The 111,905-nt window shown below is 67.4% G+C and carries 113 protein-coding genes and 1 riboswitch (2 of these 114 running past the window's edge); of the genes, 57 read left to right on the plus strand and 56 right to left on the minus strand.

The window, feature by feature from the left end; all coding sequences use genetic code 11:
* On the plus strand, positions 1-279 hold the 3' portion of the coding sequence (locus tag NEF64_RS01650) for a YceD family protein (protein ID WP_252574553.1). It extends 246 nt beyond the left edge of the window; the window shows 279 of its 525 coding nt (coding positions 247-525); the start codon falls outside the window, past its left edge; the stop codon is at positions 277-279.
* A gap of 18 nt (positions 280-297) precedes the next feature.
* Here NEF64_RS01650 and NEF64_RS01655 read toward each other — a convergent pair whose 3' ends face one another.
* On the minus strand, positions 298-837 hold the full coding sequence (locus NEF64_RS01655) for a SixA phosphatase family protein (protein ID WP_031396398.1): 540 nt from the start codon (positions 835-837) through the stop codon (positions 298-300).
* Positions 838-847: 10 nt separating this feature from the next.
* Positions 848-3,577: an ATP-dependent DNA helicase gene (locus tag NEF64_RS01660; RefSeq protein WP_056407388.1), complete on the minus strand. Its 2,730-nt coding sequence runs from the start codon at positions 3,575-3,577 to the stop codon at positions 848-850.
* 306 nt (positions 3,578-3,883) lie between these two features.
* Here NEF64_RS01660 and NEF64_RS01665 point away from each other — a divergent pair, with 306 nt between their 5' ends.
* The 5 genes from NEF64_RS01665 (at position 3,884) to NEF64_RS01685 (ending at position 9,942) form a co-directional block, all read left to right on the plus strand.
* The gene (locus NEF64_RS01665; protein ID WP_082446882.1) at positions 3,884-5,263 is read left to right on the plus strand and encodes a glycosyl transferase family protein; all 1,380 of its coding nucleotides are present in this window, start codon (positions 3,884-3,886) and stop codon (positions 5,261-5,263) included.
* Positions 5,229-6,446 carry a hypothetical protein gene (locus NEF64_RS01670; protein ID WP_235516395.1) on the plus strand — a complete coding sequence of 406 codons (1,218 nt, stop codon included), beginning with the start codon at positions 5,229-5,231 and terminating at the stop codon, positions 6,444-6,446. Before NEF64_RS01665 ends, NEF64_RS01670 begins: the two co-directional genes overlap by 35 nt.
* Positions 6,447-6,489: 43 nt before the next feature.
* On the plus strand, positions 6,490-7,404 hold the full coding sequence (locus NEF64_RS01675; RefSeq protein WP_037529957.1) for a sulfite exporter TauE/SafE family protein: 915 nt from the start codon (positions 6,490-6,492) through the stop codon (positions 7,402-7,404).
* A gap of 38 nt (positions 7,405-7,442) precedes the next feature.
* A complete protein-coding gene (locus tag NEF64_RS01680; protein WP_052149151.1) occupies positions 7,443-8,162 on the plus strand; it encodes a TIGR02186 family protein in 720 nt (239 codons plus the stop codon).
* An 88-nt stretch (positions 8,163-8,250) separates the two neighbouring features.
* Positions 8,251-9,942, plus strand: a complete 1,692-nt coding sequence (locus tag NEF64_RS01685) for an ATP-binding protein (protein ID WP_056406702.1) — start codon at positions 8,251-8,253, stop codon at positions 9,940-9,942.
* A 43-nt stretch (positions 9,943-9,985) separates the two neighbouring features.
* Here the strand turns inward: NEF64_RS01685 and NEF64_RS01690 are convergent, their stop codons facing one another.
* Together NEF64_RS01690 and NEF64_RS01695 are read right to left on the minus strand one after the other, a co-directional pair.
* Complete coding sequence (locus tag NEF64_RS01690) at positions 9,986-10,597, minus strand: BLUF domain-containing protein (RefSeq protein WP_162235396.1); 612 nt, start codon at positions 10,595-10,597, stop codon at positions 9,986-9,988.
* Positions 10,598-10,837: 240 nt separating this feature from the next.
* Positions 10,838-12,367 carry a M23 family metallopeptidase gene (locus tag NEF64_RS01695; RefSeq protein ID WP_056407394.1) on the minus strand — a complete coding sequence of 510 codons (1,530 nt, stop codon included), beginning with the start codon at positions 12,365-12,367 and terminating at the stop codon, positions 10,838-10,840.
* A gap of 242 nt (positions 12,368-12,609) precedes the next feature.
* Between NEF64_RS01695 and NEF64_RS01700 the strand changes: the two genes are divergently transcribed.
* From NEF64_RS01700 to NEF64_RS01725, 6 genes are all read left to right on the plus strand, one after another.
* A complete protein-coding gene (locus NEF64_RS01700; protein ID WP_056406704.1) occupies positions 12,610-15,102 on the plus strand; it encodes a helicase-related protein in 2,493 nt (830 codons plus the stop codon).
* Positions 15,095-15,418, plus strand: a complete 324-nt coding sequence (locus tag NEF64_RS01705) for an RNA-binding S4 domain-containing protein (protein ID WP_042466606.1) — start codon at positions 15,095-15,097, stop codon at positions 15,416-15,418. The genes NEF64_RS01700 and NEF64_RS01705 overlap by 8 nt, the downstream gene beginning before the upstream one ends.
* A gap of 214 nt (positions 15,419-15,632) precedes the next feature.
* Positions 15,633-15,974, plus strand: coding sequence for a ferredoxin FdxA (gene fdxA / locus NEF64_RS01710; protein ID WP_031393648.1), 342 nt, complete (start codon positions 15,633-15,635; stop codon positions 15,972-15,974).
* Between the two features lie 218 nt (positions 15,975-16,192).
* The gene (locus NEF64_RS01715; protein WP_031393647.1) at positions 16,193-16,726 is read left to right on the plus strand and encodes a CarD family transcriptional regulator; all 534 of its coding nucleotides are present in this window, start codon (positions 16,193-16,195) and stop codon (positions 16,724-16,726) included.
* A 147-nt stretch (positions 16,727-16,873) separates the two neighbouring features.
* Entirely contained in the window at positions 16,874-17,605 is a 732-nt protein-coding gene (locus NEF64_RS01720) for a head GIN domain-containing protein (RefSeq protein WP_056406706.1), read from the plus strand.
* A 52-nt stretch (positions 17,606-17,657) separates the two neighbouring features.
* Complete coding sequence (locus tag NEF64_RS01725) at positions 17,658-18,350, plus strand: GIN domain-containing protein (protein WP_056406708.1); 693 nt, start codon at positions 17,658-17,660, stop codon at positions 18,348-18,350.
* A 9-nt stretch (positions 18,351-18,359) separates the two neighbouring features.
* On the opposite strand, the gene NEF64_RS01730 is transcribed toward NEF64_RS01725, so the two are convergent.
* Entirely contained in the window at positions 18,360-18,776 is a 417-nt protein-coding gene (locus NEF64_RS01730) for a DUF1489 family protein (protein ID WP_031396430.1), read from the minus strand.
* Positions 18,777-18,819: 43 nt separating this feature from the next.
* Positions 18,820-20,229, minus strand: coding sequence for a magnesium transporter (gene mgtE, locus NEF64_RS01735; protein ID WP_031440994.1), 1,410 nt, complete (start codon positions 20,227-20,229; stop codon positions 18,820-18,822).
* Between the two features lie 109 nt (positions 20,230-20,338).
* Here mgtE and NEF64_RS01740 point away from each other — a divergent pair, with 109 nt between their 5' ends.
* The gene (locus NEF64_RS01740) at positions 20,339-20,794 is read left to right on the plus strand and encodes a peptidylprolyl isomerase (protein ID WP_056406711.1); all 456 of its coding nucleotides are present in this window, start codon (positions 20,339-20,341) and stop codon (positions 20,792-20,794) included.
* Positions 20,795-20,976: 182 nt separating this feature from the next.
* Here the strand turns inward: NEF64_RS01740 and NEF64_RS01745 are convergent, their stop codons facing one another.
* The gene (locus NEF64_RS01745) at positions 20,977-21,861 is read right to left on the minus strand and encodes a LysR substrate-binding domain-containing protein (protein ID WP_037530034.1); all 885 of its coding nucleotides are present in this window, start codon (positions 21,859-21,861) and stop codon (positions 20,977-20,979) included.
* Between the two features lie 276 nt (positions 21,862-22,137).
* On the opposite strand from NEF64_RS01745, the gene NEF64_RS01750 reads away from it, so the two are divergent.
* Both NEF64_RS01750 and NEF64_RS01755 read left to right on the plus strand, forming a co-directional pair.
* Positions 22,138-24,411, plus strand: a complete 2,274-nt coding sequence (locus tag NEF64_RS01750) for a CDC48 family AAA ATPase (RefSeq protein ID WP_031396435.1) — start codon at positions 22,138-22,140, stop codon at positions 24,409-24,411.
* A 305-nt stretch (positions 24,412-24,716) separates the two neighbouring features.
* Positions 24,717-25,001, plus strand: a complete 285-nt coding sequence (locus NEF64_RS01755; RefSeq protein WP_252574555.1) for a hypothetical protein — start codon at positions 24,717-24,719, stop codon at positions 24,999-25,001.
* A gap of 27 nt (positions 25,002-25,028) precedes the next feature.
* On the opposite strand, the gene NEF64_RS01760 is transcribed toward NEF64_RS01755, so the two are convergent.
* Together NEF64_RS01760 and NEF64_RS01765 are read right to left on the minus strand one after the other, a co-directional pair.
* Positions 25,029-26,351, minus strand: coding sequence for an MFS transporter (locus tag NEF64_RS01760; protein ID WP_056406713.1), 1,323 nt, complete (start codon positions 26,349-26,351; stop codon positions 25,029-25,031).
* Positions 26,348-26,671, minus strand: coding sequence for an antibiotic biosynthesis monooxygenase (locus NEF64_RS01765; RefSeq protein ID WP_031394391.1), 324 nt, complete (start codon positions 26,669-26,671; stop codon positions 26,348-26,350). The genes NEF64_RS01760 and NEF64_RS01765 overlap by 4 nt, the downstream gene beginning before the upstream one ends.
* A gap of 181 nt (positions 26,672-26,852) precedes the next feature.
* Between NEF64_RS01765 and NEF64_RS01770 the strand changes: the two genes are divergently transcribed.
* Positions 26,853-27,467 carry a class I SAM-dependent methyltransferase gene (locus tag NEF64_RS01770; protein WP_031394390.1) on the plus strand — a complete coding sequence of 205 codons (615 nt, stop codon included), beginning with the start codon at positions 26,853-26,855 and terminating at the stop codon, positions 27,465-27,467.
* Here NEF64_RS01770 and NEF64_RS01775 read toward each other — a convergent pair.
* Positions 27,446-28,033, minus strand: coding sequence for a septal ring lytic transglycosylase RlpA family protein (locus NEF64_RS01775; protein ID WP_082446884.1), 588 nt, complete (start codon positions 28,031-28,033; stop codon positions 27,446-27,448). The two genes, NEF64_RS01770 and NEF64_RS01775, sit on opposite strands and share 22 nt — an antisense overlap.
* Before the next feature lie 120 nt (positions 28,034-28,153).
* On the opposite strand from NEF64_RS01775, the gene NEF64_RS01780 reads away from it, so the two are divergent.
* Positions 28,154-30,163: a putative bifunctional diguanylate cyclase/phosphodiesterase gene (locus tag NEF64_RS01780; protein ID WP_056406715.1), complete on the plus strand. Its 2,010-nt coding sequence runs from the start codon at positions 28,154-28,156 to the stop codon at positions 30,161-30,163.
* 19 nt (positions 30,164-30,182) lie between these two features.
* Here the strand turns inward: NEF64_RS01780 and NEF64_RS01785 are convergent, their stop codons facing one another.
* Positions 30,183-31,109, minus strand: a complete 927-nt coding sequence (locus NEF64_RS01785) for a crotonase/enoyl-CoA hydratase family protein (RefSeq protein WP_056406716.1) — start codon at positions 31,107-31,109, stop codon at positions 30,183-30,185.
* A 211-nt stretch (positions 31,110-31,320) separates the two neighbouring features.
* Between NEF64_RS01785 and NEF64_RS01790 the strand changes: the two genes are divergently transcribed.
* Entirely contained in the window at positions 31,321-32,718 is a 1,398-nt protein-coding gene (locus NEF64_RS01790) for a chymotrypsin family serine protease (RefSeq protein WP_156360364.1), read from the plus strand.
* Positions 32,719-32,733: 15 nt separating this feature from the next.
* Here NEF64_RS01790 and NEF64_RS01795 read toward each other — a convergent pair whose 3' ends face one another.
* The 3 genes from NEF64_RS01795 to NEF64_RS01805 all read right to left on the minus strand — a co-directional run bounded on the left by NEF64_RS01795 (position 32,734) and on the right by NEF64_RS01805 (position 36,456).
* Positions 32,734-33,756, minus strand: a complete 1,023-nt coding sequence (locus tag NEF64_RS01795; RefSeq protein WP_056406718.1) for a lactonase family protein — start codon at positions 33,754-33,756, stop codon at positions 32,734-32,736.
* A gap of 73 nt (positions 33,757-33,829) precedes the next feature.
* Positions 33,830-34,102 (minus strand): CsbD family protein, encoded by a 273-nt coding sequence (locus tag NEF64_RS01800; protein ID WP_031396253.1) that lies wholly within the window; start codon positions 34,100-34,102, stop codon positions 33,830-33,832.
* A 119-nt stretch (positions 34,103-34,221) separates the two neighbouring features.
* Positions 34,222-36,456, minus strand: coding sequence for a TonB-dependent siderophore receptor (locus tag NEF64_RS01805; protein ID WP_082446887.1), 2,235 nt, complete (start codon positions 36,454-36,456; stop codon positions 34,222-34,224).
* 141 nt (positions 36,457-36,597) lie between these two features.
* Here NEF64_RS01805 and NEF64_RS01810 point away from each other — a divergent pair, with 141 nt between their 5' ends.
* From NEF64_RS01810 to NEF64_RS01825, 4 genes are all read left to right on the plus strand, one after another.
* Positions 36,598-37,155, plus strand: a complete 558-nt coding sequence (locus NEF64_RS01810) for a pyridoxamine 5'-phosphate oxidase family protein (protein WP_031439289.1) — start codon at positions 36,598-36,600, stop codon at positions 37,153-37,155.
* Positions 37,152-37,352: a putative signal transducing protein gene (locus NEF64_RS01815; protein ID WP_056406720.1), complete on the plus strand. Its 201-nt coding sequence runs from the start codon at positions 37,152-37,154 to the stop codon at positions 37,350-37,352. Before NEF64_RS01810 ends, NEF64_RS01815 begins: the two co-directional genes overlap by 4 nt.
* 171 nt (positions 37,353-37,523) lie before the next feature.
* Positions 37,524-37,862 (plus strand): P-II family nitrogen regulator, encoded by a 339-nt coding sequence (locus NEF64_RS01820; RefSeq protein ID WP_031439291.1) that lies wholly within the window; start codon positions 37,524-37,526, stop codon positions 37,860-37,862.
* A 27-nt stretch (positions 37,863-37,889) separates the two neighbouring features.
* Positions 37,890-39,242, plus strand: coding sequence for an ammonium transporter (locus NEF64_RS01825; protein WP_252574557.1), 1,353 nt, complete (start codon positions 37,890-37,892; stop codon positions 39,240-39,242).
* 126 nt (positions 39,243-39,368) lie between these two features.
* On the opposite strand, the gene NEF64_RS01830 is transcribed toward NEF64_RS01825, so the two are convergent.
* Genes NEF64_RS01830 through recQ form a run of 3 tightly spaced genes read right to left on the minus strand, consistent with a single transcriptional unit; the run spans position 39,369 to position 41,973 of the window.
* Positions 39,369-39,782 carry a hypothetical protein gene (locus NEF64_RS01830; protein ID WP_056406723.1) on the minus strand — a complete coding sequence of 138 codons (414 nt, stop codon included), beginning with the start codon at positions 39,780-39,782 and terminating at the stop codon, positions 39,369-39,371.
* Positions 39,779-40,207 carry a protein tyrosine phosphatase family protein gene (locus NEF64_RS01835; protein WP_056406725.1) on the minus strand — a complete coding sequence of 143 codons (429 nt, stop codon included), beginning with the start codon at positions 40,205-40,207 and terminating at the stop codon, positions 39,779-39,781. The genes NEF64_RS01830 and NEF64_RS01835 overlap by 4 nt, the downstream gene beginning before the upstream one ends.
* Positions 40,204-41,973: a DNA helicase RecQ gene (gene recQ / locus NEF64_RS01840; protein ID WP_031439294.1), complete on the minus strand. Its 1,770-nt coding sequence runs from the start codon at positions 41,971-41,973 to the stop codon at positions 40,204-40,206. Before recQ ends, NEF64_RS01835 begins: the two co-directional genes overlap by 4 nt.
* 275 nt (positions 41,974-42,248) lie before the next feature.
* On the opposite strand from recQ, the gene NEF64_RS01845 reads away from it, so the two are divergent.
* The gene (locus tag NEF64_RS01845; protein WP_056406728.1) at positions 42,249-42,560 is read left to right on the plus strand and encodes a metalloregulator ArsR/SmtB family transcription factor; all 312 of its coding nucleotides are present in this window, start codon (positions 42,249-42,251) and stop codon (positions 42,558-42,560) included.
* Positions 42,561-42,568: 8 nt separating this feature from the next.
* Positions 42,569-43,195: an SdpI family protein gene (locus NEF64_RS01850; protein WP_162235397.1), complete on the plus strand. Its 627-nt coding sequence runs from the start codon at positions 42,569-42,571 to the stop codon at positions 43,193-43,195.
* Positions 43,196-43,228: 33 nt separating this feature from the next.
* Here the strand turns inward: NEF64_RS01850 and NEF64_RS01855 are convergent, their stop codons facing one another.
* The gene (locus NEF64_RS01855) at positions 43,229-45,058 is read right to left on the minus strand and encodes an ABCB family ABC transporter ATP-binding protein/permease (RefSeq protein ID WP_056406732.1); all 1,830 of its coding nucleotides are present in this window, start codon (positions 45,056-45,058) and stop codon (positions 43,229-43,231) included.
* Between the two features lie 19 nt (positions 45,059-45,077).
* Here NEF64_RS01855 and NEF64_RS01860 point away from each other — a divergent pair, with 19 nt between their 5' ends.
* Positions 45,078-45,410 (plus strand): hypothetical protein, encoded by a 333-nt coding sequence (locus NEF64_RS01860; RefSeq protein WP_235516396.1) that lies wholly within the window; start codon positions 45,078-45,080, stop codon positions 45,408-45,410.
* 127 nt (positions 45,411-45,537) lie between these two features.
* Here the strand turns inward: NEF64_RS01860 and NEF64_RS01865 are convergent, their stop codons facing one another.
* The 4 genes from NEF64_RS01865 to crtY all read right to left on the minus strand — a co-directional run bounded on the left by NEF64_RS01865 (position 45,538) and on the right by crtY (position 50,047).
* Positions 45,538-46,485, minus strand: coding sequence for a phytoene/squalene synthase family protein (locus NEF64_RS01865; protein ID WP_056406736.1), 948 nt, complete (start codon positions 46,483-46,485; stop codon positions 45,538-45,540).
* Between the two features lie 148 nt (positions 46,486-46,633).
* Positions 46,634-47,215, minus strand: a complete 582-nt coding sequence (locus NEF64_RS01870) for an LOG family protein (protein WP_031394045.1) — start codon at positions 47,213-47,215, stop codon at positions 46,634-46,636.
* Positions 47,216-47,405: 190 nt separating this feature from the next.
* Positions 47,406-48,884, minus strand: coding sequence for a phytoene desaturase (locus NEF64_RS01875; RefSeq protein WP_031394044.1), 1,479 nt, complete (start codon positions 48,882-48,884; stop codon positions 47,406-47,408).
* Complete coding sequence (crtY, locus tag NEF64_RS01880) at positions 48,881-50,047, minus strand: lycopene beta-cyclase CrtY (RefSeq protein WP_031394043.1); 1,167 nt, start codon at positions 50,045-50,047, stop codon at positions 48,881-48,883. The genes NEF64_RS01875 and crtY overlap by 4 nt, the downstream gene beginning before the upstream one ends.
* 235 nt (positions 50,048-50,282) lie before the next feature.
* Between crtY and NEF64_RS01885 the strand changes: the two genes are divergently transcribed.
* Positions 50,283-50,876, plus strand: a complete 594-nt coding sequence (locus tag NEF64_RS01885; RefSeq protein ID WP_081877539.1) for a GNAT family N-acetyltransferase — start codon at positions 50,283-50,285, stop codon at positions 50,874-50,876.
* Between the two features lie 15 nt (positions 50,877-50,891).
* On the opposite strand, the gene NEF64_RS01890 is transcribed toward NEF64_RS01885, so the two are convergent.
* Positions 50,892-51,743 (minus strand): hypothetical protein, encoded by an 852-nt coding sequence (locus tag NEF64_RS01890; RefSeq protein WP_159043441.1) that lies wholly within the window; start codon positions 51,741-51,743, stop codon positions 50,892-50,894.
* 385 nt (positions 51,744-52,128) lie between these two features.
* Here NEF64_RS01890 and NEF64_RS19340 point away from each other — a divergent pair, with 385 nt between their 5' ends.
* The 4 genes from NEF64_RS19340 to thiC all read left to right on the plus strand — a co-directional run bounded on the left by NEF64_RS19340 (position 52,129) and on the right by thiC (position 55,805).
* Positions 52,129-52,359 carry a sterol desaturase family protein gene (locus NEF64_RS19340; protein WP_416374985.1) on the plus strand — a complete coding sequence of 77 codons (231 nt, stop codon included), beginning with the start codon at positions 52,129-52,131 and terminating at the stop codon, positions 52,357-52,359.
* A complete protein-coding gene (locus NEF64_RS01900) occupies positions 52,265-52,714 on the plus strand; it encodes a DUF2141 domain-containing protein (protein WP_234387247.1) in 450 nt (149 codons plus the stop codon). Before NEF64_RS19340 ends, NEF64_RS01900 begins: the two co-directional genes overlap by 95 nt.
* 69 nt (positions 52,715-52,783) lie before the next feature.
* Complete coding sequence (locus tag NEF64_RS01905) at positions 52,784-53,647, plus strand: MipA/OmpV family protein (RefSeq protein ID WP_234387246.1); 864 nt, start codon at positions 52,784-52,786, stop codon at positions 53,645-53,647.
* Positions 53,648-53,735: 88 nt separating this feature from the next.
* Positions 53,736-53,843, plus strand: a riboswitch (TPP riboswitch).
* A gap of 39 nt (positions 53,844-53,882) precedes the next feature.
* Positions 53,883-55,805 carry a phosphomethylpyrimidine synthase ThiC gene (thiC, locus tag NEF64_RS01910; RefSeq protein WP_056406738.1) on the plus strand — a complete coding sequence of 641 codons (1,923 nt, stop codon included), beginning with the start codon at positions 53,883-53,885 and terminating at the stop codon, positions 55,803-55,805.
* Positions 55,806-55,859: 54 nt separating this feature from the next.
* On the opposite strand, the gene NEF64_RS01915 is transcribed toward thiC, so the two are convergent.
* Together NEF64_RS01915 and NEF64_RS19230 are read right to left on the minus strand one after the other, a co-directional pair.
* Positions 55,860-56,165, minus strand: coding sequence for an alkylphosphonate utilization protein (locus NEF64_RS01915; RefSeq protein WP_031394037.1), 306 nt, complete (start codon positions 56,163-56,165; stop codon positions 55,860-55,862).
* Positions 56,166-56,190: 25 nt separating this feature from the next.
* Positions 56,191-56,316 carry a hypothetical protein gene (locus tag NEF64_RS19230; protein ID WP_260171387.1) on the minus strand — a complete coding sequence of 42 codons (126 nt, stop codon included), beginning with the start codon at positions 56,314-56,316 and terminating at the stop codon, positions 56,191-56,193.
* Between the two features lie 168 nt (positions 56,317-56,484).
* Between NEF64_RS19230 and NEF64_RS01920 the strand changes: the two genes are divergently transcribed.
* Positions 56,485-57,036, plus strand: a complete 552-nt coding sequence (locus tag NEF64_RS01920) for a hypothetical protein (protein ID WP_056406740.1) — start codon at positions 56,485-56,487, stop codon at positions 57,034-57,036.
* Positions 57,029-57,667 carry a YbhB/YbcL family Raf kinase inhibitor-like protein gene (locus NEF64_RS01925; RefSeq protein WP_056406742.1) on the plus strand — a complete coding sequence of 213 codons (639 nt, stop codon included), beginning with the start codon at positions 57,029-57,031 and terminating at the stop codon, positions 57,665-57,667. Before NEF64_RS01920 ends, NEF64_RS01925 begins: the two co-directional genes overlap by 8 nt.
* A gap of 43 nt (positions 57,668-57,710) precedes the next feature.
* Here NEF64_RS01925 and NEF64_RS19235 read toward each other — a convergent pair whose 3' ends face one another.
* The 3 genes from NEF64_RS19235 to NEF64_RS01935 all read right to left on the minus strand — a co-directional run bounded on the left by NEF64_RS19235 (position 57,711) and on the right by NEF64_RS01935 (position 59,811).
* Positions 57,711-57,839 carry a hypothetical protein gene (locus tag NEF64_RS19235; protein WP_261362612.1) on the minus strand — a complete coding sequence of 43 codons (129 nt, stop codon included), beginning with the start codon at positions 57,837-57,839 and terminating at the stop codon, positions 57,711-57,713.
* A gap of 335 nt (positions 57,840-58,174) precedes the next feature.
* A complete protein-coding gene (locus tag NEF64_RS01930) occupies positions 58,175-59,185 on the minus strand; it encodes a GGDEF domain-containing protein (protein WP_320466478.1) in 1,011 nt (336 codons plus the stop codon).
* A 95-nt stretch (positions 59,186-59,280) separates the two neighbouring features.
* Positions 59,281-59,811 (minus strand): peroxiredoxin, encoded by a 531-nt coding sequence (locus tag NEF64_RS01935; RefSeq protein ID WP_031395292.1) that lies wholly within the window; start codon positions 59,809-59,811, stop codon positions 59,281-59,283.
* 91 nt (positions 59,812-59,902) lie between these two features.
* Between NEF64_RS01935 and NEF64_RS01940 the strand changes: the two genes are divergently transcribed.
* On the plus strand, positions 59,903-60,733 hold the full coding sequence (locus NEF64_RS01940) for an inositol monophosphatase family protein (protein WP_031395291.1): 831 nt from the start codon (positions 59,903-59,905) through the stop codon (positions 60,731-60,733).
* 195 nt (positions 60,734-60,928) lie between these two features.
* Here the strand turns inward: NEF64_RS01940 and NEF64_RS01945 are convergent, their stop codons facing one another.
* Complete coding sequence (locus tag NEF64_RS01945; RefSeq protein ID WP_056406744.1) at positions 60,929-63,052, minus strand: AsmA family protein; 2,124 nt, start codon at positions 63,050-63,052, stop codon at positions 60,929-60,931.
* A gap of 199 nt (positions 63,053-63,251) precedes the next feature.
* Between NEF64_RS01945 and rpmI the strand changes: the two genes are divergently transcribed.
* From rpmI to NEF64_RS01980, 7 genes are all read left to right on the plus strand, one after another.
* Entirely contained in the window at positions 63,252-63,455 is a 204-nt protein-coding gene (gene rpmI / locus NEF64_RS01950) for a 50S ribosomal protein L35 (RefSeq protein WP_031395289.1), read from the plus strand.
* 19 nt (positions 63,456-63,474) lie between these two features.
* Positions 63,475-63,840 carry a 50S ribosomal protein L20 gene (gene rplT, locus NEF64_RS01955; protein WP_031395288.1) on the plus strand — a complete coding sequence of 122 codons (366 nt, stop codon included), beginning with the start codon at positions 63,475-63,477 and terminating at the stop codon, positions 63,838-63,840.
* A 259-nt stretch (positions 63,841-64,099) separates the two neighbouring features.
* On the plus strand, positions 64,100-64,441 hold the full coding sequence (locus NEF64_RS01960) for a GIY-YIG nuclease family protein (protein WP_056406746.1): 342 nt from the start codon (positions 64,100-64,102) through the stop codon (positions 64,439-64,441).
* 22 nt (positions 64,442-64,463) lie between these two features.
* On the plus strand, positions 64,464-65,558 hold the full coding sequence (gene pheS / locus NEF64_RS01965; protein WP_200912191.1) for a phenylalanine--tRNA ligase subunit alpha: 1,095 nt from the start codon (positions 64,464-64,466) through the stop codon (positions 65,556-65,558).
* Complete coding sequence (gene pheT, locus NEF64_RS01970) at positions 65,555-67,969, plus strand: phenylalanine--tRNA ligase subunit beta (protein WP_252574559.1); 2,415 nt, start codon at positions 65,555-65,557, stop codon at positions 67,967-67,969. Before pheS ends, pheT begins: the two co-directional genes overlap by 4 nt.
* Before the next feature lie 190 nt (positions 67,970-68,159).
* Positions 68,160-69,035, plus strand: coding sequence for an aldose 1-epimerase family protein (locus NEF64_RS01975; protein WP_252574572.1), 876 nt, complete (start codon positions 68,160-68,162; stop codon positions 69,033-69,035).
* Positions 69,036-69,262: 227 nt separating this feature from the next.
* Positions 69,263-70,831, plus strand: coding sequence for a peptide chain release factor 3 (locus NEF64_RS01980; protein ID WP_056406754.1), 1,569 nt, complete (start codon positions 69,263-69,265; stop codon positions 70,829-70,831).
* Between the two features lie 61 nt (positions 70,832-70,892).
* Here NEF64_RS01980 and NEF64_RS01985 read toward each other — a convergent pair whose 3' ends face one another.
* From NEF64_RS01985 to rpmF, 5 genes are all read right to left on the minus strand, one after another.
* A complete protein-coding gene (locus tag NEF64_RS01985) occupies positions 70,893-71,252 on the minus strand; it encodes a MerR family transcriptional regulator (RefSeq protein ID WP_031395327.1) in 360 nt (119 codons plus the stop codon).
* Positions 71,253-71,260: 8 nt separating this feature from the next.
* Complete coding sequence (locus tag NEF64_RS01990) at positions 71,261-71,560, minus strand: integration host factor subunit alpha (protein WP_031395326.1); 300 nt, start codon at positions 71,558-71,560, stop codon at positions 71,261-71,263.
* Between the two features lie 94 nt (positions 71,561-71,654).
* Positions 71,655-72,623 carry a beta-ketoacyl-ACP synthase III gene (locus NEF64_RS01995; RefSeq protein WP_056406756.1) on the minus strand — a complete coding sequence of 323 codons (969 nt, stop codon included), beginning with the start codon at positions 72,621-72,623 and terminating at the stop codon, positions 71,655-71,657.
* Entirely contained in the window at positions 72,620-73,648 is a 1,029-nt protein-coding gene (gene plsX / locus NEF64_RS02000) for a phosphate acyltransferase PlsX (RefSeq protein ID WP_031395324.1), read from the minus strand. The genes NEF64_RS01995 and plsX overlap by 4 nt, the downstream gene beginning before the upstream one ends.
* 27 nt (positions 73,649-73,675) lie before the next feature.
* The gene (rpmF, locus tag NEF64_RS02005; protein ID WP_031438822.1) at positions 73,676-73,855 is read right to left on the minus strand and encodes a 50S ribosomal protein L32; all 180 of its coding nucleotides are present in this window, start codon (positions 73,853-73,855) and stop codon (positions 73,676-73,678) included.
* 207 nt (positions 73,856-74,062) lie between these two features.
* Here rpmF and NEF64_RS02010 point away from each other — a divergent pair, with 207 nt between their 5' ends.
* Together NEF64_RS02010 and NEF64_RS02015 are read left to right on the plus strand one after the other, a co-directional pair.
* The gene (locus NEF64_RS02010) at positions 74,063-74,506 is read left to right on the plus strand and encodes an MAPEG family protein (RefSeq protein WP_056406758.1); all 444 of its coding nucleotides are present in this window, start codon (positions 74,063-74,065) and stop codon (positions 74,504-74,506) included.
* A gap of 38 nt (positions 74,507-74,544) precedes the next feature.
* A complete protein-coding gene (locus NEF64_RS02015; protein WP_056407404.1) occupies positions 74,545-76,164 on the plus strand; it encodes a M28 family metallopeptidase in 1,620 nt (539 codons plus the stop codon).
* 187 nt (positions 76,165-76,351) lie between these two features.
* Here NEF64_RS02015 and NEF64_RS02020 read toward each other — a convergent pair whose 3' ends face one another.
* Positions 76,352-77,020, minus strand: a complete 669-nt coding sequence (locus tag NEF64_RS02020) for an MBL fold metallo-hydrolase (protein WP_031394761.1) — start codon at positions 77,018-77,020, stop codon at positions 76,352-76,354.
* A gap of 80 nt (positions 77,021-77,100) precedes the next feature.
* Here NEF64_RS02020 and pabB point away from each other — a divergent pair, with 80 nt between their 5' ends.
* The 4 genes from pabB (at position 77,101) to msrA (ending at position 81,205) form a co-directional block, all read left to right on the plus strand.
* Positions 77,101-78,861 carry an aminodeoxychorismate synthase component I gene (gene pabB, locus NEF64_RS02025; protein WP_056406760.1) on the plus strand — a complete coding sequence of 587 codons (1,761 nt, stop codon included), beginning with the start codon at positions 77,101-77,103 and terminating at the stop codon, positions 78,859-78,861.
* Between the two features lie 50 nt (positions 78,862-78,911).
* Positions 78,912-80,111, plus strand: coding sequence for a pyridoxal phosphate-dependent aminotransferase (locus NEF64_RS02030; protein WP_056406762.1), 1,200 nt, complete (start codon positions 78,912-78,914; stop codon positions 80,109-80,111).
* A gap of 200 nt (positions 80,112-80,311) precedes the next feature.
* Complete coding sequence (locus NEF64_RS02035) at positions 80,312-80,461, plus strand: hypothetical protein (protein WP_192008216.1); 150 nt, start codon at positions 80,312-80,314, stop codon at positions 80,459-80,461.
* A gap of 84 nt (positions 80,462-80,545) precedes the next feature.
* Complete coding sequence (msrA, locus tag NEF64_RS02040) at positions 80,546-81,205, plus strand: peptide-methionine (S)-S-oxide reductase MsrA (RefSeq protein ID WP_056407405.1); 660 nt, start codon at positions 80,546-80,548, stop codon at positions 81,203-81,205.
* A gap of 15 nt (positions 81,206-81,220) precedes the next feature.
* On the opposite strand, the gene pdeM is transcribed toward msrA, so the two are convergent.
* On the minus strand, positions 81,221-81,916 hold the full coding sequence (pdeM, locus tag NEF64_RS02045) for a ligase-associated DNA damage response endonuclease PdeM (protein ID WP_056406764.1): 696 nt from the start codon (positions 81,914-81,916) through the stop codon (positions 81,221-81,223).
* 124 nt (positions 81,917-82,040) lie between these two features.
* Between pdeM and NEF64_RS02050 the strand changes: the two genes are divergently transcribed.
* Positions 82,041-84,005, plus strand: coding sequence for a potassium transporter Kup (locus NEF64_RS02050; RefSeq protein ID WP_056406766.1), 1,965 nt, complete (start codon positions 82,041-82,043; stop codon positions 84,003-84,005).
* A gap of 160 nt (positions 84,006-84,165) precedes the next feature.
* Here NEF64_RS02050 and NEF64_RS02055 read toward each other — a convergent pair whose 3' ends face one another.
* The 3 genes from NEF64_RS02055 to NEF64_RS02065 all read right to left on the minus strand — a co-directional run bounded on the left by NEF64_RS02055 (position 84,166) and on the right by NEF64_RS02065 (position 89,108).
* A complete protein-coding gene (locus NEF64_RS02055; protein WP_414711880.1) occupies positions 84,166-85,557 on the minus strand; it encodes a M20/M25/M40 family metallo-hydrolase in 1,392 nt (463 codons plus the stop codon).
* Between the two features lie 80 nt (positions 85,558-85,637).
* Positions 85,638-86,597 (minus strand): aspartyl protease family protein, encoded by a 960-nt coding sequence (locus tag NEF64_RS02060; protein ID WP_235516397.1) that lies wholly within the window; start codon positions 86,595-86,597, stop codon positions 85,638-85,640.
* An 87-nt stretch (positions 86,598-86,684) separates the two neighbouring features.
* Positions 86,685-89,108, minus strand: a complete 2,424-nt coding sequence (locus tag NEF64_RS02065; RefSeq protein ID WP_082446941.1) for a ligase-associated DNA damage response DEXH box helicase — start codon at positions 89,106-89,108, stop codon at positions 86,685-86,687.
* A 101-nt stretch (positions 89,109-89,209) separates the two neighbouring features.
* On the opposite strand from NEF64_RS02065, the gene NEF64_RS02070 reads away from it, so the two are divergent.
* Together NEF64_RS02070 and NEF64_RS02075 are read left to right on the plus strand one after the other, a co-directional pair.
* Positions 89,210-89,815: a hypothetical protein gene (locus NEF64_RS02070; RefSeq protein ID WP_056406772.1), complete on the plus strand. Its 606-nt coding sequence runs from the start codon at positions 89,210-89,212 to the stop codon at positions 89,813-89,815.
* Positions 89,816-89,883: 68 nt separating this feature from the next.
* Positions 89,884-90,882 (plus strand): ligase-associated DNA damage response exonuclease, encoded by a 999-nt coding sequence (locus NEF64_RS02075; protein ID WP_031438833.1) that lies wholly within the window; start codon positions 89,884-89,886, stop codon positions 90,880-90,882.
* On the opposite strand, the gene NEF64_RS02080 is transcribed toward NEF64_RS02075, so the two are convergent.
* The 6 genes from NEF64_RS02080 to NEF64_RS02105 all read right to left on the minus strand — a co-directional run bounded on the left by NEF64_RS02080 (position 90,879) and on the right by NEF64_RS02105 (position 96,592).
* A complete protein-coding gene (locus NEF64_RS02080; RefSeq protein WP_252574575.1) occupies positions 90,879-92,270 on the minus strand; it encodes a DUF418 domain-containing protein in 1,392 nt (463 codons plus the stop codon). The two genes, NEF64_RS02075 and NEF64_RS02080, sit on opposite strands and share 4 nt — an antisense overlap.
* Positions 92,271-92,331: 61 nt before the next feature.
* On the minus strand, positions 92,332-93,864 hold the full coding sequence (gene rpoN, locus NEF64_RS02085; protein WP_056406773.1) for an RNA polymerase factor sigma-54: 1,533 nt from the start codon (positions 93,862-93,864) through the stop codon (positions 92,332-92,334).
* A gap of 4 nt (positions 93,865-93,868) precedes the next feature.
* Complete coding sequence (gene lptB, locus NEF64_RS02090; protein WP_031438836.1) at positions 93,869-94,663, minus strand: LPS export ABC transporter ATP-binding protein; 795 nt, start codon at positions 94,661-94,663, stop codon at positions 93,869-93,871.
* 90 nt (positions 94,664-94,753) lie between these two features.
* Entirely contained in the window at positions 94,754-95,299 is a 546-nt protein-coding gene (locus tag NEF64_RS02095; protein ID WP_056406775.1) for an LptA/OstA family protein, read from the minus strand.
* A gap of 5 nt (positions 95,300-95,304) precedes the next feature.
* Complete coding sequence (gene lptC / locus NEF64_RS02100; protein ID WP_234387468.1) at positions 95,305-95,970, minus strand: LPS export ABC transporter periplasmic protein LptC; 666 nt, start codon at positions 95,968-95,970, stop codon at positions 95,305-95,307.
* 1 nt (position 95,971) lies between these two features.
* Entirely contained in the window at positions 95,972-96,592 is a 621-nt protein-coding gene (locus NEF64_RS02105) for a ribonuclease D (RefSeq protein WP_031396597.1), read from the minus strand.
* Positions 96,593-96,841: 249 nt separating this feature from the next.
* On the opposite strand from NEF64_RS02105, the gene NEF64_RS19285 reads away from it, so the two are divergent.
* Positions 96,842-97,693, plus strand: a complete 852-nt coding sequence (locus tag NEF64_RS19285) for a cold-shock protein (protein ID WP_056406776.1) — start codon at positions 96,842-96,844, stop codon at positions 97,691-97,693.
* 37 nt (positions 97,694-97,730) lie between these two features.
* Positions 97,731-98,555 carry a glutaminyl-peptide cyclotransferase gene (locus NEF64_RS02120; protein ID WP_082446892.1) on the plus strand — a complete coding sequence of 275 codons (825 nt, stop codon included), beginning with the start codon at positions 97,731-97,733 and terminating at the stop codon, positions 98,553-98,555.
* On the opposite strand, the gene NEF64_RS02125 is transcribed toward NEF64_RS02120, so the two are convergent.
* The 5 genes from NEF64_RS02125 to NEF64_RS02145 all read right to left on the minus strand — a co-directional run bounded on the left by NEF64_RS02125 (position 98,552) and on the right by NEF64_RS02145 (position 102,094).
* A complete protein-coding gene (locus NEF64_RS02125) occupies positions 98,552-100,162 on the minus strand; it encodes a cisplatin damage response ATP-dependent DNA ligase (RefSeq protein WP_056406778.1) in 1,611 nt (536 codons plus the stop codon). The two genes, NEF64_RS02120 and NEF64_RS02125, sit on opposite strands and share 4 nt — an antisense overlap.
* A 138-nt stretch (positions 100,163-100,300) precedes the next feature.
* Complete coding sequence (locus NEF64_RS02130) at positions 100,301-100,486, minus strand: DUF1328 domain-containing protein (protein ID WP_031395540.1); 186 nt, start codon at positions 100,484-100,486, stop codon at positions 100,301-100,303.
* Positions 100,487-100,560: 74 nt separating this feature from the next.
* On the minus strand, positions 100,561-101,058 hold the full coding sequence (locus NEF64_RS02135; protein WP_031395539.1) for a Dps family protein: 498 nt from the start codon (positions 101,056-101,058) through the stop codon (positions 100,561-100,563).
* Positions 101,059-101,164: 106 nt separating this feature from the next.
* Complete coding sequence (locus NEF64_RS02140) at positions 101,165-101,719, minus strand: TMEM165/GDT1 family protein (protein ID WP_234387466.1); 555 nt, start codon at positions 101,717-101,719, stop codon at positions 101,165-101,167.
* Positions 101,720-101,752: 33 nt separating this feature from the next.
* On the minus strand, positions 101,753-102,094 hold the full coding sequence (locus NEF64_RS02145) for a hypothetical protein (RefSeq protein WP_042466204.1): 342 nt from the start codon (positions 102,092-102,094) through the stop codon (positions 101,753-101,755).
* 205 nt (positions 102,095-102,299) lie between these two features.
* Between NEF64_RS02145 and rpmG the strand changes: the two genes are divergently transcribed.
* Positions 102,300-102,467 carry a 50S ribosomal protein L33 gene (rpmG, locus tag NEF64_RS02150; protein ID WP_017977469.1) on the plus strand — a complete coding sequence of 56 codons (168 nt, stop codon included), beginning with the start codon at positions 102,300-102,302 and terminating at the stop codon, positions 102,465-102,467.
* A gap of 107 nt (positions 102,468-102,574) precedes the next feature.
* Here rpmG and NEF64_RS02155 read toward each other — a convergent pair whose 3' ends face one another.
* On the minus strand, positions 102,575-102,937 hold the full coding sequence (locus NEF64_RS02155; RefSeq protein ID WP_031395282.1) for a response regulator: 363 nt from the start codon (positions 102,935-102,937) through the stop codon (positions 102,575-102,577).
* A gap of 39 nt (positions 102,938-102,976) precedes the next feature.
* Between NEF64_RS02155 and NEF64_RS02160 the strand changes: the two genes are divergently transcribed.
* From NEF64_RS02160 to NEF64_RS02175, 4 genes are read left to right on the plus strand one after another with little or no spacing between them, the layout of a single operon-like run.
* Entirely contained in the window at positions 102,977-103,258 is a 282-nt protein-coding gene (locus tag NEF64_RS02160) for a DUF3572 domain-containing protein (RefSeq protein WP_031395281.1), read from the plus strand.
* Positions 103,255-103,881, plus strand: coding sequence for a hypothetical protein (locus NEF64_RS02165; RefSeq protein WP_056406780.1), 627 nt, complete (start codon positions 103,255-103,257; stop codon positions 103,879-103,881). Before NEF64_RS02160 ends, NEF64_RS02165 begins: the two co-directional genes overlap by 4 nt.
* A 33-nt stretch (positions 103,882-103,914) precedes the next feature.
* Positions 103,915-104,382: a RidA family protein gene (locus NEF64_RS02170; protein ID WP_031396590.1), complete on the plus strand. Its 468-nt coding sequence runs from the start codon at positions 103,915-103,917 to the stop codon at positions 104,380-104,382.
* Positions 104,383-104,428: 46 nt separating this feature from the next.
* On the plus strand, positions 104,429-105,574 hold the full coding sequence (locus NEF64_RS02175) for a GNAT family N-acetyltransferase (protein ID WP_056406782.1): 1,146 nt from the start codon (positions 104,429-104,431) through the stop codon (positions 105,572-105,574).
* On the opposite strand, the gene NEF64_RS02180 is transcribed toward NEF64_RS02175, so the two are convergent.
* Together NEF64_RS02180 and NEF64_RS02185 are read right to left on the minus strand one after the other, a co-directional pair.
* The gene (locus tag NEF64_RS02180) at positions 105,537-107,129 is read right to left on the minus strand and encodes a hypothetical protein (RefSeq protein ID WP_056406784.1); all 1,593 of its coding nucleotides are present in this window, start codon (positions 107,127-107,129) and stop codon (positions 105,537-105,539) included. The two genes, NEF64_RS02175 and NEF64_RS02180, sit on opposite strands and share 38 nt — an antisense overlap.
* Positions 107,130-107,248: 119 nt before the next feature.
* Positions 107,249-108,496, minus strand: a complete 1,248-nt coding sequence (locus NEF64_RS02185) for an argininosuccinate synthase (RefSeq protein ID WP_235516398.1) — start codon at positions 108,494-108,496, stop codon at positions 107,249-107,251.
* 149 nt (positions 108,497-108,645) lie between these two features.
* On the opposite strand from NEF64_RS02185, the gene NEF64_RS02190 reads away from it, so the two are divergent.
* On the plus strand, positions 108,646-109,035 hold the full coding sequence (locus NEF64_RS02190) for an EF-hand domain-containing protein (protein ID WP_031396586.1): 390 nt from the start codon (positions 108,646-108,648) through the stop codon (positions 109,033-109,035).
* Between the two features lie 158 nt (positions 109,036-109,193).
* Here the strand turns inward: NEF64_RS02190 and NEF64_RS02195 are convergent, their stop codons facing one another.
* The 3 genes in view from NEF64_RS02195 to NEF64_RS02205 are tightly spaced (at most 50 nt apart) and all read right to left on the minus strand, a layout consistent with a single transcriptional unit that may run on beyond the window.
* Positions 109,194-110,420 carry an SAM-dependent methyltransferase gene (locus NEF64_RS02195; protein WP_056406786.1) on the minus strand — a complete coding sequence of 409 codons (1,227 nt, stop codon included), beginning with the start codon at positions 110,418-110,420 and terminating at the stop codon, positions 109,194-109,196.
* Positions 110,421-110,470: 50 nt separating this feature from the next.
* Positions 110,471-111,232: a molybdopterin-dependent oxidoreductase gene (locus NEF64_RS02200; RefSeq protein WP_056406788.1), complete on the minus strand. Its 762-nt coding sequence runs from the start codon at positions 111,230-111,232 to the stop codon at positions 110,471-110,473.
* On the minus strand, positions 111,229-111,905 hold the 3' portion of the coding sequence (locus tag NEF64_RS02205; protein WP_031396583.1) for a cytochrome b/b6 domain-containing protein. 100 nt of this gene lie beyond the right edge of the window; 677 of the gene's 777 nt are visible here — the last part of the coding sequence; its start codon lies off the right edge, out of view; it ends in the stop codon at positions 111,229-111,231. The genes NEF64_RS02200 and NEF64_RS02205 overlap by 4 nt, the downstream gene beginning before the upstream one ends.

Consider the following 111,905-nt stretch of genomic DNA (forward strand, 5'->3'; position numbering starts at 1 on the left):
ATCGACGAGCCCGTCGCGCTGCGCTTCGTCGACAATTTCGGCGCGGTCGACGGCGAGATCGAATTGTCGGACGATGCGCTCGACACCGTGCCGATCGATGGCGGTGCGGTCGATCTGGGGGAAGCGGCGGCCGAGACGCTCGCGCTTGCGCTCGATCCCTTTCCCCGCGGCCCCAATGCCGCGGCCACACTGCGCGCCGCCGGGGTGATCAGCGAGGACGAATATCAGCCGGTCAACGCGTTTTCGGGGCTGAAGGCGAAGCTCGAGGGCAAGGGCTGACGCGTCCGGCCCGACGCGTCAGTCCGCGTCGGGCCCCAGCGTCGGATCGAGATCGCGCGGCCGCACGAAGCGGGTGAACCGCGCCGATCCGCTCGTCAGATCGTCCCAGTCGTCAATGTCGAACTGCAGCTCGGCAAGACTCGCGGTCGGATATTTGTCCTCGACCGCGTCGCGGAACGGGTGGGTCACGTCTGGGGTCAGCAACAGGACCAGATCCTCGAGCCCCGGATTATGCCCGATCACCAGCGCGCGATCGACGCCACGCGGCAGGTCGCGGACGAGGTCGAGAATCGTCCCCGCCGACGCCAGATACAGCCGCCGGTCCCAGTCGGGTGCCAGCGTGCGTCCATAACCCGCGACGATCTCGTCGAGCGTCTCGACGACACGGACCGCGGGCGAGGCGACGACATGGTCGAACGCGAGCGACAGTGTGCGCATCTGCCGCCCGATGATCGTCGCGGCACGGCGGCCCTTGGCGTTCAGCGGCCGGTCGAAATCGCGCGAGACCGTGTCGTCCCAGCCCGACTTGGCATGGCGCAGCAGCGTCAGCGTCTTCATGGCTCGGGCGTCATGATAAGGGTCCTCGGGCCGGTTCGCCCGCCTCATGCCTCAAGGCGGCGCGCGAGGAAAGCCGTGCCGCGACTCGGGTCACCGCTTCGTCGAGCGTGACGCGTGTCACCGGAACCCCCGGCGGGAAGGCGCTCAGCAGCCGCGACGGCATCGCCGCGGACAGCATGACGAATGCCCCCGAATCGTCTGCACGCCGGATCAGCCGGCCGAACGCCTGCGCGAGCCGCGCGCGGATCAGCCGGTCGTCATACACGGCGCCACCACCCGCAAGCCGTCGTGCGGCATGCAGCACGGTCGGCTTGGGCCAGGGCACGCCCTCCATCACCACCAGCCGCAGCGATTCGCCCGGCACGTCGACCCCGTCGCGCAGTGCATCGGTGCCGAGCAGCGACGCGCCCGGGTCATCGCGGAAGATATCGACCAATGTGCCGGTATCGATCGGATCGACATGCTGCGCGAGCAGCGGCAGCCCCTCGCGCGCCAGCCGGTCGGCGATCCGCCCGTGCACGCCGCGCAACCGGCGGATCGCGGTGAACAGCCCCAGCGTCCCGCCGCGCGAGGCGACGATCAGCCGGGCATAGGCGTTGGCCAGCGCGCCCACATCGCCGCGCTTGACGTCGGTGACAATCAGCACCTCGGCCTGTGTCGCATAGTCGAACGGGCTGAGCGCGGCGAACCGCGCGGCCGGGCGGGTGAGATGCGGTGCGCCGCTGCGCGCCTCGGCGATCTGCCAACCTTCTTCCGCGCTGCCGCCCCCGGTCAGCGTCGCCGACGTCACCAGCGCGCCATGCGCGGGTTTAAGTACGACCTCCGCAAACGGGCGGGTCGGGTCGAGCCAGCGGCGGTGCAGCCCGATATCGAATTCGCGTCCCTCGACCCGGTCGACCGCGAGCCAGTCGACGAAATCGGCATCCGCGGGCCCGCCGACGCGCGCCAGCAGCGAAAGCCAGGCCGCCACCGTCTCCGCGCGCCACCCGATCGACGCGATCGCGCCCTCGACGCGTGCGCGCGCCGGCCCGTCGAGCCAGTCGGGGGCCTCGCTCAGCACCGCCTCGAGCCGCCGGCCGAGCGTCACCAGCGGGCGCACCAGCGCGTCGAGCGCGGCGGCGGCGGGTGCTGCGGCCTCGATCAGTGTCGGATCGGGTTCGGCCAGTTCGGTCTCCAGCCCATAGCCCGCATCGCCCGGCTGTTCGGCGCGCGCATAGGTCAGCCCGCGGACCGCAGCGAGCAGCTCCTCGATCGGCCCGAACGGCGCGCCCTCGCCGATCCGCTGCAGCCAGCCCTCGCTCGCCAGCGCGCCGGCCGCGGCCACCGCCTCGCCGATCGCGCGATTGCCCGCCTCGTCATAGCTGGCGAGATCGGACAGGCGTGCGGCCAGTCCGCGCCGCCGCCCCCGGCTGCTGCCCTCGGGACCGATGATCCAGCGGCGCAGCTCGATCGTCTCGCCGCCGGTCAGCGCGGTCGCGAACATCGAATCGGCGGCGTCGAAGATGTGATGCCCCTCGTCGAACACATAACGCGTCGGTCGCGTCGCGAGTTCGCGTCCGCGCGCCGCGTTGACCATCACCAGCGCATGGTTGGCGATGACGATGTCGGCATCGGTCGAGGCGCGCGCCGCGCGTTCGATGAAGCATTTGCGGTAATGCGGGCAGCCGGCATAGACGCACTCGCCGCGCCGGTCGGTTAGCGCGGTCGATCCGTTGCGCCGGAACAGCGTCGGCAGCCAGCCGGGCAGGTCGCCGCCGACCATGTCGCCGTCCGCGCTATACGCGGCCCAGCGCGCGACGAGCTGCGCGAGCACTGCCGCCCGCCCCGCAAACCCGCCCTGCAACGCGTCCTCGAGGTTCAGCAGGCAGAGATAATTCTCGCGACCCTTGCGCGTGACGACCTTGGTCCGGCGGACCGCGGGATCGGGAAAGAGCCGTTCGGTCTCGCGTCCCAGCTGGCGCTGCAGCGCCTTGGTGTAGGTCGAGATCCAGACCGCGCCGCCCGCCTTTTCCGCCCAGATCGAGGCGGGGGCGAGATAGCCGAGCGTCTTGCCGATCCCGGTCCCCGCCTCCGCCAGCACCAGATTGGGCGAATCGCGCACCGCCCGCGGCGCGAACGCGGCCGTCGCCGCGGCGGCATAGGCGCGCTGCCCCGGTCGTTCCTCCGCGCCATGCCCGGTCAGGTCGTCGAGTCGCGCCTCGGCATCGCCCGGCTCGATCGCGATCGTCCGCGGCGCGGGGCGCGGGGCCTGCTCCTCCCATTCGGGCAGCTTCGAAAACAGCCAGCGTTCGTTGACCGCCGGCTTGGCCAGCCGTTCGGCGACCACGGGCGCCCAGGGCCAGCGCAACCGGTAGAGCGACTGCGCCGCGGTCCAGGCCCCCTCGCGCTCGGGCCAGTCGGCCGCGTCGGTCAGCGCCAGCATCGCCTCGGCGGCGCGCAACAGGAACGGCGCGACATCGGCATCGTCGGTCGGCAGGTCGAGGCCGGTGACGCGGGCGATGCCCTTTGGCGTCGGCACCGCGAACTGCGCCGGGCGCAGGAACGCGTAGAGTTCGAGCAGGTCGAGTCCCGACAGATCGGCATAGCCCAGACGCTGGCCGATCAGCGCGGCGTTGAGCAGGATGACGGGGGTATCGGCAGCGATCCGGATCGCTTCGCCACGCCCGATCCCGCGCGTCTCGCCGCCCTGCGCGACCCAGATGCCGCCATGGCTGGCGTGAAGGGCGGGGTAGGCAAGCACGTTGCCGACCGTGCGCGATGCGGAACGAATTGGCAACCTCGCCGTGTCGAAAAGCCGCAATACCGGCTTGTACGTGGGTCTCGTCGGTGATGAGGAGCCGTCCCCGCCCTGCCGAACTGACGCTGGGTCGCGCACCGGGCAGCGTGCCGGGCGATGTTCATTCGGTGCAATTTTCAGCATCGGCCGGCGGACGAGCCAAGTCATTCCAATATTCTGACGATCGGTCGGCCGACACCTGTCCGAAACGGATCATGTTTGGTCCGTTACGGCGGGGACAGCGGATAGTCTTTCCCGGGGAGAGGGCCGATGAGCGAGTCGCTGGGAATCATCGATATCATCGTGCGCGAGGCGGTGGCATTTGCTGCGGTCGGCTTGTTGATCGGCGGCATCGATGACCTCCTGGTCGACATCGCATTCTTTGTCTGGAAAATCTGGCGCGGACCGTCGACCTTGCCGGGCATGGACGCGTTGCCCACGCCGTCGGAGCCCGGCCGGCTCGCGGTCTTCGTGCCGGCCTGGGATGAGGTGGCGGTGATCGGCGCGATGCTGTCGGCGGCGGTGGCGCGGTTCGACCATGACGATTACCGCATCTTCGTCGGACTCTATCCGAACGACCGCGCGACGATCGACGCCGCGGCGCGCGTGGCGGCGCGCGATCCTCGGATCCGCCTGGTCATCGGCCAGCGCGACGGACCGACCACAAAGGCGGACTGCCTCAACACGCTCTGGCATGCGCTGCGCCGCGCCGACGATCGCGACGGGCGGCGGACCAAGGCGGTCGTGCTGCACGATGCGGAAGACGTCGTGCACCCGCTCGAACTGCGCGTGTTCGATTCGCTGATCGATCATTATGCCGTCGTGCAATTGCCCGTCCTGCCGCTCGTCAAGCGCGGCTCGCGGCTCGTGTCGGGGCATTATGCCGATGAGTTCGCCGAAGCGCATATGAAGCAGCTGGTCATCCGTACCGCACTCGGTGCGGGGATGCCGCTGGCGGGGACGGGGTGTGCGATGTCCACCGCGATCCTCGATACCGTGGCGGCGACCCGCGACGGCGATCCGTTCGACGCGTCCAGCCTGACCGAGGATTATGAGCTCGGGCTGCGGATCGCCCAGCTCGGCGGGGCTGGACGGTTTGCGCGGATCGTCGACGATGCGGGCGCGCTGATCGCGGTGCGGGCGTTCTTCCCGGCGACCTTCGACGCCGCCGTCCGGCAAAAGGCGCGCTGGATGACCGGGATCGCGCTGGCGGGCTGGGACCGGACGGGCTGGGCCCGTCCGCAGGCGCTGGCCGATCACTGGATGCGGATGCGCGACCGGCGGGCGCCGCTCAGCATGGTCGTGCTGGCCGCGGCCTATGTCGGGCTGACCGCCTGGGTGCTGACGTTCCTGGTTCATGCGATGGTCCCGGCCGCGCAGGGCTGGCCGGCGATGCCGGTCGTCTGGCTGGCGGGGGCGAATATCGGGCTTCTCGTGTGGCGGCTCGGCATGCGGATGGCCTTCACCGCGCGCATCTACGGCCTGGCCGAGGCATTCTGGTCGCTGCCCCGCTTCGTCGTCGGCAATGTCATCAGCCTGATCGCCGCGCCGCGCGCCGTGGTCCGCTATATTGCGATGCTCCGCGGCGCGGCGCTGGTCTGGGACAAGACCCGGCATGAATTTCCCGATCTCCGATCATCGGGAGGGTGAGCGGGACGCGCACGCTGCGCCACGGGTGAAGGGCGGGCGGCCGCTCCGTTTTCTCGCCGCCGCGCTCGGCGCATGGGTCGTGATGCGGATCCTGGTGCTGTCACCCTATGCCGCGGGGGTGCTGACGCCCGGCGGATCTGGCAGCCAGCAGCGTCCCACTGTCGCGGCGGGGACGCGGCACGATCGACAATCTTCGCTCACCGCCCGCGCCGTCGGTATCGCTGCCATCGACCATCATCGCGCCGCCGCCAATGCCAATGCCGCTCTTGCCGCCGCCCGCCGCCCCGACCGGCGTGTCTCGCCGCAACCGCCCGACGATACCATCGGGCACGGTCCCCGCGCGTCGCCCGGTCATGCCCGCGCCGCGCCGGTGCTCGCCGCGGTCATCCTGAACGCGCGTGCTCGCCCCGCTGACGTTCGCGCGAGGCACGCCGCAGATCGTGACGTCGAATTCACTATGGACGTCCAGCCCGACCTTGCGCTCGACCGGCAGGGCCGGATCGCGATGCTCCCGCCGCTCGGTCCGGCCGCGATCGGTGCGACCCGCGCAACTGCGCACGCGCGGCTGAGCGTCAGCAGCTGGCTGCTCGCCCGCGGTGGCGCGTCGGGTACCGTGTCCGGGGGGCAATTGGGCGCATCGCAGGCGGGGGTGCGGGCCGTCTACGGAATCGACCCATCGCGGCGGCTCGGGCTGACCGCGCGGCTGGCAGCGCCGCTCGAGGGACGCGGACGTGAGGCGGCCCTCGGCATCGAATGGCGGCCGACCCGCGGGCCCGTCCGTCTGATCGCCGAACAGCGCTTCGTCCTCGACGGGGGCCGCGGCGGCCCGACGGTCGGCGTGATCGCAGGCTACGGCCCCGCCGAGATCGCACCGGGCGCGCGGATCGAGACCTATGGTCAGGCAGGGGCGATCGTGCGCGACGGCGTCGAAGGGTTCGTCGATGCCGCTGCGCGCCTGACGCACGGCGTCGCGGAACGCGGCAGGCTCCGCCTCGACGCGGGGGTCGGCGCATGGGTGAGCGCTCAGCGGGGGGCGGCACGGGGCGATCTCGGTCCGTCGCTTGGCCTAGCAGTGCCGCTCGGCCGACGATCGGTCCGTCTCGCGCTCGACTGGCGCCAGCGTATCGCCGGCACCGCCCGCCCCGGCTCGGGTCCCGCACTCTCGGTCGGCAGCGACTTCTAGGCGGCCGCTAGCCCCCGCGGCCGGTTTGCGTATAACGACGCGCGTGGACCTGTATCTTCCCATCGCAAACCTGTCGGTCAATGCGCTCGTCATCATCCTGCTCGGCGGCGGTGTCGGGCTCCTGTCGGGGATGTTCGGGGTCGGCGGCGGCTTTCTGACGACGCCGCTGCTGATCGTCTACGGCATCCCGCCGACCGTCGCCGCCGCCTCGTCCGCGAGCCAGGTCACGGGGGCGAGCGTGTCGGGCGTGTTCGCGCATTTCCGCCGCAACGGCGTCGACGTGAAGATGGGCGGCGTCCTCGTCGCAGGCGGCATATTAGGCGCGTTCTTCGGCGCCTGGCTGTTCCGGCTGCTCCAGCAGAGCGGCCAGATCGATACCGTGATCGCGATCGTCTATGTCGTGATGCTTGGCTCGATCGGCGGCATGATGGCGAGCGAATCGATCGGGACGATCCGCCGCGCGCGGACCGGCCGCCCCGCCAAGCCCCGCAAGCGACGCCATCATCCGCTGGTCGCCGCGCTGCCGCTGCGCACGCGATTCTACGCCTCGGGCCTGTATATCTCGCCGCTCGCGCCGTTGCTGCTCGGCTTTTCGACCGGGATCCTGACCATGTTGCTGGGGATCGGCGGCGGGTTCATCCTGGTACCGGCGATGATCTACCTGCTCGGCATGGCGACGTCGGTGGTGGTCGGGACCTCGCTGTTCCAGACGCTGTTCGTCACCGCGGTGGCGACGATGGTGCATGCGACGACGACCAAGGCGGTCGACATCGTGCTGGCCGGGCTGCTGCTGATCGGATCGGTTGTCGGCGCGCAGATCGGTGCGCGGTTCGCGACCAAATTCCGTCCCGAATATCTCCGTCTCGGGCTCGCCGTGATGGTCCTGCTCGTCGGTGCACGGATCGTGCTCGGGCTGGTGTGGCGGCCCGAGGAGATCTTCTCGGTCACGCTGTCGTGAAGCCGGGCGCGCCGCTCCTCCTGCTCGCGCCGCTGCTGATGGCACAGGCCAAGCCGGTGCTCGTCCCCGACGTGTCGCAGCGCAATATCGAGATCGCCTACAGCTTCACCGGCGCCGAACTGCTGCTGTTCGGCGCGATCCTCTATCCCGGCGGGCGCCTGCCGAGCGGCGAGAGTCCCACCGACATCGTCGTCGTCGTCAAGGGGCCGACCCAGTCGATCGTGATGCGCGAGAAGGAGAAGGTCGCCGGCATCTGGGTCAACACGTCGCGGCTGCGCTATCGGTCCGCGCCCAGTTTCTATGCGATCGCCTCATCCAAGCCGATCGGGCGGCTGGTCGACGACCGCACCCGGGCGATCTACGAACTCGGCCTCGACAGCCTGCAATTGTCGCCCGCCTCGAGCGCACCGATTCCGACGCAGGACCGGTTCCAGCGTGGCCTGGTCGACCTGAAACGGCGTGCCGGGCTGTATTACGAGGCGCCGGGCGCGGTCGAGATCACAGATGACGTGCTGTACCGCGCGCGGGTTTCGGTGCCCGCGCGCGTACCGGTCGGGCGCTTCACCGCGGAAACCTTCCTGATCCGCGACGGCCGTGTGCTGGCCGCGGCGGTGCGTGACATCGACATCCGCAAATCGGGGTTCGAACGCTTCGTCGCGCGAGCGGCCGACCGGTCGGCGATCGCCTATGGCCTGGTCGCGGTCTTTCTCTCGATCTTTCTCGGCTGGGCGGCCGGCTGGATCGCGCGCCGGGTCTGAGGCGCGCAAACGCTCACGCATTCTTTACCCGTGCGCGGCATGGATGCGGACATCTGGCAAAAGCCGGAGGATCGAGGACCGACCGCCTATGACCGACATGCCCGCCGCCCATCTGTTCCAGCGGGCGATTGCCGCCGCGGCGATCGCGGACGGCGCGGGGCCGGACGCATCACCGGGGGGACAGGGCGACGCTCCGATTGGCGTCATATCCGCGATTGCCGGCGCCAGCAGCCGGGTCCTGCTCGACCGGACCGCGATCGCGCCGCTGCTCGCGCACCCCGACGCGGTGCTCGCCGCCGCCGGCCAGGTCGGCAGCCAGGTCAAGATCCGGGTCGGCACGTCATGGATCATCGCCAATGTCCGCTCGCTCGCGCTCGAGGCGGCGATGGGCAGCGTCATCGCGGGCGATATCGATTTCCTTGGCGAGGGGGACGAGGACCGGGCGACCGGCGCGTTGTACGGATTCCGCCGCGGCGTGACGCGCTATCCCATGCCGGGCTGCGAGGTGTTCGCGGTCACGACGCGCGACCTGCGCGAGGTCTATGCCGCCGAGGACCGCGCGAATATCGCGATCGGCACCGTCTATCCGACCGCCGACGTTCCCGCCGCGCTGTATGTCGATGCGATGCTCGGCAAGCATTTCGCGCTCGTCGGCTCGACCGGCACGGGCAAGTCGACCGCTGCCGCGCTGATCCTGCACCGGATCTGCGACCTCGCGCCGCAGGGGCATATCGTGATGATCGACCCGCATGGCGAATATGCGGCGGCCTTTGGCACGAACGGCGCGATCCACGACGTGTCGAACCTGCAAATGCCCTATTGGCTGATGAATTTCGAAGAGCATTGCGAGGTCTTCCTGACCAGCACCGGGGAACAGCGCCAGTTCGATGCGGACATCCTCGCCAAATGCCTGCTCGCCGCCCGCGCGAAGAGCCGGCTCGGCCAGGCGATCGCCAAGCTGACGGTCGACGCGCCGATCCCCTATCTGCTCAGCGACCTGACCGGCATCATCAGCCTTGAGATGGGCAAGATGGACCGCGCCGGCGACACCAGCCCCTATTTGCGGCTCAAGGGCAAGATCGACGAGATCAAGGCGGATCCGCGCTATGGCTTCATGTTCTCGGGGATGCTCGTCGCGGACACGATGGCGGCGTTTCTCCAGCGTATCTTCCGCCTGCCGGGCGACGGCCGGCCGATCTCGATCATCGACGTGTCGGGCGTGCCGTCGGACATCACCGCGGTCGTCGTCGCGATGCTCGCACGGATGACGTTCGACTTCGCGATCTGGTCGCGCAACGAGCCGCAGCGACCGATCCTGCTCGTCTGCGAGGAGGCGCATCGCTATATCCCGAACGATCGTCAGGCGGAGAGCTCGGTCGGGCGGATCCTCGGACGGATCGCCAAAGAGGGTCGCAAATACGGCGTTTCGCTCGGGTTGATCACGCAGCGCCCGTCCGATCTGGCGGAAGGCGTCCTGTCGCAGTGCGGGACGATCGTCGCGATGCGGCTCAACAACGAACGCGATCAGGCCTTTGTCCGCGCGGCGATGCCCGAGGGCGCACGCGGCTTTCTCGAATCCATCCCCGCGCTGCGCAATCGCGAGGCCATTATCTGCGGGGAGGGCGTGACGATCCCGATCCGCGTCGCGTTCGACGATCTCGAGGACACGCGCCGCCCCGCCTCGAGCGATCCGCTCTTCTCGGCGCTGTGGCGCGATGTCGGCGGCGAGGAGCAGATCATCGACCGGACGATCCTGAAATGGCGCGCGCAGGGCAAGTGAGCCGGCTGTCGGTCGTCGTGGCGGGTGCTACTCGCGGCGGCGCCTAGGCGGCGTAGTCGGTTTCGGTGATCTCGTTGTCCGCCATCAGCCGCAGCCGGTTGATCAGGCGGCATGCGATCTCCGGCTTGCCGGGCCCGTTCGGGGTGGCGAGCATCGGGATGAGCTGCTGGTCGACGAACGTGTCGGGACCCGAATAGGCCAGTGAAAAGCGCCGGAACCCCCGGTCGAGGCCGATCATGTCCGTGATGATCGTCACGTCGCTATGGCGCCGGTCGGCGCTCAGCCGCGCGAGCAGATTGGAGATCGCCGGATCCGGTCCCTCGACCAGCTGGACGAAGTGCAGATCGGTGATGATCAGCGCACCGGTGATGCCGGCCTGCGCGTTGCGCGCGCGGGAATCGTTGACGATGTCCATCAGCGCGCGCTGATCCATCGCGATATCGGGCTTGATCTTGCTCAGATACAGCACCGTCCGCAAGGCCGGCACGGGCGTCGCGCGGGCGGGCCGGATCGCGGTGACGGGTGTCGGGCGCGGTTGCGGTCGGCTGGCACCGCGCAGGGCCCAGTCCTGCTCGCGGCGCATCGCGCGTCCCGGAACATAGCCCTGGATCGAGATCAGCCGTCCGGTCGCGGTCGAGGAGAGCCCTGTCTGCATGATCGTCACATATCCGGTAAAGCGATGGTGCATCTCGCCTAGCATGGTGCATGACAGCACTGTAATATCGTAGAACTACGAACCGGACTTTAGTATGGGCGCCGCATCCGTGATCAGGATCGACAGCGGCCTAGTCTGCGAGAATTTGAAAAGATGATCGATCAATAGTGCGCGCAGTTGGTACGGCCATCTGCGGGGACTCGACGCCGGGTGCAGACACGTACGGCGCGGCGCGCGTCGCTAGGTGCCGGTGCGGACCGCGAGCAGGCGGGCGACCCGCGCCTTGAACGCGCGCAATGCCGGGCCGGACAGCCGTGCCGCGCTCGCCAGCGATACCGATCGCGGATTGATCGCGCCGCCGTTCCTCCACACTTCCCAGTGGAGATGCGGCCCCGTCGACATACCGGTCGAGCCGACATAGCCGATGACCTGGCCCTGGCGTACGCGCGTGCCCGATGCGACCGCGATCCGGCTCATATGGCCATAGCCGCTCGCCAGACCGCCGCCGTGGACGAGCTTGACGAAATTGCCATAGCCGCCGGTCCGGCCCGCGAAGCTCACCACCCCGTCGGTCATCGCATGGATTGGCGCGCCCCTCGGCGCCCCGATGTCGAGTCCCTTGTGCATCCGCGTGAAGCCGAGCAGCGGATGCACGCGCAGGCCGAAACCGGACGTGATGCGGCCGATCACCGGCATGCCCGACACGGCGCGGCGTTCGGTCTGGCCATTGGCATCGAACCAGCCGCCGCGACCGGCGTCTTCGCCCTCTGCAGTGGCGAGATCCGACTGGTTGTTGGTCGCAGCGGCCGGTGCGAAGCGGACGAGTTGCAGCGTGCGCCGTCCCTGGTCGATCCCGGCGAACAGCAGCGCGCCGATCCGCGTTTCGCCGGTCGCGGCGCGTTCGCGGGCAACGATCAGGTCGAAACGGTCCGTCGCGCTGACGTCGCGACCGATCGACAGCCGCGTCGCGATCGCCTTGATATAGGTCTCGACCGCCTTGGCGGGGACACCGGCGGCGCGCATCGACCGGTAGAGGCTCGATCCGGCGAGCCCCTGGATCCGCAGCGGGGTGCGATCGACCGCGATCGCCGCGCGCGTCATCGCCAGACCCGCTGCGGTGCGGTGCAGTGATACGTCGAGGTCGAACCGTGCGCGCACCGCGAGCGATTCGAGTGGGCGGGCTACCGTGCGATCCGCGCGCCGGCCCAGCGTCAGCGCGATCCGCGTGCCCGCCGGGATCGCGCCGGGATCGACCGTCTGCGCGATCAGCGCCGATGCAGCACTGGCGTCACGCCGGCTGACGCCCGCGCGGATCAAGACCCGGTCGAACGCATCGCCCTGACCCAGTGTCGCGGCAAGGTCGACGCTTGGCCGTTCGGGGGCCTGCGCGAGCGGTACGACAAGGTCGTTCGCCGCCATCCGCCGCCCCGTATCCGCGCCCTGGCCGAGCGGCGCGATCGCCAGTGCCCGCGCCTGCTCGCGTGCCGAACCGGCCAGCGGTGCGGGGACGCTGCCGGTCAGCGGACGAAAGCCGGGGGCGAGCATGACGGTTGCCGCACACAGCGCGGTGCAGGTCGCGAGGCCGCGCCACCACGTCGCACTACCGATCGCGCTGCCCAGATCGGGCACCCAGTCGATCCGTGCTGCGGCGTCGTGCAACCGCGTGACGCCCCGGGGAATTGCGTCGGAACCGGTGGCGGCGGCGCGCCCGAAACCTCGGGCGTCGATGCCGCCTGCCAGCCCCAGTTCCTGCTCCGTCCCTAGATACACGTCGCGCACCTCGTGGCCCAAATTCCTGGCGCACATTTCCGGCCAGGCTCGCCGTTCCCCCCGGCGCGGGTCGGAGTCCTGTGCAGCAAGGGTCCTAAAGTCAAATTAACCCGCCGCACGCCCGCCACGCGTGGCGACGAGGCGTGGTGCGGCGGGGGCGGACGGAAATCCGTGCGCGGAATACGGCGAACTTGTCCTGCCGGTCATTGCGCCGCGCGGCCTTACGCCCGATGTTCTGGGCTATGAGTGACGATGTGTCCGGCGGCGTGACCGCGGTCCTGGGGCCGACCAACACAGGCAAGACGCACCTCGCGATCGAGCGGATGTGCGCGCATTCGAGCGGCATGATCGGCTTCCCGCTGCGCCTGCTCGCGCGCGAGGTCTATGACCGGGTGGTCGCGATCAAGGGTGCGAACCGCGTCGCGCTGGTCACCGGCGAGGAAAAGATCATGCCGCCCGATGCGCGCTGGCTGCTCTGCACCGCCGAATCGATGCCGGACCGCGACGTCGCGTTCGTCGGGCTGGACGAGGCTCAGCTGGGCGCCGATCCCGAGCGCGGGCATGTGTTCACCGACCGGCTGCTGCGTGCCCGCGGACGCGAGGAGACGATGATCCTAGGCTCCGAGGCGCTGCGACCGATGATCAAGGCGCTGGTTCCCGGCGCGGAGATCGTCAACCGCCCGCGCTTTTCGACGCTCACCTATGCGGGCGCCAAGAAGATCAGCCGCCTGCCCAAGCGGTCCGCGATCGTCGCCTTCTCGGCCGAGGAGGTCTATGCGGTCGCCGAGATGCTGCGCCGGCTGCGCGGTGGCGCCGCGGTGGTGATGGGCGCGCTGTCACCCCGGACCCGCAACGCGCAGGTCGCGATGTTCCAGGCGGGCGAGGTCGACTATCTCGTCGCCACCGACGCGATCGGTATGGGCCTCAACATGGACGTCGCGCATGTCGCCTTCGCCAGCCTCAACAAGTTCGACGGCAAGCGCCAGCGTCGCCTGACCGTCGCCGAGATGGCGCAGATCGCCGGCCGTGCGGGCCGGCATCAGCGCGACGGGACGTTCGGCGCGCTGTCCGATGACGGGCCGGGCGCGTTCCTGCCCGAAGAGGTGCTCGCGATCGAGGAACACCGCTTTCCCCGACTCGAAAATCTCTACTGGCGGCAGGGCGAACCCGATTTCGCGAGCATCGACGCGCTGGTCGCCAGCCTCGAGGCGCGTCCGCCCGCAGGCGTCCTGCGTGCCGCCCCCCAGGCGCTCGACCTCGGCGTGCTCAAGCGGCTCGCCGAGGAGGGCTGGGTGCGCGAACGGACGCGGCACCCGAAGATGGTCGCGCGGCTCTGGGCGGCGTGCGGCATCCCCGATTTCCGCAAGGTCGGGCTCGACCCGCATGCGCGCTTTGTCTCGCGCGTGTTCGGGCATCTCAGCGAGGGGCGGGGGCATATCCCGCACCAATGGTTCGCCGACGAGATCGCGCGGCTCGACACCGTCGCGGGCGACGTGCCGGTGATCGCGGGCCGCATCGCGGCGACCCGGATCTGGGCGTATATCGCGCAGCGGGCCGACTGGCTCGCCGAGCCCGCGCACTGGGCCGCGCGCACCGCCGCGCTCGAAGAGCGTCTGTCCGACGCGCTTCATGCCAGCCTGACGCAGCGGTTCGTCGACAAGCGTACGACCGCGCTGATGCGTCAGATTGGTGCGGACGCCGCGTCGCTCCCCGTCGTGATCGGTCCGGAGGGCGAGGTGATGGTCGAGGATCACCCGATCGGCCGCCTCGACGGCTTCCGCTTCACCGTCGCCGCCGACGCGCGCGCCAGCGACAAGCGCCTGCTGCTCGCCGCCGCCGAGAAGCGGCTGGCGGGCGAACGCACGCGGCGCGGCCAGTCGCTCGTCGATGCGCCGGACGCGGATATCACGCTCGACGAGTCGGCGCAGATCGTCTGGGCGGGGCATCCGGTCGCCCGGCTCGGCGCTGGCCCGTCCTTCGCCCGCCCGAAACTGATCCTCGATCGCGCGCTCGACTGTCTCGACAAGGCGGCGCGCGAGCGGATCGAGACGCGCCTGTCGCGCTGGCTCGCGGGGATGCTGAAGCGGCGGCTCGCGGTGCTCGTCGATCTTGCCGCGCTCAGCCGCGACGCGGACGCGACCCCGGCGCTGCGCGCAGTCGCCAGCGCGATCGAGGAAGCGGGTGGGATCCTCCCCCGCCTGCCGATGCGGCTCGCGCTCGACGCGGTCGATCCCGACGAGCGCAAGCGGTTGCGCAAGATCGGCATCATGATCGGCGCGCTCGACCTGTTCGACATCCGCCTGCTCAAGCCCGAACCGGCGCGCTGGCGCCGTATCCTCGCTGGCATCCGCGGGACGGTGATCACCGCGCCGCGCGACGGGGCGACCGTGCTCGCGCGCGGCAGTGATGGCGCGACGCTCGAGGCCGGGTTCCGCCCGCTGGGGCTTCAGGCGGTGCGCGTCGACCTGATCGAGCGTATCGCCCGCGCCGCGCATGATTCGCGCACCGGCCGCGCACCGTTCGCGCCCGACCCGGCGCTCGCGACCTCGATCGGCCTCGAGCCCGCGTCGATCGAGCGGCTGATGGCCGAGCTCGGCTTCAAGGCGCTGGCGGGCGACACGCCGCGTTGGGTCTGGCGCGGCCGCCCGCCCGCGCGCGCGGTCCCTGCGACGCCGATCGACCCGTCGCGGCAGAACGCGTTTGCCGGGCTTGCCGCACTGGTCCGCCATGGGTGAAGGCGCGATGCGGATCGATCGGTTCCTGTGGTTCGTCCGGCTCGCCAAGACGCGCAGCGCGGCCCAGGCGATTGCCGAGAAGGGGCATCTGCGAATCGACGGCCGCGCGATCGACCGCGCACACTGTCCCGTCCGGATCGGCAACGTCCTCACCTTCGCCGCCAACGACCGCGTCCGCGTGATCCGCATCGAGGCACTGCCGACACGCCGCGGTCCCGCCCCCGAAGCGCAGGCGTGCTATCAAGACCTGATCGCCGGCCAGACCCCCGCCGGCACCGAAGCGGACGACGTCGCACCACCCCGCCCGTCATCCTGACGAAAGTCAGGATCCAGGATACCAAAGGACAGCGTCTCATTGCCTTGGATCCTGACTTTCGTCAGGATGACGGCGTGGTTTGGGCGGAGGCGGTCGGAGGCGGCAAAGCCTGATAACGTCTCGCAGAAGGCTTGCTATGATTGACGCGACGGGCCTGCGCGCATAGTCGCAGGCCGTTCGTCGCCGGGAAGGAATCCGGCCCAGGAGTTCTGCAATGACCTACGTCGTCACCGATGCCTGCATCCGCTGCAAGTACATGGATTGCGTGGAAGTGTGCCCGGTCGATTGCTTCTACGAGGGCGAGAACATGCTGGTGATCAATCCCAGCGAGTGCATCGACTGCGGCGTGTGCGAACCCGAATGCCCCGCCGAGGCGATCCTGCCCGACACCGAGAGCGGGCTGGAGCAGTGGCTCGAACTCAACACGACCTTCTCTGCGCAGTGGCCCAACGTCACCCGCAACGACAACCAGACGCCCCCCGACGCGGACGCGATGAAGGGCGTTGAGGGCAAGTTCGACAAGTATTTCTCGCCCGAGCCCGGCGCCGGCGACTGAAAATCGCACGAAATTCGTGTCTTTATGGCGGATTGGGGCACGAGGGCTGTCACGATCGGCTGGTAATTTTGTTGCAAAGATGGTAATTGGGTCCGTGACGGGCGCGATATGTCAAGTCGTCCGCCTGGAGTATGTTCGAACCCTATTCCTCCACGGTGCAATCCGGCGAACGCGTCGCTGTGGCACCGCGTGGAGGCATTGATCCGGAAAGGCCCCCAATGGCTGCCAAGGCACTGTCCTTCGACGTCGGTGATTTCGTCGTTTACCCAAAGCACGGAGTCGGCCGTGTGATCGAGCTGCAACGCTCGGAAATCGCCGGCATGACGCTCGAACTTTACGTCCTCCGCTTCGAGAAGGAGCGCATGACGCTCCGCGTTCCGACCAACAAGGCCGAAAGCGTCGGCATGCGCAAATTGTCCTCGGACAAGACCATGCGCGAGGCGATGGACACGCTCAAGGGCAAGCCCAAGGTCAAGCGCACCATGTGGTCGCGCCGTGCGCAGGAATATGAGGCGAAGATCAATTCGGGCGACCTCGTGTCGATCGCCGAAGTGGTTCGCGACCTGTTCCGCGCCGACGACCAGCCCGAGCAGAGCTATTCCGAGCGTCAGATCTTCGAAGGTGCGACCAGCCGTCTCGCCCGCGAACTCGCCGCGATGGAAGAGATTGACGAGCCCAAGGCGCAGGAGAAGATCCTCGACATCCTCCGCGCCGCCGCCGCGATCTACAACAAGGACAAGCTGCCCGCCTGACCGCTGGCGCTCCGTTCGATGACGCAAGGGCGGTCCCGCGGGGCCGCCCTTTTGCGTTTCTGGTCCGTCGGCCGATGACCACCACGGATTCCGCTTCCGCCTCTCGCTGATAGGGTGTATTGTCTGGGCAATACACAGGAGGATGCCATGAAGTATCTTGCGCTCGGTCTGATCATCCCGCTTGCCGCCTGCTCGTTCAGCTGGTCGGGGGACGATGACGGGGCGGGGGCATCGCCGAGCGGCACCGGCACGACCCGCACCTATATAGTCAGCGATTTCAGCACGATCGACCTGCGCGGTGCGAGTGACGTCGATGTCCGCGTGGGCACGGGCTTTTCGGTGCGCGCCCAGGGACCGGTCGAACTGCTCGACCGGCTGAAGATCGAGCGGGAAGGCGACAAGCTCGAGATCGGGCGGCGCAAGAATATGGATCTTGGCTGGGGGCGATCGGGCAAGGTCAAGGTCTTCGTCACGCTGCCGCGGCTGGCGGGGGCGACGATATCGGGATCGGGCGACATGACCGTCGACCGGGTCGAGGGAACGCGATTCGCGGCTGATATCGCGGGCTCCGGCAGCCTGGGCGTCGCGGCCGTGAAGGTCGACGATCTCGCCGTCTCGATCGCGGGCTCGGGCAGCGTCTCGGCGGCGGGATCGGCGCGGGCGCTGGCGGTCGAGATCGCCGGCTCGGGCGATGTCGACGCAGCCGGGCTCAAGGCCCGGTCCGCGCGGGTCGAGATTGCCGGTTCGGGCAGCGTCCGCGCGGTCGTCGATGGCCCTGCCACCGTCGACATGATGGGGTCGGGCGATGTCGACCTGGGCAGCGCCGCGCGGTGCACCGTGTCCAAGATGGGCTCCGGCTCGGTCCGCTGCGCACCGTGATCCGCTGCGCGCGCGGCTTGCGTCGGTGCGCCGAAGCGGCAACGATCGGGCGATGATCCGTTTTCTTGTCCTGCCGCTCCTGTTTGCCTGTCCCGTCGCCGCGGCCGCGGCCGATCGTAGCGTATCGGTGGGCAGCTTCGAGCGGGTCCGGATCGATGGTCCGTTCGACGTGCGCCTCGTCACGGGATCGCCCGGCGCGAAGGTTTCGGGGGATCCGCACGCGACCGAGGCGGTTGAGATCCGCGTCGACGGCGCGACGCTGTCGGTCCGGCGGAGCACGAGCCGCTGGGGCGAGCGCCCCGAGACGGGGGCGCAGCGTCCGGTCACCGTGACGCTGTCCACCCCGCGTCTCGCCTTTGCCAGCGTCGTGGCAGGAGGGCGGCTGACGATCGATCGCATGAAGGGGATGCGGCTGGACCTCGCGGTCAGCGGTGCGGGCAGCCTTGCGGTGAACGATGCGCAGGCGGACCAGCTGAACGCCACCGTCATCGGCACCGGGCGGATGACGCTGGCAGGGCGCAGTGCGCGGGCGCGTCTGACCGTCAGTGGCCCGGGGCTGATCGACGCGACCGCGCTTGCCGTCGATGATCTCGTCGTCATGCAGGACGGCGTCGGCGAAACCCGCGCCTCGGCGCGCCGCACCGCGCAGGTGACGAACGGCGGGGCCGGCTCGGTCACGGTCGCGGGCACCGCCGCCTGCACGGTCCGCGCCGCCGCCACTGGCCCGGTGATCTGTGGCCGCTAAGCGCGCAGGCTAGATCAGCGCGAGTTCGGCGAGCTTGGTCATCAGCGCGGGCGGCATGATGTCGAGTCCGGTCGCGTCGCCGCCGAGATCGAGCGGCGCATCGGCGCCCTCCAGATACCGCCACCCCTGATGCGCGCGCTTGGGTCGCGCCTGGACCAGCACCAATCGGGGGTCGATATGGATCGCGACGCGTCCTCCCTCCGCCTCGCCAAAGCCCAGGATCGGCGACCGCGCGATCAGCTGGTGCTTCAGGATCCAGTACATCGAGCCGCCTTCGCCGACCGGCCCCGCCACCTCCTCGTGTCGCTTGGGCAGGTAGCGGGTGGTGAGGAACACGGGGCCCTCCTCACCGCGCAGCCGCAGGCGCTCCGCCAGATGGTCGACGCTGTCCGCGCCGAACGCGACTTTGGTGAGGTGAAGCGGCATCCGTCTGGAAATGGGCGCTAATCCGCGCCAGTCAACCGGAACGTCAACCGTGCAGCCCCCACAGGCTGGCAAGGCCGAGGAACGAGAAGAACCCCATCGTGTCGGTCATTGTCGTCACGAACACCGCCGACGAGACCGCGGGATCGATCCGGAACTTGTCGAGCGTGATCGGGACCAGCACGCCGGAAAGCCCTGCGGTGATGTTGTTGGTGAGCATCGCCGCCGCGATCACGATCGACAGATCGGTGTTGCGGAAGATCACATAGGTGCCAAGCCCGATCAGCGTGCCCAGCATGACGCCATTGGCCGTGGCGATCCGGAATTCGCGGACGATCATCCGCTTGGTGTTCGAACTCGTCAGCTGGTTGGTCGCGAGCGCGCGGACCACGACCGCGAGCGTCTGCGTCCCGGCATTGCCGCCCATCCCCGATACGATCGGCATCAGCACCGCGAGCAAAGCAAAGCTCGCGATCGTCCCCTGGAACAGTCCGACGACCGACGACGCGACCATCGCAGTGCCCAGATTGACCACCAGCCAGGTGAAGCGCGTCCGCACCGTCAGCCGGATCGGCTCGTTGATGTCGCCGTCGCCTGCACCCGCCAGGCGCAGCGTATCCTCGCCCGCCTCTTCGGAAATGATGTGGACGATGTCGTCGACGGTGATCATGCCGACCAGCCGGCCGCCATGATCGACCACCGCGGCGGAGATCAGCGCATATTTCTGGAAGCGGAGCGCCACCTCTTCCTGGTCCATGTCGACCGGGATCAGCGTCTGTTCGCGCTTCATCACGTCGGCCATCGCGATCCCGCGCGGCGTGCGCAGCATCCACGACAGCTGGCACGTGCCGATCGGCTTGTGCGCGGGGTCGACGACAAAGATTTCCCAGAAATCGGTCGTCAGCTCCTCGTGACCACGCAAATAATCGATCGCGTCGCCGACGGTCCAGTGCTCGGGCACCGCGATCAGCTCGCGCTGCATCAGGCGGCCCGCGGATTCCTCGGGGTAGCTCAGCGCCTCTTCGATCGCGGCGCGATCATCGGGATCAAGCGCGCGCAGCACCGCGCGCTGCTCGTCCTCGTCCATGTCCTCGATGATCGCGACCGCGTCATCGGTATCGAGTTCGGAGGCAAGGTCGGCGACCTGGTGCGGCTCGAGCGCGTCGATCAGATCCTCGCGGACATAATCGTTCATCTCGGCGAACACGTCGCCGTCGAGCAGATCGGTGACCGCGCGCGCCAGCGCCGCACGATCCTCCTGCGGCGTCAGCTCGAACAGATCGGCGATGTCGGCAGGGTGCAGCGGCTCGACCAGCGCGCGCGCCGCCGCATTGTCGCCGTCCTCGACCGCGTCCAGCACGGCGCGGACGAACTCGGGCCGCAACCGGTCGTCGCGATCAAGCTGGGTTTCGGGCTGGGTCTCGGTTTCGACCTCGGGAAGCTCGAGTTCGCTCATGGCTGCCTCCCTTAAAAGCGTGCGCCTTGGGCCCTAACGCGCCGCGCATGCATTTGCCAGTCGCGGGGTGGATCCCTATCTGCCGCGCATCAATTCAGGAGAAGACCCAATGGCCGATACCCCCGAAACGCTGACGCTGACCCTCGACGGCGGTGACGTGACGATCAAGCTGCGCCCCGATCTGGCCCCGAAGCATGTCGAGCGCATCGTCGAGCTGGCCAATGACGGCTTCTATGACGGCGTCGTGTTCCACCGCGTGATCCCGGGCTTCATGGCGCAGGGCGGCGATCCCACCGGCACCGGCATGTCGGGCTCGGACAAGCCGAACCTCAAGGCGGAATTCTCGGCCGAGCCGCATGTCCGCGGCGTGTGCTCGATGGCGCGCACCAACCAGCCCGACACGGCGAACTCGCAGTTCTTCATCGTGTTCGACGACGCGCGCTTCCTCGACAAGCAGTACACCGTCTGGGGTGAAGTCACCAACGGCATGGAGCTGATCGACGCGCTCCCCAAGGGCGAGCCGCCGCGCGCACCCGGCAAGATCGTCAAGGCACGCGCAGCCTGAGCTGAAGACTGCACCGGCGCAGCCAAGCTGCGTCGGAGACAGTCGAAGCCGGCCGGCGGAGCAACGCTCCGTTCGACGGCGCGGCTTAGCCGCGACGCGCTTCAAGTCAGAAGCGCGTCGCGGTTGCTACCCTGACCCTCTCTCAACCGTACATCCGGTATCCGAGCGGAGGCTGCGCCTCGCTAAACTTCCGCTAGCGTCTTGATCAGCCAGTCGTGGAACAGCTTGACCGGCTTGGCCTGCAACGCGCGCGGGCGGCAGACGAACCAATAGCTGTACGGGCTCTCCACCTCGATTTCGAACAGCCGCACGAGCCGCGGATCGTTCGCATCCTCGAAATGGCTGGCATGCATGAACGCGACGCCCAGCCCCTGCGCCGCCGCCTCGAGCATCAGCGCACCCGAATCGAAATGATCGATCGCCAGCGGCTCGATATCGTCGAGCCCAGCCGCCGTCCGCCACGCGGTGAACGTATCCGTCATGTCGCGGTGGACCAGCGCGGTCAGCGTCGAGAGCTGTTCGGGTCGGGTGATCGGATCGGCGCGGTCGAGCAGCGTGCGCGCACCGATCACATAGACCGAATTGCGATCGAGCCGCCGCGCATAGAAGGCCGGATCGATCTCGCGCGACAGGGCGATCACCGCGTCCAGCCCGTCGCCCAGCCGCGATACCAAATGCGCCGCGGTATCGATGTCGAGATGCAGTTCGGGATGCGACGCCCGCAGTTCGCCGAGCCGCGGGAACAGCTTCTGCGACGCATAGAGCGGCAGGATGCCCAGCCGCAGCCGCAGCACCTCGGTCGTGCTCGTCATCGACTCGACCGCATCCGACAGCGAATCGAGCACCGGCGCGATCTGCGCGAGCAGGCGTTCGCCGTCGGCGTTCAGCACCATCGCCTGATGCCGGCGTGCGAACAGCGGCTTGGCGATGAACCGTTCGAGGCTCTGCACGCGCCGGCTGAGCGCGGGCGCGGACAGCGCGAGATCCTCCGCGGCGGCCTTGATCGAGCCCAGCCGCGCGACCTGGACGAACGCCTCGATAGCCCCGAGTGGCGGCAGCCTCCGCATGATTCCTCCCCGACTCCCTTATCCGACTCGATGCATGTGATCCGCATCATTGGCCGCATTGAAGCCTACGATTGCAGTTAGCGCAATCGTAGCGGATCCATTCGCACTTGCAACATGAACCGCCTCGACGCAAAAAGACCTCGCCTTTCAGGCATCCTCTCCTAAAAACTTTCATGGGCTGGCCTTCATTGGCCGGCCCTTTTTTTGTCTTTTCAAGTCCTCGCAAGCCCGGCGGCGGCCCCCCATCTGACACGCTTCGAGTTTGAAGGAGTCGAGATGCCCGATAGCGAAACCCCGACGCGGAAAATCCAGGTGGCGAACGCGCGTCCCGAGGACAGCGGCCGCGGCTTGGCGCATCTGCCGCGCGCGCTGATGGCGACGCTCGGCATCGGCGAGGGCGACGTGATCGAGATCCTTGGCAAGCAGAACACGCCCGCGCGTGCCGTCGGGCCGTATCCGGAGGACGAGGGGCTCGACATCCTGCGCATCGACGGGCTCCAGCGCGCGAATGCGGGTGTGGGCTCGGGCGATTTCGTGGAGGTGCGCAAGGCCGAATCGAAGCCCGCGACGCGCGTCGTCTTCGCACCCGCACAGCAGAATCTGCGGCTTCAGGGCTCGACCAACGCGTTGAAGCGCACATTCCTCGGCCGGCCGATCTGCCAGGGCGACATCGTCGCGACCGCGGGGCATCAGCGCGTCGGCAACATGCCCGCGGGCGTCCAGCAGTTCATGAACGCGCCCGCCTATGCACTGCAGGAGATCCGCCTCGCGGTGATCGCCGCCAGCCCCAAGGGCGTCGTCCATATCGACGAGAATACCGAGATCGAGCTGCGCCCCGAATATGAGGAGCCACAGGACGCACGCCGCGCCGACGTCACCTATGACGACATCGGCGGCATGGCGCAGACGATCGACCAATTGCGCGAGATGGTCGAGTTGCCGCTGCGCTATCCCGAGTTGTTCCAGCGCTTGGGTGTCGATCCGCCCAAGGGCGTGCTGCTGCATGGCCCCCCCGGCACCGGCAAGACGAGGCTCGCGCGCGCGGTCGCCAACGAATCCGACGCGCAGTTCTTCCTGATCAACGGCCCCGAGATCATGGGGTCGGCCTATGGCGAGTCCGAGGGCAAGTTGCGCCAGGTGTTCGAGGAGGCCGCCAAGGCCGCACCGTCGATCGTCTTCATCGACGAGATCGATTCGATCGCACCCAAGCGCGGGCAGGTGTCGGGCGAGGCGGAAAAGCGTCTCGTCGCGCAGCTGCTGACGCTGATGGACGGGCTGGAGGCACGCGCCAATCTCGTCGTGATCGCCGCGACCAATCGTCCCGAGGCAATCGACGAGGCGCTGCGGCGTCCCGGCCGGTTCGACCGCGAGATCGTCGTCGGCGTTCCCGACGAGCGCGGCCGTCGCGAGATTCTCGGCATCCATGCGCGCGGCATGCCTTTGGGCGACCGGGTCGATCTCGACGAGCTGGCGCGCACGACCTACGGCTTTGTCGGTGCCGATCTTGCCGCGCTGGCGCGTGAGGCGGCGATCGAGGCGGTGCGGCGGATCATGCCCAAGCTCAACCTTGAGGAACGCACGATACCGCCCGAGGTGCTCGACGACCTGTCGGTCACGCGTGAGGATTTCCTCGGTGCGCTCAAACGCGTCCAGCCATCGGCGATGCGTGAGGTCATGGTCCAGGCGCCGACCGTGCGCTGGGCCGATGTCGGCGGACTCGACGACGCGCAGATGCGGCTGAAGGAGGGCGTCGAGCTTCCGCTCAAGAATCCCGACGCGTTCCGGCGGCTTGGCATCCGCCCGGCCAAGGGCTTCCTGCTCTACGGCCCGCCAGGGACCGGCAAGACGCTGCTCGCCAAGGCGGTCGCGCGCGAGGCGGAGGCGAATTTCATCGCCACCAAATCGTCCGACCTGCTCAGCAAATGGTATGGCGAGAGCGAGCAGCAGATCACCCGGCTGTTCCAGCGCGCGCGTCAGGTCGCACCGTGCGTGATCTTCATCGACGAGCTCGATTCGCTGGTGCCCGCCCGCGGCAGCGGCGCGGGCGAGCCGCAGGTGACCGAGCGCGTCGTCAACACGATCCTCGCCGAGATGGACGGTCTGGAGGAGCTCCAGTCGGTCGTCGTGATCGGCGCGACCAACCGCCCCAATCTGATCGACCCGGCGCTGCTTCGCCCGGGGCGGTTCGACGAGCTCGTCTATGTCGGCGTGCCCGACAAAGCGGGGCGCCGGCGGATCCTCGGCATCCAGACGCAGAAGATGCCGCTCGCGTCCGACGTCGATCTCGATCGTCTCGCGGACCGCACCGACCGGTTTTCGGGTGCGGATCTGGAGGACGTCGTCCGCCGCGCAGGCCTGGTCGCGCTGCGTCGCTCGATCGATTCGACCGACGTGACGATGGCCGATTTCGACAATGCGCTGAAGGAATCGCGCGCAAGCGTCACGCCCGAGACCGAGCGTGAATATGAGCAGATGGCCGCCCGCCTGAAACAGGACGCGACCGCCATCCAGCCGATCGGCTTCGCCTTCCCCAGCAAAGGCGCGGCGTGATCATCGCCCCTCTCCTTGGCGGGAGAGGGGCTACCGCCAGCATGGTTCCATTCGGCGGTCGATAGTCGACTGGCCGAATGGCCCTGATCTTGTGCCATGTGTTGACATTACCGGGCACGGGTCCAATGTAACTTTCATGTACGCATCCGCGACACATAAGCGTTTCCTCGATCACGCCGGCCAACTCGCCGCACGGGGTTAGCCCGAGCTCGCGGCTATAGGCCGCTGGAGTTCGGGCTTTATTCGATCTGACCTTTGGGACGTGCGCTGCACGCCCATGATCTCGAATATACGGAAACCACGCAATGTCAGGCCCAGCCTCTGAATCTGGCGATCACTCGCCAGCGCGCCGCGACGTCGATGAAGACGCCCTGTTTCCGAAAGCCTCGTTGCGGATGCGTCCGAGGAGTTTCTTTTCGAAACAATTCGATATGGAAATCGTCGAGGATTATTCGAAGGAAGAGGCCGATCGGGACTCCGCTGGGCAGCCGAAATGGCTCAACCGACTGATCCAGATGAACTTGTTACTGATGATCCTCTTGATCGGGGTTCCGCTGCTTCTGTACTGCATCGGAATGTCGGCGAAATAGCGGAACCGCGGCCTGATGAATCCCGGGTCAGCCGCCCGACGCGTCCTTCGCCTCATTCAGCGTCACCCAGGCATAGCCGATCAACACCACGCACGCTGCGCCCGCGACCAGATAAGGCAGCGAATGTTGCGCCTCGTACAGTCCGACGCCGATCGACGGCCCGAGCACGAAGCTCGCGCCGTTGATGCTGGTCACCTTGCCCGCGACCGACCCTTGCGCATTCGCGCCGACCGCGAGCGAGGCGCCCGCGGTGAAGCCCGGCCGTGTGAAGCCGAAGCCGAGGCTCGCCAGCGCATAGGCGGTCGCGATCGTGTAGAGAGATGTCGCGATCCCCGTCAGCGCGGTGCCCGCCGCCGCCAGCACCAGCCCGGTCAGCACGAGCTGGCGCGGGGTCAGGTTGAGTCGCGGAATGATTCCCCATTGCGCGAGCAGCGCTGCACCTGCGCCCATCATCAGCACGATCCCCGTGGGCTCGAGCGCGAGTGCGGGCGCCAGGTTGAGCCGGTCGATCACCAGGAACCCGATCGCCTGCCCGGTCATCGCCTGCGCATGCCCCATGACCAGCCCGGCGATCATCCAGGCGCGGATGCGCGGATCGGTATAACCGACCTGCTCGACATGCGACTGGGTCGCGGCGGTGACCGACGCGCCGCTCGGCGCGCCGCCGATCGACGGATAGGCCGAACTCGCGCCGTGCGTATCGTCATGCGGCGCGACGATCCGGTCATCGGGCAGCATCCGCCGCACCGTGATCCACACCGCCACGCCGAACAGCGCGAACAGGAAGGCGGGGCCCGCCAGCCCCACCTCCAGCCCGCCGACCGACCCGAGAATCAGATAGGGCGCGATCGCCGGCCCCAGGATCGTGCCGAGCCCGAAGGCGGAAGCGAGCAGGGTCAGCGCACGCGTCCGCTCCGCGCGCGTCGTTTCGCCCGCGACCAGCGCCTGCACCGCGGGCGGCGCGGCGGCCCCGAACGCGCCATAGATCAGCCGCCCGGCGATGAAGCAGCCGAACGCCGCGGTCCCGCCGATCCAGTGGTTGATCCCTGCCATCAGGAACAGCCCGCACAATGTCAGCGACACGCTGAACCCGCCGATGCCGAGCAGGATCATTGCGCGGCGCCCATGTCGGTCGGACCGGTTCGCCCAGAACGGCGCGGCGATCACCCACAGCAGCGCGGACACCGAAAACGCGCCGGCCACCGCGCTGTCGGCGACGCCCAGCGACCGGCCGAGCGCGGGCAGCACCGATTGCAGCGCGGTATTGCCCGCCGCGATCGTCAGCATGACGAGGAACATCAGCGCGAAGCGACGATCGATCCGCGCATCGTCGCGATCGATGCCGGTCATGGCCGCGCCCAGTCATAGTCGCGCTCGACCCGTGCGACGGTGACGCGGTAGCGGTCATACCAGAGCGCCCGCCCGCGCTCGCGAATCGCGGCATGGTCGGGATCGTCGCGCCACGCGATCGCCGCGGCGTCGTCCGCCCAATAGCTGATCGTGATCCCCAGCCCGGCTTCGTCGCGCACGCTGTCGATCCCGCGATAGCCGGGCTGAGTCGCGGCGAGCGCCTCCATTGCGGCGGCTGCCGCGGCATAGCCGGCGGGGTCGGTGCCGTTACGGTTCGACATGAAAATGACCGCCGTCTGGCCCGTCCGATCGTCGTGCATGCCCAATGCTTAAGCCAAGCCCGGGGGTTGGCAAGCGCGGGTTGCGGCACCGGGCACTGGTCGCGTTCGGCGCGGTTCGTCGCGTGATGCAACCCGCAGGCCTTGAAACACGTTTGGAATCCGTGCGACGGGGGGCTCAAAGCCTCGCGTGCGCGCGGGATCCCTGATCGTAAGGAACACGATGCCCAGTCCGACCACAGCCGCCCGGCGCGCGCGCACCCGCCCCGCCGGCGTGCCCTCCCCGTGGCAGATGTTCTTCACCGAATTCCTGAAACACCCTGTCATGGTCGGCTCGATCGTGCCGTCCTCGGACAAGCTGATCCGCAAGATGCTCGGTCGGGTCGACTGGGACAACACCAAGGTGTTCGTCGAATATGGACCCGGCGTCGGCACCTTCTGCCGCCCGATTCTCGACCGGATGGCGCCCGACGCGACGCTGATCGTGATCGATACCAACCCCGATTTCATCCGCTATCTGCGCCACACGATCACCGATCCGCGGTTCTCGGCGGTGCTCGGCTCGGCGGCCGATGTCGAAAAGATCGTCGCCGATCACGGCTTCGAATCGGCCGACTATGTCCTTTCGGGCCTGCCCTTTTCGACGCTGCCCCCCGGCGTCGGTCCGGCGATCGCGGCCGGCACGCATTCGGTGCTGCGCAGCGGCGGCGCGTTCCTGGTCTATCAGTTCAGCCCGAAGGTGAAGGACTTCCTCACCCCGCATTTCGAATCGATCGATCACGACATGGAATGGTGGAACGTGCCCCCGGCACAGCTCTACTGGGCCTGGAAGGACTGATCCGTCAGCCGCGCGCGCAACGCGGCGAGTTCGTCGGGCGAGGCATCGGGTCTCGCCGATGCGGGCTTGCCGGCCCGTAACCGCGCGCGGTCCTTGGCGTCGGGCTCGACGCGGCGGACGCGGACCGCGGCCCGGCCGAGGCGCTCGATCCCGAGCAGCCGGGCGGCGCCGCGTGACAGGTCGATCAGCCGCGAGGGCGTGAACGGCCCGCGGTCGTTGATCCGCAGCAGGATCGTCCGGCCGGTGTCGAGCGCAGTGACCTCGACATAACTCGGCAGCGGGAGGACGGTATGCGCGGCAGAAATGCCCTTCACGCGAAACCGTTCGCCGTTCGCGGTCTGGTTGCCCGATTCCCGGCCATACCAGCTCGCCATGCCGACCGCGTCATAACCCGGCAGATCGGCGGGCCGGTAGGTCGTGCCGCGCACGCTGTAGGGGCGGCCGATCTTGACCGGATAGTCGCTGACCGGGCGGTAGCGCGTCGTGCCGCAGCCGGCGAGCATGGCGCACAGCGCGAGGGCGGCCAGCAGGCCGGGCGTATCGGAACGCGGTGCGATTGGGATCATTATCCCTGCTAGCGGACACCCGGTCGAAGCTGAACCCCATTGCGGCGAACCGCCCGCGCGCGGGATCGTAGCGTTTGCTTAACCGCTTTACCCTACGGTTACAGTCTGTTCGAAGGTGCCATGACGCATTTCATTACCCGGTTGAGGCAGCTTCGCCACTCGGATCACGCGGTCGCCGCGGACGTCCGGGCGACTCTGGTCACCTCGCTCTATGCCTCACCCAAGTCGCTGGTGATCGGTGCGCTGACGAGCACGGGTATCGCCACGGTCGTGGCCGTCACCAGTGGCGATCGCTGGCTTGCCGGCTTCGCGGTGCTGATCGGGCTGGTCGCCGCACTGCGGATCATCGGCATCGTCCAGCGCGTGCCCGATCAACAGGCCGCTGACGGATTTGCTGTTGATCGGGGTGCCGCCGAGCGCCCGCGGGCAGGACAGTGGGAGTTTTACTACCGCATCGGCGCCTTCGCCTTTTCCGCGCTGCTCGGCATGTTCGGGCTGCTGACGCTGACCCGGACCGCGGACGGCGTACTTCATCTCCTCTCGGTGACGACGGCGATCGGCTATGCGGCGGGGATTGCCGGACGCAATGCGGGTCGGCCGACGATCGCGCTCGCACAGCTCTGCCTCGCGTCGCTGCCGCTCGCGGCGGGGCTCTTTTTGTCGGGCGAGCCGCTCAACGCCGTGCTCGCGGTCGTCATCATCCTGTTCGTGCTGGCGATGATCGACATCACGCTGCAGACCTATGAGGCCATCCTCGGCGCGACCATCGCGGCGAGTGAAAAGACCGCGCTCGCCGAACATCACGCCGCATTCGCGCGACGCGACGACCTCACCGGGGTCGCCAATCGCACCGCGTTTCGCGAATGGTTCGAGCGGCGGCTGCACCGACTGGAATCGACCGGTGAGCTCCTGTCGATCCACTGGATCGATCTCGACCGGTTCAAGGAGATCAACGATTCGCTCGGTCATCTGGCGGGCAACGTGCTGCTGACCGAGGTTGCGCAGCGGCTCCAGACCGCGTTCGTCACCGATGGGGGCACCATCGGGGTGGCCGGTGACGCGATCGTCGCGCGGCTGGGCGGCGACGAGTTCGCGGTCGTCTGCGCGATCGGCGCGCGCGACGATGCCCGCACGATCGCCGATCATATCCTCGACCTCGTCGCACAGCCGGTGGCCTATGCCGGGCGTCGGCTGACGGTCGGTGCCTCGCTCGGCGTGGCGATCGCACCGATCGACGGGGGCGACGCGGACACGCTGCTCAAACATGCCGATCTCGCACTCTACCGCGCCAAGGAAAGCGGCCGGGGGGCCTTCTGCTTCTACGAACCGGTGATGGACGAGAAGATCGAGCGGACCCGCGCGCTGACCAGCGACCTGCACGGCGCGATCGCGCGCGGCGAGCTGTGGCTCGCCTTCCAGCCGATCTTCGACCTGGCGACGCACCGCATCCTGTCCTGCGAGACGCTGCTGCGCTGGGACAGCCCGTGCCACGGCAGCGTGTCGCCCGCCGAATTCATCCCGATCGCCGAGCAGAGCGGGCTGATCGTCGAAATCGGCGCCTGGGTGCTGCGCGAGGCCTGCCGTCACGCGCTGGACTGGCCGGACACGGTGCGCGTCGCGGTCAACCTGTCGCCGATCCAGCTCCTGTCGCCCGGGCTCGCCAAGGTGCTGAAGGACGCGCTCGACGCTACTGGGCTCGCGCCGGGGCGGCTCGATCTCGAAGTGACCGAATCGGTGTTGCTCGACGATATCGACGCATCGCTGGCGGCGCTGTCAGCGATCAACCGGATGGCGGTCGGCACCACGCTCGACGATTTCGGCACCGGCTATTCGTCGCTCGGCTATCTCACCAAATTTCCGTTCCAGACGCTCAAGATCGACCGGTCGTTCATCACCGCGCTCGACGACAATCCCGCGTCGATGGCGATCATCCAGACGGTGGTCGATCTCGCTGCGACGCTCGGCATGCAGACCGTCGCCGAGGGCATCGAGACGCCGACCCAGCTCGCGCAGCTGCGTCGCACCCGCTGCACCGCGGTGCAGGGTTTCCTGCTCGCGCGCCCGATGTCGGCAAGCCAGGTGGCGAACCTGCTTGCCGACGAAACCCCCAGGATGCGTGCGCTGTCCTGAGGGCCGGGGGCGATGTCCGTCAGCCTTTCGGCTTGTCGAGCAGACGGGTCTGCGCCGCGACGAGCCGCCGCATCAGCTTGAGATCCCCCTCGCTGAGGCGCAACGCGGCGTCCGCCCACAGGTCGACCACCGCCTCGAGCTCGTCGAGCGTCAGCGGATTGACCGCGCGCGACGCCTCGTAGATCGCGCAATGCCCGCTGTGGCGACGCCGGTTCTGGCGGATATAATCCTCGACCACCCGACGTCCCTGGCCGGGATTGGCGAGCGCGTGGACGATACCCAGATCATAGAGCTCCTCCGCGCTGTAGTTGCGCCCGCTGAGGATCATCTGCTCGGCCCGCGCCGCGCCCAGACGCCGCGACAGGAAGCAGTGCGCCCCCATGCCGGGGAACAGCCCGAACACGGTCTCGGGAAGGCCGAAGATCGCGCCGCGTTCGGCGACGACGACGTTGAACGACAGCAGCGCCTCGAACCCGCCGCCCAGCGCATCGCCCTCGACCAGCCCGATCGTCACGATCGGCAGATCGAGGCCGCGCAGGTTGCGGTGCAGGATCTGTACGCAGGCGCGGCCATATTGGACCAGCGCCTCGCGGTGACCGGCACGGATATGCTGTGCGAACAGGTCGAGATCACCGCCGAGCGAGAAGACGCCGGGGAATCGCGAGCCGAGCACGAGATAGCGAATCGGCATCGCCCCGGAGGTGTGGGCGCTGTGGATATCGGCCTGCCACTGACCAAAGTCCGCGAGCAGCGCAGGGTTGAAGCTCGGCCGCGTCCTTGGCCGCATATAGGTCCACAGCGTGTCGGCCTGCGGGTCGAACGTCACCTCGAGCTGGTCGAGCGCGAACAGCGGCGGGGTTGGGGCGGGGGCCGCGATCCCGGCTGTGGTCGCGGTTGCGGGCCGCGGGGCCGGCGAGAAATGTCGGGCGGGTAAAGCAAGAGTCACTGTGGCATTCCTTTGTAATCGCAGCGCTGTGCTGCACCGCCGAACCTAGGGCACAATGGCGGCGATCCCGCGGGGGCGTGCGCGCGACGCGCGTTAAAATCCGTCTCGCGCGATACCGCGCCGGTGCGCTAGGCGGGGTCGGGGTCAGGGGCGGTCGTGGCGCACGGTCCGCGACCCGGTGCTGGCCCCCGAAACTGGACGTTTGCCGATCATGACAGCGAAATGGATGCAGGCGGGGCTGGCCGGAGCGCTGGTTGCGGGATTGTGGCTCCCGGCACCATCCGGCGCGGCGCAGACCGGTGTCGCGCCACCCGCCCCGTCGCCGCCCGCCCCGTCACAGATCGCGTCGGTCGATGCCCCCCAGCTCCAGCTCCCCGTCGATGCGGCGATGCAGGACGCGGCGCAATATGCGCGGCGGTTCGGCGTGCCGCTCGATGTCGCGCTCCACCGGATGCGGGCGCAGGCGGCGACGATTCCCGTCACCGACGCGCTGCGCCTCGAATTCGCGGATCGACTCGCCGGCATCGCGGTCGAGCATGATCCGGCCTACCGGATCGTGGTGCTGCTGACCGGCACCGACCCGGTCGCCGACCGCGTCGTCGAGGCGGGGGGGATGAGCGTCCCGCTGGTGTTCCGGACCGGCGCGGCGGCGACGCTCGACCGGATCCTCGGTCAGATCCGCACCTTCCAGGCGGCGATCCGCGCTGCGCTTCCGCATCCCCCCGGCATCGGTGCGGATCAGCGGACGGGTACGCTCGTCGTGATGGTCGCGACCGCGGACCTTGCGCTCGACCGGGATGGCGCACTCACCGCGAAGTTCGCCGATATGACCGGCGTTCCCGTGCGGATCGAAGCCAGCGATCGCCCGATGCTGCCGATGGCGCTTCAGACGAGCATAACGGCCACGCCGGGCGCCACAGCGCCCGGGATTCCCGTGGCAACGATCCCGCCTGCCAACGTCGTGACCGTGATGCCGGACGTCGCGGGCGGGGGGCGGGTGGTCGGGACGGTCGACGGGCGGCGCTATGTCTGCACGACGGGATTCGTCGTCACCGATGGCGTCGCGGATGCGATCGCCACCGCCGCGCATTGTCCCGACACGCTTGATTATGTCGGGCGGCCGCCGGCGGGCACGGAGCGGCGGGCGATCGCGCTGCCCTATATCGGCCAATGGGGCTGGGGGTATCAGGACGTCCAGATCAACCGCGCGCCCGCGCTGCCGGCGACTGCGCCACGGCTGCCCGCCTTCTTTGCCGATACCGCCAAGACCAAGCTCAGGACCGTCGCGACATGGCGTAACCGGACCAGCACGCGCGCGGGCGACTTCGTCTGTCACCGCGGCGAGCGTACCGGCTATAGCTGTGCGCCGGTCGCGATGGTCGATTTTGCCCCCGCGGGCGATCTGTGCGGCGGCGCGTGCCTGCCGACCTGGGTCGCGGTCGAGGGGCCGACATGCAAGTCGGGTGACAGCGGCGCGCCGGTTTTCGAAGGGCAGGTCGCACTCGGCCTCGTCAAGGGCGGCACCTACCGCGCCGATGGCAGCTGCCTCTTCTATTATTACATGTCGACCGACTATCTGCCGCCCGGCTGGACGCTCGCCTATCGCTGAGCGCAGACGCGCAGCCTAGAGGGGCAGGACGAACGCCGCGCCGGGAACCGCGACCCGGGCGACATGCGGCCCGAGCAGCCCGTCCGCGTCGATCGGCAGCAATGTCACGCATTCGTCCTTCTCGTTCGCGATCACCATCAGGCTCTCATCCTCCAACAGCAGGAAGTGTCGTGGATAGGCCGCCCCGGCCGGCGCATGCTGGACCAGCCGCGGGTCGCCTTTCGCGTCGAGCGCGAAGACCGCGATGCTGTCATGCCCGCGGTTGGAGACATAGAGCCGGTCCCCCGCCGCGTTGATCGCCAGATGCGCGACGATGCTCGGACCGTCATACGCCTCTGGCAGCGTCGACACGGTCCTGGCCGCCGAGAACCGACCCTCGCCGCCGACCAGCACGGTCAGCGTGTTCGCAAGTTCGTTGGCAAGATACGCCACGCGCTGCACCTGCGGATGCAGCAGCAGATGGCGTGGCCCCGACCCCGCTGGTGCGTGAAAGGCTGTGCCGGCCGCCTGTACACGGTTGCCGCCCGGCGCCGGCGCCACCGCGAAGGCGCGGATCTCGTCGGTCCCCAGATCGGTTGCATAGAGCCAGCGATCCTCGGCATCGAACCCGACCCAATGCGCGTGAGGGCAAGTCTGACGTTCGCGGTTCGGACCCGATCCTTTATGAGAAAAGACATGGGCGGGCTCTATCGGCAGACCGTCGCGATCGAGGTCGAAGATCGACACGCTCCCGCTCGCATAATTGGCGACGGCGAGCAGGCTCTGGTCGTGACTCAGCGCGAGATGACAGGGCGCGTTCCCATCGACCGCCACGCGGGCGATCTGTCGCCAGCCGTCGGCGGTCGCGCGATACACGCCGATCGCGCCGTCATCGCGTTCATCGACGAGAAAATGGAGGTCATGGCGCGGCGAATGCACGCCGAAGGACACGTTTATCGCGTCAGGATAGGGCGTGCCGGTCGACCAGCCATCGCCGTGTCGCAGTGGGTGCAGCCCGCCGCGATTGGTGCCGATCCAGAGGCCGGCGGGTCGTCTCACAGGGCATTCGCCCCGTGTCGACACCGCCGGGATCCTCCGACCAGCGGGGCCGCGCGGACGCGGCCCCAGGCGATCACTTGCCGCGCAGCGTGTTGAGCAGCGCGATGCCGACGACGCCAACCAGCGCCGCGGTGGCGAACGGACGATCCTTGGCAAACGCACGCGCCTTGTCGGCGAGCGGTGCGACGGTGTCGGTCGCGGTGCCGATCGCCTTGTTCGCAGTGCCCGCGATCTGGTCGGCGACGCCGCCGGCCTGGAGCGAGCTGTCGCCCGTCGCATTGCCTGCTGCCTGCTTCACCGAACCGAGCAGATCCTGGCCTTCACCCTTCAAGGTCGTCGTGTTCATGCTAAACTCCTATGCTGGACGGCATCCGGAACGAATGCGCTCGGACCGCTGAACGGCCGACACGCCAAGATGTGCCATCGACCTGCGTATAAACCTCCTGCGCAGGGTCGAGCGGCCCGTTACCAGCGATATCCGATCGTCGCCTGCACGGTGCGGCGGTTGCCGTACCAGCACCAGGCATAGTTGGCGAAGCAGCTCGTCAGATACTTCTTGTCGAACAGGTTGGTCGCGTTGACGCCGAGATCGACATTGGCGAGCCGTGGGCTGAGCTTGCCCAGATCGTAACGCAGCAGCGCGTCGAATACCGTATAGGCGGGTGAATAGCGCGCGACGCCGTCCGAATAGAAATCGGCATAGGTCTTGTCGACGTGCCGCACCGCGCCGCCGATCGCAAAGCCCGATGCCGGCCCCTCGGTCGGCGCCCATTCGAGGTTCGCCGAGATTCCGCCGCGCCCGACCGTCGCGAGCGGCAGGCCGATATTGGCGGCAACGACGTCCTCGACCTTCTTCACGCGCTGGCGGCTATAGGCGAGCTTGGCGTTGAAGCCGTAGGGCAGCGGCGCGCTCGCCTCGACCTCGACACCCTGCGACCGGACCCTGCCGATCTGCTCCGCCGTGAAATCGGGATAGGACACGACGACATTGGTCTGCTCGATCCGGAACCAGGCTGCGGTGACGAGGATCGATGTGCCGGTCGGCTGATATTTCACCCCCGCCTCGATCTGCTTGCCGAGCGACGGCTTCGGGGGGCTGCCATCGCGCAGTTCCGCATTCTGCGGCTGGAACGAGGTCGAGTAGCTTGCATAGGGCGCCAGCCCGAACGGCAGCAGGTACAGCGCACCCGCGCGCCAGGTGAACTTCTCGTCTTTCTGCGCCTTGCCGTTGCGTTCCTGGCGGGCCCAGTCCTGGCGGCCGCTCAGCGTCACGCGAAGTCCGCCGACCGCAATCTGGTCCTGCGCATAGACCCCCTGCTGGCGCTGGCGGACATTGGCCGAATCGACGCGGGCCAGGCTGCCGTCAAAGGCGTAGCCCGCGACCACGAACGGCGACTGCGGTGTCGGCATCGTCCCGTAGACCGGGTTGAAGACGTCGATCGGCGACGCGCCGCCAAAGGCCGAGAGTCCGGCCGAATGCGCGACCTGCCGATCGACGCCGAACAACAGGCTGTGCGTCAGCGGTCCGGTCACAACCTTGCCGGTCAGCTGATTGTCGAACGTCCAGTTGTTCAGCTGTTCGCGCGTCGAATAGGAGTAGCGGCCATAGACGGTCGGCGCCGTCGCAAACGGATCGAGCGCCGGCCCGCCGGTATAGACGATCCCCAGATTGCTCTTCACATATTGATAGCGACCCGACGACCGCAGCGCCCAGCCGCTGCCGAAATCATGGTTGAAGATATAGGTCAGCGCCGCCTGTTCGCGGCTGAAGAAATCGCCCGGCTCGCCGCCGTAGAATTTCGTCGAGATCTTGCCCGCCGGGTTGTCGATCAGGGTGCCGAGCGCGGGGAAGACGCCGTAATTGCCGTTATAGGGATCGTGCGAATAGGCGCCAAGCAGCGTGAAGCTCGTCCTGCTGTTTGCGCCTGCGGTCACCGCAGCGGAGATCGTCTGGCGCTCGCGCTTGCCCTGACCCTGCGTTTGCTGGTCGTCGGCGCCGTTCGCGCTGCCATAGATGCGCCACAGCACGTCGTTCCCCGCGCGCCCGCCGATATCGGCGTCGACGCGGTACAGGTCGTAGGTGCCATAGGTGCCGCTGACCGCACCATAGGTTGCGCGATCAAGCGGCAGCTTGCTGACCTCTGCGACCAGACCGCCCGGGCTCGACTGGCCATAGAGCACCGAGGCCGGGCCCTTGATAATCTCGACCCGATCGAGCCGCGACACGTCGACCTGCGGCACCGCATAGCCGGTCGCGCTGCCGAACTGGCGCAGCCCGTCGAGATAGACCGGTGCGTCGAACCCGCGCAGCTTGAACTGGTCGTACACTTCCGCCGATGCGCCACGCGTCTCGGGGGTCACGCCCGCAACGAAGCGCAGCGCCTGATTGAGGTTCTGCAGTCCCAGCCCGGCAATGTCAGCGGCGGTGATCACGCTGATCGACTGCGGCGTCTCGACGATCGGCGTCGCGCTTTTCGTCCCCGACGACGCGATCGTCGTCGCCTTCTCGCCGGTCACGACGATCACGCCATGATCCTGCGGCTCGGACGCGTCGGTTTCGTTCGGGCTTGTTGCCGCTGCCACAGATGCGTTGGGGGTCGTGTCCTCCGGGGCGGACGTGGCCCAGGCCGGTGTTGCGGGCAGCGCGGCCGTGAGAATGGTGCCGGCGAGCAGCAGGCGGGCGAAGCGACGATCGGACATGAAAAACCCCTTTCCGGCTCGCTACTGTTGTCGCGACTGATTTGCAATAGCGTTGCGACCGATTCGCAAACCGCGTTTTCAGTGGCTTGGAAAAGCGGTTCACCGTTCGCGTCTGAGCGGTGGTCCTGATAGGGTGTTGCCATGGACTTCTTCCCCGCCCTGACCGACGCGCACCGCGCGTTCGTCGAACGCCAGCCCGTGTTCTTCGTCGCGACCGCGGCCGAGGGTGCGCGGATCAACCTCAGCCCGAAGGGCATGGACAGCTTCCGCGTTCTTGACGCTGGCACCGTCGCCTATCTCGACGTTGGTGGCTCGGGGAACGAGACCAATGCGCATCTCGCCGCCGACGGACGCATCACGATCATGTTCTGCGCGTTCGACCGCCCCGCGCTCATCTTCCGCATCTATGGCCACGGCACCGCGGTGCTGCCGCAGGACGATCGCTGGGACGCGCTCTATGCGCAGTTCACGCCCTTGCCGGGGACCCGGCAGATCTTCGAGATCGCGGTCGACCAAGTGCAGACGAGCTGCGGATGGGGCGTGCCCGTGATGACGCTCGATCGCGAACGCCAGACTCTGTCCAAATATCATGCCGGGCAGAGCGATGCCGAACGGCTCGCCGAATGGGCCGAGCATCCGCGCAGCATCGACGGTCTGCCGACGCGCGTGCCGACCGTCGCGCCCGGTGCAGCCCGATGAGTCTCGCCGAGCTTGGCCGCTACAGCCGCAACGAGGCGCTGATCATCGCCGGCCGGCTCGAAAGCGAGGGCATCGCCGCGATCGTGTTCGACGGCGACATGGCGATCGGCGACGGCAGTGATCTGTTGATCCCGGTCCGCGTGATGGTCGACGCGGACGATTTCGATGAGGCACGCGCGATCATTCCCGACCGCTGAGCGAATAATCTTCCGGCGACGCGCTGCCCGTTTTTAAGGCAATCGTCGCGCGCTGCACAGTTTCTAACGGCCCGGCGCGCCCGGCACGCCGTCCCCGCCCCGTCCCGCACCCTGCCGGTAAACTGGCACGGTCGTTGCGTTGTGTTCGACGTAACAAGGGGAAGGGGCGCGATGAAACTCGTCATTGCCATCATCAAGCCGTTCAAGCTCGACGAGGTGCGCGAAGCGCTCACCACGCTCGGCGTGGCGGGCATGACGGTCACCGAGGTCAAGGGGTTCGGCCGGCAAAAGGGTCAGACCGAGATTTATCGCGGTGCCGAATACACGACCAACATGGTGCCCAAGATCAAGGTCGAGGTCGTGTGCGCGACGAGCCTGGTGGACCGCGTGGTCGAGGCGATCCAGGCATCCGCCAACACCGGCGCGATCGGCGATGGCAAGATCTTTGTGGTCGACGTCAGCCAGGCGGTGCGCATCCGCACCGGCGAAACCGACGACTCGGCGCTCTGAGGGGAGGGGGACACGATGAAGCATGACATGAAGACAGCCGCCGCGGCGGTTCTGGGGTTCGGTGCCGCGCTGGTCGCCGCCGCGCCCGCCTTTGCGCAGACGGTCGTCGCACCCGCGGCCGCGCCTGTCGTCGCCACCGTCAACAAGGGCGATACCGCCTGGATGATGACCTCGACGATCCTCGTCCTGATGATGATCCTGCCGGGTCTCGCGCTGTTCTACGGCGGTCTCACCCGGTCGAAGAACATGCTCTCGACCATGACGCAGATCGGCGCGGTCGCAGCACTCGCGATGCTCATCTGGGTGATGTGGGGCTATACGCTGGCCTTCGGTCCCGACGTGACCAATCCGCTGCTCAGCAACTTCATCGGCAGCCTCGACAAGGCGTTCCTCAAGGGGATCACCCCCGCCTCGCAGGCGGCGACCTTCACCGCGGGCGTCGAAATCCCCGAATATGTCTTCGTCTGTTTCCAGATGACCTTCGCCGCGATCACGATTGCGCTGGTGCTGGGCTCGGTCGTCGAGCGGATGAAATTCTCCGCGGTGATGGTGTTCGGCCTGGTTTGGCTGACGATCGTCTATTTCCCGATCGCGCACATGGTCTGGGCCGCATCGGGCTATTTCTTCAAGGCCGGCGCGCTCGATTTCGCGGGCGGGACCGTCGTCCACATCAACGCAGGCGTCTCCGCGCTGGTCGCCGCACTGATGCTCGGCAAGCGGATCGGCTATCCCAAGGAGCCGATGGCGCCGCATTCGCTGGTGATGACCGGGATCGGCACCGGGCTGCTCTGGGTGGGCTGGTTCGGCTTCAACGCCGGCTCCGCGCTCGAGGCGAACGGGTCGGCTGCACTGGCGATGATCAACACCTTCGTCGCGACCGCGTCGGCCGCGTTGTTCTGGATGCTTGCCGAGCGGCTGTCGGGTCACAAGGGGTCGGCGCTCGGCTTCTGCTCGGGCATCGTCGCAGGGCTGGTCGCGGTGACGCCGGCAGCGGGCAATTCCGGCCCGTTCGGCGCGATCGTGCTGGGCGCGATCGCCTCGCTGATCTGCTTCATGGCGGTGTCGAAGATCAAGCCGCTGCTCGGCTATGACGACTCGCTCGACGCGTTCGGCATCCACGGCATCGGCGGCATGGTCGGCGCGATCGGCACTGCGGTGGTCTATGCGCCGTCGCTCGGTGGCCCGGGTGCCGCCAACTATGCGATCGGCGCCAAGCTGCTGGTGCAGATCCAGGCGGTTCTCGTCACGATCATCTGGGCCTCGGTTGGCACCGTGATCGCGATCCTGATCGCCAAGGCGGTCACCGGCCTGCGCGTCTCGCCCGAAGTCGAGGTCGAGGGTCTCGACATCGGCGAGCATGGCGAGCGTGCCTATAACTGACCCTGTTCGGTAGCGGGCCGCCCGAGCCCGCACCCACGATGTTCCTCCTGCGGACAACCTGGCCCGGTGCGCACAACGCACCGGGTCTTTTTTTGCGTGTCGATCGCGGTGCCGGCAGGGTGGCCGCTAGACGCCGATGTTCCTGGGAGCCAGCCGCCGGATATCGAGCACGTCGACCCGCGAGAGCATCACCGCGCCGAGCGTCCGGTCGCCGGTCTCGACGAGGATTCCCTCCTGCGTCGCGCGCACCGTCCGCCAGGTGACCTCGCGCACCGCGATCCGCTTGCCGACACGCTTGACCGCGGCGACACGGCCATCGTCCGCGACGGCGAGCGCACCGCGCCCATCGGCGCCGACGACGGCCCCTGACACGGCAAAGCCCGGCAGTTGCGCCTGCGCCGCCTCGGCGGCCTCCTCGGCGGTCTCGATCCGTATCACGCGCCGTTTCCGGGCCGTTGCCCAGCCGATACCGCCGACCGACGCCACCAATGCCGCGACCGCAGCCCCGATCACCGCGGGGCCGAGCGCGATCGGGATCATCGCGGCCCTGCGAGCGCGTCCAGCATCGGGCGGATCCCGCGCAGGTCATAGCCCGCGTCCTCGGCCTGCGCGAGCAGCAGGTTGGGATTGCGCCCCGCCTTAGCCGCGGCCAGCGCCCACAGATTGCAGCTCCGCGTGCCCGACCGGCAATAGGCGAGGACGGGGCCTTTGGCCTCGGTCAGCGCCTGGGTCATCGCGTCGATCTGTGGATGCGAAAAGCCCGCATGCGTCACCGGGATCGCGACATAGTTCAGGCCGGCTGCCTCGGCCGCCGCACGGATCGCGTCGCCCGAAGGCTGTCCCGCATCCTCGTCGTCGGGGCGGTTGTTGACGATCGTCTTGAACCCCGCCGCGGCTATGTCCGCGACCTGCTCGACCGCGATCTGCGGCGCGACCGAAATGCTTTCGTTGATGTGCCGGATCATGCGGACTCGCGGATAACTGCCAGAAAGGCATCCCCATAGGCGTCGAGCTTGCGCGCGCCAATGCCCGATAACACCGCGAGCGCCGCGCGCGATGCGGGTCGCTGCGCCGCCATGTCACGCAGCACCGAATCGTGGAAGATCACATAGGGTGGAACGCCCGCGTCCTTCGCCAGATCGCGGCGGCATACGCGCAGCGCCTCGAACAGCGGATCGTCGACCGGGTTCGGCACCGCGCCCGGTGCAGCCTTGCGCCGCCGCTCGCGCTTGGGCGGCACGATCACCGACAGCGCCGCCTCGCCCTTGAGAATCGCCTTTGCCGCCGGTCCGAATTCGAGGCCGCCGTGTGGATTGGTGCGCAGCGCATCCTTCAGCATCAGCGCGCGCGATACGGGTTTCAACAGCGCCACCTCGTCGCCCTCGACGATCCCGTAGACCGACAGCGCCTCATGCCCGTTCATCAGGCTGCGCTCGCTCGACACGCCCGTCAGGATGCCCTCGATATAGCCGACGCCGAACATCTGCCCCGTCCGGAACACCGCTGACAGGAATTTCCGCGCGGTCTCGGTCGCGTCGACCGCATCGACATTGCCGAGGCAATTGTCGCAATTGCCGCAATCCTCGAGTCGCTCCTCACCGAAATGCTTGAGCAGGATGCGTCGCCGACACCCCGCGGTCTCGACCAGCCCGCCCATCGCGGTCAGCCGCTGGCGCTCGCCCGCTTGCCGCTCGGGCTCGACCTCGCCGATCCGCTGGCGTGCGCGCGCGAAATCCTCCGCGCCCCAGAACAGATGCGCGATCGCCGGATCGCCGTCACGCCCCGCGCGCCCCGTCTCCTGATAATAGGCCTCGATCGACTTCGGCAGCCCGGCATGCGCGACGAAGCGCACGTCGGGCTTGTCGATCCCCATCCCGAACGCGACCGTGGCGCAGATCACCATGTCCTCGCTCGCGACGAAATCCGCCTGGTTCTTCGCGCGCACCTGCGGATCGAGCCCGGCATGATAGGCGCGCGTCGGCCGCCCGCTGCGCCCCAGCGCCTCGGCGAGCTTCTCGGTTGCCGCGCGCGTCTGCGCATAGACGATCCCCGGCCCCGGGATCTTCTCGAGGATGTCGGCGATCTGCCGGTTGACGTTGTCGCGCGCCGAAATCGCATAGCGGATGTTCGGCCGGTCGAACCCCGACACGATCAAGCCGTCCTGCGAGATCCCCAGCTGTTCGAGGATATCCGCCCGCGTATGCGCATCCGCCGTCGCGGTCAGCGCGAGCCGCGGCACGTCGGGAAAGCTGTCGAGCAGCGGCCGCAGCAGGCGGTAGTCGGGGCGGAAGTCATGCCCCCATTCGCTGACGCAGTGCGCCTCGTCGATCGCGAACAGCGACAGTTTGGCCTGCGACAGGAGGTTCCGAAAACTCTCGTTCGAGGCCCGCTCGGGCGCGACATACAGCAGATCAAGATCGCCCGCGCGGAACCGCGCGATCGTCTCCTCGCGATTGGTATCCACGCTCGTCAGCGTCGCCGCCTTGATCCCGACCGCGGTCGCGGCACGCAGCTGGTCGTGCATCAGCGCGATAAGCGGCGACACGACCACGCACGTCCCCTCGAGCATCGTCGCCGGCAACTGGTAGCACAGCGACTTGCCAGCCCCGGTCGGCATCACCGCCAGCGTCCGCTGCCCCGCAAGCACGCGGTCGACGACATCGCGCTGTACGCCACGAAAATCAGGAAAGCCGAAGATGCGCTGGAGATCGGGAAGGGGGTCGAGTGCCATCGCCGTCTAGGTAGCGATCCCCGCTGCGATGTCGAGGATAGCGCGGGCCTTATCGCGCCGGTGCACCAGGGTCTGTCATCCCGACCAGATAGCATGCACCTCCCCGGCGGAGGCCGGGGGCCAGTTGGAAAGGTGGTCGTAACGACGGGACGTCCTTTGTCAGCAACGTCTCCCAACTGGACCCCGGCCTCCGCCGGGGAGGCGCAAACCCCGTCGAGCCATCGCTAAAATTTAGCCATATTGCTAATTAGCGACTTTACGAATAAACAATGCGCATGGACTCGGTCTTCGACGCCCTTGCGCACCCGACCCGCCGCCGCATTCTCGAGCTGCTGAAAGGCGGCGCGATGACCGCAGGGGCGCTGGCCGACGCGTTCGCGGTGTCGAAACCGACCATGTCAAATCACTTCGCCAAGCTGAAAGCCGCCGGGCTGATCCAGGCCGAGAGCCGCGGCACGTCGATCGTCTACACGCTCGATCTGTCGGTGATGGAGGAGGTGGTGATGGGCTTCATGGGGCGGCTTCGCGTCGGTGCCGCGGATGACGACAAGGGGGACGAGACATGCGCTACCGAAACCTCATCATAGCCTCTGCAGTGACTGCGGCTGGGCTCGCGATCGTTGCCGCGGTCGCACTGGGCCGGTTGCCGGCGGGGACGCAACTGCCGACGCATTGGGGCCCTGATGGGCTGCCCGACCGGTTCGCCGATGCAGGAACCGCTCTGTTCATGCCCGTCGCGCTGACGGTGGTGGTGTCGCTGGTGATGGCGGTGCTGCCGTCGCTCGAGCCGATGCAGGACAAGCTCGAACAATCCGCACCGCTCTACCGCACGGCCTGGGCCGGGCTGCTCGGAATCCTGATACTGGTCGAGGCGATGGTCGCCGCGCCGGCCTTTGGCATCACGCTGCCCGCGACGACGATGCTGGTCGGGATCGGCGTGCTGTTCGTGGCGCTCGGCAACGTCCTGCCGAAGTCGCGCCCGGGATTCTTCGTCGGCATCCGCACGCCTTGGGCGATCATGGATCCTGACAACTGGATCGCCACGCATCGTTATGGCGGCCGCATAATGATGGGGGCGGGGCTCGGGTTGATCCTCGTCGCGCTGTTGCCGATGCAGGGCGAAACGCGCACGTCGTTCGTCATCGCGCTGCTGCTCGTGATGGTCGCGACGCCGATCCTTTACTCGTTCTTCTACTGGCGGCGGACGCACCGGGCAGGGTAGGCCTTGTCGCGTGCAGCAAGAACGGATGCGTCGCTACTCGGCCGCCAGCGCCCCGTCATCCTGCCCAGCACGCTCCTGCGCTTGGCGGTTCCACATCTCCGCATACACGCCCTCGCGGCGCAGCAACTCCGCATGCGTGCCCTTCTCGACGATCCGCCCCGCCTCCAGGACGACGATCTGGTCGGCATGCACCACGGTCGACAGCCGGTGCGCGATCACGATCGTGGTGCGGCCGCGCTCGATCGCCTCGAGCGTGTCGAGGATCTCCGCCTCGGTGCGGCTGTCGAGCGCGGACGTCGCCTCGTCGAGGATCAGGATCGGCGGGTTCTTCAGCAGCGTGCGTGCGATCGCCACGCGCTGCTTCTCGCCGCCCGACAGCTTCAGACCACGCTCGCCGACGCGCGTCGCATAGCCCAGCGGCTGGCGTTCGATGAATCCCGCGATCGCCGCGCCCTTCGCCGCCGTCTCGACCTCGGGCATCTCCGCCCCCTCGCGGCCATAGGCGATGTTGTAGCCGATCGTGTCGTTGAACAGCACCGTGTCCTGCGGGACGATCCCGATCGCCGCGCGCAGCGATGCCTGGCGGACCTGCGCAATGTCCTGCCCGTCGACGGTGATCCGTCCGCCCGTCAGGTCGTAGAAGCGGTAAAGCAGTCGCGCGAGCGTCGACTTGCCCGCGCCCGACGGTCCGACCACCGCGAGCGTCGATCCCGCGGGCACGTCGAGCTCGAGATCGCGCAGGATCGGACGGCCCGCATCATAGCCGAACGAGACATTCTCGAACCGGACATGACCCGCGCTGACCGCCAGTACGGGGGCGTCGGCCACATCGACCACGGAAGCGGGCGTGTCGATCAGGTCGAACATCGCCGCCATGTCGAGCGCGCCCTGGCGGATCGTGCGATACACCATGCCGAGCAGGTCGAGCGGCCGGAAGAGCTGCGCCAGCAGCGTCGAGACGAAGACCACGTCGCCCGCCGAGGCCTCGCCCCGGCTCCACCGCCACACGACGAAGCCCATGCCGCCCGCGAGCATCAGGTTGGTGATCAGCGCCTGGCCGAGGTTCAGCCATGCGAGCGAATTCTCGCTCTTCACCGCGGCTTCGGAATAGGCGGTAATCGCGCTGTCATAGCGCTTTGCCTCGCGCTCCTCCGCGCCGAAATACTTGACCGTCTCGAAGTTCAGCAGCGAATCCACCGCATGCGCGACCGCACCGGTATCGAGGTCGTTCATGCGTGCCCGCAGCGCGTTGCGCCAGTCGGTGACCATGCGCGTGAACGCGATATAGCCGACCACCATCACGACCGTCGCGACGACCAGCGGCCAGCCGAATTTGGTCCAGAACAGACCCAGCACCAGCACGAGTTCGAACAGCGTCGGCGCGATGTTGAACAGCAGGAAATACAGCATCGTGTCGATGCTCTTGGTCCCGCGCTCGACCACCTTGGTTACTGCGCCCGTTCGGCGCGACAGATGGAAATCGAGGCTCAGCGCATGGAGATGGCGAAATACCTGCGCGGCCAGACGCCGCGACGCGTCCTGTCCGACACGCTCGAACACCGCGTTGCGCAAATTGTCGAACAGCGTCGTTCCGAACCGCGACGCTGCATAGCCGACCACCAGCAGCGCGACGAGCGTCAGCGCGCCGCGGTCGTTCCCCGCCATCCGGTCGACCGCATATTTCAGCGTGAACGCCGCGCCGAACACCTGCACCAGCTTCGACGCGATCACGAGCAGCATCGCGACGACGATCCGCGCCTTCAGCTTCGGCTGCCCTGCCGGCCACAGGAACGGCAGAAAGCGACGGAGCGTCGGCAGCAACGGCTGGTCCGCGCGGGTGGAGGTGTAGGTATCAGGGGGCATTGCTGGTGGTGATGTAGGCGTGGTCAAGCCCCGGCGAAAGCGGTTGGCGGAACAATCCTGCCACTTCGTCGCTTTTCATACCGTGTCCAACGCCGGGCACGGCGATCCACTGGAGAATGAAATGGAACCGCTGTTCTACGTCATGGCCATCATGGGTTGCAGTGACGGCAATATGAACTGCACCGAGGCACGGGTCGTGCCAGCGCGGTACGAAACGATGGCGCAGTGCCGCGCGGCGCTTCCCGATCAGCTCGCGCAGAACACCGACGTCCCCTATCCAATGATCGGCGCCAACTGCCGCACCGCGGGCGCGCAGATCGCCGTGACAGGCAAGGCCAAGACCCGGGGCTGATATGCCGGTTCACGCGTGTTCGAGTTCGCCTCTTCCCCGTTCGTGCTGAGCGAAGTCGAAGCATAGACCCCGAACGGAGGCCCTTCGACTTCGCTCAAGGCGAACGGATGAGGGGTGAAAGACTAAGCTATCGCGGTCGTGTCCACAGCCTCGGATCGCGCGGCGTACGCGGATACAACCGCTCCCGCGCCGCCGCCTCCCGCGCGGCTTTCGCGATAAACCCCAGCTTCTGCGCCCCCGACGTCGTAACGCGGTGATCCCAGGCATGCTCGCCACGCGCTGCGACGGTCCGCCCGATGGCGCCATAGATACCGGCCGCGGACAGCACGGCCCAGGCCGATCGGAACGATAGCGCGGGCGTGCCCTCCCGTGCGCTCGCCTCGAACGCCGCCGCGCGGTCCGCCATCCGTTTCGTGAGCACCGCGAGGCGCGCGCGGAATGGCGGCTTCATGTGCTGGCCGGGCGGAAAGTCCATCTCGACGAGCCAGTCTTCGGGCAGGTAGCAGCGCCCGACCCGGTCATCCTCCTCGACATCGCGCATGATGTTGGCAAGCTGGAATGCCATTCCCAGGTCACAGGCGCGGTCGAGTGTGTCCTCGTCCTCGGGATCGACGCCCATCGCGATCGCCATCATGCAGCCGACGACGCCCGCGACATGGTAGCAATATTTGTACAGGTCGTTTTCGGAGCGCGGTCGCCACTCGCGCGCATCGAGTGCGAAGCCCTCGACCAGGTCGCGCGCGAACCGCTTGGGCATCCGCGTCTCGGCCGCGACGATCCGCAGCGCGTCGAATGCGGGTTCGCCGACGACCTCGCCCGCCAGCGCCTGCTCGGTCATCGCCGACAGCGTGACGAGCCGCGCCGGGGCATCGTCGACCACGGTCATGCCGTGCCCGTGATCCTGCCCGTCGGCGATGTCGTCGCACCGCCGGCACCAGGCATAGAGCAGCCACGCCCGTTCGCGCGTCGGCTTGTCGAACAACAGGCTGGCGGCCGCGAAACTCTTCGAGCCGCGCGCGATCGATTCCTTCGCCGTCGCGACGATCGCTTCGCGGGTGGGGGAGGGGGAGGTCATGCCGCCACCTTTACTACCACCCCGGCGAAGGCCGGGGCCCAGGTGGGAAAGCAAGTGTAATGACGCGTAGCGCGAGCCAATCTCCGTCCCCCAATTGGGCCCCGGCCTTCGCCGGGGTGGTGCAGGTTAGTGTGCGGCCTCAAGACGCTCACAGATCCGACGCGTTCATCCGGACGATCGGCTGCGTCGGCACATGCTCCGCCATCCGGTCGAGCAGCAGGTCGAGCGTATCCGCGACGATCAGCAGGTCACGGTGCTGCGGTCGCAGGAAGCCGACCTCGCCCATCTTGTCCCAGAACGCGATCAGATGGTCATAATAGCCCGCGGTGTTGAGCAGCCCGACGGGATCCGCATGATAGCCGAGCTGCGCCCAGCTGAGCGCCTCCCACAGCTCGTCCATCGTGCCCGTGCCGCCGGGGATCGTCACGAATCCGTCCGACAGGTCGGTGAACATCTGCTTGCGCTGATGCATGCCCTGCACGACGTGGAGCTCGGTCAGCCCGCGATGCGCGACTTCGGCATCGACCAGCGCCTGCGGGATCACGCCGATCACCTCGCCGCCACCCTCGAGCGCACCATCGGCGATCGCGCCCATCAGGCCGGTGCGGCCACCGCCATAGACGAGGCCGATTCCGCGCTCGGCAAAGGTCCGTCCCAGCGCGCGCGCGCCTTCGATATACAGGGGATCAGCCGGCGTCGCCGACCCGCAATACACAGCAAGTCTTTTCATGTGGCCTCGCTAGGGGAAGCGCGCGTGGTGCCGCAAGAAAAGAATGGGTTCGCGCGGAGACGCGGAGGTGTTGCAGTCCGGACAGCGCTTGCGCTGTCATCATGCCCGCTCCGCCATCCGTTGGAGACACGGTCGCTTCGCGACACGCGCATCACCTCCGCGTCCTCCGCGCCTCCGCGCGAACAAACCCTTACTGCTCGCCCTCAAGCATCAACCGCGCCGTCGCCTTAGCACTCCCGACGACGCCCGGGATCCCCGCCCCCGGATGCGTCCCCGCGCCGACGAAGTACAGGTTCGGGATGTGATCGTCGCGGTTGTGCACGCGGAAATAGGCGCTCTGTGTCAGCACCGGCTCGAGCGAGAAGGCCGAGCCCAGATGCGCGTTCAGATCCTGCGCGAAATCCTTCGGCGCATAGCTGAACTTGGTCACGATCCGGTCGTGGATGTCGGGGATCAGCCGCCGGCCGATCTCGTCAAGGATCCGCTTCTCCAGGATCGGGCCGATCTCGTCCCAGTCGACCGGGAACTTGCCGAGATGCGGCACCGGCGCGAGCGCGTAGAAGGTCGAATGCCCCTCCGGCGCCAGGCTGGGGTCGGTGACGGTCGGATGGTGCAGATAGAGCGAGAAATCTTCCGCCAGCACGCCGTGATCGTAAATGTCCGACAGCAGCCCCTTATAGCGCGGCCCGAACAGGATCATGTGGTGCGGAATGCCCGGCCACGTGCCCTTGATCCCGAAATGCACGACGAACAGCGACGGGCTGTACTTCTTGCGCTCGAGCGACGCCTTGGTCCGCTGTCCGCTGCGCGACGTCGCCAGCAGGTCGCGATAGGTGTGCATGATGTCGCTGTTCGCCGCCACCGCATCCGCCTGGCCCGACCAGCCGCTCGCCGTCGTGACCCCGGTCGCGCGGTCGCCCAGCGTCTCGATCGAGGTGACCGGGTCGTCGAGCCGCAGCACGCCGCCCAGTCGCTCGAACTGGGTCACCAGCGCCGCGACCAGCCGGTTGGTGCCGCCGCGGGCGAACCACACGCCGCCGTCGCGCTCCAGCTTGTGGATCAGGGCATAGATCGCGCTGGTCGTCATCGGATTGCCGCCGACCAGCAGCGTGTGGAACGAGAGCGCCTCGCGCAGCTTCTCGGACTTCACGAAGCTCGACACGATTGAATAGACCGAGCGCCAGGCCTGGTATTTCGCCAGTGCCGGCGCCGCCTTGATCATCGACCCGAAGTCGAGAAACGCGACATGGCCGAGCTTCTCATAGCCTTCGTGAAACACGCCGGCGGAATAGGCGAGGAACTTCTCATAGCCCGCCCAGTCGCCCGGGTGCAGCTTCTCGATCTCGGCGCGCATCTGCGTATCGTCGTTGGTATAATCGAAATTCGTCCCGTCCGCCCAGTTTAGCCGGTAGAAGGGCAGCACCGGGTCGAGCGTCACATCCGCGCTCATGTCGTGCCCGCTCAGCGCCCATAGTTCGCGCAGGCAGTCGGGATCGGTGATGACGGTCGGGCCCGCATCGAAGGTGAAGCCGTCGCGCTCCCAGTAATAACCACGCCCGCCCGGCTTGTCGCGGCTCTCGACGATGGTCGTCTGGACGCCTGCGGATTGCAGCCGGATCGCGAGCGCCAGCCCGCCAAACCCTGCGCCGATGACGATAGCTGTCTTCATGATCTCATACTGCCTGCGATGGCGCGGACGGCGCGCACGATGGGGACGGGGGGCTTGCCGGTCAGGATCCGCGCCTTGTCGGTCATGGTCGAACGTCCGGCATAGAAACGGCCTATCAGCGAAGGGGAGAGGCGATAGAAGCGCTCGAGGATCCGGTAGCGTTCCTCAGGCTCCGCCGCGCGGAACAGCATCGTGTCGAGCATCCGGTAGAAACCGCGGCTCTTCCACGTCGCCTGCGCCATTGCATAGGTCGCGTCGTGCAGCCGTGCGCCCGAGAAATCCCCCAGCGCCGCGATCATCGACGCGGTCCGCACCGCATCGGGCAGCGAATAGCCGGTGGTCGGGTGGAACATCCCCGCGCGCATCCCCGCCTTGGCGACGCGCGCGCCGGTCGAGCGCCAATAGGCCTCGAAATCGCCGCCCATCGCCACCGGCAGCACGCCCGATTCCTCGCGCTCGATCCGCTTCACCGACCAGCCGCGCTCGGCGACATAGGCGTCGATCCGGTCGCGCAGCACGGGCAGATCGAGATCAGGCGTGTCGCTGTAATAGGTGTCCTCGACGAACATCCGCCGCGCCTTGAACGGCAGGCAATAGACGAAACGATAGCCGTCGAGCTGTTCGACGCCCGCATCCATCACCATCGGCCGCGGCGCCTTGTGCATCGCGTCGAGCAGCAGTTCGCGTCCGAGAAATTTCTGCCACGCCAGATCGAGCAGCGTGAGGTCGCCCGGCCCGCGTGCGTCGATCACCCCGGTCGCTTCGATCCGGTCGCCGTCGCTCAGCACCACCGCGGTCGCGCTCGCGCCGCTGACCTTGCGGTCGAGCATCAGCGCGTGTGGCGGCAGGACGCGGCGTACCTCGCGGTCGAGCTGGACGCTCTCGATCGAATTGTAACGCGCGTCTATGGTCCGCGCATGCCCTGGAAAGCGCACGTCATAGCCCTGCCAGCCATGCACCACGAGCGGCGCGACGATCCAGCGGTCCGCCGCCGCCACGTCGCTGTCGAAGAACGACCAGAGGTGATTGCCGCCGACCGTCGGGGCGGCATCGACCAGCCGCACGTCGAGCGCCGGATGCTTCGCTTTGAGCGCCAGCGCGATCATCCCGCCGGCCAGGCCCGCGCCAACGATCGCGACGTCGCAGGAGATCGTCGATGCCATGGCTCCGACTAGCGCAAACCGGCGCCTGCGAAAACAGCCTTTCCCGCCCAATCGCGCGCGAAGACAACCTGCATTGCCGGCCCGGCGGCCTCTTCCGCCACCGGGGCGATCCCCCGCACGTCATCGCCTTCCGCGGCCACCACGTGACGGACGCGAAGGGACGGGGGACGTCAGGTCGGGCATGGCGCGCCGCCGCCATCTCCGCCACTATGTCCATGCCAGATCCGGAGCCGCCATGCCCCCCTCACACCCGACCGACGCTTCGCCCGCACCGCACGCCAGCGATCCCGGCCCCCGCCACCCCCAGGCTCCGATGCTGGCCACGGCGCGCCTGACGCTGAGCGGCCATGTCCCTGCCGATCTCGACGATTGCGCCGCGATGTGGGCCGACGCCCGCGTCTATGCGATGATCGGCGGCACGCCGCGCAGTCGCGAGGAGGTGTGGATCCGGTTGCTCCGCTCGATCGGGCAGTGGACCGCGTTCGGCTATGGTAGCTGGATCGTGCGCGAGACCGCGACCGGCCGGCTGATCGGCGAGATGGGTCTGATCGAAGCGCGGCGCGCGATCCTGCCGCCGATCGACGGTCCCGGTGCGGTCGGCCCCGAAATGGGCTGGACGCTGACCGGCGACGCGCAGGGACAGGGTTATGCGTCGGAGGCGATGGCGGCAGTCCTGGCCTGGGCCGACCCGCGCATCGCCGCCACGACCTGCATCATCGACCCCGGCAACGCGCCCTCGCTCCGCCTCGCCGAGCGCCTCGGCTACCGCCTGCGCATCGAGGGTCGTTATCGTGACGCGCCGATCCTGATCCTCGACCGACGCGCCTGACCGCGTTCGAGGCGGCTATTTCGGCTTGGCGTTGAGCGTCGCCATCCGTGCGACGACCTCCGGGCTCGTGCACGTGGCTTTGTCGAAGCTGGTCGATGGCGGCCGGCGCAGGCAGGTGAAGGCGACCTCTTGCTCCGGGATCATGTCGAGCGGTTCGACGCCAGCATCCTTGCGCGCGATGACGGCGCGCAATTTGGCAAGATAGGTATCCCACCCGCGCTTGTCGGTAACGAGCGTGAGCGATCGATCGGCCGTATCGATCAGCCTCGCTGCCTCGTCGAACCGACCCATCTGCCGGGCAGCGTTCGCGGCCCGTGCCTCCAGCCATAGCCGGTCCGCTACGGGCGTTGCAGGGCCCAATGCCCGAACGCCACGGATGAACAATGTCTGATATCGCTGGAACTGGCTATTTTGCGCGTCGGTGCTGATTTGGGACCTCGGATCGGGCGTCACCTGCCAGATGGCCGACAGCAAAAGTCCGAGACGCAGAACCTCCGGCCGGCCCAGCTTTCCGGCGAGCCAATAGGCCCGGTAATAGGTCGTCTCCGAGCCGATCAGCCGTTTATAATCGGCGGTGCCGATCAGCCGCGCGAGGTTTTCCGCGTCCTGGGTCGAGACCTTGTCGAAAACGACCAACTTGTTGCTCGGGCATTCAGGAAGCGGAAACGGAAAGGGCAAATAGCTGTACGGCTTGCCGTCGGGGCGCTCGCCATAGGTGCTGAACATCGCGGGCTGCCATGCCGAGAACGTCTCGCCGCCCACCGGGCAGGTCATTTCTGCAGGCCCACCGTGAAGCGGTGGCAATTGTCGCGGAGCGGCGGTCGGCACGGGCTGGGCCGATTGCAGCAGCATTGCGAGTAAAATCACTATTGTGGTCCCCGATTATGTCGTGCGGAGGATGCTATGAAAGTCGTGATCCGGCGACAACGACCTTCTGCGGGATGCGCGCGCGGTCATCTTCCCGATCGCGGTGTACGAGCGGCCATCACCCGGCACGCGCAGATGCTTGTGAGCGCGGCATGACGATCACGCTCGTCATCTCCTTGTCTGCGATTGACGTTTTACCGGGTGCGCCCGCCGACCGCGTGTGCTGCAAAGGCGTTCGCTCCAATCTAGGCGCTGCCGTTGCTGTGATAATTCCGCTACGGGTCGTCGCGATTCCGACCCTGGCGGTGCGCTCGGTTTGGCTCTGACGGTCATGACCGTTATGGAGGGGGCCAATCCGATGGGCCGGGAGGTTTTTCCCCGGTTCATGTGGAGGGGAGCATTGGGGACATGGCTGATCACGGCCAGCCACCATCAGCCACATCATGAACGATACAGGTGCAATTATGAGCTCACTTTCCGGTTCTGGGATCGGCTCTGCGGCACCGACCGGGAGCACGGCGATGCAGGCATATCGCATGCCAAGGCTGCCGCGCGTGCTGGCCGCGGCGGCGCTCTGGGCCGTTCTGGCGGCGGCGAGCCCGGTCACGCGGCTTGACGTTGAGGTCGACAATCTTCGCTCGGCCAAGGGGTTGATCCGTATCTGTCTGACCGCCGACCCCGACAATTTCCCCGCCTGTGTCGACGATGCCAAGGCGCTGACCCGGACCCTGCCCGCCGCGGTCCGGACGACGAGCTTTCCGGGCCTGCCGCAGCGCGGCTATGCGCTGGCGATCATCCATGACGAGAACAGCAACTCCAAGCTCGACACGATCGCGGGTATCCCGCGCGAGGGCTATGGCTTCTCGAACAACGCGGCGGTACGCTTCGGACCGCCGCGCTTTTCCGCGGCACGGTTCATGCTCGTCGGTGATGCCGAAATGCAACAGGTCAGGATGCGTTACATCTTCTGACGGATTGCAACGGACCGAATGGGGTTGCCCCGCGTTGCGCGGTGGAACCTTTTTGTCCGGAGCCCGTCCTTGCGCGCATTCTCACTCGTTCTGACTGCCGCAACCGCGGCAGTCGCCCTCGCCACGCCGGCACTTGCGCAGACGGATCCCAATCCGACCCCGCCAATCACCGATCCCGCCGACAACAACCGCATCACACTCGGTCTGGGTGTCGCGTCGCTTCCCGATTACGAGGGTGCGGACAGCAACAGCTTCACCCCCGGCGCGGTCGCGATCGGTACGGTCCGCGGGCATGATTTCTTCACGCGCGGTACGCAGCTCTATGTGAACCTGATCCCCAATACCGGGTCGGTCGGCATCAACTACGAAGTCGGCGTCATCGCCGCCGTCCGCACCGATCGCACGGGCCGGGTCGACAACCGGCAGGTCCGCGCGCTCGGCAAGATCGACACGGCCTATGAAGTCGGCGGCTTTGTCGGCATCGGCAAGACCGGCGTCATCACCAGCGATTACGACACGCTGACCGCGCGCGTCGCCTATATCCACGACGTGTCGGGCACGCACGACAGCTATGTCATCACCCCGCAGGTCAACTACACCACGCCGCTGTCGGTCCGCACCCTGGTCGCCTTCGGCCTATCGGCGGATTATGCGGGCAAGGGCTTTGGCCGGACCTATGCGGCGGTCACGCCGATCGGCACGATCAACAGCGGTCTGCGCACCTATGACATCAACGACAGCGGTTTCCGCCGCGTCAACGTCTCCGCCTTCGCGTTGCAGAGCCTGTCGGGCGATCTGCGCCGTGGGTTCGGCGTCGGCGCGGGCGTGCTCTACGGCCGCATGCTCGGCAAGTACAAGGACAGCCCGATCGTCGCGGACGTCGGCGATGCCGACCAGTGGCTCGGCGCGGTGGGCCTGACCTACACCTTCTGATCGCAACCCGCCGATCGACCCGAAACCCCGTGCGGCCCGACCGCGCGGGGTTTTTCGTTTGCGCCCCCGTCCGTTGCGCCTATGCTCGCCCTACCCCGGGGGAGCGCCGATCCGCGCTTGAGAGGAAGGCAGGAGCCTTCGACCCGCTGAACCTGATCCGGTTGATACCGGCGGAGGGAGGGAGCGGTCGCCACAGAACCGCATGCCTTGCTCCGAGACCTTTAGGAGCAAGCGCATGGCCGATTACGATCCCCGCATCCCGACCGCCGACATCGGCGTCACCACCGGCCCGATCCGCGGCTCGCGGAAGATCCATGTCGCGGTGCCCTCCAGCCCCGACGTCCGCGTCGCGATGCGCGAGATCGTGCTCGACCCCAGCTGTTCCGAGCCGCCCTTGCGCGTCTACGACACCAGCGGTCCGTACACCGACCCGCGCGCCACGATCGACATCAACGCCGGCCTGCCGCAACTCCGCCGCCAGTGGATCGAGGCGCGGGGCGATGTCGAAAGTTACGACGCGCGCGCGGTCCGGCCCGAGGATAATGGCCAGCTCGGCCCCGACCGCTCGGGCGGCGTGCCGCAATTCCCCGGCAGTATCGCACGCCCGTTGCGCGCCAGGGCCGGCGCCAATGTCAGCCAGATGCACTATGCCCGCCGCGGCATCATCACGCCCGAGATGGAATATGTCGCGACCCGCGAGAATCTCGGCCGCGCGATGCTGAAAGAGTATAAGCGCGACGGCGAGAGCTTCGGTGCGTCGATCCCCGACTTCGTCACCCCCGAATTCGTCCGCGACGAGGTCGCGCGCGGCCGCGCGATCATCCCCAACAACGTCAATCACCCCGAATCCGAGCCGATGGCGATCGGCCGCAACTTCCTGGTCAAGATCAACGCCAATATCGGCAATTCCGCGGTCGCGTCGAACGTCGCCGCCGAGGTCGACAAGCTTGTCTGGTCGATCCGCTGGGGCGCGGACACGGTGATGGACCTCAGCACCGGCCGCAACATCCACGACACGCGCGAATGGATCCTGCGCAACAGCCCCGTGCCGATCGGCACCGTGCCGATCTATCAGGCACTCGAGAAGGTCGGCGGCGTCGCCGAGGATCTGACCTGGGAAATCTTCCGCGACACGCTGATCGAACAGGCGGAGCAGGGCGTGGATTACTTCACGATCCACGCGGGCGTGCGCCTCGCCTATATCCCGATGACCGCCAAGCGCGTCACCGGCATCGTCTCGCGCGGTGGCTCGATCATGGCGAAATGGTGCCTCAGCCACCACAAGGAGAGCTTCCTCTACGAGCGCTTCGACGAGATCACCGAGATCATGAAGGCGTATGACATCGCCTATTCGCTCGGCGACGGGCTGCGCCCCGGCAGCATCGCCGACGCGAACGACGAGGCGCAGTTCAGCGAGCTCTACACGCTCGGCGAACTCACCCACCGCGCATGGAAGAGCGATGTCCAGGTGATGATCGAGGGCCCCGGCCATGTGCCGATGCACAAGATCAAGGAAAACATGGAAAAGCAGCTCGAGGTCTGCGGCGAGGCGCCCTTCTACACACTCGGGCCGCTCACCACCGACATCGCGCCGGGTTATGACCATATCACCAGCGGCATCGGCGCGGCGCAGATCGGCTGGTACGGCACCGCCATGCTTTGCTACGTGACGCCCAAGGAGCATCTCGGGCTCCCCGACCGCGACGACGTGAAGGTCGGCGTTGTCACCTACAAGCTCGCCGCGCATGCCGCCGATCTGGCGAAGGGGCATCCCGCCGCGCAGGTGCGCGACGACGCGTTGAGCCGCGCGCGCTTCGAATTCCGCTGGCGCGATCAGTTCAACCTGAGCCTCGACCCCGATACGGCCGAGCAGTATCACGACCAGACGCTCCCCGCAGAAGGCGCCAAGACCGCGCATTTCTGCTCGATGTGCGGTCCCAAATTCTGCTCGATGAAGATCACGCAGGAGGTGAGGGACTTCGCCGCGAAACAGAATGGCCCCGCCGACACGTTCCTCGCAGCCGATGTCGATCAGACCGACGCCAACCGCGCGATCTTCGCCAAGGGCGCGCATGCCGACGCGGAAAAGGGCATGGCGGAAATGAGCGAGAGGTTCCGCGAGAAGGGCAGCGAGATCTACCTCCCCGCGGACGTCTGATCCGCCACACCCCGAACTCCTCCCCCGGCAGGGGGAGGATCAGGGGCGCATCCGTTACCGCTTGCGCACGAACTCCGCGCGCAGCACCAGTCCCTTGATCCCCTCGTAACGGCAGTCGATCTCCTGCGCGTCGCCGGTCAGGCGGATCGCCTTGATCAGCGTGCCGCGCTTGAGCGTCTGGCCCGCGCCCTTGACGGTCAGGTCCTTGATCAGCGTCACCTGGTCGCCGTCCGCTAGCACGTTGCCGACCGAGTCGCGGACCACGACCGCGTCGTCGTCCGCCGCGCGGGTCGTGGATGCGGCGTCGGCGGCGACCCATTCGCCGCTGGCCTCGTCATAGACGTAATCGTCGTCCGCCATCGTCATCGTCCTATTTCGTGCCGGATCACTTGAGCGTCGTCATCTCGACGGGCTTGCCCTTGGTCGTGGGGTTCGACGCGTTCGCCTTGGGCTCCTTCTCGGCCTTGGGCTTGCGGACTTCCTTGTTCGATTTCTTCTGGCTCTTGGCCATGATGCTGCCCTTCCGGCGGGGCGGAGCGCCCCGGGACGGCGACGATACACGCTTGCACTCGCGCATACCCGTAGATTCGGATCGCCAGATCGCCCCGGCAGTGCGGGCATCGCGGGCAACCTCGGCCCGATCGGCGCGTTGGGATGAAAAGAGCATGAGGGGGCTGCGATGCATATCGGATCCGGGGCTGCGCCGATCACCCTGTCGCTGCGTGCGGGGATGGCAATGCTTGCCATGGCCGTGTCAGGCTGCAGTGCGGGCGACGATTCCCAGCAGACCGCTGCGGTTACGAATTTCACACCGCCTGCCACGCGGACGCCGATCCCCGTGGCGGGGCAGGCACAGACCACGCCGCTCACCGCCTATGTCGGCAAATATCCGCATGACGCGGTCGATGGCGTCGATTTCTTCGATCGCACCGAGGTGGCCGGCGGGTTGCTCGCGGTGGTCGACGATGCCCGGCTGCGGTCGCTGATCCGCGGGCGTTCGGGGCCGCAGACGCCGATCTTCCAACGGGGCCGGCGCATCGCCTCCTGGGGCTGCGAAGCGCATAATTGCGGCGATCACAACTGGATGGTCGCGATCGATCCGGCGGGTGGCACGGCGCAGGCCTGTTATCACGATGCCGGTACGATGCGGGACCAGAGCCGCTGGTATGCCGATGGCGCACCGGTCCTGCGCCCCGGCGCCTGTCCTTCGGAGGGTGGAAACGATGCTTGAACACATGCCTGCCTGGCTCGGCCACGCACTTAAAGGATTGCGCGCCGGTGCGGACGCGCTGGTGATCGCCCGGTCCGGTCTCGGGTCGGGCGCACAGGCCGGCACGGGGTTCGCGACGCTCGACCTGACCAGCCCCGCCTTTGCGCATGAGGGGCGGTTGCCGCCGCGGTTCACCGCCGATGGTGACGGGGTGTCGCCGCCGCTGCTCTGGAGCACGCCGCCTGCGGGCACCGCCGCGCTCGCGCTGATCGTCGAGGATGCGGATGCGCCGACTCCGCAGCCGCTGGTCCACGCGATCGTCTGGCATATCGCTGCCGATCGGGTGCGACTGGCCGAAGGTGCGATCACGGCCGACGGCGCAGGGACGCCCGATGGCGATGTCGGGCGCAATTCCTATCTGCGCGAAGGCTGGCTGCCGCCCGATCCGCCGACCGGGCATGGCGAACATCGCTACGCCTTCCAGCTTTTCGCGCTCGATGCGGCGCTGGGCGATCCAGGCGTATCACCGGGCCGCACCGCGCTGGTCGAGGCGATGTCGGGACATGTGCTCGCGGCGGGGTTGCTGATCGGGACCTATTCGCGCGAGGAGGCCGCGCCCGTCGGCCCCGCTTCATCGGCCATGCCGGCCTGACCGCGACCCGCGCGTGGCGGGCAGGGATCCGCCGCGCTGCCGGTCAGGCGAACGCTGCGGCGTGGGTCGCGATCAGCAGGACGGTGGTCGAGAAGGCGACGATGCCGACGAGCAGGCTGCTGTCCCGCAGGCGGTCGGGCCGCGATTGGGCGCGATGGAGATGACGAAGCATGATGCAGTCTCCGCAGTCCGGCCGGATCACGCGATCGGGATGATCGGCGTCGCGGCGCTGATCGCGATGCCGGCGAAGACCAACGCGCCGGCGAACGAGAGGAGGATGCGCTTGGCGGATTCGAAATGGATCGAGGACATGGTGGCTTCCCTTCGGTGATGGCGGCGTCCGGACCATCCGGCTGCCGATATCCCCTGCTTTGCACACCCCGTGCCAGTTCCGTATCCAGCTGAATCAGCGAGATTTTTCGCAGCAGCCCCGCAGCAGTTGGGATTTTGCGCCACACTAATCCGGTGAACGGCGCCAAGGATCGGTGCCGCGGACCGCCGCGCGGATCAGGCGGCGCAGATCCGGTCGCGCCCGTCGCCCTTGGCGGTGTAGAGGAGCCGGTCGGCGCGGGCGAACGCGCTCTCGGCGGCTTCGTCCGCGTGGATCGCGGTGACGCCTGCCGAAAAGGTGATCTGGCCGAGCGGCGAATCGGTCTCACGATTGCGGAAGCGTTTGGCGGCGACGATCGCGCGGACCGAATCGAGCAGGCGCGCGGCGTCGCTCAGGCTGACGCCGCACAACAGCACTGCAAACTCCTCGCCGCCGTGCCGCACGACGAGATGCCCCTCGCACCCCGCCGCGATCATCTGGCCGATCGCGGTCAGCACCCGGTCGCCGACGCCGTGGCCGAACGCGTCATTGACTCGCTTGAACCGGTCGACGTCGCATACCGCCAGGCAATAGGGGCCCTTGTCCGCGTCACGTGCGCCGAACGCCTCGTCGAACGCGCGCCGATTGGGCAGGCCGGTCAGCGTGTCGCGCCGTGCGCTGTCGCGCGCCTCGATCAGCTTGGCCCGCAGGACGTCGGTCTCGTGCTTCGCCTTGGCCAACCGCACCTCGGACTCACGGATCCGGCCGATCATCGCGGTGGTGATCCGCGTGATCTCGTCGATCTCGGCTAGTCCCGGCGAGGTCGTGATCGCTGCCGCGCTTTCCGCCAGGTCATGGCCGAAGCCGCGGGTCTCGGCGTGGATGCTGTGCATGATCGTCGCGAATCCGTCGACATACTCCTGCGTCTCGGCAACCAGCCGGTCCGCCTGCCCTTCGCGTTGCGCGGGATCGCACGGGTCGTCGGGATCGACCACCGCAGAGGGCTCGGTGACCTGTCCGCCAAGCGCCTCGATATCCCTGCGCAGCAGCCGGACGCCGCCCTCGGTCAATTGCGCAACCTGCGCCGCGAGCGGGCCGTCCGGCGCCGACAGCACGGCATGCGCGAACGCATAATGCGACGGATCCGGACGCAACCGGTGCTTACGGAGGAATCGGCCGATCTGGTCGAACAGGTCCTCCGTGCTCACCTGTTGTGCGCCGTGCGCGTCCCGCATGTCATTTGCCCCCGTTTCGCCCCCGGAATAGAACGATAAAGGTTAGCAACGCGTGACGATTTGCAAGCCTATCGGCGGTTAAGCGTCTCGACTGCGGCCAGCGTCGAACTGACATGCTCAGCCGGGTTCATGTCGTCGTGAACAAAGGCGACCCGGCCGTCGCGGCCAATCACGTAACTGGTGCGCTTCGTGACGTCGCGTCCCATCACTTGCTTGCCGAGCGCGACGTCATAGCCCGCGACGACCTTCGGCCCTGCACTGGCGACCGCGAACTTGCCCGCGCATTTCTCCGCCGAGAATTTGCTCAGCGTCTCGACGTTGTCCGCCGACATGCCGATCACCGTCGCGCCGGCCTTCTTGAACGCGGGGACCGCCTCGGCAAAGGCATGCGCCTCGGCATTGCAGCCACCGGTATAGGCCGCGGGGAAGAAGTAGAGCACGACGGGGCCCTTCTTCAGCTGTTCGGCGAGGTGGACCGTGAACACCTTGCCGGCGATCGCGCCGCGCGTGGTGAAGTCGGGTGCCTTCGCACCGGGCGCGAGCGCCGCGACTGCGGGGGTGGCGAGGAGGAGGGCGGCAAGGGTCGGGACGAGGCGCATGGGGCTATACTCCGGTATGATCGCAATGACGTACGCCCGCTCGCGGCATCCGTCCATTGCCCGCGCCGTACAGGCTCGATAGGCAGGGCACATGCCAGTGACCCAAGCCGATATCGACCTCGCGCACCGCCTCGCGGATGCCGCGGGCCAGGTCATCCGACCCTATTTCCGCCATGAGCATGGCGTCGAGATCAAGGAGGACCAGTCCCCCGTCACCCGCGCCGACCGCGAGGCCGAATCGGCGATGCGCCGGCTGCTCGACGCCGAACGCTCGGGCGACGGCATCGTCGGCGAGGAATTTGGCGAGAAGACCGGTGTCACCAACCGCAAATGGGTGCTCGACCCGATCGACGGCACGCGCAGCTTCACCGTCGGCCGCGCGATCTTTGGCACGCTGATCGCGCTGGTCGAGGATGGCTGGCCGGTGCTCGGGATCATCGACCAGCCGGTCCAGCGCGAACGCTGGGTCGGCGTCGCGGGGCGTCCGACGACGTTGAACGGCGTGCCGGTGCGCACCCGGGTCTGCCGCGAGCTTGCGGGATCGACGATCGCGACGACCAGCCCGCATCTGTTCGACGAGGCTGACGTCCCGCATTACCTAGCGCTCGTCGCGGCTATCTCGGGCGGCAATCCGCGCCAGGGGCCGGTCTATGGCGGCGACTGCTATAATTACGGCCTGCTCGCGAGCGGGCATCTCGACGTCGTCTGCGAATCGGGTCTCCAGCTCTACGATTTCGCTGCGCTGGTCCCGGTCGTCGAAGGCGCCGGCGGGATGATGTGCGACTGGAACGGCGACCCGCTGACCGCGGACAGCGAAGGTCATGTGCTCGCGATCGGCGATCCGGCGCGGCTGGACGACGTGCTCGAGGCGATGCACCGGATCGCGGGTGATGCGCATGATCATGGCGGTCACGACCACTGAGACCGTCTTGGCGGCCGACGGGCGTCACGCCTCGCACCTAGTCCCATATCCGTCATCCCGGCGAAAGCCGGGACCCATGGATACGGCACGGTCGCTTACTGCGCTGGCCGAAACCATGGGCCCCGGCGTTCGCCGGGGTGACGGGATGGATGTGGTGGGTAAGCATGGGCGCGGAGCGCGGCGGCCGCCGCCGCTTTAGAAGATCCCGAGAAACTTCTTCTTCTGCCCCTTCTTCTCCGCCTCGGACGCCTTGCCGTCCTCGCCCTTGGCGGTCGTCCCGCGGCCGACATCGTCGCGCGTCTCGCCCTTGGTCGTCCGCTGCGCCTTGGCGGTCGCGCCGGCCAGCACCGGGCCGCACGCGGTGGCCTTCGCATCGCCGACATCCACGAACGCAAGCACACCCGCGACCGGCGTCGCCACCAGCGCGAGGCCCAGCCCGGTGCCGACGCGGGCGAGCAGGTCCTTCGACACCACGCTCATCTTCGGTGCCGCGAACACCCCGCCGAACCCGACCGGCGACTGGCCCGCAAACAGGCTGAACTTCTTCGAATCGGCGCGGAAGGCGAGGTCGACCGCCTCGTTGCGGAAGCTGAACCCGCCGCGCCCGACGATCACGTTCTTTCTCGTGTCGATCAGGATCGGGTCCGCTGCCGCCACACCGCCGCGCACGGTGAAGCCGATCAGGCCGCAATTGACCTGGACCGGCTCGTCGAGCTTGCCCTGGAACATGCGCTGCGCGAACGTGCCGATGTCGAGCTCGGCGAGCTGGACGTTGCGCACCGACAGGGCGCCCGACGGCATCACGAACGCGATCCGGCCGCGTGACGACGCCAGCGAATCATGGATCGAATCGCCGCGCCCGTCGAGCTTGATCCGCCCCTTGATCGTGCCGGTCGTCCCCGCCTCGGCAAGCCCATAGCCCTTGAGCAACCGCCCCATCGGCGTCGGCGCGAGGCGAATGTCGTAGGACACCGCGCTCGGCCGCGACCGCGTGTCGAAGACCGCGTCAGAGGCGACATTGCCGCGCGCCATCGCAAACGTCAGCGGCGACAGCGCCAGCCGCCCGCGCTCGAGGTCGAGCGTCAGGTCGACGTTCGAGATCGGGATGTTCTTCGACCGCACCACGCCGATCGTCCATTTCAGGTCGGCATCGAAGATCTGCATCGTCTCGACCGGGAAATTCCCATCGGGCAACAGGCGTTGCGCGCCCGCACCGGTCGCGGCGGCGGCCGCCACCGCGCCGCGGCTCTCGACGATGTCGGGATTGTAGCCGATGAACGGCGCGGCATCGACGATATCGAGGCTCTTGGTCGCCAGCACCGAATCGAGATGGATGCGTTCGCCATTGGTGATCGTCAGCTTGCCCGCCAGATCGGTCTTACCCGCCACGCCGGTGATCCGCGTGAAATGATATTCCTCGCCCTGTTTCACGAGCTGTCCGCGCAGCCGATAGGTGCGTGTGTTCGGGATCGCGACGTCGATCACGCCGAGCAGGGTCGACAGGTTGGCACCGCGCGCGGTCACTGCGAGCGGCACGTTCTCGACGTCCGCGATGCTCGGCAGCGTGCCGGCGACGTCGATAACGTTGCCCGCCGCGCGCATCCGCGCGACCAGCTTGTTCTGTCCCCGATTGGCGGTCGCGTCGGGCGACAGCAGCTGCGCGGTCACCGTGAACGGCGTCTCGCGCAGCTGGCCGGTGCCCTTGAGGCCGACCGCGCGGCCGATCGTCGCATCGACCGAGCGGATGTCGGCGACGTCGAGATTGGCGAGCACGCGCATTCGCGGGTCGAGATAGCGCACGCTCGTCCCCGTCACCGTCGCCACGTCGATCCGCGGGAATTCGAGCGGCTCGCCGCCCTTCTTGTCGCTGAACGTCCAGCTATTGGCGGTATGCGCGGCATTCCATTCGAGATCGACCGCGCCGTTGACCAGATCGAGCCAGTAGAGCCGCCGCTTGCCGAAGATCAGCGACAGCGGCGCGATCCGCGTGTCGAGCTTGTCCGCCTGGAAGAGGTTGGGCCGGCTCGCCCAGTCGGGGTTGGAGAGCGTGAAGCGCTCGGCATAGAATTTGATTCGGAACGGCGCGAAATAGAGCTGGAAATCGCCGCCGACGGTCACCGTCCTGTTGGTCATCGACCCGACGATCCGCTCGAACGGATGCTTCAGGAAGCGACCCTTGGTGATGTAGAGTACCAGCCAGATCGCGGCGATCACCGCGACGATCCCGATCAGAATGTTGCGCAGGATCCGCCGTTTGCGCCTCTTCTGCGCCGCGGCGGGCGGGGGGGCGTCGATCGGCTGCGTCGGGCTGGCGTCCATGATAAGCCTATCGCATGGCGGGCGCAGCGGTTCCACTATGGTCGGATGCCGCATTAATGCGGGAATGCGGCTTGAGATTCCGGACCGATGCGGGTATCGGCCCCGCTTCCTCGAAGGGATGCGCGTTCGACGAATCGCCCGGCCAGTGTGGGCTGCCGCGGCGATTTCAGCGTTTCCCTTCGTAACCGAAAGGATAAAAATGCCCAAGCTGAAGACCAAGAGCGGCGTCAAGAAGCGCTTCAAGCTCACCGCCACCGGCCTGCTCAAGCACGGCGTCGCCGGCAAGCGTCACCGTCTGGCGCATCACAACGGCAAGTACATCCGTCAGAACCGCGGCACCAAGCTGCTGTCCAAGGCCGATACCGCAGCAGTGAAGGCCTGGGCGCCTTACGGCCTGCGTTGAGCTGAGAAGGAATTAGACAATGGCACGCGTAAAACGGGGTGTTACCACCCGCGCCAAGCACAAGCGTATTTTGGTTCAGGCGAAGGGCTATTATGGCCGTCGCAAGAACACCATCCGCATCGCCCGTCAGGCCGTCGAAAAGGCCGGACAGTATGCTTACCGCGACCGCAAGGTTAAGAAGCGCACCTTCCGTGGCCTGTGGATCCAGCGCATCAACGCCGGCGTCCGCGCCGAGGGTCTGACCTATTCGCAGTTCATGCACGGCGTGAAGCTGGCGGGTATCGAACTCGACCGGAAGGTCCTGGCCGACATCGCGATGCACGAGGGCGCAGCCTTCAGCGCGATCGTCGCACAGGCGAAGGCAGCACTTCCCCAGGCCGCGTAATCCGCGACTGAGGTTGGGTTTGAAAAGGGCGCCGGTGGGAAACCACCGGTGCCCTTTTTCGCGTTTGGGGAGGAGCGCAATTCACCGATGCGGAGCACCCGCCCCCCTTCCGTCATCCCGGCGAACGCCGGGATCCATGGTTACGGCGGACCCGGCGATAACGTGCTACCATCACCCGGCCCGTAACCATGGGTCCCGGCGTCCGCCGGGATGACGGAGCTAAGGACGCCAGAGGCGGGCGCAAACGGGGGAGCAAGAAATGCGCGAAACCTTCCAGCCCTGCGTCTACATCCTCGCCTCCTGCCGCCACGGAACGCTCTATGTCGGCGTCACCTCAAATCTGCTCGCGCGGCTGGTTCAGCACCGCGAGGGGTTGATCCCCGGCTTCACTCACCGGTACGGCATCAGGCGTCTCGCCTATTACGAGATGTTCGACACGATGGAGGCCGCGATCGTTCGCGAGAAGCGGCTGAAGGAGTGGCGAAGAGCGTGGAAGATCGAGCTGATCGAAGCGCACAACGAAAATTGGGACGATCTGGGTATCGGTTTGGGGCTGCCCCGCCTACCCGATCTGCCGACCGAACCCGCTCTGGGAGTATGACGTGACGCAAGACCTGAACCAGATGCGTGAACACATGTTGGCGGCGATCGCCGCGGCATCCGGCCTCGACGCGCTGGAGGCGTGCCGGGTCGAGGCGCTCGGCAAGCAGGGCACGATCACCGCGCTGCTGAAGACGCTCGGCAAGATGACCCCCGACGAGCGCCTCGTGCAGGGGCCGCTGATCCAGGGGCTGCGCGAGGCGGTCGCGAACGGCATCGCAGATCGCAAGGCGACGCTCGAACGCACCGCGCTCGACGCGCGCCTCGCCAGTGAAACGCTCGACATGACTCTCCCCGCCGACGCGCCCATGCCCGGCACGATCCACCCGGTCAGCCAGGTCATGGACGAACTCGCCGAGATCTTCGCCGACCTGGGCTTCGCGGTCGCGACGGGTCCCGAGATCGAAACCGACTGGCATAATTTCTCCGCGCTCAACATCCCCGAGACGCATCCGGCGCGCGCGATGCACGACACCTTCTATCTCCAGCAGGGGATCGACGCGAAGGCCGCGGGCACCGCCGACGAGAAGACGACCTTCTCGCTGCTCCGCACGCATACCTCGCCCGTCCAGATCCGCACGATGCTGGGCCAGAAGCCGCCGATCCGCATCATCGCGCCGGGCCGCACCTACCGCTCGGACTCGGACGCCACGCACACGCCGATGTTCCACCAGGTCGAGGGCCTCGTGATCGACAAGGGCATCACGCTCGGCCATCTGAAGTGGACGCTCGAAACCTTCGTGAAGGCGTTCTTCGAGCGTGACGACATCGTGCTCAGGATGCGCCCGAGCTACTTCCCGTTCACCGAACCCTCGGTCGAGATCGACGTCGGCTACACGCTGGTCAAGGGCAAGCGCGTCGTCGGCGGCGCGGAGCCAGACGGCTGGCTCGAGATCCTTGGCTCGGGGATGGTCCACCGCAAGGTGATCGAGGCGTGCGGGCTCGACCCCGACGAGTGGCAGGGCTTCGCGTTCGGCTGCGGGATCGACCGGCTCGCGATGCTCAAATACGGCATGGACGACCTCCGCCCATTCTTCGACGGCGATATCCGCTGGCTGAAACATTATGGTTTCTCGAGCCTCGACGTCCCCACTCTGTCGGCAGGAGTCGGCGCATGAAGTTCACGCTCAGCTGGCTCAAGCAGCACCTCGACACCACCGCCACGCTCGACCAGATCGTCGACGCGCTCACGCGTATCGGCCTCGAAGTCGAAGGCGTCGAGAATCCGGGCGAGAAGCTCGCCGCGTTCCGCATCGCCAAGGTGCTCAGCGCCGAACGCCATCCGCAGGCCGACAAGCTCCAGATCCTGTCGGTCGACGCCGGTGACGGTCCGCTCCAGGTCGTCTGCGGCGCGCCGAACGCGCGCGCCGGGCTGGTCGGCGTATTCGGCGCACCCGGCGCCTACGTCCCCGGTCTCGACGTGACGCTCAAGCTCGCGAGCATCCGCGGCGTCGAATCGAACGGCATGATGTGTTCGACGCGCGAACTGGAGCTCGGCGAGGATCATGACGGCATCATCGAGCTGCCCGAGGACGCGCCGATCGGCACGCCCTACCCCGATTATGCCGGGCTCACCGATCCCGTCATCGACGTCGCGATCACCCCCAACCGCCAGGACTGCATGGGCGTGCGCGGCATTGCGCGAGACCTCGCCGCTGCCGGCATGGGCACGCTCACACCGCTGATCTTCGATCCGATCGTCACCGACGGGGCAGGGCCATCGGTCCGCACCGAAGACACCGCCGGCTGCCCCGCTTTCTTCGCGCAGACCGTCACCGGTGTGACCAACGGCGACTCCCCCGACTGGATGCGCCGCAGCCTGCTCGCGATCGGCCAGAAGCCGATCTCCGCGCTGGTCGACATCACCAATTACCTGATGATCGACCTCGGCCGGCCCTTGCACGTCTACGACCGCGCCAAGCTGTCGGGCGGCCTTGTCGCGCGCAAGGCGAACGACGGCGAACAGGTCGTCGCGCTCAACGGCAAAACCTACACGCTCGATGCCAGCATGACCGTCATCGCCGATGATGTGGCCGTGCACGACATCGGCGGCATCATGGGCGGCGAGCATTCGGGCGTCTCCGCGGACACCACCGACGTGCTGATCGAGTGCGCCTATTTCGATCCCGACCATATCGCGCGCACCGGCCAGAAGCTCACGCTCACCTCCGACGCGCGCAGCCGCTTCGAACGCGGCGTCGACCCGGCGTTTCTCGACGATGGCCTCGCGATCGCCACCGCGCTCGTGCTCCACGTATGCGGCGGCACCGCGAGTGAGGTCACGCACTCGGGCGAAGCACCGTCGGAGCCCCGCGTGATCCACTACGACCCCCGCCTCAGTGCAGACCTCGGCGGCCTCCACGTCGCCCCCGAACGCCAGGCGCGCACGCTGCTGTCGCTCGGCTTCACGATCGGTGCGATCAAGAGCGCGGATGCGTTCAGCGACGCGCTGTTCTCGACGATCGAGGGCAAATGGCCGGTCACGGTCCCGAGCTGGCGCCGCGACGTCGACGGCCCCGCCGACCTCGTCGAGGAAGTCGTCCGGATCGAGGGCATCGACAATATCCCCTCGACGCCGCTGCCGCGCTTGCCCGGCGTCGCCAAGCCCACCGCCACGCCCGAGCAGAAGCTCGAACGCCGCGCGCGTCGCGCCGCCGCCGCGCGCGGCCTCGACGAGGCGGTGACGTGGAGCTTCCTCTCGGAGGCCGAAGCCGCACCCTTCGGCGGCGGCGCGTGGACGCTCGCCAACCCGATCAGCGAAGACCTGAAGGTCATGCGCCCCTCGCTGCTCCCCGGCCTGCTCGCCGCGACGGGGCGCAACCTCAAGCGCGGCCAGCAGAGCGTCCGCCTGTTCGAGATCGGTCGCCGCTATCTCGCCGACGCAGAACGCGCGACATTGGGCGTGGTGCTGGCGGGCGACCGCCGCCCGCGCGGCTGGCGTGACGGCAAGGCCGCGAGCTTCGACGCCTATGATGCGAAGGCCGAAGCGCTCGCACTGCTCGCCGCTTCGGGCGCACCGGTCGACAATCTCCAGGTCATGGGGGAGGCGGGTGGTGCCTGGCATCCGGGCCAGTCGGGCACGCTCCGGCTTGGGCCGAAGACGGTGCTGGCAAGCTTCGGCATGCTGCATCCGCTGGTCCTGAAGGCGTTCGACCTCGACGGCGCGGTCGCTGCGGTCGAAGTCTATCTCGACGCGATCCCGCCCAAGCGCGCCTCTGGCTTCGCCCGCCCGGCCTACACGCCGCCGGCGTTGCAGGCGGTCCGCCGCGACTTCGCGTTCCTCGTGCCGGCGGCGCTCGCGACCGACGCGCTGGTCCGTGCGGTCAAGGGCGCCGACAAGGCTGCGATCGTCTCGGCGCGCGTGTTCGACGTGTTCACCGGGCAGGGCGTCGAGGACGGCCACAAGTCGGTAGCGGTCGAGATCGTCCTGCAACCCACCGCCAAGAGCTTCACCGACGAGGAGCTGAAGGCGGTCGCGGACAAGGTCGTCGCGGCAGCGGCTAAACAAGGCGCGAGCCTGCGCGTCTGAGCGTCTCCTCACCCTCCAACACCACCCCGGCGAAGGCCGGGGCCCAGCTGGGGAACGGGAGTAACGGCGGACAGTCCCTCGTTACTTCCACCTTTCCAACTGGACCCCGGCCTTCGCCGGGGTGGGGCCGGCGGGCTGTCCGATGAGCGTTTTGAAGACCCGCGCGTTCGACCACGAAGGAAGGACCCCAATGACCGACCTGATCACGATCGCCAACGACCACCTCACCGCGCAGATCAACCCACTGGGTGCCGAGCTCACGTCGCTCAAGGACGCAGACGGCCGCGAGCTGATGACCGACGCCGACCCGGCCTATTGGACCGGCCACGCGCCGATCCTCTTCCCCGTCGTCGGTCGCCCCTACCGCGACACGATCCGCGTCGACGGCACCGAATATTCGATGAAGCAGCACGGCTTCGCCCGCCGCATGGCGTTCGCGGTATCCGAGCAGCAGCCGGGATCTGTCGCCTTCACGCTCGAGGCGACGCCCGAGACGCGTGTGGTCTATCCGTTCGATTTCCGGCTGACGGTGACGTTCGCGCTGGTCGACGCGACGCTGAGCGTCGACGTCGCGATCACCAACCCCGCCGCGCAGCCGCTTCCGGCGAGCTTCGGTTTCCACCCCGCCTTCGCCTGGCCGCTGCCTTACGGGGAGGATCGCGCCGACCACCGCATCGTCTTCTCGGCCGACGAGCCCGACACGCTGCGCATGATCGCCGACGACGGCACGATCGCGGAGGGGGAGCGGCCCTCGCCGCTGGAGGGACGGACGCTGCCTCTGCACGATGCGCTGTTCGCCAAGGATGCGCTGGTCTGGGATTCGGTCCGGTCCGACTCGGTCACCTACGGTGCCGAGACCGGCCCGCAGCTGCGGATCGATTTCCCCGACACGCCGATGCTCGGCCTCTGGACCAAGCCCGGCGCGGTCTATGTCTGTGTCGAGCCGTGGCACGGCATTGCCGACCCCGAGGGCTATGACGGCGACTTCCGCGCCAAGCCCGGCGTGTTCGAGATCGCTGCAGGCGCCACAAAGAGCATCGCACTCCGCGTAACGCTGCTCCGCTAAAAGCCCCTCCCTTTCAGGGAAGGGGTTGGGGTGGGGCATAGCCGCAAGCGCCAAGCCCGTGGTGAGACCCCACCCCCAGCCCCTCCCCTGAAGGGGAGGGGAGTAGGTCTCGCTGCTACGGCCCCCCTGTCCTCCGGCCCCCGCATCTGCCAAGAGCGGCAGCATGACCGCCGGACTCCCGGCCCAACCTTCTTTGCGAGCCGAGACAGGCTCCCCGGATCCACGCCATGACCCAATTTCCCCGCCGCACCTTCGCGATCATCTCGCATCCTGACGCCGGCAAGACCACGCTGACCGAGAAGCTCCTCTATTTCGGCGGCGCAATCCATCTTGCGGGCGAGGTGAAGGCGCGCGGCCAGAACCGGCGCGCGCGATCCGACTGGATGAAGATCGAGCAGCAGCGCGGCATCTCGGTCACGTCGTCGGTAATGACGTTCGAACGCCAGGGAATCACCTTCAACCTGCTCGACACGCCGGGCCATGAGGACTTCTCCGAGGACACCTACCGCACGCTGACCGCGGTCGACTCGGCCGTCATGGTGATCGACGCCGCCAAGGGCATCGAGCCGCAGACGCGGAAGCTGTTCGAGGTCTGCCGCCTGCGCAACGTGCCGATCATCACCTTCGTCAACAAGGTCGACCGCGAGGGGCGCGACCCGTTCTCGCTGCTCGACGAGGTGGCCGAGATGCTCCAGCTCGACGTCTGCCCGATGAGCTGGCCGGTCGGCATGGGAGGCGAGTTCGAGGGCGTATACGACCTCTACGCCAATACTTTGAGCCGCCCCGAAGGCGACAGCCGCGAATTCATGGGCAAGGCGATCCCGTTCGCCGGCATCGACGACCCGGAGTTGGCCAAGATCCTCAGCCCCGAAGCGATGATCCGCCTGTACGACGAAGCCGAACTCGCGCAGGGCGGCTATTCGAGTTTCGACGCCGACGCCTATCGCGCAGGCAATCTGACGCCGGTCTATTTCGGCTCGGCACTCAAGGATTTCGGTGTCGCCGAGCTGATCGCAGCGCTCGCCGACTACGCCCCGCCACCGCGCGCGCAGCCGGCCGAGCCCGCCCCCATCTCCCCCGACGAAAGCGAAGTCACCGGCTTCGTGTTCAAGGTGCAGGCAAACATGGATCCCAACCACCGCGACCGGATCGCGTTCATGCGGCTGTGCTCGGGCGTGTTCAAGCGCGGCATGAAGCTGACCCCCACAGGTCACGGCAAGCCGATCGCAGTCCATTCGCCGATCCTCTTCTTCGCGCAGAACCGCGAGCTGGCGGACGAGGCGTTTCCGGGCGACATCATAGGCATCCCCAACCACGGCACGCTGCGCGTCGGCGATACGCTGAGCGAACGCGCCGCGATCCGCTTCACCGGCCTGCCGAACTTCGCCCCTGAAATCCTGCGCCGCGTCGTGCTGAAGGATTTCACCAAGACCAAGCAGTTGCGGAAAGCGCTCGACGACATGGCCGAGGAGGGGGTGACGCAGGTCTTCTACCCCGACATCGGCTCGAACTGGATTATCGGCGTCGTCGGGCAGCTCCAGCTCGAGGTGCTGCTCTCGCGCCTCGACGCAGAGTACAAGGTCGCGGCCGGGCTCGAGCCGGCGCCGTACGAGACCGCACGCTGGATATCGGCGGAAGACCCGCAGGAGCTCAAGACCTTCGCCGAGATCAACCGCGGCGCAATGGCGAAGGATCGCGACGGGAACCCGGTGTTCCTCGCCAAAAGCGCGTGGGAGGTGAACTACATCGCCGACCGCTATTCAAAGATCCGCTTCGCCGCGACCCGCGAACGGTAAGGGACCGCCATCGATCGTCATCCCCGCCCGCGCGAGGATGACGAACCGGCAGGCATGCGGATCAATCCGCGGCCAGGGCCTCGGCGAGCATGTCGCGGATCGCGCGCAGTGCCGTGATCGGCGTCTCGGCGGGCGCAACGATCTCGGGAGCGACTGCGGGCGGTGCGCCCTTTTCGGCGGCCAGCAGCTGCTGGACGCCGCGCACGGTATAGCCGTCGCGATTGAGCAGCTGGTCGATCCGGCGCACCAGCGCGACGTCCTCGACGCGGTAATAGCGCCGATTCCCGGCACGCTGGAGCGGTCGGAGCTGGGGGAAACGCGTTTCCCAATAGCGCAGGATATGCTGTGGCAAGCCGGTATCGTTCGACAGTTCGCCGATGGTCCGGAATGCGGTACTGGCCTTGCCGGAACTGTCCGGCATCGCGTGCCTCAGCCTGCGCCGACGATGCGTTCGCGCATCATCTGGCTTGCGCGGAACGTCAGCACGCGGCGCGGTGCGATCGGCACCTCGACGCCCGTCTTGGGGTTGCGACCGATGCGCTCGCCCTTGTCGCGCAGGACGAACGTACCAAAGCCCGAAATCTTGACATTCTGCCCGCTGGTCAGTGCTTCGCACATCTCGGTCAGGATCTGTTCGACGACTTTTGAAGCATCCGATCGCGAAAGTCCGATTTCGCGATGAAGCGATTCGGCTAGATCGGCTCGTGTCAGCGTACCCGTCATTGTCATTCCGAAACTCCCACACCCATTGCGGTACCTACACAAGCAGCGTGATCATCGGAAGAGCTTTATCGGACAAATTGCAACTGGCTTTCAGTTGCGTTTAGAAGCGGATGACCGCCGCACCCCAAGTAAAGCCGCCACCCATCGCCTCGAGCACGACGATCTGGCCCTGCTGGATCCGTCCGTCACGGACCGCCACGTCGAGCGCGAGCGGTACCGACGCCGCGGAGGTGTTGGCATGCTGGTCGACGGTGACGACGACACGCTCGGGGGCAAGGCCCAGCTTGCGCGCGGTCGCGTCGAGGATCCGGGCATTCGCCTGGTGTGGCACGACCCAGTCGACCTGGTCCGCGGACAGGCCCGCCATCGCCAGCGATTCGGTCATGACGGCGGCGAGGTTGGTCACTGCGTGACGAAACACCTCGCGGCCCTTCATCCTGAGCTTGCCGACCGTCCCGGTCGTCGAGACGCCGCCATCGACATAGAGAAGCTGGTTGTGTCGCCCGTCGGCATGCAGCTTGGTGGTCAGGATCCCGCGACCGTCCGCATCGGCGGTGTCCTGCGCCTCGAGCACGATCGCGCCCGCACCGTCGCCGAACAGGACGCAGGTCGTGCGATCCTCCCAGTCGAGGATCCGGCTGAACGTCTCGGCGCCGATCACCAGCGCGCGCTTGGCGACGCCGCTGCGAATCATGCTGTCGACGACCTGAACCGCGTAGAGAAAGCCCGAACACACGGCGGCGACGTCGAACGCGACGCAGTCGTCGATCCCGAGCATCGCCTGCACCTTGGTCGCGCTGGCGGGGAAGGTCTGGTCGGGCGTCGCGGTGGCGAGCACGATCAGGTCGACGTCCTGCGCGTCTACGCCTGCTGCAGCGAGAGCCGCGCGGCAGGCATCCGCCGCCAGAGTCGCGGTCGTCTCGCCTTCGCCGGCGATATGGCGGAATCGGATGCCGGTGCGCTCGACGATCCATTCGTCGCTGGTGTCGACCTGTTCCGCCAGCTGCGCATTCGAGACGCGGCGGACCGGCAGGGCCGATCCGGTGCCGGTAATGACCGAACGGATCATGCGGCTTCCTTGACGTTGCCCAGATCGTCGCTGATCCGGCGGACGAGGTCGTTTCTCACCATCTTGGCGGCATTGCCGATCGCCGTCGCCACGCCGCGCTCATTGGCGCCGCCATGGCTTTTGACGACGATGCCGTTGAGCCCGAGAAACACCGCGCCGTTGTGATTATTGGGATCGAGATGATCGCGCAGCAATTCGGTCGCGGGCTTCGAAATCAGGAAGCCGAGCTTCGACCGGACCGAGCTGCGGAACGCGCGCTTGAGCAGGTCGGCGACGAATCGCGCGGTGCCCTCGGCGGTCTTGAGCGCGATATTGCCCGAAAAGCCGTCACACACGACGACGTCGACATCGCCGCGCGACAGCCGGTCGCCTTCGATGAAGCCGGTGAAATCCATGTCGAGCTTGGGCGTCGCGCGCAGCATGGCGGCGGCTTCGCGAATCTCGTCGGTGCCCTTCATGTCCTCGCTGCCGATATTGAGCAGCGCGACACGCGGATGCGCGATGTCGAGCGCGGTCCGTGCATAGGCGCCGCCCATGATCGCGAACTGGACGAGGTTGCGCGCGTCGCACTCGGTATTCGCACCAAGGTCGAGCATCACCATGTCGGTGTCGCCAAGCGTCGGAAGGCGCGCGGCGAGCGCGGGCCGATCAATGCCCGGCAGGGTCCTGAGCGACAGCTTCGCCATCGCCATCAGCGCGCCGGTATTGCCGCTCGAGACCGCGGCTGCGGCACGCCCCTTTTTGACGAGATCGATGGCGATGCCCATCGATGTCGTCTTGGCGCGACGAATCGCCTGGCTCGGCTTGTCGCTCGAGCCAACCACCTCGGGGGCGTGGACGATCTCGGAGTTGAGTTCGAGATTCGGATGGGCTTTCAGCCCGTCGCGAATCGCGGTTTCGTCACCGACCAGCAGGAAATGCATGCCGTCAAACTGGCGTCGCGCACGCGCGACACCCGCCAGCATTACCGCCAGCCCGTCATCGCCACCCATCGCATCGACGGCGATCCAGGCGCTGTCGGGCATGCTCACGTCCTTCGCTCAGGTAAGGGCTCAGCCCTCGACCGAAAGGATTTCGCGACCGTTGTAATGGCCGCAAGACGTGCAGAGGTTGTGCGGGCGCTTGAGTTCGCCACAGTTCGGGCACTCCTGAAATGCCGCGATCGTCAGCGAATCGTGGCCACGGCGCATGCCGCGCTTGGAGGGCGAGGTTTTTCTCTTGGGGACGGCCATTTCGGCACCTTGTTCTTTATAAAGGTCGGGGCTCCGATAGGCCCGGACGAAGGAGTCGGCAACCGACTGTTAAGGTCGGCCGCGTGAGCTACCATACGGCCTGACGCATCGCGAAGCGTGGCGCTATAGCGATAATCGCCTGCGTTGCAAGCATGGTGGCACAGTGGCACGACCCGCGCACACCGGAAACATCGAGGAATAAGCTGCATGATCCTGCCCGTAACCCTGACGATCGCTGCTGCGGCCGCGGTCATCAATCTCTGGCTGGCCTTCCGCATCGTGCCGACTCGCCTCAAGGACAATGTCCTGCTGGGCGACAATGGCAATCCGGTCCTGCAGGGGCGGATGCGCGCGCAGGCGAATTTCGTCGAATATGCGCCCTTCATCCTGATCCTGTTCGCGCTGATCGAACTGGGTGGCGGATCACCCCGCTGGTTGTGGATCGCCGGAGTCGTTTTCGTCGTCGCGCGAATCGCGCACGCCTTCGGCATGGACAAGACGACGTCGAACCTGCCGCGCGCGGGTGGCGCACTCGCAACCTGGGCGCTGATGGCGCTGCTCGCGGGCTGGGCCCTCGCGATCGCCTATCAGGCCGGTGCCACGCCGTCGGTCACGACGTTCCAGACCGCACCGATCGAGGGTCGCGCATGAGCATCGTCCGGAATGTCGCCGCCCTCCTCGCCACGCCGATGCTGCTCGCGGTCGCGACGCCCGGCCTCGCGAAGGACGGCCCGGCGCGGGACGCCATCTCGCCCGAGCGCCTGTCCGCCGATGTCAGGACGCTGGCGTCGGACGCGTTCGAGGGGCGGGCACCGGGAACCGCAGGCGAAACCAGGACGATCGACTGGCTCATCGCGCAGTTCAAGGCGATGAAGCTGTCGCCGGGCGGGCCGGACGGCAGCTGGACGCAGGCGGTGCCGCTGGTCCACACGCGGCTGGGGCAGGGCAGCGTGCGCGCCGGGGCAACGCCACTGGTCCAGGGCCGCGACGTCTATCTCAGCACGGTGCGCGGGGTCGACCGCGTCGCGATCGCCGACGCGCCGATGGTCTTTGTTGGCTACGGCGTCACCGCCCCTGAACGCGGCTGGGACGACTTCAAGGGTCTCGACCTCAAGGGCAAGGTCGCGGTCTTCCTGGTCAACGACCCCGATTTCGAGGCGGTGGCGGGCGATGATGCGAAGGGCCGGTTCGGCGATCGGCGCATGACCTATTATGGACGCTGGACCTACAAGTTCGAGGAGGCCGCACGGCGCGGCGCGGTGGGGGCGCTGATCGTCCACGACACGCCGGGTGCCGGCTATGGCTGGGCGACGGTCACCGCACCCGCGGGCGAGAATTACGACATCGTGCGCGAGGATCCGGCCTCGCGCGTGCTGCTGCAGGGGTGGATCGAAGGGGCCGCCGCGACCCGGCTCTTTGCCGCCTCCGGTCAGGACCTCGCCACGTTGCGCAAGGCCGCGCGGCGCAGCGATTTCCGCCCCGTCGCGCTGAAGCAGCGGTTCACGACCGACCTTCCCGTTCGTCATGACACGGCGGAGAGCCGCAACGTGCTGGCGATGCTGCCCGGCAAGACCCGTCCCGACGAAGTGGTGATGTTCGAGGCGCACTGGGATGCGTATGGCGTCGGCGCGCCCGATGCGCAGGGGCGCACGATCCGCCCGGGTGCCAATGACGACGCGCTCGGCGTCGCGGGCGTGCTTGGCCTCGCCCGCCGCTTTGCCGCCGCGCCGCGCACCGACCGCAGCCTCGTCTTCGCATTGTGGAGCGGGGAGGAGCGGGGGCTGCTCGGGTCGGAAACCTATGCGGTGAGGCCGGTCTATCCCGCGGCGAAGACGGTCGCCAACCTGACGCTCGACATTCTCCAGACGGCGGGGCCTGCGCGCGACGTCCTGCTGGTCGGCGCGGGCCAGAACAGCCTCGAGGACATGCTGGGCGATGCCGCGAAGGCGCAGGGCCGGGTAGTGACCCCCGAAGCCCTCCCCGAACGGGGGCTGTTCTACCGCGCGGATCATTTCTCGGTCGCGCGGCGCGGCGTGCCGACGCTGTTGCTGATGGCGATCAGCGGCGCGTCCGACCTCGTGACCGGTGGTCGCCCGGCGGGGCAGGCGTGGCTCGACGGCTATATGAAATGCTATCACCAGACGTGCGACGCGTGGAGTGCGGACTGGGATCTGCGCGGCGCGGCGCAGGATGTCGGTCTGTTCCAGACGATCGGCACGAAGCTGGCGAACAGCCGGCTCTGGCCGGAGTGGCGCGACGAATCGGAGTTCAAGTCGGTTCGGGCTGAAAGCGCGGGGGAGCGGAAGTAGGACTCAACCCACATTCGCTACCACCCCGGCGAAGGCCGGGGTCCAGTTGGGAAGGTTGCAGTAACGGCGCGCTACCTCCGCCAATCTTGGTCCCCCAACTGGGCCCCGGCCTTCGCCGGGGTGGGGTGATTGGCGCGTTGGACATCTGCTTCCCGGTGTTCTCCCGCGTCCGCGGGAGAACCAGGACCTACGCCGCCAGCGCTCGATCGCTCACGAACAGGTTGGTCGCGCGCTCATGCGCGAACGTGCTCGCCGGGCCGTGCCCCGGGATGAAGCTCGTGTCGCTGCCCAGCGGCCACAGCTTTTCGACGATCGACGACAGCAGCACCCGGTGATTGCCGCCGGGCATGTCCGATCGTCCGACCGATCCCTGGAACAGCACGTCGCCGACCTGCGCGAATTTCGATGGCGCGTGATGGAAGATCACATGGCCTTCGGTGTGCCCCGGCGTTTCGTAGACATCGAGGACGAGATCGCCGACCGACACCCGGTCGCCCTCGACCAGCCACCGGTCGGGTTCGAAATTGACGCCGGCGATCCCGTATTTCGGCCCGTCCTGGTCGAGCCGCTGGAGCCAGAAGCGGTCTGCCTCGTGCGGCCCCTCGATCGGCACCGCCAGATCGTCGGCCAGCGCCTTCGCCTCGCCGGCATGGTCGATATGCCCGTGCGTCAGCAGGATCTTCTCGACGGTCACGCCCGCTTCCGCGATCGCCGCCTTGATTCGCGGCAGGTCGCCGCCGGGATCGACCACCGCCGCCTTCATCGTCGCAGTACACCACAGCAACGTGCAGTTCTGCTGGATCGGCGTGACGGGGATGATCGCGGCACGCAGCGGCGGCAGGGAGGTCTTTGTCATTCCGGCAAAATAGGGCGGCGGGCGGTTTCGGGCAATCGCCGCTTGCGGTTTGCCTGTCGCCCCGTGCATCAGTCGGCACGATGTGGACTGCGCCCTTCGTGCTGCTTGATGATGCCCGGGAGGCGGGGGCCCCCGCGCGCCTGTACGATCGGCCTGTCCGGGTCGTTCGCGCGGACACCCCCGATGCCGTGCAACCCGCGCTTGCGGAGATCCGTCGCGGACTGGCCGAGGGGCTGCATGCCGCGGGGATGCTGGCCTACGAAGCGGGGATGACGTTCGCGTCGCGTGCGGTCGATACCGGCCCGCCGGACGGCCCGTTGCTGTGGTTCGGCCTGTTCGAGCGCTACGAGACGATCCCCGCGGCGGCGCTGCCCGCGCTATTGCCCGATCCTGCCGGAATCTGGGTCGGGCCGCCGCAGCCGCAGATCGACCGCGAGGCCTATGATACGCGAATCGCACGGCTGCTCGCGCTGATCGCGGCGGGCGACATCTATCAGGCCAATCTGACCTTTGCCGCGACCGTGCCGTTCATCGGCGATCCCCGCGCGCTCTATGCCCGCCTCAGACGCCAGGCGCGTGCAGGCTATGGCGCGCTGATCGACACGGGCGACGAAACCTGTCTGTCGCTGTCGCCCGAACTGTTCTTCACGCTCGAGGGCGATCGGCTGACCTGTCGGCCGATGAAGGGCACCGCGCCGCGCGGCGCCACGCCCGATGTCGATCGCCGCCTTGCCCAGGAGCTGGCCGCCGATCCGAAGCAGCGCGCGGAAAATCTGATGATCGTCGACCTGATGCGCAACGATCTGTCGCAGGTCGCGCAGGGTGTCTCGGTCCCGGACCTGTTCACGGTGGAGACCTATCCGACCGTTCACCAGATGACGTCGACGGTGTCCGCGCGGCTGACCCCCGGCCGCGATGCGATCGATGTGCTCGCCGCGCTGTTCCCCTGCGGTTCGATCACCGGCGCACCCAAGCAACGCGCGATGGAGGTCATCGCAGAGGTCGAGCAGGCCCGCCCCCGCGGCCTCTATACCGGCGCAATCGGCCGGTTCGATCCGAGTGGCGACGCCGCGCTCAACGTCGCGATCCGCACGCTGACGGTGCGCGACGGTGACGCGGTGATGGGACTCGGCTCGGGGATCGTCGCGGACAGCGTCGCCGACCAGGAATGGCAGGAATGCGCGGACAAGGCGGCCTTCGTCACCGCCGGGCAGCGCAAGCTGGACCTGATCGAGACGATGGCGTTCGACCCCGAACACGGGGTGATGCGGCTCGAACTGCATCTCGCCCGGCTGACCGCGAGTGCTGCGGCGCTGGGGTTCAGCTTCGATCGTCACGCGGTTCGGAACGAGCTGCAGGCGGCGACCTTCCGGCTGCGCGGTCCGCGGCGGATCCGGCTGGTCGTCGCGGCATCGGGCGCGGTCGCGATCCAGGTCGGTCCGATGCCGGTCACGCCCGCGCAGATGACGGTCGCGATCGTCCCGCTGCCCGTCGCGCCCGCCGATATCCGGCTGCGCCACAAGACCAGCGACCGCGCCTTTTACGACGACGCGCGGCGTGCCGCGGGCACCACCGAAGTGGTGTTCGAGGCGCCCGACGGCTTCCTGACGGAGGGGAGCTTCACCTCGCTGTTCGTGCCGCGCGACGGGGTGCTGGTGACCCCGCCTGCGGGCGCGCTGATCCCCGGCGTGCTGCGCGCCGATCTGCTCGCCAGCGGCCAGGCGGTCGAGGGACGGTTGACGCGCGCCGACCTCGCCAACGGGTTCCGTATGGGAAATGCAGTGCGCGGGCTCGTTCCGGCCGTTGTTGCGGTTGCGAAATCAGGCGATCGCGGCGTATAGCCCGCGCGAATTCCGCAGGCGCCGCTGCGGTCAACCGCAGAGGTTTCACCATGCACGCATCCGCCGCCCTTGGCCGCATCAGCCCTTCGCCGACCCTCGCGATCACGTCGCGTGTGCTCGAACTGAAGCGCGCCGGCGTCGACGTGATCGGGCTGGGGGCGGGTGAACCCGATTTCGACACGCCCGACTTCGTCAAGGAGGCCGCGATCCAGGCGATTCGCGACGGCAAGACGAAATACACCAATGTCGACGGCACGATCGAGCTGAAGCAGGCGATCGCCGCCAAGTTCGCGCGCGACAACGGCCTGACCTATGCGACCGACCAGATCAGCGTGAACGTCGGCGGCAAGCACACCCTGTTTAACGCGATAATCGCGACGATCGACCCGGGCGACGAGGTCGTGATCCCCGCGCCCTATTGGGTCAGCTATCCCGACGTCGTGCAGTTCGCCGGCGGTGTGCCGGTGATCGTCAAGGCCGGCCCCGAGGTCGGCTACAAGCTCGCACCCGAGGCGCTCGACGCCGCAATCACGCCCAGGACCAAGTGGGTGATCCTCAACTCGCCGTCGAACCCGACCGGCGCCGGCTACACGATCGACGAGCTGAAGGCTCTGGGCGCGGTGCTCGCGAAGCACCCGCATGTCTGGATCTTCGCCGACGATATGTACGAGCATATCGTCTATGACGGCTTCAGGTTCGCGACGATCGCCGAGGCCTGCCCCGAGCTGTTCGAGCGCACGCTGACCGTCAATGGCTGTTCGAAGGCCTATGCGATGACCGGCTGGCGGATCGGCTATGCGGGCGGCGCAAGCTGGCTGATCAAGGCGATGGCCAAGCTCCAGTCGCAGTCGACCTCGAACCCGTGCTCGATCGCGCAGGCCGCCGCGGTCGCCGCACTGAACGGCGACCAGTCGTTCCTCGCCGAGCGCAACACCGCCTTCCAGGGCCGCCGCGACCTGGTCGTGTCGATGCTGAACGACATTGACGGCATGGAATGCCCGACGCCCGAGGGGGCGTTCTACGTCTATCCGTCGTTCGCCGCACTGATCGGCAAGTCGACGCCGAACGGTCGGCTGATCGACACCGACGAGGCGATGGTCGGCTATCTGCTCGACGATGCGAAGGTCGCAGTCGTTCAGGGCGCGGCGTTCGGCCTCAGCCCGGCGTTCCGGATCAGCTATGCCACGTCGGACACGCTGCTGCGCGAGGCCTGCACGCGGATCCAGACCGCCTGCGCCGCGCTGCGCTGATCCAGCGCGCCCCGGCAACATCGCGGACATGCCCGGACATCCGCCAGCAACCCTGCTGGCGGATGAACGGATTGGCCACTTCGCGTTAATCGACCGTTTCATAAAACGGCATTGTGAAGACGCGGCATCCCCACGACATGCTGGGTCGTAGCTGACGTGATCCACCGGGATCACGCCAAGTCTGATTTCAACAGGAGCGCATGATGCGCAATCTTATCAAGTCGAGCTTTCTCTGGCAGTTTACTGGCGGTTTTGTTCTGGGTGCGCTGGGTCTCCTTGCGTTCCAGCCCGCCGAGGCGACGCAGCCGGTGTATGGCGCGCCCGTGCACACCGCGCCCGCCCAGCGCTGAGCCTGCTGAATCCCGGTGATCGGTCGCCGAAAGGCATTCCGCGCCGGGGCTGGAAACGTCATCGAGACGCCCCACATGATCAACATGCACACGCCCCTTTTCGCAACGCTCGCCGCCGTCGGACTCGCCGGTGCGGTCATCGCCACCGGTTCTGCGCAGGCAGAGCGCGCGGTCATCATCCCGGCCGCAACCGTCGACGTCCCGCGGACGGGCGGCTTGCAGACCGCGGTGCTGGCGGGTGGCTGTTTCTGGGGGCTCGAGGCGGTGTTCGAGCATGTCCGCGGCGTCAAGGGCGTGACCGCAGGCTATGCCGGCGGGACCAAGGCGACGGCGAGCTATGAGCAGGTGTCGAGCGAAACCACGCGGCATGCCGAGGCGGTGCGGATCAGCTATGATCCCCGCGTCGTGAGCTACGCCACGCTGCTGCGCGTCTATTTTTCGATCGCGCATGATCCGACGCAGCGCAACCGCCAGGGTCCCGACAGCGGCACCAGCTATCGCTCCGCGATCTTCCCGCAGTCCCCGCAGCAGGCGCAGGTCGCACGCGCCTATATCTCACAACTCGGCCAGACGCGGGCGTTCGCGCGGCCGATCGTCACGACGCTCGAAACCGGCAGCTTCTATCCTGCCGAGGCCTATCATCAGGACTTTTTCAACCGGAACCCGACGCATCCCTACATCGTCGCCTGGGACAAGCCCAAGCTCGCGGCGTTCCGCAAGGCCTTCCCGACGATCGCCAGCTAACGCCGGCTGATCGCGTCAGGCTGACACGGCGATCCGCGCGTCCGCCGGTCGTGCCGCGACCGGAAACCGCAGCATCCGGTCCGCGACCGGTAACAGCGCCTGCGCACCAGTGCCCACTGCGCGGATGATCTCGGGATGGTCGACGTCCAGCCCGCCCGTCAGCGATCCGAAGGCCGGCAGGATCAGCTTGGTCTCGGTCGCGACGAAACACCGTCGCGCGACCTGCTTGCCGCGCAGCCGAAGCCGCAATTTGGGATGGAAATGGCCCGAGAGTTCGGGTCGGGTTTCACGGGGATCGGCCTCGTGGCGCAGCACCAGGCCATCGACGCAGGCCTCATCGACGACCGTGCCACCGCACCGGTCGAGGATCATCGGGTCATGATTGCCCGTGATCCAGGTCCAGTGCGTCTTTTGCGTCATGGCGCGCAGCATCTCCTGCGCGCGCTGCGGCAGCCGCTCGCAACCGTCGCTGTCGTGGAAACTGTCGCCGAGACACCAGATCTCGGTCGCGCCGGTCGCGTCGAGCACGGCGGCGAGTTCGGTCAAGGTCGCGATCGAATCATAAGGTGGCAGCATCTGGCCGCGGCTGGCGAACCAGCTCGCCTTCTCGAAATGCAGGTCGGCGACCAGCAAGGCGTGTCGCGCGGGCCAGTAAACCGCACCTGCCGCCAGCGCCGAAAGCGTGTGTCCGCCGAACGAAAAGGGAACCATCAGGTGGCCATGCCGTCGGTCGACGTTCGAATCAAGCGATTGTGCAGCGCAGCGTCGAACACTTGCGCATGGCTGCAATCGGCGTAAAGCGCGCCGTCCTATCAGGAGGAGCGCTTTTCGCGCCATGTCGTCCGTCGCCGGAACACCCCAGCCCGCTGAAACGTCCACCGATCTGTCGGCGGCGCATCTTCACCCGCACCCGGCGCTTGCCGCGCTGACCGTGGGGGCGATCGGCGTGGTGTTCGGCGATATCGGCACCAGCCCGCTCTATGCCTTCCGCGAAGCGCTCGGCCAGAGTGCTGCGGGCGGTATCGATCCGAGCGAGATTCTCGGCGTACTCAGCCTCGCGCTCTGGTCGCTGTTCCTCGTCGTCACCGTGAAATACGTCATCTTCCTGATGCGCGCGGACAATCAGGGCGAGGGCGGCGTGCTCGCGCTCGCGGCGCTCGCGCGGCGCGCGCTGGGGGTCCGGTCGAAGATCGCGATCGTGCTCGGGGCCGCCGGCGCGTCGCTGTTCTACGGCGACGCGATCATCACGCCGGCCTTGTCCGTCCTCTCGGCGATGGAAGGGCTGCGCACGATCCCGAGCGCGGCGCATATCTTCAACGAGGGCGTGGTGCGCGCGTTGACGATCGCGATTCTCATCGTCCTGTTCGTGATCCAGTCGCGCGGCACCGCGCATGTCTCGAAGCTGTTCGGTCCGGTCTGCATCGTCTGGTTCGTCGCGATCGGTGCGCTGGGCGTGTGGCATATCGCCGACGAACCCTCGATCGTCCGCGTCTTCTCGCCGACCTACGGCATCGCGTTTCTCGCGACCCACGGCGTCACCGGGCTGTTCGTGCTTGGCGCGGTGTTCCTGACCGTCACCGGAGCGGAAGCGCTGACCGCGGACATGGGCCATTTCGGCAAGATGCCGATCCGGATCGGCTGGTTCTTCCTGGTCTTTCCGGCGCTCGCGCTCAACTATCTCGGGCAAGGGGCGTTCGCGCTGTCGCAGCTCGAGGATGCCGCGCGTCGGGGCGTCCCGTTCGTCAATCAGGACTGGTTCTTCCTGATGGCGCCCGAACCACTGCGCCCCGCGCTGATCATCCTCGCGGGCTTCGCGACGGTGATCGCCAGCCAGGCGGTGATCACCGGCGCGTTCAGCCTGACGCAGCAGGCGATCCAGCTCGGCCTGCTGCCGCGGCTGCGCATCCGCCAGACATCGGCGGTGTTCGCCGGGCAGATCTACCTGCCCGCGATCAACTGGCTGCTGCTGATCGGCGTGCTGGTGCTGGTGATCCAGTTCAAGACCTCGTCGGCGATGGCCGCGGCATACGGTATCGCGGTGACCGGCACGATGGTAGTCACCACGCTGCTCGCCTATATCGTCGTGCGCCACCGCTGGAACTGGTCGCGGCCGCTGGCGCTCGCCGCGATCCTGCCGTTCCTCACGCTCGACCTGATCTTCTTCGGCGCGAACATCCTGCGCGTGATCGAGGGGGGCTGGGTGCCACTCGTGATCGCGGCGTCGATCGGGCTGATCATCTTCACCTGGGTGCGCGGCAAGAAGATCGTCAGCGCGTTCGAGAAGCGGCAGAGCATTCCGCTCAGCGATCTCGCCGCCGCGCTCGAGAAGCGCCCGCCCGAGCGTGTGTCGGGGACCGCGGTGTTCCTCACCGCCAATCCGCACGCGACGCCCGGCGCGCTGCTCCACAACCTGAAGCACAATAAGGTTCTGCACGAGCGCAACCTTATCGTCAGCATCCGCACCGCGGATCGCCCGTTCGTCGATCAGGCGGGCCGCGCCAAGGTCGAGCGGGTCGACGACAATTTCTCGATCGTCGTGCTGACCTACGGCTTCATGGAATCGCCCGACGTGCCGCGCGACCTTGGTGTCGGCGCGAAGACCGAGCAGCTCGGCCTCGACCCGATGCGGACGTCGTTCTTCATCGGCCGCAACACGCTCAAGCCCGACGCGGAAAAGGGCATGCCGCCCTGGCAGGACCGGATCTTCATGTTCCTGCAGCGCAACGCGAGCGATCCGACCGATTTCCTGCGGATCCCGCCGGGCAAGGTGCTCGAACTCGGCGAGCAGGTGACGGTCTAGACTCCCTCTCCCCTAGGGGGAGAGGGAAGGGGCCCGCACGGCGAAGCCGGGTGGGAAGGGTAAGGGGCTTGAGGCTACGGACGATGATCCCAATGCCCCTCACCCTTCCGTCGCCTGCGGCTCCTCCCTCCCTCTCCCCCGGGGGGAGAGGGACGAGCGGTCATCCCGCGAACGCCTTGACCAGATCGTACAGATAGTCGCGGCCGTCATAGAGCGATGCGATCCGGATCCGTTCGTTCAGGCCGTGGATCCCGCCCATGTCCTTGTCGATGAACACGCCCGGCGCGCCGTAAACCGGGATGCCGATCGCCTCGAAGAAGATCCCGTCGGTCGCGCCGGTCGACATCAGCGGCAGGATCGGCAGTCCGGGGAAGTGCTTGGCCGCGACCTTGGTTACCGGGCCCATGATCTTGGGGTCGAGCGTCGGCGGGATCGCGGTCGGCCGGACCGGCTGGTTCGCGGTCACGCTCACCTTGGCACCCGCGAGCGACTTCAGCTTCGCCAGCGTGCCGTCGACCGTCTCGCCGGGAAAGATCCGGCAGTTCACATTCGCGGTCGCGCGCTGCGGCAGCGCGTTTTCGGCATGGCCCGCACTCAGCAGCGTCGCGACACAGGTGGTGCGCAGCGTCGAATGCATCGCCTTGTCGCGGCTGACGATCGCATCCGCCGCCTTGTCCTGCGGATTGGCGAGCAGCCGCGTGATCGCGTCGCCCATCGTGCCCGGCATCGCCTTTGCGCTCGCGGCGAAGAAGGCGCGCGTCGTGTCGGTGAAGGTCACGGGGAATTCATGGCCCTGCACCGCCTTCACCGCGTCAGCGAGTTCGTAGATCGCATTGTCGGGCGTCGGCTGCGAGCTGTGCCCGCCGGGATTGGTTGCGGTGAAGGTGTAATTCTGCGCGGCCTTTTCACCGACCTGGATCGCCAGCAGCTGGCGCTTGCCAGTATCGTCGAGCCGCCCGCCGCCGCCCTCGTTCAACGCGAATTCCGCGGCGATCAGATCGGGCTTGCTCGCGGCGAGATATTGCGCGCCGTTCCACGCGAAGGTCGTCTCCTCGCCACAGGTCAGCGCGAGCTTGATCGTCCGCTTCGGCGTGTAGCCCGACGTCTTGAAGCGGATCATCGCGTCGGACCAGATCGCCGCCTGCGCCTTGTCGTCGACGGTGCCGCGCGCATAATAATAGCCGCCCTCCTCGATCAGCGTGAACGGATCGCGCACCCAGTCCTCGCGCTTGGCCTCGACGACGTCGAGATGGCCGAGCAGCAGCATCGGCTTGATCGACGCGTCCGACCCCTTCAGCACCGCGACCAGCCCGCCATCCTTGGGATGCTCGGGCACCGAGAAATAGGTGATGTCGGCATCGGCATAGCCCGCGCTTTTCAGCCGCGCGCCGATCTGCGCGGCGGCTTGGGTGCAGCTGCCCGAGGACAGCGTCGTGTTGGTCTCGACCAGCTCCTTGTAGAGACCGAAGAACGCCTTCTGGTCGGGGCGGCTTTGTGCAAATCCCGTACCGGGCATGGTGACGACGCTCGCCGTCAGCATCATCCCCGCCATCACCCTGCTTACAGCGCGCATCGTCATCCCCTTGATCGTTTATTGCAGCAGCGTTGCAGCGAATGATCGATCACGCAACCTCAACGCGGCGTGACATTGCGCGGCAGGGCAAGCCGCACCTCGCGATTGGCAAAGTCGATGTCGACGCGCCGGAACAACGTCAGCGCATCCATGCCGAGCAGGATCGCGGGCCGGTCCGCCAGCCCGAACTGGCGAAAGGGCGGGGCGTCGACGGCCGTCAGCGCGATCGGCAGGCTGGTGATCGTCAGGCTGCCGATCATGACGCGATCGATCGTCGAATAGTCCGCCATCACCGTCTGTCCGGTAACACCGGTCAGCGCGATCGATTGCGACCGGACCGGCTTGCGCAACAGCTTGCGGCGCAACGCGGCATTGCCCATGCTGACCGATGACCCGGTATCGATGATCACGCGGATCCGGACGCCGTTGCAATAGGCGTCGGTGACGACGAGCTGGCCGAACAGGCTGCGTGCCCGGACGACGATCTCGCCCCGCTCGGTCCGCTCGGTCCGCTCGCGGCGGTTGCGCCGGCGCGCGGGCGTCACGGTCATCGTGCGGGTGTCGAAATCGATTCCCACCGCACGTCCCTGCAGCGTGTCGATCCCCAGCAGCCCCAGCGCGCCCAGATTCTGCGCGGCGATTGCGGGCGCTTCGATTGCCGGGCTGTCGATCGTGCCGACCCGCAGCGCCGGGATGATCACGGTCGCGACGCTGTCCGATCCGGTCATGCCCGTGACGCGGACGATCCGGCCGGGCGCAAGCCGCAACACCGCCGCAAGCTCGCGTGAGATCACAGTGCGTTGTGCGCCGGTATCGACGACGAACTTCTGCGGACTGGTGCCCGCGATCGACACGGGCACGGTCATCCTGCTCTCGTCCTGCCCGAACAGCATCACCGTGTTTGCTGCAGATGCTGCATCATCGACCGGCGCAGCATAAGCGGGCGGGGCGGCGGGTTGCGAGATAGGGTCGGGGGCAGACTGCTGGGCCGCAGCCGGGGCAGCGATGATGAGCAACACCGGGCCTGACCACCTGCGCATGATCCGATGCTGCGCCCGAAACCGACGGACGACAAGTCGTTCGTCCCTGGTTCGTCGCGCGTCCGTTCAGTCGATCCGCATCGCCTCGGCCGCCAGCGCCTCCGCCTCGATCAGCAGGGCGTCGTCGGACGTGTTGGTGGCGACCTTCTCGCGCCCGATCAGCGTCAGGATCGGCACCGCGAGCGGCGTCACGCGCTCGAGATCGACATGCAGCATCGTTTCCGCCGCACGGTCGAGCAGCCCGGCCAGTCGCCCGACATCGGTCATTCGCGCCCGCGCATCCGCCCAGGCGGCTTCCAGCAGCAAATGCGTCGGCTCGTATTTGCGCAGCACGTCATAGATCAGGTCGGTCGAGAAGGTGACCTGTCGCCCGGTCTTGCGCTTGCCGGGGTGCTGGCGCTCGACCAGCCCGCCGATCACCGCGACCTCGCGGAACGCGCGTTTGAGCAGATGCGATTGCTGCACCCAGTCGACGAACTCATGTTCGAGAATATCGGCGGAGAACAGCGATGCCGGGTCGGTGATCTTGTCGATCCCGTACACCGCCAGCGCATAGTCGTTCGCGACGAAGCCGAGCGGTTTGAGCCCCTGCGTCTCCATCCGCCGGGTGATCAGCATGCCGAGCGACTGGTGCGCGTTCCACCCCTCGAAGCTGTAGGCGACCATGTAATGCCGCCCCTCGCGCGGGAAGGTCTCGACGAGCAGCTGCCCGGGTTCGGGCAGGACCGAGCGCAACCGCTGATATTCAAGCCATTCGCGCACGTCGTCGGGAAAGCGCGCCCATTCGCCGGGATGCGCGAGGAAGCCGCGGACGCGGTCGGCGAGGTTGGTCGATAGCGGCATCCGGCTGCCGCCATAGGTAGGGATCCGCGCAGGCTTGGAGGTCGCGCGGACGACCAGGTCCTCGGTGTCCATCTTGATGACTTCAAGGCTGAGCCCGGCGAAGAAAAAGGTGTCGCCGGGGCTGAGCTGCGCCGCGAAGCCTTCCTCGACGCGGCCGAGCGCGCGGCCATTGCCGAACCGCACGTTGAGCATCGTCGCCTCGACGATGATCCCGGCGTTCAGCCGGTGCTGGCCGATGAACTTGGGGTGGCTGATCCGCCATGTGCCGTCCGCATCCTGCGTCAGCCGCTTGAACCGGTCATAGGCCTTGAGCGCATAGCCGCCGTCGCTGATGAAGCCGAGCACGCGCGAGAACGTCTCGGCCGGCAGCGCGGAATAAGGGAGGGCCGAGCGGACCTCGTCGAGCAAATCCTCCTCGCGGAACGGCGCGGCGCAGGCGCACGCCATCACATGCTGCGCCAGCACGTCGAGCGCGCCGACGCGGAACAGGTCGGGATCGAGCTCGCCCGCCTCGACCGCGTCGAGCGCCGCGCGCGCCTCGAGATATTCGAAGCGGTTGCCGGGGACGAGGATCGCCTTGCTCGCCTCGTCGAGCCGGTGATTGGCGCGGCCGATGCGCTGGAGCAGCCGCGACGAACCCTTGGGCGCGCCCATCTGGATCACGCAGTCGACATTGCCCCAATCGACGCCGAGGTCGAGGCTGGCGGTCGCGACCAGCGCGCGCAGCTTGCCCTCCGCCATCGCGCCCTCGACCTTGCGCCGCGCCTCGCGCGCGAGGCTGCCGTGATGGACGCCGATCGGCAGCGTATTGGCGTTCACCTTCCAAAGATCCTGGAAGATCAGCTCGGCGAGGCTGCGCGTGTTGCAGAACACGATCGTCGTCGCATGCTTCTCGATCTCCGCCATCACCTGCTCGGCGGCATAGCGGCCCGAATGGCCCGACCAGGGAATGCGCCCCTCGGGCAGCAGGATCGCGATGTTCGGGTCCGCGCCCGCCTCGCCCTGCACCATCGCGACCTGGTCGATATCGCCGTCGGGGGCGAGCCAGGCGCGATAGCCGTCGGCATCCGCGACCGTCGCGGACAGCGCGACGCGGCGCATGCCTGGCGAGATTGTCTGCAACCGCGCCATGCACAGCGAAAGCAGGTCGCCGCGCTTGCCGGTCGCAAACGCATGGACCTCGTCGATCACGATCGTGCGGATGCCCTCGAACATCGTGATGCTGTCGGGATAGCTCAGCAGCAGCGAGAGCGATTCGGGCGTCGTCAGCAGGATCTGCGGCGGTTTCACGCGTTGCCGCGCCTTGCGGTCCGACGGCGTGTCGCCGGTGCGAGTCTCGACGCGGATGTCGACGCCCATCTCCTCGATCGGCGTCAGCAGGTTCCGCTGGACGTCGACCGCGAGCGCTTTCAGCGGCGAGACATAGAGCGTGTGGAGCCCGCTGGTCGGCTCCTCGATCAACTCGGCGAGCGTCGGCAGGAAGCCAGCGAGCGTCTTGCCGGCCCCCGTCGCCGCGACCAGCAGCGCGTGGTGCCCGGCGCGCCCCTGCGCCAGCATGTCAGTCTGATGCCGGCGCGGCCGCCAGCCCCGTGTCGCAAACCAGTCGTCAAGTTGGGGGGGAAGGTCGCTCACGGCCTGTTCACGCATGGTCGTCATATGGGTGCACTATGCCGCAACGCCATGGACGGCGCTCACCCGGTCGGCAATTTGTCGGACCATCGATCTGTTTAGCCTGTGAAAGACCAACCTTGTCGATTCTTCGCCATCTCGCGCCGCTGTCCCTGATCGCGCTGTTGCCCTTTGCCAATGCGACGGCAGCGACGCAGAAGTTCGTCGGCGCAGGCGGCACCGTTCGCCTCGCCTATCCGTCGACCCTGACCCCGACGCGCAACTTTGCAGGTCGCGCGTTGATGACCAGCGGCTGGCGGACGATGTGGGACGGCACGCTGCCCGGGCGGGGCGTCGGCATCGTCCGGTTCTGGCAGGTCGCAAAGCCGACCGACGGGCAGGGGCAGGTGACCGAGATGATCCAGGTCGGCTTCAGCCGGAGCACGGCGGTGATCGCGCGCTGCACCACCGACGGGCTGACATCGGCGAACAGCCGCCGCCTCGCCGATCGCACGCTCGGCGGTCAGCGCTGGACGACCTATGAGACGGGCGATGCCGGGATGAGCCAGCAGGTCCGAGCGCTCACGCTGCGCAGCGTCATTGGCGGCACCTGCTACGCGGTCGACCGGATCACCTATGCGGCCAAGGCGGGATCGCCGCCGCCGCGCAATGCACCGACCCAGGCGGTCGCCGCGGCGCGGATGGATGCGATCCTGAAGTCGGTCAAGGTCGGCCGGCGGCGCTAGACGGCCGCGTATGTGCCGCTCTGCTGCCACGCGTGGCACCGCAGCCGCGGCTCGGGCGTAGTAGCGTGATGGCAAAACTCGGCGACTGGCTCGAACCGCACCCGCACGGCATCCTCGTCAAGCCGATCGACGCGTGGATCGATCCGTCGATCCCGAGCGAAAGGGCGCTCGTCACGCACGGTCATGCGGATCATGCGCGCGGCGGCCATGCCGCGGTCTGGGCGACGCCCGAGACGCTGGCGATCATGGACGCGCGCTATGGTCCGCAATCGGGTCATCCGGTCGCCTATGGCGAGACGATCCGCATGGGCGAGGTCGATATCGGTTTCGTCCCCGCCGGCCATGTCCTGGGTTCGGCGCAGATCGTGCTCGACTATCGCGGCGAACGGGTCGTCGTCTCGGGCGATTACAAGCGGCGGAGCGATCCGACCTGCACGCCGTTCGAGCCCGTCAAATGCGACGTGTTCGTCACCGAGGCGACCTTCGGCCTGCCGGTCTTTCGCCACCCCGATACCGGCGACGAGATCGACAAGCTGATCGCCGCATTGCACGCCAATCCCGACCGCTGCGTGCTGGTCGGGGCCTATGCGCTCGGCAAGGCGCAGCGCGTGATCGCCGAACTTCGCGCGCGCGGGCACGAGGCGCCGATCTACATTCATGGTGCGCTCCAGCGGCTGTGCGATCTCTACGCCGATCACGGCGTCCGTCTCGGCACCCTGCTGCCGGTTGCGGACGCCAAGAAGGCCGACATGGCGGGGCATGTCGTGATGTGCCCACCCGGCGCGCTCAACGATCGCTGGTCGCGGCGGCTGCCCGACCCGATCACCGCGATGGCCAGCGGCTGGATGCGCGTCCGCGGGCGCGCGCGGCAGAAGAATGTCGAGCTGCCGCTGATCCTCAGCGACCATGCCGACTGGGACGAGCTCATCGACACGCTCGCCGAGATCGCACCGCGCGAAGTATGGGTCACGCATGGCCGTGAGGACGCGCTCGTCCACTGGTGCATGACCCGCCAGATCAAGGCACGCGCGCTGGCGCTGGTCGGGTTCGAGGACGAGGACGACTAGGCGGATACCGTCCGTGCGGCGTGCACGGCGCGGGGCCTGCGCCACGGCAGCCGACGCCGCTCGAGCAGCGACCGCCACGCCCATTCGACCGGTGCGATATTGAACGCGCGCAGATAGGCATTGGCGAGCCACAACAGGCCGATATTGATCGCCAGCGCGATTCCCATCAGCGCCGCCCAGCCGAACTGGCCGTACAGCCCCAGCGCGAAGGGCGGGAACAGGATCCACAGGCCGATGATCGTCTGCAGCACGTAGAGCGACAGCGCGGTCCGGCCGGCGGCAGCGAAGGGGCGCAACAGCCGCGCGCCGACGATCGTCCCGACCAGCAGATGGACGGCGCCGACATGGCCGAGCGTCATCGTCAGCCGGCTGACCTCCGCGGTCGCCCAGAGCGTCTTCGGCGCGGTGTCGAAGCGCATCTGCTCCGCCGCGCCGATCATCCGCAGCGGGATCGCGATCCCGTAAGCGACCAGCGTCATCCGCCCGTAGAAGGCGCGCGATCGTCCGCCCTGCAGGATGCCGAGCCTGTACAGCGCCGCGCCGATCAGCATCACGCCGGCCGCTTCCCACACGAACACCAGCTCGAGCCCACGGCTCTGCAGATAGGCGATGACGCTCCACTGATACGCCGCCCAGGTCATGAAGCTGCCCGTACGCGCCTTGTCCTCGGCGGCGATCCGCGCAGCATCCTCGGCTTTGGTTTTAGCGCGTCTTGCAGCTCCCTCGGCGACCTTGGTCAGCAGCGTGCGGTCCGCGGCGGTGACCGGTCGCCCGGCGCGCTGCGCGCTCTCGATCGCGGCGACCTGCGCCTGGGTCTGCGCCGTGGACATATAGCCATAGGTGCCACCCGCGAACTGCAGCGCCGCCGCCGACAGGCCGATGGTCAGAAGCAGGCGGGGTCGCAGCCCGCGAAACAGGAAGGCGATCAGCGCCGCGAGGCCATAGGTGTGGAGGATGTCGCCCGGCCACAGCAGGATGAGGATGTGCACCACGCCGAACGCGAACAGCAGCAGGTTGCGCGCATAATAGCGCTTCATCACCACGCGCGTCCCCGCCAGCTGCGCGGCGCGGTCGGTCAGGATCACCATCCCGGCGCCGAACAGCATCTCGAGCATGCAGCGCGCGGTCCCGTTGGCGATCACCTCGCGCAGCCACCAGGCGATCTGGTCCTGCGTCGTCCAGCCGAAATGCCGGATATCGTCGAACGACGCGTAGAGCGACCCGCCCATGTCGTTGATGTTCATGAACAGGATGCCCAGGATCGCGATCCCGCGCAGGATATCGAGCACCGCGATGCGCGGCGCGCCATCGGGCTCGGCCGCGGTCATCGGTGGCGACGTCGCGACGCGCTCGGCGTCGCCATCACGGCTGGCGGAAAGGTCGTTCATCGGTCTGGGCCCCCCCGTGATGCAAGCCGGACGCTACGCCGATCCGGTGCGAAGGCAAGCGTCAGCCAGTGCCCTCGAGCGCGCGGGCGCGGCGGCGTTGTACCGAACTGCCGATGCCGAGCGCCTCGCGATATTTGGCAACGGTGCGCCGGGCAATGTCGAAGCCCTTGCCGTCGAGCAATTCCACCAAAGTATCGTCGGACAGGATCTTGGCACCCTCGTTCGCGATCAGCGCCTTGATCGCGCTCTTGACGGCCTGCGCCGACACCGCATCGCCGCCGTCCGCCGACTGGATCGCCGAGGTGAAGAAATATTTCAGCTCGTACAGGCCGCGCCCGCACGAGACATATTTGTTGCTGGTCACGCGGCTGACGGTCGATTCGTGCATCTCGATCGCGTCGGCGACCATCCGCAGCGTCATCGGCCTGAGATGTGCGACGCCGTGGAGGAAGAACGCCTCCTGCTGCTTCACGATCTCGGTCGCGACCTTAATGATCGTGCGCTGCCGCTGGTCGAGCGCCTTGACCAGCCAGTTCGCGCTGGCGAGGCACTCGCTGAGCCACGCCTTCGACGCCTTGTCCTGCTCTCCCCGCGCCAGTTCGGTGTAATAGCTGCGGTTGACGAGGATGCGCGGCAGCGTCGCGGTGTTGATCTCGATGCTCCAGCCGGTCTTGGTCCGCGCGACGAACAGGTCGGGCACGACCGCGTGGCTTGGTTCGCCGCCGAACCGGCATCCGGGCTTCGGATCATAGCCGCGCAGCTCGCGGATCATGTCCGCCATGTCCTCGTCGTCGACCTGACACAGCCGTTTCAGGCGTCCGATCTCGCCGCGCGCCAGCAGGTCGAGATTGTCGATCAGCCGCGCCATGCAGGGATCATAGCGGTCCGCCTCGCGCGCCTGGATCGTCAGGCATTCGGCAAGGTCGCGCGCGCCCACCCCGGTCGGGTCGAAGGTCTGGATCACCGCGAGGACATGCTCGACCCGGGCGAGCGCGACGCCCAGCCGGTTGGCGATTTCGAGCAGCGGTATGGTCAGATACCCCGCCTCGTCGATCTGGTCGATCAGATGCGCCGCGACGAACGCATCATCCGCGGCGATCGCGGGGCCCGCCTGCGCCAGCAGATGATCGGCAAGGCTGAGCCCGGTATCGGCAAAGCCGTCCAGATCGAGACCGTTCCCCTCGCCATCGCTGCCACCGCCCGCGCCGGCCCCGCTCATCGACAGCGCGCCGTCGGTGCCGCTGCCACCGTCGGCGACGCTGTCCTGATGGTGGCTCTCGGTTGCATAGTCGATGTCGAGCGCGGGCTCGTCGCTGCCGACACTGCCGCTCACCAACTCGTCAGCGGCGACGCGTTCGTCACGGGGGGCGTCGCGGGGGGCGGCGTCGTCGGGTTCCGGCCCGGCGTCGCGGTCGGGTCTGTCGCCATCGTCCGCGGCGCCCGCCTCGAGCAGCGGATTGCGCTCGATCTCCTCGGCGATGAACCCCTCGATCTCCAGGTTCGACAACGCCAGCAGCTTGATCGCCTGCTGCAATTGCGGGGTCATCACCAGCGACTGCGATTGGCGAAGGTCCAGGCGAGGCGCGAGGCTCATGACACTAGAGCGAGAAGCCCTCGCCCAGATAGAGGCGGCGGACGTTCGCGTCGGCGACCAGTTCGGCCGGGCTGCCTGAGAACAGCACGCGGCCATCGTAGATGATGTAGGCGCGGTCGACGATGTCGAGCGTCTCGCGGACATTGTGGTCGGTGATCAGCACGCCGATGTCGCGGCGCTTGAGATCCTTCACGAGGTCGCGAATGTCGGCGATCGAGATCGGATCGATGCCCGCAAACGGTTCGTCGAGCAGCATGATCGACGGCTCGGCGGCCAGCGCGCGGGCGATCTCCGCCCGGCGCCGCTCGCCGCCCGACAGCGCCATCGCGGGCGCGGCGCGCAGCCGGGTCAGCCCGAACTCCTCGAGCAGCGTGTTCAGCTTGCGCTCGCGCACCGCCTTGTCGGGCTCGGACAGCTCGAGCACCGTCAGGATGTTCTTCTCGATCGTCAGCCCGCGGAAGATCGAGGTTTCCTGCGGCAGATAGCCAAGACCCAGGATCGCGCGCCGATACATGGGCAGGCGCGTGATATCGTCGCCGTCGAGCATGATCCGGCCCGAATCGGGCTTCACCAGCCCCATCACGGAATAGAAGCACGTCGTCTTGCCGGCGCCGTTCGGCCCGAGCAGCCCGACCACCTCGCCACGCCCGACCGACACCGACACATCGGTCAGGACGGTGCGCTTGTCATAGGATTTGGCGATCGACACGACCTGAAGGCCGTTGGTCGTCGGCGCTTCGACGATCGCGTCGCCGTGCGGGCCGGGGGTTTCGATCGGGGGCAGCGTGGGGGCATCCATCAGGCTTTGGCCTTGCTGAGGGCGGGCGGGTGAAAGCGGCCGGCGGTCGGCTGGCGGGGTTCGCGGATGACCGGCGGTGCGCGCATCGGATCAGTTGCGCTTGGGAACCGAGAAGGTGCCCGTCACGCGCCCGCCCGTCTGGGTCACGGTGCCGCCGCTGGCGGTTGCGCCGCCGCTGCCGCGGACCGACGATCCGTCGATCACCGCGCGGCCGGTGTCGAGGTTCATCGTCAGCCGCCCGCCATTCACGGTGTTGCCACCCTGGGTCAGCGTCACCGCGCCGAGCATCGTGATCACCCGCCGGTTGAGGTCGTAGATCGCATATTGGCTCTTCGCGGTCTGGTCCGGCCGGCGCACCGTCACGCCGCCCGACGCGTCGAGGCGCGACACCTGCGGGTTCCCGCCGACCACTTCGCCGGTATAGGCCACCGTCATCCGCGCCGAATTCAGCGTCATGTCCGCCTGCTTGACCGACACGCCCCCGCTCAGCACGGCGCGGTTCGCCTTGTCCTGAAGCTCGATATGATCCGCGCCGAAATCGATCGGCGCGTTCGAGTTGTGCGCACGTTGCGCGGAGACGCCGGTCGCCGCGAGCGCGGAGAGCATCAGGAGGACGGAGCTTGGTATGAGGCGCATGGCGGCTATTTCGGCCCTCGCGGCACGATCCGCAAGCGCGCATTGCCGTCGAGCCTGACGGTGCGGGCTTCCAGATCGGCATGCAGCTTGTTTGCACTGAACACGCCCTGCGGCACCGTTCCCGTCACCGCACTGCCGCTGTCCATCGTCCGCGCGCGCATGTCGAGCGTCGCATTGGTGGTTTTCAGGTCATAGCCGTTGGGAGCGGTGACGTTGAGCGGGCCGTTCAGCTGCACCTTCTCGGTGTCCATGTCGTAGCGCCCGGAATTCGCCTTGATGTTGGCGGGGCCGTCGGCGAGCTGGAGCTGCGCGCTCAGCGTGTTGAGCTGCACGATCGGTTCGGCCGAACTCTTCTGGATCGCCGAGCGGGCGTCGAGCGTGAACGCCTGGCCCTTCGAATCCTGCCCGCGATATTGCGCGGCCTGCAGCTTCATGCGCTCCTGCGCGACCTCGACCTTGTTCTTGTCGAGCACGAACGATACGTCGCCGCCCGCGGTCAGCGGCGCCATCACAAGGAATGCGGTCAGCACGCCGATCGCGGTCGGCAGGCCGAGTCGCGCCAGTCCGACGACGCGGTCGTGGCGGCTGCCCGGCGCCGCCCAGACCTGACGCGGCGAGCGGGCCTGCCGGATCGTCTTCGCCGATGCGTCGGACGGGGGCGCCATGGTCATGTCAGGCATGCGCAAAGATGTCGATCTCGGGCCATCCGGCGAGATCGAGCGCGGCACGGGTCGGCAGGAAGTCGAAGCATTTCTGCGCGAGCTCCATGCGGCCTTCGCGAATCAACCGCTTGTCGAGCTCTTCCTTCATCCGGTGCAGGAAGCGAACGTCGGACGCGGCATAGTCCTTCTGCGCCTCGCTGAGCTGCGGGCTCCCCCAGTCGGAGGATTGCTGCTGCTTCGACACGTCCTGGCCCAGCAGTTCGCGGACCAGCTCCTTGAGGCCGTGCCGGTCGGTATAGGTCCGGACGAGTCGCGACGCGATCTTGGTGCAATAGGCCGGCGCCGCGACGACGCCGAGATAATGCTGGACCGCGGCGATATCGAATCGTCCGAAATGGTAGAGTTTCAGCCGCTCCGGATCCGCGAGCAGCGCCTTGAGGTTGGGCGCCGCATAGTCGCTGTCGGCCGCGAACCGGACGAGATGTTCGTCCGCGCCACCATCCGACAGCTGCACGACGCAGAGCCGGTCGCGCGGCGTGATGAGGCCCATGGTCTCGGTGTCGACGGCGATCGAGGCGCCCGGTGCGAAGATCCCGGACGGGATGTCGCCTTCATGAAGATACACTGTCATGCGGTGGCCCTAGCGGTCGGGGGCGCCTTGCTCAATGGTCCTCCGCGATGACGCGGGTACGCCATGCTTTTGCCGCGATCATCGCCAATGGGGCAAGCGGACAAGATTCTGTTCGCGATAGCTTGATTTTTGCGCTATGCCCTTCCCCAAGGCGCAAAAGGTTTCGCGCCCGAGGGCCCGCGTTCGTCGTCCGGACACGCCGGCTTTTGGAGAGATTTTGCGGGCGAACCGGGAAGACGATCAGGGCTTATGGGTTTCGATAAAGGTGGCCGCGGGAACCGTGGCGGGCGTGGCCGCGACAAGCGCGACAGCTTCGGCGGCGGCAGCGACGATTTCGGCGGCGGCAGCAGCTTCGGCGGCGGCGGTGACCGGTTCGGCGGCGGCGGCAGCAGCTATGGTGGCGGTGGCAGCAGCTACGGCGGCGGCAGCAGCTTCGGCGGCGGCGGTGATCGCTTCGGCGGCGGCGGCGGTGGCGGCGGTGGTTACCGCGGCGGCGGCGGTGGCGGCGGCTTCAGCGGCGGCGGCGGCGGTGGCGCCGGGCGCGGCATGCCCCCCCAGGTCGTTGGTGAAGGCACCGGCGTCGTAAAGTTCTTCAACGCACAGAAGGGCTTCGGCTTCGTCGTTCGCGATGACGGCGGCGAGGACGTGTTCGTCCACATCAGCGCAGTCGAGCAGGCCGGCATGGTCGCTCTCGCCGAGGGTCAGCCGCTCGGCTTCACGCTCGTCGATCGCGGTGGCCGCATCTCGGCAACCGATCTCAAGATCGATGGCGAGCCAATGGCCGTGACCGATCGTGGTCCGCCGCGTGATCGCGATGCCGGCCCGGGTGCACCCCGTGGCGGTGCCGATCGTGGTGCAGGCGGCGCGCCGCAGCGCCAGCTGACCGGTGAGAAGGCAACGGGTACGGTCAAGTTCTTCAACGCGATGAAGGGCTTCGGCTTTATTCAGCGCGATGACGGCCAGCCTGACGCATTCGTGCACATCTCGGCGGTCGAGCGTGCCGGCATGGCGACGCTGAACGAGGGCGACAAGCTCGAGTTCGAGCTCGAAGTCGATCGTCGCGGCAAGTATGCAGCGGTCAACCTGAGCGCAGGCGGCTAATCCCGTCCGTCCGGTCATCGGGGTTTTTCGAACCAACATGACGATCGGACACAGCCTGATAGCGGCCGGTCTCGCACTTGCGGGGCCGGCCGTTGCCGTTCTGGCGCAGGGCGCAACGGCGCCCCAGCCCGCTACGCGCACATTGCCCGCTTCTGCGCCCGCGCCAGCCGTGCCGATCCTGTCGGTCAGCATCGTGGCCCGCTATCCCCACGATGCGACGGCATTCACCGAAGGCCTGTTGTGGCACGACGGCGCGCTCTACGAGAGCACGGGCAAGGAGGGGCAGTCCGATGTCCGCCGCGTCACGCTTCTCGATGGTCGTATCGTCGCGCGCCGGCGGATCGATCCGGCACAGTTCGGCGAGGGGCTCGGCCTGTGGAAGAACGAGCTGATCAGCCTGACTTGGCATGACGGCATCGCGCACCGCTGGGATGCCCGGACGCTCAAGCCGACCGGCACCAACCGCTATGCGGGGGAGGGCTGGGGCCTGACGAGCGACAAGGACGGCCTGATCCAGTCCGACGGCAGCGCGTCGTTGATCCTGCGCGATCCCAGGACACTCGCCGAACGTCGCCGGATCGGCGTGACGATCGACGGGCGTCCGCTGACGCAGCTCAACGAACTCGAATATGTCGATGGCGCGATCCTCGCCAATGTCTGGCAGACGGGATATCTCGTCCGCATCGCCCCCGGCACCGGCCGCGTCACCGCGATCATCGACCTGCGTCCGCTGGTCGCCGAGATCGGCGCCCGCGACCGCGACGCGGTGCTCAACGGCATCGCCTGGGATGCCGCAAAAAAGCGGCTGTTCGTCACCGGCAAGCTCTGGCCGACGCTGTTCGAGATCCGGATCAACGGCTAGGGTGCGGGGATCATCCGGCGGAGCGTGTCGATCCGGTCGGCCTCGGCCGCGGGCTTGTCCGTCCGGATCCGCGCGATCCTTGGGAAGCGCATCGCAATCCCCGACTTGTGCCGCTTCGATTCCTGCAGCGCGTCGAATGCGATTTCGAGCACCATCGTCTTGGCGACCTCGCGCACCGGCCCGAAGCGGTTGAGCGTGTTCTTGCGGACGAACGAATCGAGCATCCGCAGCTCCTCGTCGGTGATCCCCGAATAGGCCTTGCCGACCGGCAGCAGCTCGCCCTCTTCGGTCCAGCAGCCAAAGGTATAGTCCGAATAATAGGAGGACCGCCGGCCGCTGCCGCGCTGCGCGTACATCATCACGCAATCCGCGGTGAGCGGGTCGCGCTTCCATTTATACCACAGCCCGACGCGGCGCCCGCCGACATAGGGCGAGTCGCGGCGCTTGAGCATCACGCCCTCGATCGCCGAGTCGCGCGCACTCGCGCGCACCGCCTCGAGCGCGGTGAAGTCTGCCGCATCGATGACCTGGCTCAGGTCGAAGCGCTCGGCATCGAGCTGCGGCATGAACGCCTCGAGCCGTGCGCGTCGCTTGGTCCAGGGCAGTGCGCGCAGATCCTCGTCGCCATCGATCAACAGGTCATAGAGGCGGACAAAGGCCGGATACTCGGCCAGCATCTTCGCCGACACGGTCTTGCGCCCCAGCCGCTGCTGCAGCGCGTTGAAGCTGGCTGCCCCGCCGCCCTCCTCCAGCGTGCCGCCCTGATGCTCGCCCTTGACCAGCAATTCGCCGTCGACCGTCCCCGGCGTGACGAAGGCGGCGGCGATTTCGGGGAAGCTCGCGGTCACGTCGTCGCCGGTCCGGCTGTAGAGTCGCGTTTCGCCCGCGACATGGACGATCTGCACGCGGATCCCGTCCCATTTCCACTCCGCCGCATAGTCGGCCAGGTCGACGCGCAGATCCTCCAGACCATGGGCGAGCATGAAGGGACGGAAGACGGGGACGTTGGCGGGTGTCGGTTGCGCGCCATGCCCCTCCGCCCAGGCGAACAGCGTCGGATAGGGGGCTGCCAGCCCGTGCCACACCTCCTCGACCGCATCGACGTCGAGCCCGAAGGCGTCCGCCAGCGCGGTCTTCGCGAGGCGCGACGAAACGCCGATCCGCAGCCCGCCGGTCGCCATCTTGAGCAGGGCGAAGCGCTCCTCCGCATCCGAGCGATCGAGCATCGCGGCAAGCGCCGCCGGCGCCTCGGCGCGCGACAGCGTCATCAGCCGGTCGACCACCTGCGAGATCGACAGCGGTTCGGCCGGCACCGGATCCGGCCCCAAGGGCTCGGGCTCGGGCCACAGCAGGGCGACGGTCTCGGCGGTATCGCCGACATAATCGCGGCTCATCCGGAAGAGGACGGGATCGACCCGGTCCTCGATCAACCCGCGGATGACCGCCGATTTGACGCCCGGCAGATCGAGATCGCCGGTCAGCGCCGCCATCGCCCAGCCACGATCGGGGTCCGGCGTCACGCGCAGATAATCGCCGATCAGCTTCAGCTTCGCATTGCGCGACCGCGTATAGGTGAGGGCATCGAGGAGCGCGGCGAAAGCATGCATGATCCGACAACGCGCTGCCCGGCACTCGGCTCCGGGCCGGCGTCCACGTCGCTGCGGGCGTTACATCAAAAAGGCCCCCGCCGTTACCGGCGAGGGCCTTATCGTGGCATCGGCGCGGGCCGATGCGATGTCGTCGCGTCAGTCGATCGCGTTCTTGATTCCCTTGCCGGCCAGCAGACCGAGCACCAGGAAGATCACGAACAGCGCGATCGCGATGAAGAACAGCACCTTGGCGATGCCGATAAACGCCCCGCCGACGCCGCCAAATCCGAGCAGGGCCAGCACGAGGCCGATGATCAAGAAGGTGATGGCGAGCTTCAACATGGGCATTCTCCTGTTCCTGACAGAACCCGTCCCGCCCATGTCAGTTCCGACACGGGCGGGACGGGCGCCGGGATTCAGGCCTTGCGGCTGGCTTCGAACAGGAACCAGGCGCGCTCCTCGGCCTGATCGGTCCACTCGTCGACGATGCCGCTGGTGGCATTGTCCTTGGCCTCGTCGGCGGCGTCCTTGACGATCCGGAACTGTTCGACGAGCTTCAGATTGTCTTCGCGCAGCTCGGCGAGCATTTCGGTCGGTCCGACGAAATCCTTGTCATTGTCAGGGATGCTCTGACGGCGCGAAATGTCGCCGATCGAGCGAAGAGTCGTGTTGCCGGTCTTGCGGACGCGCTCGGCGATCGCATCGGTCACGCCCAGGATCTGTGCCGCCTGGTCATCGAGCAACAGATGATAGTCACGGAAATGCGGACCCGACATGTGCCAGTGAAAGTTCTTGGTCTTCAGATACAAGGCATAGCAATCGGCGAGCGAGGCATTGAGCGCCTCGGCAACCGTCTTCGTGCTGTTGCTGACGAGATCGGTGGGCGTGTCGAGTGCGGGGTTGGTGGCGGGCATCGAAAACTCCATGCATGGGAATGTCTGTGGATCGTTGCGTCAACGAAGCGATAGCTGAAATGCTCCCGTCGCGCATGCGCCATTCCTCATCTGAGTGATCGCTCCGCTAGATCAATCGCGCAGCGCTCAGGCCCAGAATGACCCCCAGGATCACGAATATCAGCCCGATGCCGGTGCGCAGTCGGGCGAGCGGCCATCGGCGCCACGCGGCTTCACCCATCATCGCCGCGGGGACGATCACCACCAGCGATCCGATCGTCGCGCCGATCGCGGCCAGCATCGGTACGGCACTGCGAAGCGCGAGGGCGACCACGATGAACTGTATGCCGTCGCCGAACGCGAGGATGAACAGCCCGAGCATGGTGGTGGCGACCGCGCCGGTCCGCCACCCGCGCAGTGGATCGGGCGCCTTGACCGGCAGCACCGCACCGCCGCCCTGGAGGGTCAGCGCCAGCGCCAGCATCAGCTGGCGCGCATTGGGGGTCAGCAGCGGCGCGACCGCGATCCCGCCCGCGACCGCCAGGCTGCCGGCGAGCAGCAGCGCGAACGCCGCCGCGAGGATCACCAGCTGCGGCTTGCGATACCGATCGGACAGGATCGCGGCGAGCCACGCGGTTCGATCGCCGACCTGCGCCAGCGCGGCGGCTACGAGCGCCGCCATCAGCGCGTCCATCGCTAACGCGTCATGCGCGGGTCATCCCGCGAGCCGCACCGAACAGGCGGCGGCAAAGACATGGCAGGCCTGGACGTCCTGCCGCTCGCTGTAGATCGCGTCGCTCAGCGTCATCAGCCAGCCGTGGACCAGCGCGCCATGTTCGCCGCGCGACAGTGCCGAATCGATGAAGTGCGTGACGGTCACCGCGGGGTTCATGCCGTTGCGATGCGCGATCAGGCGGATCGCGTCGATATCGGGCGCGAGATCGGTCGCGCGGGTATAGGGCGCGCGGACGTCGATCGCGGCGATCCGGGCCGCAAGCTCGGCCTTTACCAGCGCCAGATCCTGGAATTCCGCGACTCGCTCGGCAACCTGCCCCATGATCCCGCCTCCTGTCTTTCTTATGGGATGCATCATGCGCCCATGCCGATAAAGATGCGGTTAAACACCCTGTGATGCGGGATTCCGGGGCGAATATGGGGTGATATGGTTGACTTGGCCGGCAGCATGCGCCATGCGCCGCGACAGATCGGGCGGTGGCATGCGTGCTGCCGCCCTAGCATTTTCAGCCTTAAGGATCGGGCTCATGGCCAAGCCGACTACCGTCAAGATCAAGCTCGTCAGCACCGCGGACACCGGCTTCTTCTACGTCACCAAGAAGAATCCCCGCACGAAGACCGAGAAGCTCTCGTTCAGCAAGTATGATCCCGTCGTGCGCAAGCATGTCGAGTTCAAGGAAGCCAAGATCAAGTAAGTCGACGCGGCGGCGATGCCGTCGCGCGTTTACGATGCGATCGCAAGGCCGCGGGTAGCAATACCCGCGGCCTTTGGCGTTCCTGCGCGGCGGGCCTCGCAGTTCGTTCAGACGAACGCGCGCACCGCTTCCATGAAGCGGGCGAGGCTGATCGGCTTCGAGATATAGGCGTCCGCGCCCGCGGCACGGATCCGGTCCTCGTCCTCGCGACCTGCATAGGCCGTGACCGCCATCACCGGGATCGTGCTGAGCACGTCGTCGGCCTTGAGCTCAAGAATGATCTCATAGCCGGTGACGTGCGGCATCTGGATGTCCATGATGATCAGGTCGGGGGCGAATTCGCGCGCCCGCATCACCGCCTCGCGCCCGTCGCGTACAGGTTCGGCAAGGTAATCATGCGCCCGCAAAAGGTCGCAGAATAGTTTCAGGTTGAGTTCGTTGTCCTCGACAACGAGCACCTTCTTTGCCACGCGAGCCACCATTCGTTTCAAGAAGGATGACAATAGGCAATGCGCGGCGCCGTTACAAATGAAGACGCTGAGGCCCTGGCGCTGCAAGCCCTGGTATGGACGCTGAGCGAGCCGGACCGAGCGATGCGCCTGTTGTCGGTGACCGGACTCGACCCTGCCGACCTGCGCACGCGGGCAGGGGAGCCCGCCGTGCTCGCGGCGGTACTCGGTTTCCTCGAATCGCACGAACCCGATCTTGTCGCCTGCGCCGAAACGCTCGGCATCAGGCCCGAGGCGCTGGTCCGCGCGCGGATGACGCTCGATCCGGGGTTCGAGGCATGAAGCCGCTGCTGATCAGCGATTGCGACGAAGTGCTGCTCCACATGGTCAAGCATTTCGGCACCTGGCTCGACGAGGCGCATGATATCGATTTCGAGATTGGCCACGGCGATTTCGCCAACAGCATGACGCGCCGCGACGGCGGGCCCGCGCCCACGCGCGAGGACATGTGGGCACTGCTCGGCGGGTTCTTTCCTGCAGAGATGCACCGCCAGACTTTGGTGCCGCATGCCCGCGAGGCGCTCGCGACGCTCGCCGAGATCGCGGACATCGTGATCCTGACCAATTTGCAGGACGAATGTCGCCTGCCGCGGATCGAGCAGCTCGCCGCGTTCGACATCGCCCACCGTGTCGAGTGCAACCAGGGCGGCAAGGGCGACCCCGTCGCGCGGCTGGTCGCCGAATATGGCAACCCCGTCACGGTGTTCGTCGACGACCTTGCGGTGCATCACGAATCGGTCGCGCGGCATGCGCCGGGCGTCCACCGGCTGCACATGGTGTCCGAGCCGACGCTGGCGGGGGCGGTGCCCAGGGCGCCCGCCGCGCATGCCCGGATCGACGACTGGCGCGAGGCGCAGGCCTGGATCGCCGCGCGGTTCGCCGCCGGGGTGCCCGCGGACGCTTGACCCGCCCCCCGTGGCTGTGGTGAGACCGCGCACATGACCGATCGTATCGACCGCAAGCTCGAAGAGCTTGGCCTGACGCTGCCGCAGGCCGCCGCCCCCGTCGCATCCTATGTTCCCGCCGTCGAGGCGAACGGGCTGCTCCACATCTCCGGCCAGCTGCCGTTCAAGGATGGCCAGATCGTCACCGGCCGCCTCGGCGACGGCGTGTCGCTCGAGGACGGGCAGGACGCGGCGCAGCGCTGCGCGCTGATGCTGGTCGCGCAGATGAAGGCGGCGCTCGGCTCGCTCGGCCGCGTCGAGCGGATCGTGAAGCTCGGCGTGTTCGTCAATTCGCACGGCGACTTCACCGATCAGCCCAAGGTCGCGAACGGCGCATCCGACCTGATGGTCCAGCTGTTCGGCGAGGCCGGCAAGCATGCCCGCTCGGCCGTCGGCGTTCCCGTGCTGCCGCTGGGTGCCGCGGTCGAGATCGATGCGATCGTCCAGGTCTCGGCCGCTTGAGCCCAGACGCTTGAGCCTGACGCCTGCGCGCCTATTTTAGGAGCGCATGACAGCCATCACCGCCCGCATCGCCCAAGGCGTTACCTCGATCGCGGCGGAGGACTGGGACGCCTGCGCCGGCGACGCGAATCCGTTCGTCGGCCACGCCTTCCTCGCCGCGCTCGAGGCGTCCAGAAGCGTCGGTGGACGATCGGGGTGGCAGGCGCTGCCGGTGGTCGTCGATGGCGACGACGGCAGGCCGGCCGGCATCGCGCCCGCTTATGCCAAGAGCCACAGCCAGGGCGAATATGTCTTCGACCAGGGCTGGGCCGATGCGTGGGAGCGGGCAGGGGGGCAGTATTACCCCAAATTGCAGATTGCCGCGCCGTTCAGCCCGGTACCCGGCCCACGGCTGCTCCTGCGCGACCCGGCGGTCGCGCCCGCGCTGATCGCCGCGCTCGAGGCGGTGACCGATCAGAGCGGTCTGTCCTCCGCGCATGCGACCTTCATCGCTCCAGCCGAGGTCGCGCTGTTCGAGGCCGCCGGATGGCTGATCCGTCAGGGCACGCAGTTCCACTGGACCAATGACGGCTATGCGAGCTTCGACGATTTCCTCGCCGCGCTCGCCAGCCGCAAGCGCAAGGCGATCCGCAAGGAGCGCGCCGCCGCGGTCGAGGGGCTGACGATCCGCCATCTGACGGGCGCGGAGATCACGCCCGCGCACTGGGACGCATTCTGGGTCTTCTACCAGGACACGGGCAGCCGCAAATGGGGCCAGCCCTATCTGACGCGCGGCTTTTTCGATGAGATCGGCCAGACGATGGGCGACCGCGTCCTGCTGATCCTCGCCGAGCGCGACGGCGTGCCGATCGCGGGGGCGCTCAACCTGATCGGTGCGGACACGCTCTACGGCCGCTATTGGGGCGCGACCGAGGAGGTGCCGTTCCTCCATTTCGAGCTCTGCTATTACCAGGCGATCGATGCGGCGATCGCGCGCGGGCTGACGAGGGTCGAGGCGGGCGCACAGGGCGAACACAAGCTCGCGCGCGGCTATGCGCCGGTCGCGACCTATTCCGCGCATTACATCCCGGATCTGGGCTTCCGTCGCGCGATCGCCGACTTCCTCGTCCGCGAGCGCGAGGCAGTCGCCTCCGACCGCGAGTATCTCGGCGAGCTTACTCCGTTTCGGCGGGCGGAACCGCCGACCGGTTGACCTTGTACAGGACGCTGGTGCCGTCGCGGCGGATCGGGGTCAGGTCGCGGATCAGCGCGGGGTCGAACGCCGGCGGGTGGATCAGCCAGACATAATCGAACGCGTCGCGCGGGAAATGCTCCAGCGCCATCGCGATCGGCCGCCAGAACTGGCCACGACAGCGGATATCTGTAACGATTTCGGACGGATCATGCGCGAAGCCGCGCGCGATGGGATAGCGCGTCGTCATCAGCTGTCCGCCGGCCATCGACCACTGGTCGTTGGTGAAGGCCAGCCGCCGCTCGAGCAGCAGCGCCGGGACATGCTCGAGCCGCGAATAGGCCCAGTCGTCGCGACAGCGGCGCCCGACGAACGAAACCACGCGTGCGCGCTCGGGCACGGTGTCGATCGCGGCGATCGCCTGGTCGTAGGACCGGTCATAGATCAGGAAGCTGATCGTGGTGCCCGCCAGCCGGACCGCGAAGAAGCTGAACCCCAGCACTGCCAGCGTCGCGGCGCCGCGCAGCGACAGGCGGTTGCGCGGGCGCAGCGCGATGATCGCGAACGCCAGCATGAACGGCGCGAGACGCATGTCGGCATAGGCCGAGCCGAACACGATCCGCGGCAACAGGATATAGACGAGCGCGAGGAACAGCGCGGACAGCGCGAGGTTGCGCGAATATTCGATGGTCTGGTCGCGCACGCCGCGGAACAGGATGACGAACAGCACGGTGACCGACGCGATGTCGAACGCCATCCAGCGATCGCGCAGGACCATCGTGATCCAGTTCATCTTCCAGCGCCAGTTGAACCAGTCCTGCGTCTTGCCGGTGACGTGGTCGCCCGACCGCCACAGCACCATCATCACCATCGGCAGCGCCAGCGGGATACAGCTGAGCCCGGCGCGGATGAACGCGCCAACCCAGCCCTTGATCGCGCCTTCGCCGCGCACCCCGGTCTTGCGGATGTCGTGCTGGCGGATCAGCTCGGCGGAGAAGGCGAGCACGCCCAGCACGCCCCAGCCGAAGGTATGGCACAGCCAGAGCAGGCAGGATCCGGGCACGAACAGGATCGTGCGCAACCGCAGCCGCTCGAGCCGTCCGAGGCGGAGCCACAGCGCGAACATGTTGAGCGCGAGCGCCATCGCCAGCGCGAAGTTCACGAAGCCGAACTGGAACGGATAGCTATAGGCGAGCGGCAGCGCGAACAGCGCGGTCGCCGGGATCCGGCCATGCACTTCGCGCGCGATCCACAGCAGTCCGGTGACGGTCAGCGCGGGGATCGCCATGACGATCAGCTTCACCGCGAGCTGCAACCCGAAGATCGGCGCAAGCGGCACGATCAACAGGTCGATGCCGAGATTGCCGATCAGCTGCCAGCGGAAATCATACCATTGGCTGAGCCAGGGATTGTCGCCGATCGCGAGCTGGACGCGGTAGCGCCCCATATGCCCGGGCAGATCGACCAGCGGCGGCACCTCCGGCCACAGCAGCGGGATGATCGATGCCAGCGCGACGCACGCGACGAACGTGCGCGTCTGCCACCAGTGAAGTTCCGTTGTTGTCCCCCGCGCCATCCCTCGACGCCTAGCGCCGCAGGGGGGCATTCGACAAGCGCCGACCGCGCCGCATTGCGACGGAATACACCGCCAGGGCTCCCGGCCCCCGAGCGTCGGGGGGCGGGAGCCGGTATCGCTCACACCTGGTCGCGGCGGCCCAGCAGGCGCAGGCGCAGTGCGTTCAGCTTGATGAAGCCGGCCGCGTCGCGCTGGTCATAGGCGCCCTGATCGTCTTCGAACGTCACGACCTTTTCCGAATAGAGCGAATTGGGCGACTTGCGGCCGACCACATACACGCCGCCCTTGTAGAGCTTCAGCCGGACGGTGCCCGAGACCTTTTCCTGGCTGTGATCGATCGCGGCCTGCAGCATTTCGCGCTCGGGCGAGAACCAGAAGCCGTTGTACAGCAGCTCGGCATAGCGCGGCGCGAGCTCGTCCTTCAGATGCGCGGCGCCACGGTCGAGCGTCAGCTGCTCGATGCCGCGATGCGCGAGGTGATAGATGGTCCCGCCTGGCGTCTCGTACATGCCGCGGCTCTTCATGCCGACGAAGCGGTTCTCGACCAGGTCGAGACGGCCGATGCCGTGACGGCGGCCATAGTCGTTGAGCGTCGACAGCAACGTCGCCGGGCTCATCCCCTCGCCGTTGATCGCGACGCCGTCGCCACGCTCGAAATCGATCGTGATGTACTCGGGGACGTCAGGCGCGTCCTCGGGGTTCACCGTGCGCGAATAGACATAGTCCGGCACCTCGTCCCACGGATTCTCGAGCACCAGCCCCTCGGACGAGGTGTGGAGCATGTTCGCATCGGTCGAGAAGGGTGCCTCGCCGCGCTTGTCCTTGCTGACCGGGATCTGGTGCTGTTCGGCGAATTCGATCAGCCTGGAGCGGCTGGTCAGGTCCCATTCGCGCCACGGTGCGATCACCTTGATGTCGGGCGACAGCGCATAATAGCCGAGCTCGAAGCGGACTTGGTCGTTGCCCTTGCCGGTCGCGCCGTGGCTGACGGCGTCGGCGCCGACCATCCGGGCGATCTCGATCTGGCGCTTGGCGATCAGCGGGCGCGCGATCGACGTGCCGAGCAGGTACAGCCCCTCGTACAGCGCGTTCGACCGCATCATCGGGAACACGTAATCGCGCACGAATTCCTCGCGCAGATCGTCGACGAAGATGTGCTCGGGCTTGACGCCCATCATCTCGGCCTTGGCGCGTGCGGGCTCGAGTTCCTCGCCCTGGCCCAGATCCGCGGTGAAGGTGACGACTTCGCAGTTGTAGGTCTGCTGGAGCCATTTCAGGATCACGCTGGTGTCGAGGCCGCCCGAATAGGCGAGGACGACCCGATTGATGCCGGCGTCGCCGGCGGCGCGGTTGATCTGATCGGTCACGGGCAAGATCCTTTGGGCAATATCCAATGCCCGCGCCCCTATGCGCTGGACGCCCTGCATGCAACCGGAGCATGCAACCCGCCGCATTCATGGCGCGTACAACCAACCCGCGCTACGTGCGCCCCCAGATCATTTGGAGTGTCCCGACCGTGCTACGTCAAACGCTTACCCTGTTCGTCCTCGCCGGCCTCGCGACGCCCGCGCTGGCGCAGGAGACCCGCGCCTCCGTTTCCGCCAAGTTCAAGGCCGAGTTCGCCGCGCGCGATACCAACAAGGACGGCGTCCTGACGCGCGCCGAGGTCCAGGCGGGGATCAGCCAGATGAAGGTCGGGCCGGGGCGCCCGGATCCGGTCCACGCCAAGCGGCTCGCCGAGCTGTGGTTCAGCAGCGCCGACACCAACAAGGACGGCAAGGTCACGCAGCCCGAGGCACAGGCACTGCTCGCCGCGACCTTTGCGAAATATGACGCGAACAAGGACGGCAAGATCGGCGGCGACGAGCGGTCGGCCGCGAAGTCGCAGATGCAGGGCAGCCGCTGAGGCCACGCCTATAGGGGGGGCATCCATCTACGGAGTCCCCCCCGTAAAGTCGTCATCCCCGCGGAGGCGGGGATCCAGACCGGCTGGCTTTTCGGCTCCATCACCGGAGCCTGCCAGTCTGGATTCCCGCCTCCGCGGGAATGACGAACGGCGGGAAATCAGCCCGCGCGCAACGCCCGTTCACCCTCGATCATATAGTCGCGCGTCAGCGGCAGCGTCATCCGGCTCTTCGACAGCTGGATCTGGTAATTGACCATCCCCCCGGTCCGGAACGCCGCCGCGGCGCCCGCGAGGTAGAAGGTCCACATCCGGTAGAAGCGCTCGTCATACAGCGCGACGATCGCATTCTTTGCCGCCACCGTCCGGTCGTACCAATGGTCGATCGTCAGCGCGTAATGCACGCGCAGCACCTCGATATCGGTCGGGAAGAACTTCAGCCCCTCATAGCCGCGGACGATCTCCGACAGCGCGGGGTTGTAGCCGCCGGGGAAGATGTACTTGGTCGTGAAGGTGTCGGTCACGCCGGGCCCGCCCATGCGGCCGATCGTGTGGAGCAGCATCACCCCGTCTGCGCTCAGCAGGTCGCGGCACTTGCGGAAGAACGTCTTGTACTGCGGCGGGCCAACGTGCTCGAACATGCCGACCGACACGATCCGGTCGAACGTACCCGTCAGCGCGCGATAGTCGATCAGCTCGAATTTCACCTTGTCCGCGACGCCGGCCTCCTCGGCGCGGCGCCGCGCGACCTTCAGCTGTTCCTCGCTCAGCGTGACACCCAGGACCTCGGCCCCGGTCTTTGCGTGCAGGTACAGCGCCATGCCGCCCCAGCCGCAGCCGATGTCGAGCACGCGCATGCCGGGCTGGATCGCGAGCTTGGCGGCGATATGCGCCTTCTTGTCGTCCTGCGCCTGTTCCAGGCTGTTGCCGGCATCGGTGAAGTACGCGCACGAATATTGGCGATCGGCGTCGAGGAACAGGTCGTAGAGCCGGTCGGACAGGTCGTAATGATGCGCGACGTTCTTCTTCGACCGGCGTGCCATGTTTACCCGGTCGACGCGGTGGACGACCTTGTCGAGCAGCTTGATCGGCAACGACGGATTGAGCCCGCCACCGCGCTCCCACGGGCTGTTGCCCTTGAGCAGGTTGACGAGGTCGCGAATGTCGCCGCGCTCGATCACCAGGCGGCCGTCCATGAACGCTTCCGCCGCGCCCAGCGCCGGGTGGCGGACGATCGCGCCCGCGACGCCGGGGGCGGTCAGGCGGATGGTGACGGGGGTGTAGGCAGGGTCGGGCGTGCCGAATTGCTTGGTGGTACCGTCCGCGTGGATCAGCGTGAGTTCGCCGGTTTTTACCTGCCGGGCGAGAAAGCGATCGAATAGGGCCATGTCGCGTTAGCTAATGACTGGTACGGAAATGCGCCACCCCCCGGGCGGCGTCAGATTCCCGCATACCAATCATAATCCACGTTATCTTCCCAATAGCCGCCCTTGCCCTTGCCGATCCCGGCCAGGCTGGCGACGGCGTCTATCGCCATGATATATTTGGCATGTTTGTAGCCAAGCTGGCGCTCGACGCGAAGCCGGACGGGGGCGCCGTGCGCGACGTCGAGAATCTGGTCATTCAACGCCCAGGCGAGGATCGTCTGTGGGTGGAATGCGTCGATCATGTCGATCGACTCGTAATAGGGCGTGCCCCGGTACAGGTCGGCGCAGGTGAAGACGATGTAGCGCGCGGTGTCGCGGATCCCCGCGGCCTGTAACAGCGTGGCAAGCTTCGGGCCCTGCCACTTGGCGATCGCCGACCAGCCCTCGACACAGTCGTGCCGCGTGATCTGCGCGCGCGCGGGCATCTGGCGGAGCTGCGGCAGCGAGAGCGACAGCGGCCGGTCGACCAGCCCGCCGACGCGCAACCGATAGTCCGCGAAGTTGTTCACCAGCAGCTCGGTATAGGCCGGGGTGCCGGGGTTGCGCGTGCCGTTCGACCGGAAGATCGGCGACATCTGCGCCGCACTGAACTCGGGGACGAGTGCGTTGCGGTTGGTCAGCGCGCGTTGCAGCCCGCGGTTCATCTCTTCGCCCATGAACAGGATCTTGCGCGCCTCGGGATGCTGGATGATCTTGTCGCACCCGGTGAGCAGCGCACCGGCGCCGACCGCCGCGCCCGCGACCAGCGAGCGGCGGGTGATGATGGTGCTCATGCGGCGTCCTCCCCGGTATGCGCGGGGACGTGCCCCGGAACGGTAAAGCGTCCGGTGATCATCGATCGCACCTCGTTCCACGCGCCTGCCAGGATCACGAGCGCGAGGTGGGCAATGATGAACAGCACGAGCGCGACCATCGCGATGAAGTGGATCGAGCGCGCCGACTGCCGCCCGCCGAAAATGTCGAGCAGCCACGGCCACGCGGCATCCATCGCCGGCGACATCGCCAGCCCGGTGAGGATCATCACCGGCAGCAGGATGAAGATCGTCGCGACATAGGACAGCTTCTGCAGGATGTTGTACGCGGCCGGCCGCTTCGGATCGTGAAAACGCAGCGCCAGATGCTCGCGCACGTCATGCGCCACCTCGCGCGGCGCAAGCTCGCCCGCCCGGACGCGAAGGTCGCGCTGGAAATGCCGGTTGAACAGGCTGACGATCATGAAGCCCAGCAGCGCGAACGACAGCACCAGCGCGAAGAACAGGTGCCAGCGTCGCGAAATGGCGAGGTTGTAGCTCGCCGGAATCGTCAGCAGGTTGATCAGCGTCACCACCCAGCCCGGCCACTGGTCGAGCGTCGTCCAGGCCTGGTCGAAGTTCGCGCCATAACGGCCCCAGTAGAATCGCGGATGCGCCTTCAAAATGCCGATCCCGCTGCCGATCATGATGAACA

The organism is Sphingomonas aerolata, from assembly GCF_023935825.1.
In the GTDB taxonomy this organism is placed as follows: Bacteria; Pseudomonadota; Alphaproteobacteria; order Sphingomonadales; family Sphingomonadaceae; genus Sphingomonas; species Sphingomonas aerolata.

Coding starts and splice junctions, on each gene's coding strand:
- NEF64_RS01655 (WP_031396398.1), bottom strand. CDS start 837: ATGAAGACGCTGACGCTGCTGCGCCATGCCAAGTCGGGCTGGGACGAC.
- NEF64_RS01665 (WP_082446882.1), top strand. CDS start 3,884: ATGAGCGAGTCGCTGGGAATCATCGATATCATCGTGCGCGAGGCGGTG.
- NEF64_RS01670 (WP_235516395.1), top strand. CDS start 5,229: ATGAATTTCCCGATCTCCGATCATCGGGAGGGTGAGCGGGACGCGCAC.
- NEF64_RS01680 (WP_052149151.1), top strand. CDS start 7,443: ATGGCACAGGCCAAGCCGGTGCTCGTCCCCGACGTGTCGCAGCGCAAT.
- NEF64_RS01685 (WP_056406702.1), top strand. CDS start 8,251: ATGACCGACATGCCCGCCGCCCATCTGTTCCAGCGGGCGATTGCCGCC.
- NEF64_RS01690 (WP_162235396.1), bottom strand. CDS start 10,597: ATGCAGACAGGGCTCTCCTCGACCGCGACCGGACGGCTGATCTCGATC.
- NEF64_RS01700 (WP_056406704.1), top strand. CDS start 12,610: ATGAGTGACGATGTGTCCGGCGGCGTGACCGCGGTCCTGGGGCCGACC.
- NEF64_RS01705 (WP_042466606.1), top strand. CDS start 15,095: ATGGGTGAAGGCGCGATGCGGATCGATCGGTTCCTGTGGTTCGTCCGG.
- fdxA (WP_031393648.1), top strand. CDS start 15,633: ATGACCTACGTCGTCACCGATGCCTGCATCCGCTGCAAGTACATGGAT.
- NEF64_RS01715 (WP_031393647.1), top strand. CDS start 16,193: ATGGCTGCCAAGGCACTGTCCTTCGACGTCGGTGATTTCGTCGTTTAC.
- NEF64_RS01720 (WP_056406706.1), top strand. CDS start 16,874: ATGAAGTATCTTGCGCTCGGTCTGATCATCCCGCTTGCCGCCTGCTCG.
- NEF64_RS01725 (WP_056406708.1), top strand. CDS start 17,658: ATGATCCGTTTTCTTGTCCTGCCGCTCCTGTTTGCCTGTCCCGTCGCC.
- NEF64_RS01730 (WP_031396430.1), bottom strand. CDS start 18,776: ATGCCGCTTCACCTCACCAAAGTCGCGTTCGGCGCGGACAGCGTCGAC.
- mgtE (WP_031440994.1), bottom strand. CDS start 20,229: ATGAGCGAACTCGAGCTTCCCGAGGTCGAAACCGAGACCCAGCCCGAA.
- NEF64_RS01740 (WP_056406711.1), top strand. CDS start 20,339: ATGGCCGATACCCCCGAAACGCTGACGCTGACCCTCGACGGCGGTGAC.
- NEF64_RS01745 (WP_037530034.1), bottom strand. CDS start 21,861: ATGCGGAGGCTGCCGCCACTCGGGGCTATCGAGGCGTTCGTCCAGGTC.
- NEF64_RS01750 (WP_031396435.1), top strand. CDS start 22,138: ATGCCCGATAGCGAAACCCCGACGCGGAAAATCCAGGTGGCGAACGCG.
- NEF64_RS01755 (WP_252574555.1), top strand. CDS start 24,717: ATGTCAGGCCCAGCCTCTGAATCTGGCGATCACTCGCCAGCGCGCCGC.
- NEF64_RS01760 (WP_056406713.1), bottom strand. CDS start 26,351: ATGACCGGCATCGATCGCGACGATGCGCGGATCGATCGTCGCTTCGCG.
- NEF64_RS01765 (WP_031394391.1), bottom strand. CDS start 26,671: ATGCACGACGATCGGACGGGCCAGACGGCGGTCATTTTCATGTCGAAC.
- NEF64_RS01770 (WP_031394390.1), top strand. CDS start 26,853: ATGCCCAGTCCGACCACAGCCGCCCGGCGCGCGCGCACCCGCCCCGCC.
- NEF64_RS01775 (WP_082446884.1), bottom strand. CDS start 28,033: ATGATCCCAATCGCACCGCGTTCCGATACGCCCGGCCTGCTGGCCGCC.
- NEF64_RS01780 (WP_056406715.1), top strand. CDS start 28,154: ATGACGCATTTCATTACCCGGTTGAGGCAGCTTCGCCACTCGGATCAC.
- NEF64_RS01790 (WP_156360364.1), top strand. CDS start 31,321: ATGACAGCGAAATGGATGCAGGCGGGGCTGGCCGGAGCGCTGGTTGCG.
- NEF64_RS01800 (WP_031396253.1), bottom strand. CDS start 34,102: ATGAACACGACGACCTTGAAGGGTGAAGGCCAGGATCTGCTCGGTTCG.
- NEF64_RS01805 (WP_082446887.1), bottom strand. CDS start 36,456: ATGTCCGATCGTCGCTTCGCCCGCCTGCTGCTCGCCGGCACCATTCTC.
- NEF64_RS01810 (WP_031439289.1), top strand. CDS start 36,598: ATGGACTTCTTCCCCGCCCTGACCGACGCGCACCGCGCGTTCGTCGAA.
- NEF64_RS01815 (WP_056406720.1), top strand. CDS start 37,152: ATGAGTCTCGCCGAGCTTGGCCGCTACAGCCGCAACGAGGCGCTGATC.
- NEF64_RS01820 (WP_031439291.1), top strand. CDS start 37,524: ATGAAACTCGTCATTGCCATCATCAAGCCGTTCAAGCTCGACGAGGTG.
- NEF64_RS01825 (WP_252574557.1), top strand. CDS start 37,890: ATGAAGACAGCCGCCGCGGCGGTTCTGGGGTTCGGTGCCGCGCTGGTC.
- NEF64_RS01830 (WP_056406723.1), bottom strand. CDS start 39,782: ATGATCCCGATCGCGCTCGGCCCCGCGGTGATCGGGGCTGCGGTCGCG.
- NEF64_RS01835 (WP_056406725.1), bottom strand. CDS start 40,207: ATGATCCGGCACATCAACGAAAGCATTTCGGTCGCGCCGCAGATCGCG.
- recQ (WP_031439294.1), bottom strand. CDS start 41,973: ATGGCACTCGACCCCCTTCCCGATCTCCAGCGCATCTTCGGCTTTCCT.
- NEF64_RS01845 (WP_056406728.1), top strand. CDS start 42,249: ATGGACTCGGTCTTCGACGCCCTTGCGCACCCGACCCGCCGCCGCATT.
- NEF64_RS01855 (WP_056406732.1), bottom strand. CDS start 45,058: ATGCCCCCTGATACCTACACCTCCACCCGCGCGGACCAGCCGTTGCTG.
- NEF64_RS01865 (WP_056406736.1), bottom strand. CDS start 46,485: ATGACCTCCCCCTCCCCCACCCGCGAAGCGATCGTCGCGACGGCGAAG.
- NEF64_RS01870 (WP_031394045.1), bottom strand. CDS start 47,215: ATGAAAAGACTTGCTGTGTATTGCGGGTCGGCGACGCCGGCTGATCCC.
- NEF64_RS01875 (WP_031394044.1), bottom strand. CDS start 48,884: ATGAAGACAGCTATCGTCATCGGCGCAGGGTTTGGCGGGCTGGCGCTC.
- crtY (WP_031394043.1), bottom strand. CDS start 50,047: ATGGCATCGACGATCTCCTGCGACGTCGCGATCGTTGGCGCGGGCCTG.
- NEF64_RS01885 (WP_081877539.1), top strand. CDS start 50,283: ATGCCCCCCTCACACCCGACCGACGCTTCGCCCGCACCGCACGCCAGC.
- NEF64_RS19340 (WP_416374985.1), top strand. CDS start 52,129: ATGTGGAGGGGAGCATTGGGGACATGGCTGATCACGGCCAGCCACCAT.
- NEF64_RS01900 (WP_234387247.1), top strand. CDS start 52,265: ATGCAGGCATATCGCATGCCAAGGCTGCCGCGCGTGCTGGCCGCGGCG.
- thiC (WP_056406738.1), top strand. CDS start 53,883: ATGGCCGATTACGATCCCCGCATCCCGACCGCCGACATCGGCGTCACC.
- NEF64_RS01915 (WP_031394037.1), bottom strand. CDS start 56,165: ATGGCGGACGACGATTACGTCTATGACGAGGCCAGCGGCGAATGGGTC.
- NEF64_RS19230 (WP_260171387.1), bottom strand. CDS start 56,316: ATGGCCAAGAGCCAGAAGAAATCGAACAAGGAAGTCCGCAAGCCCAAG.
- NEF64_RS01920 (WP_056406740.1), top strand. CDS start 56,485: ATGCATATCGGATCCGGGGCTGCGCCGATCACCCTGTCGCTGCGTGCG.
- NEF64_RS01925 (WP_056406742.1), top strand. CDS start 57,029: ATGCTTGAACACATGCCTGCCTGGCTCGGCCACGCACTTAAAGGATTG.
- NEF64_RS19235 (WP_261362612.1), bottom strand. CDS start 57,839: ATGCTTCGTCATCTCCATCGCGCCCAATCGCGGCCCGACCGCCTGCGG.
- NEF64_RS01935 (WP_031395292.1), bottom strand. CDS start 59,811: ATGCGCCTCGTCCCGACCCTTGCCGCCCTCCTCCTCGCCACCCCCGCA.
- NEF64_RS01940 (WP_031395291.1), top strand. CDS start 59,903: ATGCCAGTGACCCAAGCCGATATCGACCTCGCGCACCGCCTCGCGGAT.
- NEF64_RS01945 (WP_056406744.1), bottom strand. CDS start 63,052: ATGGACGCCAGCCCGACGCAGCCGATCGACGCCCCCCCGCCCGCCGCG.
- rpmI (WP_031395289.1), top strand. CDS start 63,252: ATGCCCAAGCTGAAGACCAAGAGCGGCGTCAAGAAGCGCTTCAAGCTC.
- rplT (WP_031395288.1), top strand. CDS start 63,475: ATGGCACGCGTAAAACGGGGTGTTACCACCCGCGCCAAGCACAAGCGT.
- NEF64_RS01960 (WP_056406746.1), top strand. CDS start 64,100: ATGCGCGAAACCTTCCAGCCCTGCGTCTACATCCTCGCCTCCTGCCGC.
- pheS (WP_200912191.1), top strand. CDS start 64,464: ATGCGTGAACACATGTTGGCGGCGATCGCCGCGGCATCCGGCCTCGAC.
- pheT (WP_252574559.1), top strand. CDS start 65,555: ATGAAGTTCACGCTCAGCTGGCTCAAGCAGCACCTCGACACCACCGCC.
- NEF64_RS01975 (WP_252574572.1), top strand. CDS start 68,160: ATGACCGACCTGATCACGATCGCCAACGACCACCTCACCGCGCAGATC.
- NEF64_RS01980 (WP_056406754.1), top strand. CDS start 69,263: ATGACCCAATTTCCCCGCCGCACCTTCGCGATCATCTCGCATCCTGAC.
- NEF64_RS01985 (WP_031395327.1), bottom strand. CDS start 71,252: ATGCCGGACAGTTCCGGCAAGGCCAGTACCGCATTCCGGACCATCGGC.
- NEF64_RS01990 (WP_031395326.1), bottom strand. CDS start 71,560: ATGACAATGACGGGTACGCTGACACGAGCCGATCTAGCCGAATCGCTT.
- NEF64_RS01995 (WP_056406756.1), bottom strand. CDS start 72,623: ATGATCCGTTCGGTCATTACCGGCACCGGATCGGCCCTGCCGGTCCGC.
- plsX (WP_031395324.1), bottom strand. CDS start 73,648: ATGCCCGACAGCGCCTGGATCGCCGTCGATGCGATGGGTGGCGATGAC.
- rpmF (WP_031438822.1), bottom strand. CDS start 73,855: ATGGCCGTCCCCAAGAGAAAAACCTCGCCCTCCAAGCGCGGCATGCGC.
- NEF64_RS02010 (WP_056406758.1), top strand. CDS start 74,063: ATGATCCTGCCCGTAACCCTGACGATCGCTGCTGCGGCCGCGGTCATC.
- NEF64_RS02015 (WP_056407404.1), top strand. CDS start 74,545: ATGCTGCTCGCGGTCGCGACGCCCGGCCTCGCGAAGGACGGCCCGGCG.
- NEF64_RS02020 (WP_031394761.1), bottom strand. CDS start 77,020: ATGACAAAGACCTCCCTGCCGCCGCTGCGTGCCGCGATCATCCCCGTC.
- pabB (WP_056406760.1), top strand. CDS start 77,101: ATGTGGACTGCGCCCTTCGTGCTGCTTGATGATGCCCGGGAGGCGGGG.
- NEF64_RS02030 (WP_056406762.1), top strand. CDS start 78,912: ATGCACGCATCCGCCGCCCTTGGCCGCATCAGCCCTTCGCCGACCCTC.
- NEF64_RS02035 (WP_192008216.1), top strand. CDS start 80,312: ATGATGCGCAATCTTATCAAGTCGAGCTTTCTCTGGCAGTTTACTGGC.
- msrA (WP_056407405.1), top strand. CDS start 80,546: ATGCACACGCCCCTTTTCGCAACGCTCGCCGCCGTCGGACTCGCCGGT.
- pdeM (WP_056406764.1), bottom strand. CDS start 81,916: ATGGTTCCCTTTTCGTTCGGCGGACACACGCTTTCGGCGCTGGCGGCA.
- NEF64_RS02050 (WP_056406766.1), top strand. CDS start 82,041: ATGTCGTCCGTCGCCGGAACACCCCAGCCCGCTGAAACGTCCACCGAT.
- NEF64_RS02055 (WP_414711880.1), bottom strand. CDS start 85,557: ATGGCGGGGATGATGCTGACGGCGAGCGTCGTCACCATGCCCGGTACG.
- NEF64_RS02065 (WP_082446941.1), bottom strand. CDS start 89,108: ATGCGTGAACAGGCCGTGAGCGACCTTCCCCCCCAACTTGACGACTGG.
- NEF64_RS02075 (WP_031438833.1), top strand. CDS start 89,884: ATGGCAAAACTCGGCGACTGGCTCGAACCGCACCCGCACGGCATCCTC.
- NEF64_RS02080 (WP_252574575.1), bottom strand. CDS start 92,270: ATGAACGACCTTTCCGCCAGCCGTGATGGCGACGCCGAGCGCGTCGCG.
- rpoN (WP_056406773.1), bottom strand. CDS start 93,864: ATGAGCCTCGCGCCTCGCCTGGACCTTCGCCAATCGCAGTCGCTGGTG.
- lptB (WP_031438836.1), bottom strand. CDS start 94,663: ATGGATGCCCCCACGCTGCCCCCGATCGAAACCCCCGGCCCGCACGGC.
- NEF64_RS02095 (WP_056406775.1), bottom strand. CDS start 95,299: ATGCGCCTCATACCAAGCTCCGTCCTCCTGATGCTCTCCGCGCTCGCG.
- lptC (WP_234387468.1), bottom strand. CDS start 95,970: ATGACCATGGCGCCCCCGTCCGACGCATCGGCGAAGACGATCCGGCAG.
- NEF64_RS02105 (WP_031396597.1), bottom strand. CDS start 96,592: ATGACAGTGTATCTTCATGAAGGCGACATCCCGTCCGGGATCTTCGCA.
- NEF64_RS19285 (WP_056406776.1), top strand. CDS start 96,842: ATGGGTTTCGATAAAGGTGGCCGCGGGAACCGTGGCGGGCGTGGCCGC.
- NEF64_RS02120 (WP_082446892.1), top strand. CDS start 97,731: ATGACGATCGGACACAGCCTGATAGCGGCCGGTCTCGCACTTGCGGGG.
- NEF64_RS02125 (WP_056406778.1), bottom strand. CDS start 100,162: ATGCATGCTTTCGCCGCGCTCCTCGATGCCCTCACCTATACGCGGTCG.
- NEF64_RS02130 (WP_031395540.1), bottom strand. CDS start 100,486: ATGTTGAAGCTCGCCATCACCTTCTTGATCATCGGCCTCGTGCTGGCC.
- NEF64_RS02135 (WP_031395539.1), bottom strand. CDS start 101,058: ATGCCCGCCACCAACCCCGCACTCGACACGCCCACCGATCTCGTCAGC.
- NEF64_RS02140 (WP_234387466.1), bottom strand. CDS start 101,719: ATGGCGGCGCTCGTAGCCGCCGCGCTGGCGCAGGTCGGCGATCGAACC.
- NEF64_RS02145 (WP_042466204.1), bottom strand. CDS start 102,094: ATGGGGCAGGTTGCCGAGCGAGTCGCGGAATTCCAGGATCTGGCGCTG.
- rpmG (WP_017977469.1), top strand. CDS start 102,300: ATGGCCAAGCCGACTACCGTCAAGATCAAGCTCGTCAGCACCGCGGAC.
- NEF64_RS02160 (WP_031395281.1), top strand. CDS start 102,977: ATGCGCGGCGCCGTTACAAATGAAGACGCTGAGGCCCTGGCGCTGCAA.
- NEF64_RS02165 (WP_056406780.1), top strand. CDS start 103,255: ATGAAGCCGCTGCTGATCAGCGATTGCGACGAAGTGCTGCTCCACATG.
- NEF64_RS02170 (WP_031396590.1), top strand. CDS start 103,915: ATGACCGATCGTATCGACCGCAAGCTCGAAGAGCTTGGCCTGACGCTG.
- NEF64_RS02175 (WP_056406782.1), top strand. CDS start 104,429: ATGACAGCCATCACCGCCCGCATCGCCCAAGGCGTTACCTCGATCGCG.
- NEF64_RS02180 (WP_056406784.1), bottom strand. CDS start 107,129: ATGGCGCGGGGGACAACAACGGAACTTCACTGGTGGCAGACGCGCACG.
- NEF64_RS02195 (WP_056406786.1), bottom strand. CDS start 110,420: ATGGCCCTATTCGATCGCTTTCTCGCCCGGCAGGTAAAAACCGGCGAA.
- NEF64_RS02200 (WP_056406788.1), bottom strand. CDS start 111,232: ATGAGCACCATCATCACCCGCCGCTCGCTGGTCGCGGGCGCGGCGGTC.